At 45.0% G+C, this 115,343-nt stretch carries 104 protein-coding genes, 1 tRNA gene, 3 pseudogenes and 2 riboswitches (2 of these 110 cut by a window edge); of the genes and pseudogenes, 72 read left to right on the top strand and 36 right to left on the bottom strand.

The genetic code is table 11. The features are described from left to right. The 6 genes from G636_RS0103445 to xylB all read left to right on the top strand — a co-directional run. Window positions 1-262 carry the 3' portion of a glycosyltransferase family 2 protein gene (locus tag G636_RS0103445; protein ID WP_026506882.1) on the top strand. The gene continues 671 nt to the left of window position 1, outside the view, so the window shows 262 of its 933 coding nt (coding positions 672-933); its start codon lies beyond the left edge, outside the window; the stop codon is at window positions 260-262. Between the two features lie 81 nt (window positions 263-343). Continuing rightward, complete coding sequence (locus tag G636_RS0103440) at window positions 344-1,783, top strand: sugar transferase (RefSeq protein WP_026506881.1); 1,440 nt, start codon at window positions 344-346, stop codon at window positions 1,781-1,783. Between the two features lie 19 nt (window positions 1,784-1,802). Continuing rightward, window positions 1,803-2,939, top strand: coding sequence for a hypothetical protein (locus G636_RS0103435; RefSeq protein WP_026506880.1), 1,137 nt, complete (start codon window positions 1,803-1,805; stop codon window positions 2,937-2,939). Between the two features lies 1 nt (window position 2,940). Further along, window positions 2,941-3,762, top strand: coding sequence for a glycosyltransferase family 2 protein (locus tag G636_RS0103430; protein ID WP_242826912.1), 822 nt, complete (start codon window positions 2,941-2,943; stop codon window positions 3,760-3,762). Window positions 3,763-3,774: 12 nt separating this feature from the next. Then, entirely contained in the window at window positions 3,775-4,920 is a 1,146-nt protein-coding gene (locus G636_RS0103425; RefSeq protein WP_026506878.1) for an EpsG family protein, read from the top strand. Window positions 4,921-4,934: 14 nt separating this feature from the next. Continuing rightward, window positions 4,935-6,413, top strand: a complete 1,479-nt coding sequence (xylB, locus tag G636_RS0103420; protein WP_026506877.1) for a xylulokinase — start codon at window positions 4,935-4,937, stop codon at window positions 6,411-6,413. Between the two features lie 12 nt (window positions 6,414-6,425). Here the strand turns inward: xylB and G636_RS0103415 are convergent, their stop codons facing one another. Beyond that, entirely contained in the window at window positions 6,426-7,748 is a 1,323-nt protein-coding gene (locus G636_RS0103415) for a methyl-accepting chemotaxis protein (protein WP_026506876.1), read from the bottom strand. A gap of 224 nt (window positions 7,749-7,972) precedes the next feature. On the opposite strand from G636_RS0103415, the gene G636_RS0103410 reads away from it, so the two are divergent. The 10 genes from G636_RS0103410 to G636_RS0103360 all read left to right on the top strand — a co-directional run bounded on the left by G636_RS0103410 (window position 7,973) and on the right by G636_RS0103360 (window position 22,464). Next, window positions 7,973-9,106 (top strand): DUF4349 domain-containing protein, encoded by a 1,134-nt coding sequence (locus G636_RS0103410; RefSeq protein ID WP_026506875.1) that lies wholly within the window; start codon window positions 7,973-7,975, stop codon window positions 9,104-9,106. Between the two features lie 149 nt (window positions 9,107-9,255). Next, the gene (locus tag G636_RS0103405; protein ID WP_026506874.1) at window positions 9,256-10,740 is read left to right on the top strand and encodes a DUF1846 domain-containing protein; all 1,485 of its coding nucleotides are present in this window, start codon (window positions 9,256-9,258) and stop codon (window positions 10,738-10,740) included. Next, window positions 10,712-11,158, top strand: coding sequence for a hypothetical protein (locus G636_RS0103400; RefSeq protein ID WP_026506873.1), 447 nt, complete (start codon window positions 10,712-10,714; stop codon window positions 11,156-11,158). The genes G636_RS0103405 and G636_RS0103400 overlap by 29 nt, the downstream gene beginning before the upstream one ends. A gap of 77 nt (window positions 11,159-11,235) precedes the next feature. Further along, entirely contained in the window at window positions 11,236-12,414 is a 1,179-nt protein-coding gene (locus G636_RS17165; protein WP_242826911.1) for an AAA family ATPase, read from the top strand. Between the two features lie 282 nt (window positions 12,415-12,696). Continuing rightward, window positions 12,697-14,961 carry a formate C-acetyltransferase gene (gene pflB, locus G636_RS0103385; RefSeq protein WP_026506872.1) on the top strand — a complete coding sequence of 755 codons (2,265 nt, stop codon included), beginning with the start codon at window positions 12,697-12,699 and terminating at the stop codon, window positions 14,959-14,961. Window positions 14,962-15,083: 122 nt separating this feature from the next. Next, complete coding sequence (pflA, locus tag G636_RS0103380) at window positions 15,084-15,818, top strand: pyruvate formate-lyase-activating protein (RefSeq protein WP_026506871.1); 735 nt, start codon at window positions 15,084-15,086, stop codon at window positions 15,816-15,818. A gap of 337 nt (window positions 15,819-16,155) precedes the next feature. After that, a complete protein-coding gene (locus G636_RS0103375) occupies window positions 16,156-17,328 on the top strand; it encodes an iron-containing alcohol dehydrogenase (RefSeq protein ID WP_026506870.1) in 1,173 nt (390 codons plus the stop codon). Between the two features lie 23 nt (window positions 17,329-17,351). Beyond that, window positions 17,352-18,722, top strand: coding sequence for an AAA family ATPase (locus G636_RS17160; RefSeq protein WP_081668244.1), 1,371 nt, complete (start codon window positions 17,352-17,354; stop codon window positions 18,720-18,722). Between the two features lie 344 nt (window positions 18,723-19,066). Next, on the top strand, window positions 19,067-20,383 hold the full coding sequence (locus G636_RS0103365) for a nucleotide sugar dehydrogenase (RefSeq protein WP_026506869.1): 1,317 nt from the start codon (window positions 19,067-19,069) through the stop codon (window positions 20,381-20,383). Window positions 20,384-20,412: 29 nt separating this feature from the next. Next, window positions 20,413-22,464, top strand: coding sequence for a DUF6020 family protein (locus G636_RS0103360; RefSeq protein ID WP_026506868.1), 2,052 nt, complete (start codon window positions 20,413-20,415; stop codon window positions 22,462-22,464). Here G636_RS0103360 and G636_RS0103355 read toward each other — a convergent pair. Beyond that, entirely contained in the window at window positions 22,402-23,274 is an 873-nt protein-coding gene (locus G636_RS0103355; RefSeq protein WP_026506867.1) for a LysR family transcriptional regulator, read from the bottom strand. The genes G636_RS0103360 and G636_RS0103355 overlap by 63 nt on opposite strands. A 159-nt stretch (window positions 23,275-23,433) precedes the next feature. Between G636_RS0103355 and G636_RS0103350 the strand changes: the two genes are divergently transcribed. The 24 genes from G636_RS0103350 to G636_RS0103235 all read left to right on the top strand — a co-directional run bounded on the left by G636_RS0103350 (window position 23,434) and on the right by G636_RS0103235 (window position 54,836). Further along, complete coding sequence (locus tag G636_RS0103350) at window positions 23,434-26,682, top strand: discoidin domain-containing protein (protein ID WP_155832309.1); 3,249 nt, start codon at window positions 23,434-23,436, stop codon at window positions 26,680-26,682. A gap of 237 nt (window positions 26,683-26,919) precedes the next feature. After that, window positions 26,920-27,903, top strand: coding sequence for an SDR family oxidoreductase (locus G636_RS0103345; protein ID WP_026506865.1), 984 nt, complete (start codon window positions 26,920-26,922; stop codon window positions 27,901-27,903). Between the two features lie 26 nt (window positions 27,904-27,929). Next, complete coding sequence (locus G636_RS0103340; RefSeq protein WP_026506864.1) at window positions 27,930-28,679, top strand: DUF2334 domain-containing protein; 750 nt, start codon at window positions 27,930-27,932, stop codon at window positions 28,677-28,679. A gap of 23 nt (window positions 28,680-28,702) precedes the next feature. Then, on the top strand, window positions 28,703-30,163 hold the full coding sequence (locus G636_RS17155) for a glycosyltransferase (RefSeq protein ID WP_051226462.1): 1,461 nt from the start codon (window positions 28,703-28,705) through the stop codon (window positions 30,161-30,163). After that, the gene (locus G636_RS0103330) at window positions 30,075-31,220 is read left to right on the top strand and encodes a glycosyltransferase (RefSeq protein WP_051226459.1); all 1,146 of its coding nucleotides are present in this window, start codon (window positions 30,075-30,077) and stop codon (window positions 31,218-31,220) included. Before G636_RS17155 ends, G636_RS0103330 begins: the two co-directional genes overlap by 89 nt. 70 nt (window positions 31,221-31,290) lie before the next feature. Next, on the top strand, window positions 31,291-32,337 hold the full coding sequence (locus G636_RS0103325) for a M42 family metallopeptidase (RefSeq protein ID WP_026506862.1): 1,047 nt from the start codon (window positions 31,291-31,293) through the stop codon (window positions 32,335-32,337). Window positions 32,338-32,367: 30 nt separating this feature from the next. After that, window positions 32,368-33,465, top strand: a complete 1,098-nt coding sequence (locus tag G636_RS0103320; RefSeq protein WP_026506861.1) for a glycosyltransferase — start codon at window positions 32,368-32,370, stop codon at window positions 33,463-33,465. Between the two features lie 79 nt (window positions 33,466-33,544). Beyond that, on the top strand, window positions 33,545-35,428 hold the full coding sequence (gene asnB, locus G636_RS0103315; protein ID WP_026506860.1) for an asparagine synthase (glutamine-hydrolyzing): 1,884 nt from the start codon (window positions 33,545-33,547) through the stop codon (window positions 35,426-35,428). 38 nt (window positions 35,429-35,466) lie between these two features. Beyond that, the gene (locus G636_RS0103310; protein WP_051226457.1) at window positions 35,467-36,738 is read left to right on the top strand and encodes a glycosyltransferase; all 1,272 of its coding nucleotides are present in this window, start codon (window positions 35,467-35,469) and stop codon (window positions 36,736-36,738) included. A 47-nt stretch (window positions 36,739-36,785) separates the two neighbouring features. Then, the gene (gene asnB / locus G636_RS0103305) at window positions 36,786-38,807 is read left to right on the top strand and encodes an asparagine synthase (glutamine-hydrolyzing) (RefSeq protein WP_026506858.1); all 2,022 of its coding nucleotides are present in this window, start codon (window positions 36,786-36,788) and stop codon (window positions 38,805-38,807) included. 94 nt (window positions 38,808-38,901) lie between these two features. After that, on the top strand, window positions 38,902-40,365 hold the full coding sequence (locus G636_RS0103300; protein ID WP_026506857.1) for an MBOAT family O-acyltransferase: 1,464 nt from the start codon (window positions 38,902-38,904) through the stop codon (window positions 40,363-40,365). 18 nt (window positions 40,366-40,383) lie between these two features. After that, on the top strand, window positions 40,384-41,457 hold the full coding sequence (locus tag G636_RS0103295; protein WP_026506856.1) for a hypothetical protein: 1,074 nt from the start codon (window positions 40,384-40,386) through the stop codon (window positions 41,455-41,457). 36 nt (window positions 41,458-41,493) lie between these two features. After that, window positions 41,494-42,369 carry an alpha-1,2-fucosyltransferase gene (locus tag G636_RS0103290; protein ID WP_026506855.1) on the top strand — a complete coding sequence of 292 codons (876 nt, stop codon included), beginning with the start codon at window positions 41,494-41,496 and terminating at the stop codon, window positions 42,367-42,369. Between the two features lie 19 nt (window positions 42,370-42,388). Then, a complete protein-coding gene (locus G636_RS0103285) occupies window positions 42,389-43,495 on the top strand; it encodes a glycosyltransferase family 2 protein (protein ID WP_026506854.1) in 1,107 nt (368 codons plus the stop codon). Next, entirely contained in the window at window positions 43,492-45,324 is a 1,833-nt protein-coding gene (locus tag G636_RS0103280; RefSeq protein WP_051226455.1) for an ABC transporter ATP-binding protein, read from the top strand. Before G636_RS0103285 ends, G636_RS0103280 begins: the two co-directional genes overlap by 4 nt. A gap of 11 nt (window positions 45,325-45,335) precedes the next feature. After that, a complete protein-coding gene (locus G636_RS0103275; RefSeq protein ID WP_026506852.1) occupies window positions 45,336-46,376 on the top strand; it encodes a glycosyl transferase in 1,041 nt (346 codons plus the stop codon). Between the two features lie 27 nt (window positions 46,377-46,403). Further along, complete coding sequence (locus G636_RS0103270; RefSeq protein WP_026506851.1) at window positions 46,404-47,606, top strand: hypothetical protein; 1,203 nt, start codon at window positions 46,404-46,406, stop codon at window positions 47,604-47,606. Continuing rightward, the gene (locus tag G636_RS0103265) at window positions 47,590-49,104 is read left to right on the top strand and encodes a DUF3329 domain-containing protein (RefSeq protein WP_026506850.1); all 1,515 of its coding nucleotides are present in this window, start codon (window positions 47,590-47,592) and stop codon (window positions 49,102-49,104) included. The genes G636_RS0103270 and G636_RS0103265 overlap by 17 nt, the downstream gene beginning before the upstream one ends. Before the next feature lie 78 nt (window positions 49,105-49,182). Beyond that, a complete protein-coding gene (locus tag G636_RS0103260; RefSeq protein ID WP_026506849.1) occupies window positions 49,183-50,136 on the top strand; it encodes a glycosyl transferase GT17 family protein in 954 nt (317 codons plus the stop codon). Between the two features lie 11 nt (window positions 50,137-50,147). Continuing rightward, a complete protein-coding gene (locus tag G636_RS17150) occupies window positions 50,148-50,903 on the top strand; it encodes a DUF5672 family protein (RefSeq protein WP_051226454.1) in 756 nt (251 codons plus the stop codon). A 6-nt stretch (window positions 50,904-50,909) separates the two neighbouring features. Then, a complete protein-coding gene (locus G636_RS17145; protein WP_051226453.1) occupies window positions 50,910-51,692 on the top strand; it encodes a glycosyltransferase family 2 protein in 783 nt (260 codons plus the stop codon). A 45-nt stretch (window positions 51,693-51,737) separates the two neighbouring features. After that, complete coding sequence (locus G636_RS0103245; protein ID WP_026506848.1) at window positions 51,738-53,147, top strand: sugar transferase; 1,410 nt, start codon at window positions 51,738-51,740, stop codon at window positions 53,145-53,147. A gap of 7 nt (window positions 53,148-53,154) precedes the next feature. Next, window positions 53,155-53,733, top strand: coding sequence for a hypothetical protein (locus G636_RS0103240; RefSeq protein ID WP_026506847.1), 579 nt, complete (start codon window positions 53,155-53,157; stop codon window positions 53,731-53,733). Between the two features lie 68 nt (window positions 53,734-53,801). Next, window positions 53,802-54,836, top strand: a complete 1,035-nt coding sequence (locus G636_RS0103235) for a glycosyltransferase family 2 protein (protein WP_026506846.1) — start codon at window positions 53,802-53,804, stop codon at window positions 54,834-54,836. Here G636_RS0103235 and G636_RS0103230 read toward each other — a convergent pair. Both G636_RS0103230 and G636_RS0103225 read right to left on the bottom strand, forming a co-directional pair. Continuing rightward, window positions 54,808-55,971, bottom strand: coding sequence for an acyltransferase family protein (locus G636_RS0103230; RefSeq protein ID WP_026506845.1), 1,164 nt, complete (start codon window positions 55,969-55,971; stop codon window positions 54,808-54,810). The genes G636_RS0103235 and G636_RS0103230 overlap by 29 nt on opposite strands. A 39-nt stretch (window positions 55,972-56,010) precedes the next feature. Then, window positions 56,011-57,096 carry an HD-GYP domain-containing protein gene (locus G636_RS0103225; protein WP_026506844.1) on the bottom strand — a complete coding sequence of 362 codons (1,086 nt, stop codon included), beginning with the start codon at window positions 57,094-57,096 and terminating at the stop codon, window positions 56,011-56,013. 118 nt (window positions 57,097-57,214) lie between these two features. Between G636_RS0103225 and glmM the strand changes: the two genes are divergently transcribed. The 4 genes from glmM to G636_RS0103205 all read left to right on the top strand — a co-directional run bounded on the left by glmM (window position 57,215) and on the right by G636_RS0103205 (window position 60,730). After that, a complete protein-coding gene (gene glmM, locus G636_RS0103220) occupies window positions 57,215-58,600 on the top strand; it encodes a phosphoglucosamine mutase (protein ID WP_026506843.1) in 1,386 nt (461 codons plus the stop codon). 9 nt (window positions 58,601-58,609) lie between these two features. Then, window positions 58,610-59,983 carry a replication-associated recombination protein A gene (locus tag G636_RS17140; protein ID WP_051226451.1) on the top strand — a complete coding sequence of 458 codons (1,374 nt, stop codon included), beginning with the start codon at window positions 58,610-58,612 and terminating at the stop codon, window positions 59,981-59,983. Window positions 59,984-60,033: 50 nt separating this feature from the next. Beyond that, window positions 60,034-60,552: a DUF4364 family protein gene (locus G636_RS0103210; protein WP_026506842.1), complete on the top strand. Its 519-nt coding sequence runs from the start codon at window positions 60,034-60,036 to the stop codon at window positions 60,550-60,552. 105 nt (window positions 60,553-60,657) lie between these two features. Then, window positions 60,658-60,730, top strand: a tRNA-Thr gene (locus G636_RS0103205). Between the two features lie 146 nt (window positions 60,731-60,876). Here the strand turns inward: G636_RS0103205 and G636_RS0103200 are convergent. The 3 genes from G636_RS0103200 to G636_RS0103190 all read right to left on the bottom strand — a co-directional run bounded on the left by G636_RS0103200 (window position 60,877) and on the right by G636_RS0103190 (window position 62,322). Next, the gene (locus G636_RS0103200) at window positions 60,877-61,206 is read right to left on the bottom strand and encodes a hypothetical protein (RefSeq protein WP_026506841.1); all 330 of its coding nucleotides are present in this window, start codon (window positions 61,204-61,206) and stop codon (window positions 60,877-60,879) included. Further along, window positions 61,207-61,590: a hypothetical protein gene (locus tag G636_RS0103195; RefSeq protein ID WP_026506840.1), complete on the bottom strand. Its 384-nt coding sequence runs from the start codon at window positions 61,588-61,590 to the stop codon at window positions 61,207-61,209. A 99-nt stretch (window positions 61,591-61,689) separates the two neighbouring features. Next, the gene (locus G636_RS0103190; protein WP_026506839.1) at window positions 61,690-62,322 is read right to left on the bottom strand and encodes a YigZ family protein; all 633 of its coding nucleotides are present in this window, start codon (window positions 62,320-62,322) and stop codon (window positions 61,690-61,692) included. Between the two features lie 197 nt (window positions 62,323-62,519). Here G636_RS0103190 and G636_RS17135 point away from each other — a divergent pair, with 197 nt between their 5' ends. After that, window positions 62,520-65,261 (top strand): transglycosylase domain-containing protein, encoded by a 2,742-nt coding sequence (locus G636_RS17135; RefSeq protein WP_081668241.1) that lies wholly within the window; start codon window positions 62,520-62,522, stop codon window positions 65,259-65,261. Between the two features lie 179 nt (window positions 65,262-65,440). On the opposite strand, the gene typA is transcribed toward G636_RS17135, so the two are convergent. After that, entirely contained in the window at window positions 65,441-67,291 is a 1,851-nt protein-coding gene (gene typA / locus G636_RS0103180; protein WP_026506838.1) for a translational GTPase TypA, read from the bottom strand. 226 nt (window positions 67,292-67,517) lie between these two features. Here typA and G636_RS0103175 point away from each other — a divergent pair, with 226 nt between their 5' ends. The 4 genes from G636_RS0103175 to hisA all read left to right on the top strand — a co-directional run bounded on the left by G636_RS0103175 (window position 67,518) and on the right by hisA (window position 71,644). Then, entirely contained in the window at window positions 67,518-68,705 is a 1,188-nt protein-coding gene (locus tag G636_RS0103175; RefSeq protein WP_026506837.1) for a polysaccharide pyruvyl transferase family protein, read from the top strand. A 117-nt stretch (window positions 68,706-68,822) separates the two neighbouring features. Further along, a riboswitch (Lysine riboswitch) is annotated at window positions 68,823-69,000 on the top strand. Window positions 69,001-69,093: 93 nt separating this feature from the next. Beyond that, complete coding sequence (gene dapA / locus G636_RS0103165; protein ID WP_026506835.1) at window positions 69,094-69,984, top strand: 4-hydroxy-tetrahydrodipicolinate synthase; 891 nt, start codon at window positions 69,094-69,096, stop codon at window positions 69,982-69,984. A 97-nt stretch (window positions 69,985-70,081) separates the two neighbouring features. Next, window positions 70,082-70,840 (top strand): 4-hydroxy-tetrahydrodipicolinate reductase, encoded by a 759-nt coding sequence (gene dapB, locus G636_RS0103160; protein ID WP_026506834.1) that lies wholly within the window; start codon window positions 70,082-70,084, stop codon window positions 70,838-70,840. Between the two features lie 21 nt (window positions 70,841-70,861). Beyond that, window positions 70,862-71,644, top strand: coding sequence for a phosphoribosylformimino-5-aminoimidazole carboxamide ribotide isomerase (hisA, locus tag G636_RS0103155; RefSeq protein WP_026506833.1), 783 nt, complete (start codon window positions 70,862-70,864; stop codon window positions 71,642-71,644). 161 nt (window positions 71,645-71,805) lie between these two features. Here the strand turns inward: hisA and G636_RS0103150 are convergent, their stop codons facing one another. The 3 genes from G636_RS0103150 to G636_RS21145 form a co-directional block, all read right to left on the bottom strand. Beyond that, complete coding sequence (locus tag G636_RS0103150; protein WP_022755461.1) at window positions 71,806-72,006, bottom strand: cold-shock protein; 201 nt, start codon at window positions 72,004-72,006, stop codon at window positions 71,806-71,808. 314 nt (window positions 72,007-72,320) lie between these two features. Next, window positions 72,321-74,093 carry an IS1634 family transposase gene (locus G636_RS0103145; RefSeq protein WP_026506832.1) on the bottom strand — a complete coding sequence of 591 codons (1,773 nt, stop codon included), beginning with the start codon at window positions 74,091-74,093 and terminating at the stop codon, window positions 72,321-72,323. A gap of 149 nt (window positions 74,094-74,242) precedes the next feature. Next, entirely contained in the window at window positions 74,243-74,308 is a 66-nt protein-coding gene (locus G636_RS21145) for a cold-shock protein (protein ID WP_155832312.1), read from the bottom strand. 305 nt (window positions 74,309-74,613) lie between these two features. Between G636_RS21145 and G636_RS0103140 the strand changes: the two genes are divergently transcribed. Beyond that, complete coding sequence (locus tag G636_RS0103140; RefSeq protein ID WP_026506831.1) at window positions 74,614-74,901, top strand: YerC/YecD family TrpR-related protein; 288 nt, start codon at window positions 74,614-74,616, stop codon at window positions 74,899-74,901. Window positions 74,902-75,066: 165 nt separating this feature from the next. Here G636_RS0103140 and G636_RS17130 read toward each other — a convergent pair whose 3' ends face one another. Both G636_RS17130 and G636_RS0103130 read right to left on the bottom strand, forming a co-directional pair. Beyond that, window positions 75,067-75,516: a bactofilin family protein gene (locus G636_RS17130; protein ID WP_081668239.1), complete on the bottom strand. Its 450-nt coding sequence runs from the start codon at window positions 75,514-75,516 to the stop codon at window positions 75,067-75,069. Window positions 75,517-75,575: 59 nt separating this feature from the next. Next, the gene (locus G636_RS0103130; protein ID WP_026506830.1) at window positions 75,576-76,355 is read right to left on the bottom strand and encodes a peptidoglycan DD-metalloendopeptidase family protein; all 780 of its coding nucleotides are present in this window, start codon (window positions 76,353-76,355) and stop codon (window positions 75,576-75,578) included. A 359-nt stretch (window positions 76,356-76,714) separates the two neighbouring features. Here G636_RS0103130 and G636_RS0103120 point away from each other — a divergent pair, with 359 nt between their 5' ends. Together G636_RS0103120 and thrS are read left to right on the top strand one after the other, a co-directional pair. After that, window positions 76,715-77,224: an SEC-C metal-binding domain-containing protein gene (locus G636_RS0103120; RefSeq protein ID WP_026506829.1), complete on the top strand. Its 510-nt coding sequence runs from the start codon at window positions 76,715-76,717 to the stop codon at window positions 77,222-77,224. A gap of 467 nt (window positions 77,225-77,691) precedes the next feature. Continuing rightward, window positions 77,692-79,521: a threonine--tRNA ligase gene (thrS, locus tag G636_RS0103115; RefSeq protein ID WP_026506828.1), complete on the top strand. Its 1,830-nt coding sequence runs from the start codon at window positions 77,692-77,694 to the stop codon at window positions 79,519-79,521. A gap of 415 nt (window positions 79,522-79,936) precedes the next feature. Here the strand turns inward: thrS and G636_RS17125 are convergent, their stop codons facing one another. The 4 genes from G636_RS17125 to G636_RS0103095 all read right to left on the bottom strand — a co-directional run bounded on the left by G636_RS17125 (window position 79,937) and on the right by G636_RS0103095 (window position 82,784). Beyond that, window positions 79,937-80,461: a flavodoxin family protein gene (locus G636_RS17125; protein ID WP_035778632.1), complete on the bottom strand. Its 525-nt coding sequence runs from the start codon at window positions 80,459-80,461 to the stop codon at window positions 79,937-79,939. 273 nt (window positions 80,462-80,734) lie between these two features. Then, complete coding sequence (locus G636_RS0103105; RefSeq protein ID WP_026506827.1) at window positions 80,735-81,439, bottom strand: J domain-containing protein; 705 nt, start codon at window positions 81,437-81,439, stop codon at window positions 80,735-80,737. After that, window positions 81,423-82,337: a DUF5685 family protein gene (locus G636_RS0103100; protein ID WP_026506826.1), complete on the bottom strand. Its 915-nt coding sequence runs from the start codon at window positions 82,335-82,337 to the stop codon at window positions 81,423-81,425. The genes G636_RS0103105 and G636_RS0103100 overlap by 17 nt, the downstream gene beginning before the upstream one ends. A gap of 15 nt (window positions 82,338-82,352) precedes the next feature. Further along, entirely contained in the window at window positions 82,353-82,784 is a 432-nt protein-coding gene (locus G636_RS0103095) for a zinc-ribbon domain-containing protein (protein ID WP_242826909.1), read from the bottom strand. A 221-nt stretch (window positions 82,785-83,005) separates the two neighbouring features. On the opposite strand from G636_RS0103095, the gene trkA reads away from it, so the two are divergent. Both trkA and G636_RS0103085 read left to right on the top strand, forming a co-directional pair. Continuing rightward, complete coding sequence (trkA, locus tag G636_RS0103090) at window positions 83,006-84,373, top strand: Trk system potassium transporter TrkA (protein WP_026506824.1); 1,368 nt, start codon at window positions 83,006-83,008, stop codon at window positions 84,371-84,373. A 10-nt stretch (window positions 84,374-84,383) separates the two neighbouring features. Continuing rightward, window positions 84,384-85,859 (top strand): TrkH family potassium uptake protein, encoded by a 1,476-nt coding sequence (locus tag G636_RS0103085; protein ID WP_026506823.1) that lies wholly within the window; start codon window positions 84,384-84,386, stop codon window positions 85,857-85,859. 6 nt (window positions 85,860-85,865) lie between these two features. Here the strand turns inward: G636_RS0103085 and G636_RS0103080 are convergent, their stop codons facing one another. Beyond that, on the bottom strand, window positions 85,866-86,774 hold the full coding sequence (locus G636_RS0103080) for a TraX family protein (protein ID WP_026506822.1): 909 nt from the start codon (window positions 86,772-86,774) through the stop codon (window positions 85,866-85,868). A 136-nt stretch (window positions 86,775-86,910) separates the two neighbouring features. Here G636_RS0103080 and G636_RS0103075 point away from each other — a divergent pair, with 136 nt between their 5' ends. From G636_RS0103075 to G636_RS0103050, 4 genes are all read left to right on the top strand, one after another. Further along, a complete protein-coding gene (locus G636_RS0103075) occupies window positions 86,911-87,534 on the top strand; it encodes a cyclodeaminase/cyclohydrolase family protein (protein WP_026506821.1) in 624 nt (207 codons plus the stop codon). A 73-nt stretch (window positions 87,535-87,607) separates the two neighbouring features. Beyond that, on the top strand, window positions 87,608-88,465 hold the full coding sequence (locus G636_RS0103070; protein WP_026506820.1) for a bifunctional 5,10-methylenetetrahydrofolate dehydrogenase/5,10-methenyltetrahydrofolate cyclohydrolase: 858 nt from the start codon (window positions 87,608-87,610) through the stop codon (window positions 88,463-88,465). 381 nt (window positions 88,466-88,846) lie between these two features. After that, window positions 88,847-89,332: a GNAT family N-acetyltransferase gene (locus G636_RS0103055; RefSeq protein ID WP_026506819.1), complete on the top strand. Its 486-nt coding sequence runs from the start codon at window positions 88,847-88,849 to the stop codon at window positions 89,330-89,332. Further along, window positions 89,329-91,026, top strand: coding sequence for a MutS-related protein (locus G636_RS0103050; RefSeq protein WP_026506818.1), 1,698 nt, complete (start codon window positions 89,329-89,331; stop codon window positions 91,024-91,026). The genes G636_RS0103055 and G636_RS0103050 overlap by 4 nt, the downstream gene beginning before the upstream one ends. Window positions 91,027-91,149: 123 nt before the next feature. Here G636_RS0103050 and G636_RS0103045 read toward each other — a convergent pair whose 3' ends face one another. From G636_RS0103045 to G636_RS0103025, 6 genes and pseudogenes are all read right to left on the bottom strand, one after another. Then, window positions 91,150-91,965 carry a nitroreductase family protein gene (locus G636_RS0103045; RefSeq protein WP_026506817.1) on the bottom strand — a complete coding sequence of 272 codons (816 nt, stop codon included), beginning with the start codon at window positions 91,963-91,965 and terminating at the stop codon, window positions 91,150-91,152. Between the two features lie 382 nt (window positions 91,966-92,347). After that, window positions 92,348-92,590: pseudogene (locus tag G636_RS17120) on the bottom strand (TfoX/Sxy family protein); the annotation flags it as partial. Beyond that, window positions 92,583-92,801 (bottom strand): annotated as a pseudogene (locus G636_RS21140) (TIGR04076 family protein); the annotation flags it as partial. The pseudogenes G636_RS17120 and G636_RS21140, both read right to left, overlap by 8 nt. 18 nt (window positions 92,802-92,819) lie before the next feature. After that, window positions 92,820-93,491, bottom strand: a complete 672-nt coding sequence (locus G636_RS17115; protein ID WP_081668237.1) for a helix-turn-helix domain-containing protein — start codon at window positions 93,489-93,491, stop codon at window positions 92,820-92,822. Between the two features lie 154 nt (window positions 93,492-93,645). Beyond that, window positions 93,646-93,813: a hypothetical protein gene (locus tag G636_RS20195; RefSeq protein ID WP_015550812.1), complete on the bottom strand. Its 168-nt coding sequence runs from the start codon at window positions 93,811-93,813 to the stop codon at window positions 93,646-93,648. Window positions 93,814-93,878: 65 nt separating this feature from the next. Beyond that, window positions 93,879-94,763, bottom strand: coding sequence for a LysR family transcriptional regulator (locus tag G636_RS0103025; RefSeq protein ID WP_026506816.1), 885 nt, complete (start codon window positions 94,761-94,763; stop codon window positions 93,879-93,881). 127 nt (window positions 94,764-94,890) lie between these two features. Here G636_RS0103025 and G636_RS0103020 point away from each other — a divergent pair, with 127 nt between their 5' ends. Continuing rightward, entirely contained in the window at window positions 94,891-95,928 is a 1,038-nt protein-coding gene (locus G636_RS0103020; RefSeq protein WP_026506815.1) for a YeiH family protein, read from the top strand. Window positions 95,929-95,955: 27 nt separating this feature from the next. Here G636_RS0103020 and G636_RS0103015 read toward each other — a convergent pair whose 3' ends face one another. The 5 genes from G636_RS0103015 to G636_RS0102995 all read right to left on the bottom strand — a co-directional run bounded on the left by G636_RS0103015 (window position 95,956) and on the right by G636_RS0102995 (window position 99,291). Then, window positions 95,956-96,231 carry an ArsR/SmtB family transcription factor gene (locus G636_RS0103015; RefSeq protein ID WP_242826908.1) on the bottom strand — a complete coding sequence of 92 codons (276 nt, stop codon included), beginning with the start codon at window positions 96,229-96,231 and terminating at the stop codon, window positions 95,956-95,958. A 91-nt stretch (window positions 96,232-96,322) separates the two neighbouring features. Beyond that, complete coding sequence (locus G636_RS0103010; RefSeq protein WP_026506813.1) at window positions 96,323-97,402, bottom strand: plasmid recombination protein; 1,080 nt, start codon at window positions 97,400-97,402, stop codon at window positions 96,323-96,325. Between the two features lie 207 nt (window positions 97,403-97,609). Beyond that, window positions 97,610-97,843 carry a hypothetical protein gene (locus G636_RS0103005; protein WP_026506812.1) on the bottom strand — a complete coding sequence of 78 codons (234 nt, stop codon included), beginning with the start codon at window positions 97,841-97,843 and terminating at the stop codon, window positions 97,610-97,612. A gap of 107 nt (window positions 97,844-97,950) precedes the next feature. After that, entirely contained in the window at window positions 97,951-98,925 is a 975-nt protein-coding gene (locus tag G636_RS0103000; protein ID WP_026506811.1) for an AAA family ATPase, read from the bottom strand. A 129-nt stretch (window positions 98,926-99,054) separates the two neighbouring features. After that, window positions 99,055-99,291 (bottom strand): hypothetical protein, encoded by a 237-nt coding sequence (locus G636_RS0102995; RefSeq protein ID WP_026506810.1) that lies wholly within the window; start codon window positions 99,289-99,291, stop codon window positions 99,055-99,057. Window positions 99,292-99,453: 162 nt separating this feature from the next. Here G636_RS0102995 and G636_RS17110 point away from each other — a divergent pair, with 162 nt between their 5' ends. Further along, window positions 99,454-99,978: a helix-turn-helix domain-containing protein gene (locus G636_RS17110; RefSeq protein ID WP_051226447.1), complete on the top strand. Its 525-nt coding sequence runs from the start codon at window positions 99,454-99,456 to the stop codon at window positions 99,976-99,978. Window positions 99,979-100,032: 54 nt separating this feature from the next. Continuing rightward, complete coding sequence (locus tag G636_RS0102985) at window positions 100,033-101,085, top strand: tyrosine-type recombinase/integrase (RefSeq protein ID WP_026506809.1); 1,053 nt, start codon at window positions 100,033-100,035, stop codon at window positions 101,083-101,085. A 250-nt stretch (window positions 101,086-101,335) separates the two neighbouring features. Here G636_RS0102985 and G636_RS0102980 read toward each other — a convergent pair whose 3' ends face one another. Then, a complete protein-coding gene (locus G636_RS0102980) occupies window positions 101,336-103,021 on the bottom strand; it encodes a glycoside hydrolase family 13 protein (RefSeq protein ID WP_026506808.1) in 1,686 nt (561 codons plus the stop codon). Between the two features lie 534 nt (window positions 103,022-103,555). Here G636_RS0102980 and G636_RS0102975 point away from each other — a divergent pair. Next, window positions 103,556-104,611 carry a hypothetical protein gene (locus G636_RS0102975; protein WP_026506807.1) on the top strand — a complete coding sequence of 352 codons (1,056 nt, stop codon included), beginning with the start codon at window positions 103,556-103,558 and terminating at the stop codon, window positions 104,609-104,611. Here G636_RS0102975 and G636_RS17105 read toward each other — a convergent pair. Further along, a complete protein-coding gene (locus G636_RS17105) occupies window positions 104,568-105,164 on the bottom strand; it encodes a DUF3990 domain-containing protein (RefSeq protein WP_051226445.1) in 597 nt (198 codons plus the stop codon). The genes G636_RS0102975 and G636_RS17105 overlap by 44 nt on opposite strands. A 165-nt stretch (window positions 105,165-105,329) precedes the next feature. Here G636_RS17105 and G636_RS20190 point away from each other — a divergent pair, with 165 nt between their 5' ends. The 5 genes from G636_RS20190 (at window position 105,330) to G636_RS0102940 (ending at window position 108,666) form a co-directional block, all read left to right on the top strand. Continuing rightward, window positions 105,330-105,482: a hypothetical protein gene (locus G636_RS20190; protein WP_155832308.1), complete on the top strand. Its 153-nt coding sequence runs from the start codon at window positions 105,330-105,332 to the stop codon at window positions 105,480-105,482. Next, window positions 105,482-106,588 (top strand): radical SAM protein, encoded by a 1,107-nt coding sequence (locus G636_RS0102960; RefSeq protein WP_026506806.1) that lies wholly within the window; start codon window positions 105,482-105,484, stop codon window positions 106,586-106,588. Before G636_RS20190 ends, G636_RS0102960 begins: the two co-directional genes overlap by 1 nt. A gap of 206 nt (window positions 106,589-106,794) precedes the next feature. After that, entirely contained in the window at window positions 106,795-107,169 is a 375-nt protein-coding gene (locus G636_RS0102950) for a GntR family transcriptional regulator (protein ID WP_026506805.1), read from the top strand. Beyond that, complete coding sequence (locus G636_RS0102945) at window positions 107,169-108,014, top strand: ABC transporter ATP-binding protein (protein ID WP_026506804.1); 846 nt, start codon at window positions 107,169-107,171, stop codon at window positions 108,012-108,014. The genes G636_RS0102950 and G636_RS0102945 overlap by 1 nt, the downstream gene beginning before the upstream one ends. Before the next feature lies 1 nt (window position 108,015). Then, the gene (locus G636_RS0102940; RefSeq protein WP_026506803.1) at window positions 108,016-108,666 is read left to right on the top strand and encodes an ABC-2 transporter permease; all 651 of its coding nucleotides are present in this window, start codon (window positions 108,016-108,018) and stop codon (window positions 108,664-108,666) included. Window positions 108,667-108,751: 85 nt separating this feature from the next. On the opposite strand, the gene G636_RS0102935 is transcribed toward G636_RS0102940, so the two are convergent. Both G636_RS0102935 and G636_RS0102930 read right to left on the bottom strand, forming a co-directional pair. Beyond that, on the bottom strand, window positions 108,752-109,078 hold the full coding sequence (locus G636_RS0102935) for a BrnA antitoxin family protein (RefSeq protein WP_026506802.1): 327 nt from the start codon (window positions 109,076-109,078) through the stop codon (window positions 108,752-108,754). Further along, a complete protein-coding gene (locus tag G636_RS0102930; RefSeq protein ID WP_330363887.1) occupies window positions 109,065-109,364 on the bottom strand; it encodes a BrnT family toxin in 300 nt (99 codons plus the stop codon). The genes G636_RS0102935 and G636_RS0102930 overlap by 14 nt, the downstream gene beginning before the upstream one ends. Before the next feature lie 107 nt (window positions 109,365-109,471). Here G636_RS0102930 and G636_RS17100 point away from each other — a divergent pair. After that, window positions 109,472-109,798: pseudogene (locus tag G636_RS17100) on the top strand (TipAS antibiotic-recognition domain-containing protein); the annotation flags it as partial. Window positions 109,799-109,960: 162 nt separating this feature from the next. Here G636_RS17100 and G636_RS0102920 read toward each other — a convergent pair. Further along, window positions 109,961-110,728, bottom strand: a complete 768-nt coding sequence (locus tag G636_RS0102920; RefSeq protein ID WP_242826907.1) for an ion transporter — start codon at window positions 110,726-110,728, stop codon at window positions 109,961-109,963. 208 nt (window positions 110,729-110,936) lie between these two features. Further along, a riboswitch (cyclic di-GMP riboswitch) is annotated at window positions 110,937-111,012 on the top strand. A gap of 69 nt (window positions 111,013-111,081) precedes the next feature. Between G636_RS0102920 and G636_RS0102915 the strand changes: the two genes are divergently transcribed. From G636_RS0102915 to G636_RS0102900, 4 genes are all read left to right on the top strand, one after another. Beyond that, window positions 111,082-112,014: a DNA/RNA non-specific endonuclease gene (locus G636_RS0102915; protein WP_026506799.1), complete on the top strand. Its 933-nt coding sequence runs from the start codon at window positions 111,082-111,084 to the stop codon at window positions 112,012-112,014. A gap of 60 nt (window positions 112,015-112,074) precedes the next feature. Continuing rightward, the gene (locus G636_RS0102910) at window positions 112,075-112,887 is read left to right on the top strand and encodes an SH3 domain-containing protein (protein WP_026506798.1); all 813 of its coding nucleotides are present in this window, start codon (window positions 112,075-112,077) and stop codon (window positions 112,885-112,887) included. 173 nt (window positions 112,888-113,060) lie between these two features. After that, complete coding sequence (locus G636_RS20970; RefSeq protein ID WP_256379602.1) at window positions 113,061-113,186, top strand: hypothetical protein; 126 nt, start codon at window positions 113,061-113,063, stop codon at window positions 113,184-113,186. Between the two features lie 149 nt (window positions 113,187-113,335). Further along, on the top strand, window positions 113,336-113,893 hold the full coding sequence (locus G636_RS0102900) for a hypothetical protein (protein ID WP_026506797.1): 558 nt from the start codon (window positions 113,336-113,338) through the stop codon (window positions 113,891-113,893). A 54-nt stretch (window positions 113,894-113,947) separates the two neighbouring features. Here G636_RS0102900 and hxsA3 read toward each other — a convergent pair whose 3' ends face one another. Both hxsA3 and hxsB read right to left on the bottom strand, forming a co-directional pair. Continuing rightward, window positions 113,948-114,637 (bottom strand): His-Xaa-Ser repeat protein HxsA3, encoded by a 690-nt coding sequence (gene hxsA3 / locus G636_RS19300; RefSeq protein WP_051226440.1) that lies wholly within the window; start codon window positions 114,635-114,637, stop codon window positions 113,948-113,950. Further along, window positions 114,634-115,343 carry the 3' portion of a His-Xaa-Ser system radical SAM maturase HxsB gene (gene hxsB, locus G636_RS0102885; protein WP_051226437.1) on the bottom strand. 685 nt of this gene lie beyond the right edge of the window, so 710 of the gene's 1,395 nt are visible here — the last part of the coding sequence; its start codon lies off the right edge, out of view; its stop codon occupies window positions 114,634-114,636. Before hxsB ends, hxsA3 begins: the two co-directional genes overlap by 4 nt.

The raw sequence follows: 115,343 nt of genomic DNA, 5'->3' as shown, positions 1-115,343 counted from the left end.
AGCCTTTTCGACAGTGCCTCTTGCCATAGCGTCAGTGCTGGGCGTTATATTCTGCCTGCTGGCTTTCCTTGGTATTATAGTGATAATAGTCAAGACTTTGGTATTCGGAGATCCTACCAGCGGCTGGCCTTCTGAGGTATGTATAATATTTATGGTCAGCGGCATACAGCTCTTTTGCCTGGGAGTGGTGGGACAGTATCTGTCCAAGACCTATTTGGAAGTAAAGAACAGGCCGGTATATATAGTCAAAGATGAATTATAGGATTATCAGATCAAATAAATGCAATAAGAGGAAGTACGGAGTCTTGTCATATGGCTCTGCTGCTGCCGGGGAGGGGAGGATATGAATAAAAAACATTATTCAGAGTCCGCCAAGAGGATCATTACACTTTTATTGGGGCTTATACAGCTTGTTTTGGAAACCGGGATCTATGCCTGGTTCTGGTTTAAGAGCTATTATCCGGAATTGTCCGGCCCCCGTATCAGCCAGGATGGCTATAACCTGGGCTATGGTCTTAAATTCCAGACTAATGGACATATAGTAGTACTGCTCATATATTTTATGCTGCTTTTCTTTTTTGCCAGGACCTATGGAAGTTTGAGAGTAGGTTACAACAAGCCCCTTGATGTGTTCCTGTCACAGATCTTTACCATCCTGATCGTAAATGTGATCACATACATGCAGCTCTCACTTATGAGGAACTGGCTGGTATCTGCAGGTCCCATGATGAAGATCCTTTTTTGGGAGCTTGTATTTGCTTTTTGTTGGACCTATCTGTCTGATATCTTTTACAGGAGCTTTGTACAGAGCCCCAGGCCGCTCTTATTGATATCAGGAGATCATCCCACAGATGACATTGAGAGAAAATTTGGCTCAAGGGCTGACCGCTTTAAGATAGTCAAAAGGATGAATATCTCTTCTTCAGTGGAAGAATTAAAGAAGGAATGCCTAAGCAGTGAATACGGCGGAGTGATCATATGGGATATACCTACCGCAAGGCGTAATGACCTGGTGAAGTTCTGCTATGAGAATCGTATCAGGATGTATATCATGCCCAAGATCAGTGATGTGCTCCTTAAGGGTGCAGATCAGCTCCACCTCTTTGATACGCCGGTACTCCTCGTCAGGGAATACTCACTTAAGGTTGAACAGCGTTTCCTTAAGAGGCTCATTGACGTAGTATGCTCGCTGATCCTGATCGTTTTATTTTCTCCTCTTATGCTCATAACTGCCATAAGTGTATTTCTCTGTGACAGAGGGCCTGTGCTCTACAAGCAGGTAAGATGCACGGAGGGCCGAAGGGAGTTTGAGATCCTGAAGTTCAGGAGCATGTATATCAATGCTGAGAAGGACGGAGTAGCCAGGCTCGCATCCAAGAATGATTCCAGGATCACGCCGGTGGGACGTGTTATTCGCAGAATAAGATTTGACGAGCTTCCCCAGCTCTTTAACATATTAAAAGGGGATATGTCTTTTATAGGACCAAGGCCTGAGAGACCTGAAATCATCAAGGGATATATGGAAGAGATGCCTGAGTTTGCATACCGCATGAATGTCAAAGCAGGGCTTGCCGGATATGCTCAGGTATATGGCAAATACAATACTACGCCATATGACAAGCTAAAGCTTGATCTTACATATATAGAAAATTATTCTGTATGGATGGATATCAAGCTGATGCTCCTTACACTTAAGATACTCTTTACACCTGATGCAACAGAGGGTGTGGACGAGGATCAGATCACAGCAATGAAAAAAGAGGCTCGTGATAACGAGCAGTGAGAGCCGGGAGGTAGGGGACGTGCAGTTTCGACAAGACACGGGGCACAGAGATGAAGTCCTGAATCTGAGATGCTTTTATCTAAGACTGTTTAGAAAAGCTTACCTTTTGCCGGCAGCTATCATAGCCGGCGCAGTAGCCGGCTTTTTGCTGTATTTTTGCCTGCATGTGGTCTGGGCTCCTGCCAGAGAATATGAGGCAAGCTCCAAGCTGTATCTGAACTTTGCCATTGATGAGAGCGGTGATGTATATAATTATTACAATGGATATACATGGAATGAGCTTGTTACTACAGATGAGATCATGATAGATGTCATGGACGAACTCATGAGCCAGGGCGTATCAGAGCTGGCTCCCGGCTCTATGACACCGGGCTCTGTATCCGGGATCACCAGAAAGGAGACAGAGGAGTCCATCACGGCATCTATCCCATCTGATATCAGGCTTTTGGAGATTGTCTGCAAGCACAGGGATCCGCAGCTTAGTCTGAAGATCCTGAAGGCTGTGGACTTGGCCTTGTTAAATTATGGAGACAGCAGAAAAGAGTTTACATCCATTGAACTGTTGTCTGAAGATGACAGCGCAGAGCTTATCCGTGTTACTGACAGGACCTGGACAGCAGTGATCACAGGAGCTGTACTGGCAACTATAGCTCTTATCATATGTGGACTTTTACTGGCAGCTACAAATGACAGGCTCTATGTGCCGGAAGACTTTGAGAAAAGGTACCATCTGCCTGTGCTGGGCCTTATCACTTCCCGCGGAGACGGGGATAGCTGGAGCAATGAGCTAAGGGCAGGACTTGCTGCTGCGCTTGATAAGAGCAGTGAGGCAGGACTTATAGCGCTACAGGCTTTAGGAAGCCTTGAAGAGGGCGAGAGGATAGTAAATATATTAAATGACAGGAAGCTCCTTCCCGGAGCGAGCAGTTTGCAGGCAATGTCACTTCCCGGCGAAGACCCTGATAATTATCGCAAGATAGGAGCTTCAGACGGAGTGGTCCTGGCAATAGGCTTTGGTGACAATGTTGCTAGTCTTACCGAGCATACTTTGTCCCAGCTCTATAGACATAACTGCCCTGTTCTGGGAATAGTGATCACAGGAGCAGATATGACTTTTCTTAGACGTTATTATGGTATGAGCAGTGAGGCGAAATAGTATGCAGGATAATACGGATATGAATTCTATTGATAAGACTAAGGAACTGGAAATGCTCATTGCAGCAGTAGATCAGAATGTTACAACTCTTGCTGCGGCCATGAATGTTAACTGCAGAGCCATTATTGTCAATCAGTGCCATGAGTTTGCCTATTCCACTTATGTTTACAAGGGCAATGATATACAGTGCTTCCACTGCGATGAGAGAGGTGTGGGCAAATCAAGGAATATAGGTATCCTTCATTCCCGGGGTGACATACTGCTATTTGCAGATGAGGACATTAAATACAGAGAGGGCTATGACAGAGATGTACTGGCTGCTTTTAATGAGCATCCTGAAGCTGACATGCTCCTCTTTAATATCAGGCAGTCAGAAGGAAGAGAGACTTATTACAATACCAGCTACGACAGAGTCAGATGGTACAATTGCGGCAGATATCCTGCATACAGTATCGCAGTGAGAAGGGACAGGCTCCTGGAGAGCGGAGTTATGTTCTCCCAGCTCTTTGGAGGCGGCGCAAAGTATTCCAATGGAGAGGATTCCCTCTTTCTTATGGACTGTCTGAAAAAGGGTATCAAAGTATACCACACTGATATCACACTGGGAAGGGAGATACCTAGGAAATCCACCTGGTTTGAAGGATATACCGACAAGTTCTTCTTTGACAGAGGAGTGCTCTATCATTATCTCTACGGAAGACTTGCTGCCATTATGGGATTTAGATTTATATTTAAGCGCAGGTCATCTATGTGCAAGGACAAGAGTTTTGGAGAATGCTACAAGCTCCTATGCTCCGGCATCAAAAGTTGCAAAAAAAGGTGAGGAAAAAGGGCAATGCTAATCTATTTGCTGATCACAGCGGTGACAATCTATCTTGGAGCCCTTGTCAGAGATGAGGATACTGATCTTATATCCTCAGAAATGAAGAGAAATGGAGTATATGTCTATACAGGTGTCAGCAGGCAGCAGGTGATCAATCTGATCTGTATGGTCAGTATTTTTGTGACTCTTTTTGGAATCTCTGCTCTCAGGATCAATGTTGGCAATGACTATGCCAGATATGTCAATTTTATGCATCTGGCAAATGTTCATGCCTATGTACCTACTGAGGCGGGGTTTAATTACCTTACCAGATTTATATATTTTATCAGCGGCTATGAAAATTTCCTTCTCGTCTTTGCCTGCTATGGATTTGCCACCATAGCACTCTTTTTATTGGCCATCAGGAAGCTCTCAGCCTCCTTTGGCTGGACCTTCTTTATGTTCATGACGCTTACCTACTATTTCCAGTCCCTTTCTACCATGAGATATTATCTGGCACTGGCCGCTTCCGTATACGCCATGTATCTGATATTAAAAGGGGATTATCCGGCATTTGTCCTGATGATACTTGCAGGCAGCCTTTTTCATAAATCCATCCTGCTTGTTTTGGTATTATATCCGCTATGCAATATAAAATGGAATAAGTATATCAAGGTCGCAGGCCTTTGCGCTGTCATATCTTCCCTGTTCCTTAAGGATCTGTATCTAAAGCTCTTTCTCATAGTATATCCTACGTATGAAAATACAGATTTTCTTACAGGAGGTACCAGCCTTATATCCATAGCAAGGTGCGCTATGGTCATATTGCTGTTTTTTGTCTTTAGAAATGATCTCTCCGGATCAAAGAGAGATATCTTTTATCTTAAACTCAATATACTGGCGCTGCTTTTATATGTCTTTGGAAGCTTTCTCCCTGTGATCTCCAGGATAGGCTACTATCTGACCATCAGCCAGATATTCATTATCCCGGACATCATACTGGCGGCAGGCGCAGGCAAAAGAAAAGGAGTCCTTAGGATCCTGGTGACTCTGGCCTGCATAGCATATTTCCTGATCTTTATTTTCAGACAGGCGCCTGCGGACGGAGTGAGGATCCTTCCTTATCAGACCTGGCTTTTTCACGATATGGTACCTATTGAATATCAGATTCTGGATTAAAAAGGAGGTATGGCATGCTGTATATCGGAATCGATCTTGGAACATCTGCTGTGAAGCTTCTTCTTATGGATGAAAAGGGTAAGATCTGTAAGATCGTATCCAGAGAATATCCTCTTATCTTCCCTCATCCCGGTTGGTCTGAGCAGGATCCGGCAAAATGGATAGAGGCAGTTGAAGATGGTATAAAAGAGCTGATAGCAGATTGTGACGCAGCACAGATTGCAGGAATAGGCGCCGGCGGCCAGATGCACGGCCTGGTAGTCCTTGATGAGGATGATAATGTGCTGCGCCCTGCGATCCTCTGGAATGACGGAAGGACAGGAGAAGAAACTGATTATCTCAATGATGTCATTGGCAGAGACAAGCTCTCCGAGTATACAGGAAATATAGCCTTTGCCGGCTTTACAGCGCCCAAGCTCCTCTGGATGGAAAAGCATGAGCCTGAGCTTTTTGCCAGGATAAGTAAGATCATGCTGCCCAAGGATTATATCAATTACATGCTGACCGGAGTATTTTCCACAGATTATTCAGATGCTTCGGGCATGCTCCTTTTGGATGTAAAGGGCAGGAAATGGAGCAGCAGGATGCTGGAGATCTGCCATGTAAGGGAAGAGCAGCTCCCAAGGCTCTATGAGAGCTATGAGATAGTGGGAACAGTCAGGAAGGAGCTGGCAAGCCGCCTTGGCCTACCTGATAATGTAAAGGTATGTGCGGGAGCAGGAGATAACGCGGCAGCTGCAGTGGGTACCGGAGTATGCGGCAACGGAGCCTGCAATATATCTCTGGGTACATCTGGCACTATCTTTATATCTTCTGATGAATTTAGTACAGACAGCGGCAATTCCCTTCATGCCTTTGCCCATGCGGACGGATATTATCATCTTATGGGCTGCATGCTCTCTGCTGCATCCTGCAATAAGTGGTGGATGGATGAGATCATAGGTACCAAAGATTATGCCAGCCAGCAAAAGGATATCACTCCTGATAAGCTTGGGCGTGGACACGTATATTATCTGCCCTATCTCATGGGAGAGAGGGCACCCCATAATGATCCCCTGGCCAGGAGCTGCTTTATAGGAATGACTATGGACAGTACCAGAGCTGATATGACCCAGGCTGTACTGGAAGGCGTGGCATTTGGTATGAGAGATTCCCTGGAAGCTGCAAGAGCCATGGGCGTCAATGTGAGATCCAGCATGATCTGCGGAGGCGGTGCGCAAAGCCCCCTTTGGAGAAAAATATTTACCAATGTGATGAATATCACACTTACCATACCTGAGACCGAGCAGGGACCGGGATATGGCGGCGCTATCCTTGCAGCAGTAGGCTGCGGAGAGTATGAAAGTGTAAGGCAGGCTGTGGCGGAGCTTGTGAGAGTTACAGGGAGTGAAAATCCTGATCCTGAGCTTGCAGCCCTGTATGAAGAAAAGTACAGAAATTACAGAAGGCTATATCCTGCTCTTAAGGACATATTCCACGACATAAGCAAATAAAAGGGTCAGAATTCAATTTCTGACCCTGAAGGATTCCAGTAGATTTTCCAGACTTTCGGACTCGCCGGCCAGCTGCTGGGATACTGCGCTGGACTGCTGGGCTGTTTCGGTGTTGCTCTTTACTACTCCGGATATCTGGCTGATGCCGTTTGTGAGCAGATCCATATTGTCTACCTGCTCCTGAGCCATGATACCGGACTGGTTCATCATCTCGGATACATCATTTACAGATTCCACTACCTGCTCCAGGGCGGCCTTGGTCTCTTCCACTACGGCGTTACCGTTTTCAATCTCGTCCATGGTATCGCTGATGAGCTGGTGAGTATTCTTGGCCGCTTCGGTAGACTGGGTTGCCAGCTGGCTGATCTCTTCAGCAACTACTGCAAAGCCTTTGCCTGCATCGCCTGCTCTTGCTGCTTCTATTGATGCATTGAGTGCCAGGAGCTGGGTCTGCTTGGCTATGGCTTCTATGGAGTTGGTGACCAGCTCTATTTCCCTTGATGCTTCTGTGATCCTGGTCATGGCATCTGTTACCAGATGCATCTTCCTTGCCGAGGTATCTACGTCCTCTTTGACCTTCAGCGCCATCTCTACAGTCTGCTCTGCTGCTATGGCCACATTTCTGGTCTGCTCTGTCATGGTATCTACAGAGTAGGTGAGCTGATCAATGGCAGATGCCTGGTCCGAGGCGCCTTCTGCCAGGAGTGATGCTCCCTGGGACAGATCCGTAGCTCCCTTTGATACCTCATAGGAGGAATCCCTGACTTTGGATAGTGTAGTTGAAAGCCTTAAAGATATATCATCCAAAGCATCTTTGATCTCTTTATAATCTTCTATATACAGCTGGGGCTGTCTGGTACCGCAGGAGAAATCTCCTGTAGCCATCCTCTCAAGAGTAGCTCTCAGATCGCTGATGATAGCGGATATAGTCCTGGCTGATTTGCGTACATTGTGGGAAAGTTCTCCCAGTTCGTCATTTCCCCTGTATTCCAGCTCTATATCAAAGCTGCCCTCAGCCATGCTCCTGGCAGCTTTGTTAGCGCTTTCCACCGGGATCACTATGCTGTCTGCCAGTATCATTGAGGATTTGATCATGAAGATGATGCTGGTGGCAAATACCAGGATCACAATAGCGCAGGATACCCCTCCCAGTACAAGGAGAATGGTATTAGAAGAACGTATGCCCATCACTATGAAGGCAACGGTCGCTATGATCCCTATAAAACAGATCAGTACTCTGACTACAAGATTGTTAAAGACAACGAATACCTTGCCTCTGACGGACTTGTCTGCCATGGCTTCGGGAGATGCTGAAATGATACCATTAAGGTTCATATATTCCTCCATGCATTGAGATTGCCTTAATTTGCCCGCGGATCATGGTAGAACACGGAATTTAAGGGCATAGCAAAGAAAAGCTACAATAAGTCTATCGGATAGTTAAGGTATACTGTTTAGATATAATTATATGAAATGGTGTTAAAAACTCTCTATGACACCCACATCGCAAATGAATTTTTGGTATTATATATTCAGTAGGATTTACAAAGGAGGCGTTCATGATAAAGAAAAAAATGATCTCATGTTTTGTTATCTTATCTGCAGCATTATCTCTTAGCGCTTGTGGGAGTGCGTCATCGTCTTATTCTAAAGGCGAGTCTGCTGCTGAAGCCCCGATGGCCGAGGAAGCGGCTTATGGTTTTGATGCATATAACGGATATGAATCTGCTGATATGGAAGCGGAGGAATATGATGAGAGCTATGCGGAAGCCAAAACTGCTGATGACAGCGGCAGCACTCAGAAAGCGGATAATTCCAGAAAGCTGATCACCAATGTTTATATAGACGGCGAGACAACAGATTTTGATGCCACTCTTGAAAAAATAAACACCAAGACAAATGAGCTGGGCGGCTATATTGAGAGCAGCAATGTATATGTATCCAACAACTACTATAATGGCAGGTATGTGGATCTTCGCAGTGCTGATTTTACCATCAGGATACCTGAAAAGAAGCTCAATAACTTTCTTGATGATATAGAAAAAGGGATAAATATAACACGTAACTCCAGTAACGTACAGGATGTTACCCTTGAATATTATGACACCAAGGCTCATAAGGAGGCACTGCAGACCGAGGAAGCAGCGCTTAAGAGCCTTATGGAAAAGGCTGAGACTATGGAAGACATCATGGCTATCCAGAGCCAGCTGACAGATGTCCGTTATCAGCTCAATTCCATTGAGTCAAGGCTCCGCACCATGGATAACCAGGTGGACTACAGCACTGTCAACATGTCCATATCAGAGAAAAAGGAAGAAGAGCTCACAGTCACAAGAGAGCTTACAACCCTTGAGCGCATGGGCCAGGGCTTTATGGACAATGTGGTTGGAATAGGTTATTTCTTTAAGGAACTGGCTATCTTCCTGGTAGTAAATCTGCCTATCTTCATCCTGCTCATTATATTTGGCCTCATTGTATTTTTGATCATCAGGCTGATCGTCAAAAGGGCAGCCAGGAAGCAGAGAAATATTATGCCTGCTCCGGGCACCTTGCAGCAGGCAGCTCCTGTAATGAACCCCCAGGTCAATGCTATGCCGACTATGAATTATCCTACAGGACAGATGCAAGGAGCAGATCAGACCGGCCCGGCAAATATGCCCGATCAGGGCCCGGCAGATGGTCAAAGCAGCTGATATAGTTTGAAACTGGCGCCCTCGTTTCGGATTACAAATATCTGTAAACGGGGGCTTGTCATAGCTTCAGAATCTGATAAAATTAACTCCGTAAAAAAGCAAAGAATATAATTGTAAACAGTTACAGTAATAATTCAGGGAGGCAGTCGGTGTTTAAGGTAGGTTTTGATAATGATCAGTATTTAAAAATGCAGTCAGAGCAGATCCGCAGCAGGATCGGTGAGTTTGGCGGTAAGCTCTACATGGAATTTGGAGGCAAGCTTTTTGATGATTACCATGCATCAAGAGTACTGCCCGGTTTTCAGCCTGATTCCAAGATCAATATGCTCAAGGAGCTTAGAGACCAGGCAGAGATAGTCATAGCTATCAATGCTGCGGATATAGAAAAGAATAAGGTCAGAGGCGATCTGGGCATTACCTACGACATGGACCTGCTGCGCCTTGTTGATGCTTTTCGTGAAGAGGGACTGTATGTGGGTTCTGTAGTATTGACCCGCTTTGCAGAGCAGCCTTCAGCCATTGCCTATGAAAAGAAGCTCAAGACCCTGGGGCTTAAGGTATATCGTCACTATCCAATAGAGAACTATCCTTCAGATATATCTCTTATAGTAAGTGATGAGGGCTTTGGACGTAATGATTATATCGAAACTACTCATCCCCTTGTGGTGATCACTGCTCCCGGTCCCGGAAGTGGTAAGATGGCTACATGTCTGTCTCAGCTCTATCATGAGAATAAGAGAGGCATAAAGGCAGGCTATGCCAAGTTTGAGACCTTCCCTATCTGGAACCTGCCTCTTAATCATCCTGTTAATCTTGCATACGAAGCTGCTACAGCAGACCTGGATGATGTGAACATGATCGATCCCTTCCATCTGGAAGCATATGGAGAGACTACTGTAAACTATAACAGGGACATTGAAGTATTCCCTGTCCTGAATGCTATGTTTGAGAAGATTTCCGGTACTTCACCCTACAAGTCTCCTACAGACATGGGCGTTAATATGGCCGGTAAATGTATCTTTGACGATGAGATAGTAAGAGCTGCAGCTAATCAGGAGATAATCAGAAGATTCTACGCAGCTCAGTGCGAGCTTAGAAAGGGCAATGCAGGCCCTGAACCTGTGCGCAAGATAGAGCTGCTCATGAAGAAGGCAGGCATATCCACAGCAGACAGACCGGTGGTATCAGCTGCCAATATCAAAGCCGAGCAGACAGGTAATCCTGCAGCTGCAATGGAAATGGCAGATGGCAAGATCCTGACAGGCAGGACCAGCCCCCTTCTGGGCGCTTCATCTGCTCTGCTCCTTAATGCACTTAAATATCTGGCAGGTATCAGCGATGAAGTACAGCTGATCCCCGCTGACTTCATAGAGCCTATCATGAAGATGAAGTGTGACTGCCTTAAGGACAATTCATCGCTTCTGCACCTTAATGAGATACTGATCGCACTGTCTGTTACAGCAGTCAATAATGAGGACTCCCGCAAGGCTCTGGAATGTGTGCCTATGCTCCATGGCCTGGAAGCTCATTCATCAGTTATCCTTTCTCAGGTAGATGAGAATGTGTTCAAGAAGCTGGGCATCAATCTGACCTGTGAAGCACACTATGAGAGCCAGAAGCTCTATCACAAGTAATATGACAGTATACGACAGTCAGGACTATAAATATGTAATGCAGGACCTGGAGCACTATTATATAGGCTCCAGGCTCAGTTATAATGAGTTGCTTGAATCTCCACTGATACCTTTTAAGCTGGGAGCCATTATCAGAAAGTATCTGATAGATGGCATAGATAGCTCTACCAGTCTGGAGAGTCATTTTTATTACATGGACAGGGAGAGCGAAGCTTACAGGACTTTAAAGCATCTAAAGGTCAAGGCCAGATGCATGATCAGGGAAGAAAAGAAGGGCGGCAAAGCTCTCGTTTACAAGGAAAAGATCCTTGGTATGCCGGAGCTGACAAAGATCAGCCCAGCTGAAAAAGAAGCAAATGAGATGATCATAACAGAGATCATATTTGGCAAACTGTCTCTTATGATCTTCCAGATCTGACATGAGACCGGACTATAGCAAAAGCTGCTACAGATGACCGATCAGGGATTGTTTGTGCCATGCACAGAGGGGGACTTGTGAAGAAAGACAGAAGCGAAGAGATACTGGATCAGATCCAAAATATGCAGAGAAATCTTCTTGGAGACGTTTATGGAGACTTTTTTGGCGGAGGCAAGCCCTCATCCTCAAAAGAGGATCACTCAGAAAACGGACCTCTTACCTTTGGAGATGGCCTATCATCCAAGGGCGTCGAAATGACCGGCCCTGCAGATCCTCTTGAGGATGCCAAAGCGGCTCTTGATGAATTCAACAGGAAGGTGGGCACTGCTCCCGGCGAGGGAATATCATCCATAAAGGATATCAATACAGGCAGTAAAGAGGAGAAAGCAGAAGAAGAGGAGCAGGAAGCTGCCCGTCCCAAGGAACCTGAAGAAGATCCCATGGAGACACTGGACAAGCTTATAGGACTTGAGAAGATCAAGGCTGATGTCAAAGAACTCACTGCTTTTGTAAAAGTCCAGAAGTCCAGACAGGATGCGGGACTTAAATCTGTTCCAGTGTCACTTCACCTTGTATTTACAGGTAATCCCGGAACAGGTAAGACTACTGTAGCCAGGATCATTGCAAAGCTCTATAAGCAGATAGGTGTCCTGTCAGGCGGTCAGCTTATAGAGACAGACAGGTCCGGTCTGGTAGCAGGCTATGTTGGACAAACAGCCATCAAGACCCAGGAAATGATAGGAAAGGCTATGGGAGGCGTCCTCTTCATAGATGAAGCCTATGCCCTGGCTCAAAAGGACGACGCCTTTGGTCAGGAAGCTATAGATACAATCCTGAAAGCCATGGAGGATCACAGGGATGACCTGGTGGTCATTGTGGCAGGCTATACAGGACCTATGGAGAAATTCATAAATTCCAATCCGGGTCTCAAGAGCCGCTTTAACAAGTATATAGAGTTTCCTGATTATTCTACAGACGAACTAATGTCCATTTTTGATATGAACTGTAGTAAATACGACTATACAATAGACGATGATGCCAGAAATCATGTCAGGGAAATGATCATGGCCCGCATGCTGGCAAATCCTGATAATTTTGCCAATGCACGTGAAGTCCGTAATATCTTTGAAGAGATCATAACCAATCAGGCGAGCAGGATAGCCTCCATGGAGAACCCTGCACCCGAGGATATGATGAAGCTGACAAGTGATGATCTTTTTGATAAGACTGCAGCTTCTGACAGCCCGGAGGAGTAAATAACAGAGAAAAATTATTATATACGGATGCAGCGCATCCAAAAGGATCCAAGAGCCTATGTCTTACAAATACTGTGGGACAAGGCTTTTGGATTTTTTTATCTTTTGGTTATTTGTGCAAATTGCTTGTTATTATTGCGAAAAGTTGGTAAGTTTGTAGGGTCTTATAATTGACACTGTTTATATACGCGTGATATATTATCCGCGGCAGTTTTGGTTTGGAAACACGAAAAGATATAACGTGTTTTTATATAGAGCCAGATGCTCAATATGGAGGTAAGAATGAAAAAAGAATGGCGCAGTTTTAATCCCGGACACTGGATCGGTGACATCAATGTCAGAGATTTCATCCAGCTCAACTACACTCAGTATGAAGGCGATGAGTCCTTCCTGGCTGAGCCCACTAATGCTACAAATGTTCTCTGGGACAAGCTTCAGCAGCTCCAGAAGATGGAGAGAGAAAAGGGCGGAGTACTGGAGTGCGAGACAGAGATCGTATCGGGACTTACTGCTTACGGACCCGGATATATCGATGAAGAGACCAAGGATCTGGAACAGATCGTAGGTCTTCAGACAGACAAGCCTCTTAAGAGAGCTTTCATGCCTTACGGCGGTATCAAGATGGCAGAAGAAGCTGCATCTACATACGGTTATGAGGTTAATCCCAAGTTCCACAAGATCTTTACAGAATATCACAAGACACACAACCAGGCAGTATTTGATGCATACACTCCTGAGATGAGAGCAGCTCGCCACAGCCATATCGTAACAGGTCTTCCGGATACATACGGACGTGGAAGAATTGTAGGCGATTACAGAAGAGTAGCTCTTTATGGTATCGACCATCTCATTGCCAAGAAGGTTGATGATTATAACAATTGCGGCGATGGCACTATGACAGATAATGTTATCCGTCAGAGAGAAGAGATCTCAGAACAGATTCGTGCTCTTAAGGGCATGAAGGAGATGGCCAAGGTATACGGTTATGACATCAGTGCTCCTGCAAGCAATGCAAAGGAAGCTGTTCAGTGGATGTACTTTGGATACCTGGCAGCTATCAAGACCCAGAACGGCGCAGCTATGTCAGTAGGCCGCGTATCTACTTTCCTTGATATCTATATCCAGCGTGACCTGAATGAAGGCACACTTACAGAGGCTGAGGCTCAGGAGCTTATCGATCACTTTGTTATGAAGCTGCGTATGGTCAAGTTTGCACGTATCCCTTCATACAACAACCTTTTCTCAGGAGATCCTGTATGGGCTACTCTTGAGGTTGCAGGCCTGGGCGGAGACGGCCGTCATATGATCACCAAGAATGACTATCGTTTCCTTCACACCCTGGAGAACATGGGACCTGCTCCCGAACCCAACCTGACAGTTCTTTATTCCAAGAGACTGCCTCTTAACTTCAAGAAGTATGCAGCTCGCATCTCTGTACTGACATCCTCTATACAGTATGAGAACGACGATGTTATGCGTCCTGTATGGGGCGATGACTACAGCATCTGCTGCTGCGTATCCGCTACACAGACAGGTAAGGAGATGCAGTTCTTCGGAGCAAGAGCTAACCTTGCCAAGGCACTTCTCTATGCTATCAATGGTGGTGTGGATGAGAAGTTCACAGATAAGAGCGGCAAGCACATGCAGGTAGGTCCCGCATATGCTCCTATCACTTCTGAGTATCTGGACTATGATGAAGTGATCGCAAAGTACGATCTGATGCTTGACTGGCTGGCAGGACTCTATGTGAACATCCTGAACCTGATCCAGTACATGCATGATAAATACTATTATGAAGCAGCTGAGATGGCTCTTATCGATACAGATGTAAGACGTACCTTTGCTACAGGTATCGCAGGCTTCTCACACGTTATCGATTCACTGTCAGCTATTAAATATGCCAAGGTTCGCGTGATCCGTGATGAGAACGGCCTGGCAGTTGATTACAAGGTAGAGGGAGACTTCCCTAAGTACGGTAACGATGATGACAGAGCTGATGAGATCGGTGTATGGCTCCTTAAGACTTTCATGACCAAGATCAGAAAGCATCACACATACCGTGATTCAGAGCCTACCACATCCATCCTTACCATTACTTCCAACGTTGTTTATGGTAAGGCAACCGGTGCTACACCTGATGGACGTGCTGCATATACATCTTTTGCTCCCGGAGCATCACCCAGCTACGGCGCAGAGGAGAACGGACTTCTGGCATCTCTTAACTCAGTTGCCAAGGTTCCATATGAGTGGTCACTTGATGGTATCTCCAATACTCAGACCATGAATCCTTCTGCTCTTGGCCACAATGACAAGGAGAGAGCTGAGAGACTGGTTAATGTTCTGGACGGCTATTTTGAGAAGGGTGCACACCACCTCAATGTAAACGTATTCGGTCGTGAGAAGCTCATCGATGCTATGGAGCATCCCGATAAGCCTGAATATGCTAATTTCACTATCCGTGTATCAGGATATGCAGTTAAGTTTATCAACCTGACCAAAGAGCAGCAGCTTGACGTTATTGCACGTACCTGCCACGAATCTCTTTGATCTTATGAATTATAGAAGAAGTGGGTGTCAATATATTGATGCCCGCTTCTTTTTAATAGTTATTGAACATTTGGGACGCTACTGTCCCTGGCTATTTATGTGAAAAGGAAAAGGCAAAAAGGATGATCAAAGGAGCAGTTCATTCCATAGAGACTTTTGGGGCTTCTGATGGCCCGGGAGTGAGATTTATCATATTCCTGCAGGGATGCAGGATGCGCTGCAGGTATTGCCATAATGCAGATACCTGGGCTATGGAGACAGATTCTGTAAGCTACTATGAACCATCAGAGCTGCTTGATAAGGCAGAGAGATATCGTTCATACTGGGGCGAAGACGGCGGCATTACGGTAAGCGGAGGAGAAGCTCTGCTTCAGATAGACTTTCTCATAGAGCTCTTTGAGGAGGCTCATAAGAGGGGGATCAATACCTGTCTTGATACTGCGGGAGAGCCCTTTAGCAGGGACGAGGCCTTTATGGAGAAGTTTAGTAGGCTGATAGAGCTCACTGATCTCTTTCTCTTTGATATCAAGCATATCGACCCGGCAGCCCACAGAGATCTCACAGGCAAAGATAACAGCAATATACTGGACTGCCTGCGCTTTCTGTCTGATAATGGCAAGAAGATCTGGATAAGGCATGTTCTGGTGCCCGGTATTACAGATGACGATAATGCTCTGGAGAAGACAGCTGAGTTTATAAGAAGCTTATCCGGTGTGGAAAAGGTAGAAGTATTACCCTATCACAATCTGGGAGCTTACAAATGGAAGGAGCTGGGAATCCCCTATAGCCTTGAAGGTACTATGGCTCCTTCTGCCGACCGCGTGGAAAACGCTCGCAGGATACTGGGCGCTCAATAATTTTATGCCTTCTGCAGCAGCTACCTTACGATACTGATGATAAGTAGGGAGTTAAAAAAAAAAATAAGTAAAGAAAAGACTTGACGGAATGAGTTAGTCTATGCTAACATCATCTTTGTTAGATGGAACTAACAAATCACATATATAGTCATTAAAAAATCTCCTACCTGAAATGCCGCATCTTGCCAATGCGGCATTTTCCTTTTATCCCATAGCTTATAAATGGTATTATAGAATACGTAAAAAAATGATCTGCAGCCGGGATTTTGAATCCGGATCTATATCAACATGTTGGGATTGTCCGGGTGAGGTTTGCTATTGTAAAGCGAGGTATATCATGGATAATTTTAGATTCTATGCACCTACAGAGGTCATATTTGGAAGAGATGTTGAAGATGGGACAGGCGAAACTGCTGTCAAATACGGAAGGCGAGCTCTCCTGGTATATGGTAAGGGAAGCGTGGTTAAAAGCGGACTTTTGGAAAGGGTTGAAAAGTCGCTGGAAGCAGCCGGAGTCTCTTATAAAGAATATGGAGGTGCCAAGCCTAATCCCACCCTTGAGCATGCGGTGAACGGCGTAAAAGAGGCCCTTTCTTTTGAAGCTGATATGATAATAGCTATAGGAGGCGGTAGTGCCATTGATACAGCCAAAGCTATAGCCCACGGAGCTGCTAATCCAGACAAGGAGCTTTGGGATCTCTGGACCCGCAGGGAGCCTCTTGTCAGATCACTTCCTGTGGGAGCTGTGCTGACTATTGCGGCAGCAGGAAGCGAGATGAGCGATTCAGCAGTCCTGACCAATGAAGCCATAGGCAAAAAGGCAGGCATCAATACTGACTTTAACAGATGCAGATTTGCCATAGTGGATCCAGCTCTTGGCATGACTTTACCGCATTGGCAGCTGGCAGCAGGCGTGACTGATATCATGATGCATACCATGGAGAGATATTTTATCCCTGATAGTCACTGCGAGATGACAGATGAGATTGCAGAGGGACTCCTTCGCACAGTCATCAGAAATGGCAAAAAGATAGTTGACGATCCTTCCGACTATGACGCTATGAGTGAGGTTTTCTGGGCATCAAGCCTGTCACATAATAATCTTACAGAATGCGGAAGAGGCAAGGATTTCTCTGTTCACAAGTTGGGACATGCTCTATCTGCACGCTACGATGTTACCCATGGAGCCTCTCTCTCTGCAGTCTGGGGCTCCTGGGCAAAGGAGCTCTACAAGGATACTCTGCCCAGATTTGCAGGCTTTGGCAGGAAGGTCTGGGGCATTGTAGAAGGGGATGATGACAAGGCTGCAACCATGGCTATAGATGAGACTGTGGCATATTTTAAGAGCATAGGGATGCCTGTAAGCCTTACAGAGCTGGGGCTCAAGGTAAGCGATGATGATATTGAAGCCCTGGCAATGGATGCGACAATGAAGGGCACTGTCTGCCTGTCGAGGATCAGGCCTCTTGATACAGAAGCTGTTAAGGTTATTTATAGGAATGCTGTCTGATATAGCCTTTCCCGGAGGATGAGATGGATAAGGATGTCATAGAGAAGATAAAGATATTAAAGAGCGAATACAGGCTTATGGACAGCGGCAGGCTGGGAGCCAGGCAGGAGGATCCAAAAGATTCCAATCTGGAATGGTTTGACTATGAGATCTTTCGTTACCTGACCGGTCTGGCATCTGCAGATGGTAAGATCGATAAGAATGAGCTTAAACTGATAAATGAGCTGCTGGAAGCAGAATGGACTGAAGCGGATGCTCTTCTTTTGCAGAATAAAGATCCTGACTTTATGTCCGAGATACCTTATTCCTTTAGCTATCTGGTGAGGGATGATGCAAAAAAGCTAAAGCCCGGCAGCAAGGTCTATCCCCGCTATAAAATGTATATAGATGTATTTGAAGCTATGGGAAACGCTCTTATAGGAGCTGATGTAAGGCTGGATGAGCGTGAGATACGTGGCATGTCAAGCTTCCTTATGGGGCTTAGGGAATACGCCGGAAAAGAGCTTTCGAAGACAAGTGCTGGGGCAAGTGCCATAGAAAGCAAAGATAAGCCATCGTTTGAGGCTGTAGATAAAGCAGATGATAAGCAGGAAAGCATAGAGAGTCTTTATAAAATGATAGGACTCTCTGCTGTGAAATCTGAGGTATCATCTCTTATTAATCTCATCCGTGTACGCAAGATCAGGAAGGAAAAGGGTATCAGACAGCCTGAGATGTCTATGCACCTGGTCTTTTCCGGTAATCCCGGAACAGGCAAGACCACAGTGGCCAGGACTCTGGCTGCCATATATCATGACCTTGGAGTGTTGTCTAGGGGCCATCTTGTGGAAGTGGACAGGGCAGGCCTTGTTGCAGGCTATGTGGGTCAGACTGCCATCAAGACCCAGGAGAAGATCGAAGAAGCCAAGGGGGGCATACTCTTTATAGATGAAGCTTACACTCTGGTCAAGGGCGAGCAGGACTACGGCCAGGAAGCCATAGATACCATCCTGAAGGCCATGGAAGATAACAGAGAGGACCTCATTGTCATAGTCGCCGGCTATACGGAGCTTATGGGAGATTTTATTAATTCCAATCCGGGGCTCCGCTCCAGATTTAATAAATTCATAGAATTTAAAGATTACGATGCAGGGGAACTGCTGGCTATCATGGAATCTCTTTGCGAGGAGAACAGCTTTATTCTGGATGACAGCTGCAGGCAGTACCTTTACAAGGCCTTTGAAGACAAGTGCGCTCACAAGGATAGGAATTTTGGAAACGGCAGAATGGTCAGGAACCTTTTTGAAAAGGCCATGACCAGGCAGGCTGACAGGATTGCAGAGGATCTGGCAGCACTCTCTGATAAAGAACTGATGACCTTCAAGCTGGAGGATTTTGTCAAATCAATGTCATGAATGCATGGATGCATTTTGTCAAATCAATGTCATGATTTATTACTTTGTTTGACTTAATCCCCTGCATGTCTTAAGATAAATAATTGTGACTGGGATAATATGAAATAAGGGTCAAAAGTCATTTCGATTCGAGCTTGCTCGAAATCGAATATGAATTTATGACCCGCAAAACATGAGCAAAGTAGCACGTAGTGCGGATTTGCGAATGTTTTAGGATTGTGAGAGTTTCGAAGAAACGGAACAATCCGTTAGTCATAAGGTGTCAAAAGGAACTTTTGACACCTACCTCATAATATATAACGGTCATTTTTGAGGAGATACGTATAATACGGAGGATAATTACAATGGACTTATATGAGAAACTTCTGTCCGGCGAAGAGAAACTGTCACTTGTAGGCCTTGGCTATGTAGGTATGCCTATTGCGGTTGCTTATGCCAAGAAGATTAAGGTTGTAGGCTATGATTTTAATGCAGCCAAGGTTGAGCTCTACAAGCAGGGTATAGATCCCACCAGAGAAGTTGGTGATGATGCCATAAAGGAGACATCAGTAGAATTCACAGCTGATCCTGAAAAACTCAGGGAGTGCAAGTTCCATATAGTTGCAGTACCTACACCTGTAAATGATGATCATACACCTGATCTTACTCCGGTAGAAGGAGCAAGCCGTACTCTTGGTAAGTATCTCACTAAGGGTTCGATTGTAGTATATGAGTCAACCGTATATCCCGGCGTTACAGAAGATATATGTGTTCCTATTCTTGAAGAGGAGTCCGGACTTAAGTGCGGAGTTGATTTCAAGGTGGGCTATTCACCTGAGAGGATCAATCCCGGCGATAAGGTACACAGACTTGATACAATCGTAAAGATTGTATCCGGTATGGATGAGGAGACTCTTGACCAGGTAGCCAAGGTTTATTCACTGGTTGCACTGGCAGGTGTATATAAGGCAGAGAATATCAAGACTGCAGAAGCTGCAAAGGTTATTGAGAACAGCCAGCGTGACATCAATATCGCATTCATGAATGAGCTGTCCATGATCTTTAACCGTATGGGTATAGATACTCAGGCAGTGCTGAAGGCAGCAGGTACCAAGTGGAATTTCCTTTCTTTCCAGCCCGGTCTCGTAGGCGGACACTGCATTGGCGTTGATCCTTACTACCTCACATATAAGGCTGAGCAGCTGGGATATCATTCACAGATTATCCTCTCCGGCAGAAGGATCAATGATGACATGGGCAAGTATATTGCTGAGTCCTGTGTCAAGAAGCTGATCGCAGGAGATATTGCTGTTAAGGGTGCCAAAGTAGCTATCCTGGGCTTCACCTTCAAGGAGAACTGCCCTGACACCAGAAATACCAAGGTTATCGATATCTATAATGAGCTTTTGGAGTATGGTATTACTCCTGTTGTTGTAGATCCTGAGGCGGATGCTGATGAAGCAGAGCGCCTTTATGGCATCAAGTTCAACAGTATGGATGATGTTAAGGATATGGATGCTGTGATCGTGGCAGTAGCTCACAAGGAATTCGTACCTTATACAAGAGAGAAGATCGCATCCTTCTTTAATGCTTCCAACAAGACCAGGATATTCCTGGATCTGAAGGGCATCTACGACAGGAAGGATTATACAGCGCCTGAATACGAATATTGGAGGCTATAACTTCCTCGTATAATTAACGGAGACAGATCATGAAGAGAATAAAGTTCGGACAAGATCCCATAATCGAGACTGAAAATGGGGAGGCGGACAGCTCTTTGCGGTCTGTCTCTTATTATGTGTACATAATAGCTTTTATCATGGTATGGGCAGTAGCGCTCATTACTGATCTTGGAGCAGCCAACATCCTGCTGCTTCCTTTATATGCAGCCTTTGTGCTTCTTATAAGAGCTTCCGACAGCTATGCGGGTAGGAAGGGATATGCTTCTAGCCACATACTTTCTGCTCTGTATAGTTTTCTTTATGTTTTCTATAAGGGCGAGAGCCTGTCTGCCTCTTACGACAACATTCTCTTTAAGGCTGTTGTGATCCTTATCAGCTTTTGCGGTTTATATTTCCTCTTTGATCGTTGCGTTAAAAGCATATTTAAATTCTATGGGAATAGAGACTTCTTTATATATGAACGCACCCGGGATATAGATAATGAAGATAACAGCGCTAAGGAAAAAGAAGGCTCAAAAACAGGCCATCTCAGGGCAAAGAAGAAGTTGATAAACAGCTCGGCGAAAGTTTTCCTCATATCCTTTGTTATTATCATCATCTGCTATCTTCCAATATATCTCTATGAATATCCCGGTATCCTCACACCGGACAGTATCAATCAGATAGAGCAGGCAATAGGTGTAAAGCCCTATTCCAACCATCATCCTATGGCACATACCTTTATCATAGGCCTTTTTATCCGCATCTCAGAGGGATTTGGGGCTTCACTTATGGAAGGCGTTGCTTTATATACCTTCTTTCAGATGTTGATGATGGCTCTTATTTACTCATACTTTATTATGACTATATATCAGTATAGAGTGCGCAGGATCTTTGTCATCCTTTCTATTGCCTTTTTTGCGCTGTTGCCATTCCAGGCTGTTTTTGCTGTGAGTATGTGGAAGGATATTTTCTTTGCAGGGCTTGTACTACTATATGCCAGCAGTCTTTTCAGACTCTTGTCACAAGTCAGCATTGCAGCTTCTGGCGATGTTGCTGCAACGAGCCATGATGAAAGCACTGCTACTAAGGGCGGTACAGACTATAACAGAGCTTCATTTATCAGGGACCTTATTATCCACTGCCTGTCCTTTGCAGGTGTTAATCTCTTTAGATCCAATGGAAGATTTGCCATGATCGCAATGCTCCCCGTGCTCCTGATATGGGGAATAATAAAGCTTCGCAAAGGAAAGGCTGTGAGAAAGACCATAGGCCTTCTCATGGCAGCCTGGGGCCTGGCCCTTATCCTGGTCCTTCCTGTGAGATATTATTTCATACCTAATGCCAATGGAGAAGGAGTAGAGACTCCGGGGCCTGACATTGTGGAAAATCTGGCTATTCCCCTTCAGCTATTTGCCAGGGTGATATATGATGGTAAGGAGCTGACAGCTGAGACGCGACAGCTTGCAGAGAGCATGATGGATATCAGCCTCATAGACAGGCTCTATGTTCCGGGCTTTGCTGATAATATCAAGGAACTGGTAAGAGCAGGACACCCTGAGGTCCTCACAGACAGACGATCTCAATGTATCCATGCCTTTATAGAAACGGGCCTTACATATCCCTTTGAATATATTAAGGCGTACAGGGATATGACCTGTGGATACTGGTTCCCGGATAATCCTGAAGATGATAATGGATATACCGTAGCCTATGGAGAGGGCATATGTGATAACCCTCTGGGCCTTGGCCAGAAGTGGCTGATCTATGGCCTTCCAGGCAAGCTCCTTATCAAGGTCAAGGAGATAGCTTTGAAGCTGGGGGATCTGATGCCTATTTACAGTCATTTTTTCTGTATGGGCACAGCCTTTTACCTGCTCCTATTATCATTTGCGGCTTGCCTTAGACGAAAGGAAAGCAGAGATCATGCGCTCATAGCACTTCTTCCCCTCTTTATCATGGGCACTGTCATGATAGCTACTCCTGTATCCAATGATTTCCGTTACAGCTATTTCCTCACGGATCTTATACCGATGCTATTATTGCTCCCCGTCCTTGCCGGTGAGGTTATGAAACCACTTGCAGGTATAGTCCAAAAATAGCTCTTCTTCGGGACTGAGTACCTTGCCCTTTGGATAAGCCAGGACCAGGGTGCGCATGGGATGGCTCTTTAGAGGGATGAGACGGGCGTGTCCGGAGAGGCTCTGACGCCAGGAAGCAGAAGGTACCAGGGATATACCAAGTCCGGCTTCTATCATGGACCTGAGGCTCTTCATATCTCCGGTCTCAAAGGCGATGACAGGCTCAAAGCCTGCCTCCCTACAGAGGGAATCTGTAAATATCCTTAGCCTGTTTCCGGGATCGTAGGCGATGAAATGCTCCGATGTCAGCAATGAGAGATCCAGGATCTTCTTTGAAGCAAGGGGATGCTTTTTGGGAACAGCAGCCATTATCTCATCATCCATAAGAAATACATGTTCATATTTATCATCATCAATGGGAAGCTGAAAAAAGGTAAAATCAGCTTCTTTTTGATTGGCAGAATATCCCTGGAGAAAGAAAATTCTGATGCCGGGATTCTGCTTTTCAAAGTCGGGAACCAGATAGGTCATAAAGTGGATGCCGCTTTGGATATTGATGCCTATGCCTTTAACCTGGGGCTCCCTCAGGGCGTTTATGCCTTCATCCAGGATGCTCAGGGCATGATCGACTGTTTCCAAAAAGCGCCTGCCGTTATCATTTAATCTTATGGATTTGCCGCTCCTGTCAAAGAGGCTGCAGCCCAGCTCCTGCTCCAGCTTCTTGATAGTGATGCTGACAGCAGACTGAGGTATGAGATGGTGCTCGGCGGTCTTTGAGAAGTTTTCAAGTTTTGCGGCAGTTCTGAAATATCTTAATTCCAACAGATTCATCTAAGCTCTCCCCCACATAGCATATATAGATTTATATATAAGATTATATAGTATTTGATATTTTTCATCAAATCCCCCATTTTTTATACTTTTATATGACAGCTTCGGCTGGGAGTAACAAAGGGTTAAGCACATTATGAAAAGGAGATGCAAAAGCTTATGGGGGAGAGGAAGAATAAAAACCTATTAGCGGGATTGCTGGCGGCAGTCCTTGTAGCAACAAGCGCACTTGGCTATGGATCCATAGCTTCAAATGCAGCAGAACCGGTAACTGATCTTGAGGAGGCACTGCAGCTTGATATCGCAGAGTTTGGTAGTGACCTTGATGACAAGGCATTAGAAGAAATAGAATCAGAAGCTTCTAATGCAGATGAGCAGTCAGAAGATGCTGTGATGGTGGATGCTGATGAGCAGGATGTGATTGCATCGGTAGGAGCCGAGACAGCAGCTGATTCTGAGAACGTAGTAAAAGATGCGGACGAAGAAGATGCCTTAGATGCAGCTGGATCAGAGAGTGCAGAAAATGCTGCAAATGGAGAGAAAGCTCAGGACGTTTCTGAGACAGCTGTTGGAGCAAAGGCAGAGAATGCAGGCGTAGAGGCTGTTAAGCTCATGGCCAATGACGATTCTTCCATCAGGATACTTATGGTGGGTAACAGTCTGACCAGATACAATGACGTAGCAGGTAAGCTGACAAAGCTCTTTGAGCTAGGCGGTGTATCAGCGCATATTGATACCAGGACTCAGATGGGAGCGTCTCTTTTTGACCAGGCTGATATCTTGAAGGAGAGCAGCAGGGATGCCGTAGTAAATGGAAATTATGATTATGTGATATTGCAGGAGAAGTCCTCAGGCTTTTCAGAGAGCCTCCTGCGTCAGGGCGTGGAAGCCTTCTATCCCTGGATAGAGGAAGCGCCTAATCATCCGCAGCTTCTCTTATATATGCCCTGGGCAAATGAGGATATCTTAAAGAGCGGCCAGACAAATGTGACAAATGCCTATGTAGCTGTGGCAAAAGATTATGGAGCAAAGCTTGCAGCTGCAGGTGAAGCTTACTATGAGCTCTATTTTGACAAGAATAAGAAATGGTATAGAAAAGGTGATAACGTACATGGCAACGATCTGGCCAGTCTGATCTCAGCCAGCACTATTTATTACACTATCACCGGCAGGGACAGTGCCTTTAATTTCTCAGCAGAGGACAAGGAGGTACTGGCATCCCTGGTTGAAAGCGATGATTACAGAAATAATAAGGTAGCCTATGATGCAGCTACCGTGAATCTCATAGAAGAGACAGCGCTGAAATATGCCGGAATATATAAGGATCTAACTAATGTTCCTGATCTTGAAGGCAGAGGTATGGATGGCAATACCAACCTGGCTAAGGGCAAGCAGGGCAGTGCATCTTCCAACGGACGAGGCTCTACAAGAGGGATAGGTGCCAGAAATGTAGGTAATCTTACAGATGGCAGCTACACTTCCTTCCTCGTATCCCATGAGGAAGATCCTGATATCTGGTATGCTGTTGACTTTGGCAAGAGCACCATGACAGATGAAGTAATACTGTATTTTGGTGGTACAGGTACATATGTTAATACCGAGAAATGCGTATTTACCGTTGAAGTATCAGATGAATATGAGAGCGGCTATAGAGTAGTAGCAAGCGGCGAGAGCCTCTCCACGGATCCCATCGATCTGAAATATGAGGCGGCAGAAGGCAGATATCTGAGAGTACATGTATCCTCTTTCTCAGGAACCTATGTGAGCATGTTTGAGATAGAGGCTTATTATCAAAGACCTGAAGAGGAGCCCGGTGAAGGCGGTGAAGTGGTAGATCCCGGCACCGAGGAGCCCGGAACAGAAGAGCCAGGCAGTGAGGATAAGGAGCCTCAGCCAGAGCCCCAGGAGCCTGAAGAAGTAGTAGTAAAGGCTTTTGCAGGAGATCACCTTCAGGTGAGAGTAGGGGAACGAATCTCTGATATGGCTCTCTATGATGGAAATATGTACGAGGCTACAGCTCTTCTTACAGCAGGTGACAATAAGCTTGAGATCCTTGCAAACGGAGAAGCTATCGCAGAGAGGAGCTGCAGCATAAGCGCTTCTTCCGAGGAAGTAATCATCCGCTATTTTGCAGATAAGGACAAGATCGTAACAGGCAAGGATGTTCACTATGATGTGAACGGTAATCCTGTACAGGATATCAAGAAGAAAGCCAACTGGACCGGCAATTTCTTTAGCAGGACAGGTATTGAGGAGTTCAAGGAGTTTGGCGGCTGGGATCAGAACAATGCTCTCTCAAGGCTGGATTATATAGGCGGCGGCGTATTCAAGCGTACATTTACATATACTGTGCCTGAAACTGCTGTGCCCTATCAGTTCAAGATCAATTTTGACGGCGTGTGGAGTAACGGCGAAGTACCTTCAGAGAATGCAAACGTTACATTCCCTGCATCCGACAAAGAGACAGATACCTTTGTACTCTTTGTAAACTCTGTGACAGGAGAATGGTTTGATTCTATAAATGCAGCTCCTGTAAGCTACAAGCTGGCAGATGGCAGCACATATGAGGCAGAAGCTGGTAAGGCGATGGTTACAGCAAGTATCGGGGATGAGACTGTCAATATGGTGCAGACATCTATAAATAGTTATCGTATGACAGACTGCCTCTCAGCAGGAAACTATGATGTAGATATCTACGTAGATGGCAAGCTTACAGAGTCACAGAATGTGAGCATGGCTACTACAGGAGCTCTGACTATTGTTTATGATGCCAATAAGGGAACTGAGCTGATACGCAAGGAGACAGCCCCGGGCGAAGAGACAGGCAGTGGTGATGAAGGTACAGGTGACAACAAGGAAGGCGGCTCTTCAGATGCAGGTAATGTAAGAGGGCCCGGTGGTGGAAGTCAGGTATCTGCAGGACAGACAAGTCCCGCCCAGGGAACCGCAGCACCCGCTGCCTTGGCAGCATCTGTAGGTGGAGTTTCTGCAACTAATAGCAGTTCCGCGGTACTTGCTTCTAACCGCAAGGCTACAGCAGGCAGGTCTGCAGTAAGCACTGCTTCTAATAAGACAAAAGCAGCAACAGCTGATGATGAAGTTACTAAAGAGGCAGAGGAAGTGACAGAAGATAATGAAACAGAAGAAGATCTGCTTGCAGAAGCAGGAGAGCCTTCTGAAGAATCAGCTGCTACTGAAGAGACAGAGGAAGAGCCTGTAGAAGGAGCTGTCGAAGAAACAAAGGAAGAAGAAGTGACTATCACAGATGCTAAAACAGCTCTTGCAGCTGATACAGATGATGGTAATAATGGCGGCGCACCTGCAGGTCTTATCCTGACCCTTGTGGCAGCAGGCCTTGCAGCAGCTGGCGGCGCAGGCTTCTATTTCATTAAAAAACTTAGGGGATAATGCACTAAAGTTTATAACCTCCTTCCCCAAGGGAGTCCGCGTATTCGTGCGGACTCCCTCTTTTTAATATGCTGATTATTTGACTAATAGAGCGGCATAGATTAATATGATGTGAGTATTAATAGTAGTTTTTGACACTTGGATCATTACAAATCAAGTGATTGATAATAACCGGGATATGCCGGAAGAAAGGAAGGATCCCCCTTTATATTTCAGAGGCCGGATCGCATTAGTAAAATGGGTTATGAACAGCTTAGCTTCCCTGAAGGAAGCACTTTTCTTGTAACAGGAGGCGCAGGCTTTATTGGTTCCAATATTACCGAGGCACTGCTTGATAAGGGTGTGAAGGTAAGGGTATTGGACAACCTTTCAACAGGACATATTGAGAATATCCAGCCCTTTATGGATAATCCCAACTTTACATTTATACAGGAAGATATCAGAGATCTGGACAGCTGCATGAGAGCCTGTGAGGGCGTAGATTATGTATGTCATGAGGCTGCATGGGGCTCAGTTCCCCGCTCTATCGAGATGCCCCTTCTCTATGAAGAGATCAATATCAGGGGTACCCTCAATATGATGGAAGCTGCCAGACAAAATGGTGTAAAGCGCTTTGCATATGCCTGCTCATCTTCTGTGTATGGGGATTCCACAAAGCTTCCAAAGAGAGAGGATGAAGAGGGTAATCCCTTATCACCCTATGCTCTGACCAAGCAGACCAACGAGAAATACGGCATGCTCTACAAGAAGCTCTATGGCCTTAATACCTACGGCTTGTCATATTTTAATGTATTCGGACGCAGGCAGGATCCTAACGGAGCCTATGCTGCTGTTATTCCTAAGTTTATCAAGCAGCTCCTCTCAGGCGAGCGCCCCACTATCAACGGTGACGGACGTCAGAGCAGGGACTTCACATACATAGATAACGTAATAGAGGGTAACCTCAGAGCCTGCCTGGCTTCTGAAGAGGCAGCAGGCCAGATGTACAATATCGGAGCAGGCGGCAGAGAGTACCTCATAGACGTATATAATGATATCTGCGAGGCACTGGGACTTGACGTGGAGCCTATATACGGACCTGCAAGAGCGGGAGATATCAGAGATTCCAATGCTGATATTTCCAAAGCCAGAGCAAATCTTGGCTACGATCCTTCTTATGATTTCAAGGCAGGCATCGCCCTTGCCATCGATTGGTACAAGAAGCTCTTTAATGCAGAATAATACACCCTCGAAAGGCATAGAGCTGTATGAAGATAGCCATTAGAATGGATGATATCAGTCCTGATATGGACTGGGACAAATTTCTAAACTTTACCGGCCTTCTAAAGGAGCATGGTCTCACAGCTCTTTTGGGAGTGGTCCCTGATAACAGGGATGAGAAGCTGTCCATAGACCCGCCCAGAGAGGACTTTTGGGATGTGATAAAAGGGCTTAGTAAGGACGGCTTTACTATAGCCATGCATGGGCATACCCATATCTATACAACGGATAAAGGAGGCATCTTTCCTCTTAACCGCAAATCCGAATTTGCAGGGCTTCCTTATGATATGCAATGCAGCATGATATCTGATGGGAGGAAGATACTCTCTGACCACGGGATAGAGACAGATATATTTATGGCTCCCTCCCACAGTTATGATCATAATACCTTAAGAGCCCTTAGTGATAACGGCTTTAAGGTCATTACAGATGGCTTTGGGGACAGGCCTTACAGCTACAAGAAAATCACCTTTTATCCTATTTCCTATAAGAAGAGCAGGAGCCTTAAGTCAAAAAGGGATGGCATAGTGACCTTTGTAGTTCATGCCAATACCATGACTGACAAGGAATATGAGAGCTATAAGAGGATCATTAAAGAGGGTAAATGTGTGCCTTACAGAGAACTATCTGATCTTAGCCCTGTGAAGGCAGGTGCCTGTTACAGACTAAGAGAGTACCTCATGGCCCTTAGCAAACGCACAGCTTCAGACATGATCAGACTGATCCGCAGAAAATAACAGGCAGATCCCGAGAGGAAGATATGACTAACACCGATATCCCTTCAGAGAGCTACATAAGATATCCCATAGGCAATGAGCCCATAAGAGTGCTCCACGTTTTTGGCCCAATGAAGGGCCTTGGCGGCGCAGAGAGCAGGATCATGGACCTCTACAGGACCATAGACAGGGACAGGGTCCAGTTTGATTTTCTGGTCCATCAGTCGCCCCAGGGTAAAGGCCAGGAAGCGCTTAGCAGTGATGAACTCTTAAAGGTACGCGGCAAGGGCTATTTTGATGACGAGATCAGAAAGCTGGGAGGCAGGATATATGCCATCCCCCGTTATACCATGGTCAATACCCCTGTGTATAAGGCGGCTGTAAAGCGCTTTTTTGAAGAGCATAAAGGCAGCTGGCAGACAGTCCAGGGGCATATTACCAGCTCTGCTGCTATCTATCTGCCTATCGCCAAGGAGAATGGCGTGCGCACAACCTGTGCCCATGTCAGGAGTGCAGGTGTGGACCCCGGTATCAAGGGCAGGCTTACGGATATTGCCAGAGCTCCCTTTAAGAAAGAGGGAGTGGCTGATTATTATCTTGCGGTATCTGATGCCGCAGGCAGACGTGTCTACGGAGACGAGCAGGTAGACAGTGGATTTGTTAAGATCATTCCCAATGCAATAGATGTACTTCGCTTTAAATATGATGAGGCTACCAGAAGCATGGTCAGGAGAAGGCTTGGCATAGAGAATGCCATTGTCATAGGCCATGTGGGACGTTTCCATGAAGCCAAGAATCACAGCTTTCTCATCAGGGTATTTGCAGAACTGGTGAAGCTGATCATGGAGGATGATAGAGGCAGGTATCTGCTCCTTCATGGACTTCCCTTAAGATTGATGCTCCTGGGCGAAGGACCTCTTATGGATCAGGCCAGGGAGCTGGCTGCAGAGCTGGGAATGAGCAGCAGGATCCTCTTTATGGGTAATCAGAGAGAGGCAGAGAGATACTATCAGGCTATGGATTATTTCTGCTTTCCTTCATTGTATGAGGGACTACCGGGTACCGTTGTAGAGGCTCAGGCAGCAGGACTGCAGTGCCTGATATCGGATACTATCACAAGAGAGGTAGAACTGACCAGCCTTGTGAGTCATATGTCCATAGAAGACTCTCCCAGAAACTGGGCTTTGAAAATACTTGATGACCTGGTGCCGGAGAGCCTTGCGGGAACGCTATTACCAACTGATCATCATAAGGAGGCTCCTGAAGATATAGCCATGGAGAATAGGACGGGCCTTGCCTGTCTTGACAGGGCGGTCACATCTCCCACTATCATCAGGACCATAGAGAAAGCAGGCTTTGATGTACGCAGTCAGGCTGAATGCATGACATATTTTTATGAGAAGGGATGGTTCCCCGGTGAAAAACGTACTACTAATAGTTCCCAGGCTCTGGCAGGGGGGACACGAAGCGGTATGCGTAGCAACCGCCAGACTTTTAAAAGATAAGGCAAATGTCAGCCTTTTAATATTTGATGACTATCAGATCCATTACGATACTTCAGGACTGGAGCTGATCAATATAGACCTTGGCGCAAGACCCGGCAGGCTCGCCAAGGTCCTTAATATAATGCGGCGAGTTCGAAAGGTCAGGCAGATCAAGAAAGAAAGACATATAGATGTCACCTACAGCTTTGGGGAGTCTGCCAGCATTATCAACTGCCTGACAGGTGTGGGAGACAGGATAGTATCCGGCATCCACGGGGGCATTATACTGGATAATCAAAGGACCATGAAGCTCTTTTGCAAAAGAAGCGACGCGCTCATATCTGTATCAAAAGCCATGACAGAGCGTATCAGATCAGACTACCACAGTGATAAGGCTGTCACTGTCTATAATCCGGTGGATATAGAGGATATTAGCAAAAGGTCTATGGAGCCTGTAACAGATCATCCCTTTGAAGACAGGGAGCATGTGATAGTCACTGTGGGAAGAGAGGATGATCAGAAGGGCTATTGGCATCTGATCAAGGCATTCTCTTTATTGGAGGATAAAAGCTATAAGCTGATGATCATAGGAAGCGGCGATTTTGCTGCATACGAGAAGCTCTCTTTAGAACTGGGTCTTGAGGATAGAGTGGTATTTACAGGACTTAAGAAGAATCCCTTTGCCTATGAGAGGGGATGCGCTCTATATGTATTATCTTCAAATCACGAGGGCTTCCCCGGTGCCATGCTGGAAGCTATGGCTCTTGGCATACCTGTAGTGGCAGCTGACTGCGAGACAGGACCCAGGGAGATCCTGATTCCTGATGGGGACGCGGCATCCAGGATAGGAGAGCCTGTACATGGTATGGGAGGCATATTGATCCCGGATATGGATCACGAAGCCGATATGGATCCTTGTCATATCACTGATGATGACCGCATGCTATGCAAGGCTATGACAGAGATGCTCTCTGATCCTGTTAAGAGAGATAGGGCAGCTGTTTCCGGAAGGGAGAGAGTCAGGGCCTTTTCTGCAGAGAGTTATATAAGGGATATTAGCACTGTGCTTAGGATATAGAATATCACTGACAAAGTGAGATGATACACATGCAGCCGGCAACATGCTGATTTTTAAGGGAGGGTAATATATGAAAAAGATATCACTTACAAAATACACGGATTTTATAGTAGAAAAGACCTGCGAGCTATTAAATATTGATTCACCTACAGGCTATACAGAAGAAGCTGCTGCCTGGGTAGAAAAGGAATTTGCTGCTCTTGGCTTTGAGACAAAGCGCACTAATAAAGGCGGCGTGATTGTAGATCTCACAGGAGGGGATAAGGACAACGGACTCCTTTTGGAAGCACATACAGATACTCTTGGTGCCATGGTTTCCACTATTAAGGGCAACGGAAGACTAAAGCTCACTAATCTGGGAGGGATGAATCCCAATAATGCGGAGACTGAGAATGTAAGAGTAGTGACCAAATTTGATGGTATCTACGAAGGGACCTTCCAGCTGGCTAATGCTTCAATACATGTAAACGGCGAATATAACGATACCAAGAGGACCTGGGATAGCTGCGAGGTGGTTCTGGATGAAGATGTAAAAAACGCTGATGATACAAGAAAGCTTGGCATATCAGTGGGCGACATTGTCTGTTTTGAGCCCTGCGTAAGGGTCACAAAGTCAGGCTATATCAAGTCCAGATTTTTGGATGACAAGCTCAGCGTGGGCATCCTGCTGGGCCTTGCCAAGTATATCAGTGACAAGAAGATAAGACCAAGCAGAGCTTTATATGCTCATATCACAGTATTTGAAGAAGTAGGTCATGGCGGAAGCGGAAGCGTACCTGAAGGCTGCACCGAAGCTATTTCAGTAGATATGGGCTGCGTGGGCGACGGCCTTGGCTGCAGTGAAAAACAGGTATCCATTTGTGCCAAGGACAGCGGAGGACCTTACAGCTACCCTGTGGTAGAGGGTCTTGTGGCTGCTGCCAAAAAGTCCGGAGCAGACTATGCTATCGATGTCTATCCTCACTATGGCAGTGATGTGGAAGCTACGCTGCGCTCAGGCTCTGATCTTAGACATGGTCTTATAGGTGCAGGAGTGTACGCATCCCATGGTTATGAGAGAAGCCACAGAGACGGCGCTGAGAATACACTGCGTCTTCTTATTGCCTATGCTCTTTAAAAACAATGAATGGAGTAAGCAGCGATCACTATGAAAATAGCATTTCATATCAATTCTCTGGGACTGGGCGGCGCAGAAAGAGTAGTAGCAGGTCTTGCTGAGCGCTTTAGCTCTATGGGAGATGACATAGTCCTTGCCACAGAGTGGCAGGCAGATGAAGAATACAGGGTAAGTGATAAGGTCAGAAGAGTAGACGTGGGCCTTACTGCGGATGATGACAAGAAGGGGAGACTGGGCAGATACCTGGCTCGTATCAGGCATCTTAAGGATTTTATCAGGGATGAGAAGCCCGATGTCCTTATAGCCTTTATGCACGGCTCCATCTACAGGTCCCTTATGGCTGCCACAGGAAGCTCTGTACCTGTTATAATATCAGTCAGAAATGATCCTGCTACGGATTTTGCTTCGCTCCCGGACCGGATATTGACAGCTATATATATGAAGAGGGCAGCAGGAGGAGTCTTTCAGACCAGGGAGGCTGCAGCCTTTTTTAGAAAAGAGTTGGGGAATAAGTCTGAAGTCATATTAAATCCTCTGAATGATAAATATATGGATACCACTTATCCTGAGAGCAGGACAAGGAGAATAGTAAACGTGGCAAGGCTGGCCCATCAAAAGAACCAGGATATGCTCATCAGGGCATTTGCCATAGTCCATAAGTCATATCCTGACTACAGGCTGGAGATATACGGTCCTGACGGAGACGCGGGAGTAAGAGATATGCTCCTTAAAAGGGTAGAAGAGCTGGGGCTTACAGAATGCGTAGAGCTTATGGGCAGCTGCCAAAGCCTTGACAGTACCATATCAGATGCAGCAGCCTTTGCGCTCTCGTCTGATTATGAGGGCCTGCCCAATTCCCTCATGGAAGCCATGGCTATGGGTATCCCCTGCGTATCTACAGACTGTCCCTGCGGAGGACCCGCAGAGCTTATTCATGACGGAGAAAACGGCTTTCTCGTGCCTGTGGGCGATGCTGAGCGTATGGCAGACAGGCTCATTAGGATCATATCAGATGACAAGCTCTCAATGATGCTGGGGAGAAATGCCATGAAGATAAGACAGGCTGCGGATATGGATATCATTGCGGATAAGTGGAAGACTTTTATAGACAAGGTGCTTGCGAAATAATGCCGGGAAGATCCCCTTTCGTTTGTGGTGTGTCAGGGAGCAGATCTGAAGGCATATAGATATCAAAACGGTAAGATCAATGTGCGGAATATGCGGATATATCACTAAGAAGAGAATAGACAAAGACAGACTTCGCGTTATGAACGACTCCATGGTAAGAAGGGGGCCTAATGACAGCGGAGTATTTCAGCAGGCCATAAAGGAAGACTATGAGCTGGGACTGGCTCAGAGGAGGCTGTCCATACAGGACCTCTCAGAGCTTGGACATCAGCCTATGGATTCAGCAGATGGCAGGCTTAGCATTGTCTTTAACGGAGAAATATACAATTTTATAGAACTTAGAGAAGAGCTGTCTGATTACCCCTTCAGGTCTACTTGTGACACTGAGGTGATACTGGCAGCCTATCTTAAATGGGGCATAGATATGATATCCCATATCCATGGGATGTTTGCCATAGCACTCTTTGACAGGGAGGATGACAGCCTCTATCTTATCAGGGACAGGATAGGCAAAAAGCCTCTGTACTATTATCTGGAAGATGGCGGCATAGTATTTGCGTCCCAGCTATCGCCTATCATGCTCTGGCCCACATTTAAGGGGGATATAGACAGCAGGGTACTGACCAGGTATCTGTATCAGCAGTATATTAATGCTCCTGACAGTATATTTAAGGATGTCTATAAGCTTGAAGCAGGAAGCTATATCAGATTCAGATATGGCAGTATGCAGCAGCATAAATACTGGTCTGTGAGAGAACGTTATGGAGCTTTGTCAGGGGATGTGGTCAGTGATTATGATACGGCCAAGGCTCATCTAAGGGACCTTTTAAGAGATGCCACCCGCAGGAGGATGATCGCTGATGTGCCCATTGGCTCCTTTTTGTCAGGAGGCTATGACTCATCTCTTATCACAGCCATAGCATCGGAGATATCTCCGGAGCCTGTTAAGACCTTTAGTATAGGCTTTGAAGATGAAGCATATAATGAGGCGCCCTTTGCAAGGGCAGTAGCCGATCATCTGGGCTGCAGGCATACAGAAGTCATTATCGGTGGGCAGGACATGCTGGATCAGGTTGGCAAGCTGGCAGAATGCTATGACGAGCCCTTTGCAGACAGCTCCCAGATACCGGGTATGCTGGTGGCAGAAGTGGCAAGGCGTGATGTGACTGTGGTTCTGTCCGGAGATGCGGGGGATGAGTTCTTTTGCGGATATAATATATATGACAAGCTCCTGGCAGCTCAGAAGCTGGACGGCCTTGGAGGTATTGCAGCTCTTACAGATCATATAAAGCTTGGGGATAAGAGCCTTCTTGACCGCCTGCCCTTTAAAGTCAGGGCCATAGCTTCCAATAGGGATCCCCTCACCAAGACCCAGCTATCTTCCATGGAATACGTGAGAGCTGCCGAAAGGCTGGCAGGAAGAGCGGATTCTCTTCCTGCCAAATATCCTGTAGAAGACAGTTATGATGTAGGTAACTGGCAGATAAGGCGTATGCTCCTTGATATGGATACATATCTGCCTGAAGATATACTTACCAAGGTGGACAGGTCCACCATGTATTATTCCCTGGAGGGCAGGTGCCCTATCATGGACACCGAGGTGATGGAGTATTCCTTCAGGCTGCCTCACAGCTTTAAATACAGGGATGGGATCAAGAAGTATATCCTTAGAGATATCACCTGGGATTATCTGCCAAGGGAGCTTATGGAGAGACCCAAGAAGGGCTTTTCCGTACCCCTTGATGCATGGCTAAGGGGCCCTCTTAAGGAAGAGCTCTTATCATTTTCGGATGAGACTTTTATCCGGCAGCAGGGACTCTTTAATGCCGGGCCTTCAAGGAGCTTTATAGGGGCATTCCTGGAAAAGGGCGACAAGGGAGCAGGAAGCGGGGCCAATTACTCAGGTGTAGTATGGTCTTATTATGTCTTCCAGAAATGGTATGAGAAATGGATAAAAGCTTGAATCAAAAAAGGGACAGTAAAAGCCGGAGGCATATAGCTATGTATATAGGCTCCCTAAGAAAAGGGGGAGCTGAAAGAGTCATGGTCAATCTTGCAGAGTACTTTTATGGCAGAGGCTACAAGGTGACACTGGTGACCAGTTATCTGGACACAGATGAGTATGAGGTCCCTGATGCTGCCTGGAAGCAGGTGAGAGGCTCCTTTGCAGGGGATAGCACCTGCAGTGTCTCAAAGGCTTTTTCTGATCATGATAAAACAGATACCGATATAATACCCGTTCTTTTGACAGAAGGAAGAGGGCTGGCTTATATAGACTTAAACGGTGGCAAAAAAGACGGCATTATGAGAGTTTTTTCTGCTGCTGATGAAAACGGCCTCTTAAAAGGCGCAGGATCACCGGACCGTGAAAGTGCGATTCCCGGAAGGGCAGGGGCTTTTATGACCAGATATAATAAGCTCAGATCCATATGGAAAAAGCTCTCTCCCGACCTGATACTGTCATTTATAGGCAAGAATAATATCATGGCTATTCTCACTTCAAGAGGGCTTCACATCCCCTGCGTAGTATCTGTCAGGGCAAGGCCTGCCAGGGAGTATGCAGGAAGAGCCATGGATATGTCCATGAAGCTGACCTTTGCCATGACGGAAGGCGTGGTCCTGCAGACCAGGGGAGCGTCAGAATATTTTCCTGCAAATATCAGGAAAAAGTCCGTTATCCTTCCCAATTCCCTGAATCCTGCATTTATGAGACAGCCTTATAAGGGAGAGAGACAGCACAGGATATGTGTGGTTGGCAGGATAGATGAGAACAAGAACCAGGCTATGATCATAAGATCTTTTGCAAAGGTCCATGACAGATATCCTGACTGGAAGCTGGAGATATACGGAGATGGCCCCTTAAAAAATAAGCTGGAGGACCTGGCACTACAGCTGGGCATAAAGGACCGGGTAGACATGAAGGGCCAGGTAAGCGGCGTTGCTGACAGGATATACGATGCGGCAGTATTTGTGCTCTCATCGGATACCGAGGGCCTGCCCAATTCACTGATAGAAGCCATGAGCCTGGGACTGGCATCCATATCCACCAATTGCCCCTATGGCCCTTCTGAGATCATAGAAAATGGCGAAAATGGCATCCTGGTAGGAGTCAGAGATGACGATGCCATGGCAGAGGCTATGGACAGGCTATTATCAGATGGAGATTACCGCCAGAGGCTGTCTGAGCACGCAATTAAGATACGCGAGCGATTCATGCCTGATACTATTAACAGACAATGGGAAGATTATCTGCTGTCATTTATGAGATCCTGATAGTGCTCATATCATGACAGTGACATCAGATACAAAGCAGGGACATTATGTGCGGAATAGCAGGACTGATAGGTTATAAAGGCGACGGACTAAGGGCCATTGCCGCAATGAATGAGAGAATGAAAGACAGAGGACCTGATGCAGGCGGCATCTGGCAGGATGAGGAGATGAATATCTTCCTTGGACACAGACGCCTGGCTATCAGAGATCTGTCTGAAAGTGGTGCCCAGCCCATGGTATCTGCCAGCGGCAGATTCGTCATGGTATACAACGGTGAGATATACAACTCTGATGAGCTCAAAGACAAGCTGATATCAGACGGATATATGAAGGCATCGGATTTTCGATCTGAGTCTGATACAGAGGTTCTCTTGGAGGCTGCAGAAGCTTACGGCCTCTATGATACCCTGAGATTCTGCAAGGGCATGTTTGCCATAGCTCTGTATGACAGAAAGGAGCATGTACTTTCCCTGGCCAGAGATAGGGCAGGTGAAAAGCCTCTTTACTACGGCTTTTGCATGGGAGGCTGCTTTGCTTTTGCATCCAATATCGCCTGCTTCAGGGAGATTGAGGGCTTTAATAACAGGATCTGCAGGGATATACTTCCTGTTTATTTTAGCCACGGCTATATTCCTGCTCCCTACAGCATATATGAGAATATATACAAGCTCCTGCCAGGTACCATACTTACTATCAGGGAGCCTTTTGACTATTTTGATCCTGTAGCGGATGGGGATCTTGAGAGCTATTATGGGCATAACAGATCCGGCGCTTGCTTTTTTGAGCACAAGGTAGTGGATGCTGCTTCTGATAGTGAGATAGAGCATTATCTAAGCGAAGGGCCGGGGCATATATACAGGATATACTGGTCAATGGAGGAGGCTGCAAGAAGGGGAAGGCAAAATCCCTTCAGGGGCAGCATGGACGAGGCTGTCCTGGAGACAAAACGCTTGTTAAAAGAGGCTATAAGAGGTCAGATGATATCAGATGTTCCTCTTGGCGCCTTCCTGTCAGCAGGAATAGATTCTCCCACCATAGTATCCCTTATGCAGGAGGTCTCTCCCGCCAGGGTCAGGACTTTTACCATAGGTATGAACGATCCCCGCTACAATGAAGCTGAGATAGCAGGTGAGATCGCAGCTATACTGGGCACTGATCATACCAGGATGGATATAGATGATAAGGATGCCAGGGCTGTGATCCCCATGATCCCTGACATATTTGGAGAGCCCTTTGGGGATTCCTCCCAGATACCCACATATCTGGTGAGCAAGCTTACCAGGCAGCATGTGACAGTATCACTATCAGGTGATGCGGGAGATGAGCTCTTTGGAGGCTATTTATCCTATGGCTCTGCAGAGCATACCTGGAATAGCATATCACGCCTGCCTTATATCATAAGGCGTCCTCTGGGGAGTCTCGCAGAGGCCAGCCTTGGCAGAGGTTCTGATGTCTGGAAGGCCAAAGGCTCCTTTTTGCAAGCCATAGATGAGAGAGATCTTCATATGCGCAAGATGGATCCTATGGGCCTTGGCAGAGCTCTTTATAACGGAGATGGCAAAGCGCCTTTATATGCAGGATCCATACGGGCAGCAGGCCTTGGAGATGTGATCACAGAGGCCAGACTCATAGATATGTCCATGTATCATCCGGATGATATACTGGTCAAGGTGGACAGGACAGCCATGGCAGTATCTCTGGAGAGCAGGGTGCCGCTTCTTGACAGGGACCTTATGGAATTTGCCTGGAGTCTTCCCGGGCAGTATCTGAGAAAGGGAGATACAGGTAAGCTCATCCTCAGGCAGCTTTTGTCAGAGTATGTGCCCCCTGAAGTTACAAACAGGCCCAAGAAGGGCTTCTCCATACCCATCGGCAAATGGCTAAGGGACGGAGATCTTAGAAGCTGGGCTGACAGCCTCATGGACGAGACCTTCATAAGGAATGCAGGTTACATGGATGCTGATGCAGCTATGGGTATTTGGAGGGATTATCTAAGGACCGGTAATTGGAATCCTCAAATATGGCATATGCTGGTATTTAACCAGTGGCTGAGAAAGTATGAGAGATAAAACAGCTTTATTAAACAGCATATTTGCCACAGAGTTTATAGCAAAGGATATTTTAAGTAATAACTGATAAGAAGTAGAGGTTTTATCAACATCTATGATCTTTAATTCATATATTTTTATCCTCCTTTTTTTGCCGCTTGCACTGGCTGTATGGAGGGTCATCGGCAGGAAAATGCCCGGACAGAGCCGCGTATGGCTACTGCTGGCAAGCCTTATTTTCTACGGCTATGCTTCCGCATATTATCTCCTTCTCCTTATGGGTACTATACTGGTCAATTACGCATTTGTACGTATGATCAGAAAGGCCAGGTCAGAGATCAGGCCCAAAGGGGCTGCAAGGCTCCTGACAGGGGGAGTCGCTATTAATATAGCCCTCCTTATATACTTTAAGTATATGAATTTTTTTAGAGATATAGCAGGGAGCATAACGGGAGTAGATATTCCGGTATTTAAGATCATGCTCCCTCTAGGCATCAGCTTTTACACCTTTTCCCAGATAGCCTTTTTGGTGGACAGCTATAGAGGAGAGACGGATGATGTGACATTTGGAGAGTATGCCCTTTATATCAGCTATTTTCCAAAGCTGATCCAGGGCCCCATCAGCCTCTGGTCTGATCTTAAAGCTGAGATAAGGCGCCCCGCTCCTGCTGCCTATGACTGGGATAAGGCTTCCAGAGGACTTGGTCTCTTTAGTATAGGTCTTGGCAAGAAGATGCTCATAGCGGATACTCTTGGCAAGGCTGTGGATCTGGGCATGCTGGATGTGCATGGTCTTTATTCTCTTGATGTATGGGCTGTGATGATAGCTTACAGCTTTCAGATATATTTTGACTTTAGCGGCTACTGCGATATGGCATCGGGAGTATCTCTTCTATTTGGCATAGAGCTTCCGGTCAACTTTGATTCGCCCTACAAGGCTCTGTCTATTTCTGATTTTTGGAAGAGATGGCATATGACGCTTACCTCTTTCTTTAGAAAATATCTCTATTTTCCCCTGGGAGGTTCCAGGAAGGGCAAGGCCAGGACTTATCTGAACATGATCATCGTATTTCTCCTTAGCGGTCTTTGGCACGGCGCCAGCATGACCTTTGTGCTTTGGGGGCTGCTGCATGGAGTCTTCCAGGTCCTCCACAGGATATTTGCCCGTATCTATGACAGGCTACCGGCCTTTATCAGATGGATCCTCACCTTCCTGACAGTGAGCAGTCTCTGGCTCCTCTTCAGGGCTGGGTCCATAGCTGACTGGGCTTATATGATGGGCAAGGCTTTCAGGCTCAGGTACTGGGTAATGCATGAGGAGATAGCCATGGTATTTCGTATCCCCAGGCTCCGCACAGTTCTGTCAGCCATAGGCATGTCCTACAGCGATATGGATGTATATATGCTATGCACATACGCTGCCCTTGCTCTATGCCTCTTATTGTGCCTTATTCCTGAGAACAGTCAGCGCAGGCAGTTTAAGAACAGCCCCCTTGGTTTGACAGCCTGTCTTATAATATTGACAGTGTGCATTTTGAAAATGTCCAGTGTTACGGCTTTTTTGTATTTTAACTTTTAGTAAAAGGAAGAAAAACCATTGAAGAAGATCAGCAGCCGCAAATGGGTCATATCGCTTATATCAATCCTGCTTGCAGTGCTCCTGCTCACAGGCTTTATTTCCTATGCCATTGATCCCTTCTTTCATTATCATGCGCCTCTTCCCGGCCTGTACTACCGCCTGGATAATGAGAGATATCAAAACGACGGTATCACCAGACACTTTGAATATGACAGCCTGATCACAGGAACCAGCATGACCCAGAATTTCAAGGCCTCTCTTGCGGAGGAGCTTTGGGGCGGAGATTTTATCAAGGTGTGCTATTCCGGAGCAATGTACAGAGAGATCGGCGATAATGTGGAGCTGGCTCTTGGGACCCATGATATAAAGACTGTGATAAGGGGCATAGACGGCAACTATCTGCGTCTTCCAAAGGACTCTGACAGACAGGACCTGGGTACATATCCCGATTATCTCTATGATGATAATATATTTAATGATGTGAATTACCTCCTAAACGGTACAGTCATTGCAGGCTATGCCCTGCCTATGATCATAAAGTCTCTTATGGGCGCCCGGGGCGGCGTGACAGGCTTTGATGAGTACTCCAACTGGATGGAAGGAGCTGCCAGGGGGCGCGAAGCTGTACTTGCAGGAAGAGAGCATTTTGATGAGCCTGCAGAACTTCCCCATCTGACAGATGAAGATATAAGGAATATCACAGAGACTGTAGAGCAGAATATCACAGCTGCTGCCGGGAAATATCCTGATACCCGCTTTATATACTTTTTCCCGCCCTATAGCTGCGTATGGTGGGGCGGCGAGTATGAAGCCGGGGATCTTATAAAGGACATTGAGAGCTACAAGCTGGCTGCGTACCTCATCCTTCAATATGACAATATAGAGCTTTATGCTTTTGATGACAGGACAGATATTACGGGAGATCTGGATAATTACAGGGACTCTCTCCACTATCTGGATCATATAAATGACAGGCTCATGGGAATGATGGCAGAGGGCGAGGGAAGACTAACTAAGGAAAATGTTGACAGCTATTATGACGATCTGGAGAGCTACTATCAAGGCTATGATTTTAACGGGATCATAAACTAAATCGGGATACTGTATCATAAGGGAACAGGATAAGAGATGATAATAATCAAATTACAGGGAGGCCTGGGTAATCAGCTGTTTATATACGCCCTTTACAAGAGCCTTCTGGCCATGGGCCGACAAGTGAAAATAGATGAGGTCTCCAGGATGCAGACGGACAAGCAAAGAGTCCCTTTATTGGACAAGCTGGGTCTGGATGTTGTCAGTGCTACAGATGACGAAGTTCGTGCTATGAGGGATGCCTATATGGATCCCTATCACAGGATCAGGCGTAAGATATTTGGCAGGAAGTCCAAGGACTATTTTGAGCCTGCAGACGGCAATTATTCGGCTCGTATAAAAGACCTGGATGATGTGTATCTGGACGGCTTCTTTCAGTCTGAAAAATATTTTGAAGGGGAAGATATCAGAGAGAGCCTAAAGACAGAGATCCTTGGGCGAAGGGATGATATCATTGCCCTGTCAGACCCTGATCTTTTGAAAGCAGTCTGTGATCCTGCTGCTGTAAGCGTACATATAAGGAGAGGCGATTATCTCTGGCCGGGCGTAGCAAAGACCTATGGCGGCATATGTACAGAAAGCTATTATGACAAAGCCATGGAGATAATGGCAGGCAGGATAGATAAGCCAAGGTATATATTCTTTTCAAATGATATAGACTGGTGCAGGGAGAGATATGGCAGCCTTGACGGCGTTGTATTTGTATCAGAAAGCGGTGAAAACAGGGATCTGAAGGAATTCTTTTTGATGTCTCTGTGCAGGAATCATATCATAGCCAATTCCTCTTATTCCTGGTGGGGAGCCTACCTTGGAGAGAGGGGAGGAGTCACTCTGGCACCTCATAAATGGATCAATAATAAGGATATGTCGGACATCTATTCTGACTGGATGGAGAAGGTGCCGGCAAGATAAGTATTATTTGGAGAAAGGCATGCGCAAGATCATAGATGGTGAGCTTGCCCCTATTCCCGAAGGCAAAGGTGAATGCATATCGGTAATAGTGGCCTGCTACAATATAGAACAATATATAGAGCGCTGCATCAGATCCATCATGCAGCAGACTTACAAGAATCTGGAGATCCTTGTGGTAGATGACGGCTCCACTGATTCTTCGCCTGCTATTTGCGACAGGCTGGCCCTGGAGGATGACAGGATCAGGGTATTCCATACAGAGAATCAGGGCCTGGGGCTTGCAAGAGATTATGCTATGGAGAGGGCAAAGGGCGCTTTTTATGCCTTTGTGGACGGAGATGACTTTGTAAGTCCTGATATCTACATGAAGATGATGGCGGCCTATCTTGAGTATGATGCTGATATCGTTGTTACTTCATATATGGAAGTATCTGAACAGGAGGGCTGGGATATATGGAATAAGAGGTCTGCGGGCAGCCTTTCTAAAGGGGCTGTAGCAGAGCGCCTTATATCCACACATGCTCTTATGGACAGGGATGAACTCCTCTATCACCTTGTCAGTGAGCCGGAGGATTATCCTGTGAGGAACTGCGCCTGGAATAAGCTCTACCGCCGTGAGACTGCAGGAGAGCTGAGATTCCCTAAGGGCTATTATGAGGACATAGTATATACCACAAGGCTCCTTGCGGGCCTTAAGAGGGGCGTAGTCCTAAAAGACAGGCTCTATTATTACATTGTGGACAGAAAGGGCAGCATCATGAACCAGGGTGTGCCCTCCCAGATATTCACGCACCAGATCCCTGCATACAGGGAGAGAGACAGGGTGCTGAGGCAGGCGGGGACTGACGGGCTTGCACTTATACATGAGTATATGGTATATAAGAAACTGCTCCTCTTATATACGAGAGAAAGAAGATCATCTGATACTGATAAGAAGATCAAGATGGAGCAGCTTAGAAGCGTGATAGAAGAGAGCAGGCAGTCCTTTGAAGATATATATTCCCTTCCGGAGAGCAAAAAGGGAGATAAGCTCAGAAACCGCCTCTTTCTCATAAGTCCCATATTATATAACATCTTTATGGATCTGAATGACTACGTAATTTTGCCACTTAGGAGTAAAAAATGAACAGTACTAACACAAAGAGCAGTAAGGAAAAGAGAGCTTCAGGCTCGATCATACACAAGCTCAGATATATATTTGATAAAAAGCAAAAAAAGCAGGCAGTGGGCCTTGCGGTGCTCATCCTCATAGGAGGTGTATTTGAGACTCTTGGAGTATCCATGATAGTGCCTGTTGTTACAGCCATCATAGACCCTGTCACTCTCCACAGCGGGATTGAAGCAGCTTCGGAGAAGTTCCCTTTTGTCAGGGGGCTTATGGCCTTTTTTGGACTAAATGATGACCGCTCTGTGATCATCTTTTTGCTTGCAGCTCTGATCATACTCTTTATAGTCAAGAATGTTTTCCTGCTCTTTTTGGCAGCATGTCAGAATTCTTTTGCTGTATATGGGCGTAATCAGATGATCTCCAGGGTTATGAGGGAATTCCTTAACCGCCCTTATGAATATTATCTTGGTGCGGATATCCCCACAGTCTTTCGTATCACTGATAGCGATATCCCTCACGTTTTTGCCCTTGTCATGGCGCTACTTCAGCTGGCAACAGAGCTGGTAGTAGCAGTACTTCTTGCTATAGTGCTGCTGCTAGTTAACTGGCAGATGGCTACCTTTATTGTAGTAGTGCTGGGGCTTCTCACCCTTATCAATACCTTTCTCATCAAGCCCAGAGCTCAGAAAATGGGCAGCAAAAACCAGGCTATACAGTCCAGGATCGCCAAGTGGAGACTCCAGGCTATTTATGGTCTCAAGGATGTTAAAGTATTAAACAGAGAAGACTTTTTTATCAGAAATTATTATGAGAGTGGACTCATAGGAGCTGCCATATCCAGAAATTATGCGGTGCTCAACGCTCTGCCCCGCTATATGATAGAGACTGTGTTCATGGTCAGTGTCATAGCCTTTATAGGCTTTAATGTGATCATGGGCAATAATGTGACCAAGCTCATACCTCAGCTGACAGCCTTTGGCCTTGCTGCTATGAGGGTCATGCCCGGTGTCAACAGGATCAATACCTATATCACAGAGATTGCTTATTCTCAGCCTAGTCTGGATTATGTATTTGAGAATCTGACAGAATCCATGAAGTTTGATACTGAGATGAAAGCGGTACACCACTTAGCAGAAGGACCGGCTCTGAAGCTGGATCATGAGATCAGGATGGAGCATATCACCTTCCACTATCCCGATGCGGACAAGAATATCTTCTCGGATGCAGATATGCTGATCCCTAAGGGCAAGTCAGTGGGCATCATGGGAACATCAGGTGCCGGTAAGTCCACTGTGGTAGACATACTCCTGGGACTCCTCCATGCCCAGACAGGCCAGATCACCTGTGATGGCAGGAATATCTTCTCTAATTATGGCTCCTGGCTGGCTCAGATAGGATATATCCCCCAGAGTATATATCTTATAGATGAAAGTATTCGTGAAAATATAGCCTTTGGTATAGAGGCGGATGAGATAAATGAAGACAGGATATGGGAAGTGCTGAGGGAAGCTCAGCTTGATGAATTTGTCAGATCCCTTCCCGAGGGTCTTGATACCAAGATAGGTGACAGAGGCGTAAGGCTCTCCGGCGGACAGCGTCAGAGGATAGGCATAGCAAGAGCTCTCTATCATAATCCCGAGATTCTGGTATTTGATGAAGCTACATCTGCTCTTGATAATGAGACAGAGGCAGCTGTCATGGAAGCGGTCAACAGCTTCCACGGCAGGAAGACCATGATCATCATAGCCCACCGTCTTAATACCATAGAGAAATGTGATATAATCTATGAGGTGTCCAACGAGAAGATAGTGGAGACCACGCTGGACGGCAAACATATCGTCCACTAAGGATATGATATATGATAGCTACTGAATTGATAGAAGGTCAGGGGCTGGGCAACCAGCTCTTTGCATATGTGACTGCCAGGGCCGTGGCTCTTGACAGAGGCTGTGAGTTTGGCCTTTATAATCCCGAGCAGTTTGGCAATAATATCCATTCCAGGAAGGGCATGTATTTCATGGATATAGATACAGGCCGTGAGCTGACGGATGATGAGCGTCAAGGGATGACTATCTGGAATGACGCTGAGGATAGGCTCTATAAGGCCAGCTCGGGGGCAGATATGACAAGAGGCATATATGTCAGCGGCGCTGATATGTCCATTATGGAAGTGGAGGATAATACACTTCTTAGGGGCAATCTTCAGGCGGAGAGCTATTTTGCTGCTCACAGGGATGAGATCAGGGACTGGCTTAAGGTCAAAGATGAATATGACAGTCATGAATACACCAGGGACAATCTCTGCATCCTTAATATGAGGGGAGGAGAGTATAGTTCATCTCCCGAGCTCTTTTTGCCCAGGAGCTACTGGCTCAGGGCTATGAAGAACATGAGGGCATTAAATCCTGATATGGAATTTATGATAGTGACAGATGATACCGAGGCAGCAGCCAAGGTACTGCCTGAGATCCCTGCATACCACTTTGATATGGCAGGTGACTATGTGGCTGTCAAGAATGCCAGATATCTCATATTATCCAATTCATCCTTTGCTCTTTTTCCTGTGATGACCAGTGACACACTTCGATACGTCATAGCTCCCAAATACTGGGCCAGATATAATCTGTCAGACGGTTATTGGGCTTCAGAGCAGAATATCTACAGCTTCCTCAATTATCAGGACAGGAAGGGCAGGATATTCACCGCTGATGAATGCAGGAGAGAACTGGAAGAATATAAGAGTAAAAACAGATTTTATTCAGAGCTGGGACATAAGCCTGAGGGCATAAAATATAAGATCGGTATGCTTGGAGCCAAAATGGTATATTACACATGGTTTGCAGGCAGGATCAGGCTGAGCCTTATGAGGCGACTTGGGCTGATACGCCGGGCGGCATGATAATGATGATTGAGGAGACGGGAGCATATGGCTGCTGCCTATGATGATAAGAATAATATAAGAGCTTTAGGGTGGGCAGCGTCATATCTGCAAAGACCGGAAATAGTCAGGATCAGGGAGATACTGTTTTTTCTGATGCTGACATTGGAGATAGGCCTTGTGATAGTGGATAAGAGCAACTTCCTCTTTCCCTGGCCCAGTTATGTATTCAGACTTACATTTCTGATGGCATGCGCCGTGGTCCTTCTTGGTATAAATAGCTTTGACAGGAAAGCTTTTCTTTTCTTTGTCTTTTTGATCATATTAGGCGGGACGGATTATTTCTTTTCCGGAAGAAATGAGCTCCTGCGCTTTTTTATGTTTACAGCTGCTATGACAGGGCTGGATCTCAGGAGGGTCTTAAAGACTTATTTTTATGAGACGCTGTGCGGCACGGGCCTTATTATGATCCTGTCTCTGACAGGTATATACGGAGGCATCAGCAATATCTCGGGAGAAGGTATAAAGCGTTACTGCTTTGGCATGGGTGATGCCAATGCCTTTCACTGCATGCTCATGGTGTTGATACTTCTCTTCCTGTATTTGTACTATAGGGATATGAAATGGTATCATTATCTTCTGGTATTTGCAGCTAATCTCTCTTTTTATTTGCTGACAGGCTGCGATACAGCTATGATCATAGGGACTCTTGCGGTTATCGTATTCTCTCTTCTAAGATATGTCCCTGCACTGGCTGCTAATATCATCCCTTATATAATTGGGACCCTTGGATACATATTCAGCATAGGCTTCTCCATATGGTCTGCCAGAGTCAGCAGATATACCTGGAGAGAGGAGCATCCTTATGTACAGTTTGCAGACAGGCTCCTCACAGGCAGGATCAAGAATCTCTACTGGAACTGGGATGCCCATCCCGGAGCATATGAGAGCTGGAAGCTCTTTGCAGGTAGAGATACAGACTATTATTTTGATATGGGCTGGTGCAGGCTGGCCTATTGGTATGGCATGATCCCGGCTGCTGTAATATGCCTTGTCATACTCTTTATAATGATAAGGGCTATGAAGATGAGGGACGGGGCTGCTTTGATATTGATCACACTTGTGAGCATATATACTATTGCTGAAGCTCACTTTGTATCTGTTTATATAGGCAGGAATATCCTGTTGCCCATAGCGGCCTTGTATTTATTTGGCATGGAGGTTCCGGATAATAATGAAAGTCAGGACTGAAAATATGGATAATAAAGCCTTGCAAAGAGGCAGGGCAAATAAGCATGATGTGCGCTTTACTGCTGTGGCAGTCATAGCGTTGATCTCCTTTGTATTTATACTCATGTTTAACTTCTTTACGCCTCTTATCTCGGATGATATGAGCTATGGATCCCAGGTAAGGGAGGCAAAGTCAGTCCTTGATCTCTTTAAGCAGGAGTATCAGCAGTACATGACATGGAACAGCAGGACTGTGACCTTTATATTCTTTAGGTTTATGCTCTGCCTGCCCCAGTGGATATTCAAGATCATCAACAGCTGTATGTTTATGCTGCTGTCTTTTCTTGTATATATGAATGTGAGAAGGCGTGACAGGTGGGATCCTTTTGTGATGCTCCTGGTACAGCTGGGACTGTGGATATTCTCAGTTAATATGGCTCAGACCATGCTCTGGATGGCAGGCACTATGACTTATCTTTGGGGAGCCGTGATCATCCTGGGCTTTATGACCTGGATGAGAGATCTCCTTGCAGCAGACCGCAAGGCTTCACTGCCTCTCATTATAGGAGCATTCTTCTTTGGCTGGGCAGCAGGCTGGTGCAATGAGAATACATCAGGAGCGGCAGCTCTTTTTCTCATCATCCTCTATGGCTACAGGAAGTGGTCGAAAAGGGTGATCCCTGCTTATCATTACAGTGCATTTGCAGGTAATGTGGTAGGTCTTGCCTTTATGGTACTTTCTCCCGGAGCCAGGCTCAGAGGGAGCTTTGCAGAAGAGAATTACAGCGGACTTGCCAAGTATATTGCCAGGTTCCAGAAGCTGACGCTTTATAACAGAGATGAATTTCTGATACTGCTGGCAATCTTTGCTGCAACAGTCCTTTGGACAGTTATGTATATATACAGAAGAGAGGGGCACCTGGAGCTTACAAGACTGGTTATTGCCCTTCGCAACAGGCTGACCTTCTTTGCACTGTATTTTGCTACTCTCTATGTGCTGATAGCAACAGCGCTCCCTCAGGTAAGAGCTATCTTTGGCGCAGGTATATTCCTATTGATCGCCTGCATCCAGGGCCTGTCTGATAATCTCAGGGAGGCTGAGAATTATGAAGACAGCTGTGCTCTTATGAAGGAGAGCGTTGGTGAAAAGGTCTCGGGAGAAGTGCTGGAGAAGGCGCTTGGCAGTATGCTGACCTTTATCTACGCTGTATGTGCGGCGGCTCTTAGCATCTATCTCATATTTGATCTTATAGACTGCGGCGTTATGCTCATGAGGATCCGCAGAGATTATGATGAGAGAGTGGCATACATCCTGGAGCAGAAGGCCGCTGGAAGTGATGATATCACTGTGGCACAGTTTCATCCTGACTTTGATAACCATTATAGCTGCGCTTATGAGATGGAGCTTACAGATGATCCTGACTTTTGGATCAATGTGCAGTATGAAGATTATTTTGGAGTAGACTCCATCAGGGCTATCCCTTATGAAGAATGGGAAGCTGTTTACAAGGATCAATAAATTTCCCCGATCTGTCTTTCCGGCTTCCCCTTGCAAAATGGCCGGATGAGAGCGGGCTCGTTGGAAGGTTATAGGCATATGGTATACGATTGCATACCCTTTTTTAATGAACTGGATATATTAAAGCTCAGGTTAAATGTTCTGGATCCATATGTGGACCGCTTCGTTATAGAGGAGGCTACCACTACTTTTTCGGGAGAGCCAAAGAAGCTGGTATTTGAAGCCCACAAGGATATGTTCAGGGAATTTCTCCACAAGATCACTTATATAGTGGTAGATGAGAATCCCAGAGACATAACTACCTTTGAAAGGGATGTCTTCCAGAAAAATCACCTGATAGAAGGACTTAAGGATGCCACGGACACTGACATCATCATGCTCAGTGACTGCGACGAGATCCCAAGGCCTGAGGTATTGGAGAAGATCATAGAGAGCTTTGATCCCGGCAAGGTATACCACCTGGCCCAGGATAATTACTATGCTTTTATCAATATGATGGAAGTATCGGGAAGGCTCCTTGCAACAGCGGGAGATTTTCCTGAGATAGCTGATGGAGACAGGAAGTGGCTGGGTACCAAGATCACTTCTATCAGGCAGATTCCAAAGGACGGTATAGTAAGGCTTAGGGATCAGGTCCCTGTGACAGATCCAAGGAGTGTAAGAGTGGCTGACGGTGGTTGGCACTTTGGTTATATGGGCGGTCATCACGAGACCAATGCAGCAAAGCGCATAGGCGTCAAGATTAAGGCGGCGGCCCATCAGGAATACAATGAGAGAGAGATACTGGCTGAGACTATGGATCATCTGATCCTCTCGGAAGATCTTCTTGGCAGAAATGCCAGGTTTGAGTGGAACGAGGTGGATGGCAGATATCCCCGTTATCTTCTGGAGCATCTGGATGAATATGATTATCTGGTAATGCCCAGGATCACAGCAGCAAAAAAGCTCCTGGCAAGGCTGGACCTCACTGCAGGACGCTTTATCAGAAAGGCCTGGCATCATGTGATGAGACGCATAGGCCTTGAACAATAAATGGGAAGAATATGGCTGAGTATAAAAACGGAAAGCTCCAGCTTCCAAATGTGACCTTATGTGCCCTTACCAGTGTCAAGGTAAAGGCCACTGTTAAGGCTATGGAATACAGCATGAGAGGGGTGGACTTTGGTGATGCTGTTCTTGTGACACACAAAAAGCCCTTTTATCTGCCCTCATCCATTAGATTTGGCAAGATTGACAAGCTGGATAACATCGACAAATTTAATTATGATATGATATACGAATTGTATAAGTATATCAACACTGACTATTGCATGCTGGTCCATTACGACGGCTTTGTGGTCAATCCTTCATCCTGGAGGGATGAATTTTTGGACTATGATTATATAGGTGCTCCATGGCCTATACCTCCGGAAGATGACAAGGTGACCTACAGGGATCCTGACGGCAGGCTCATGAGAGTGGGCAACAGCGTGGGCATCAGGTCAAGGAGACTACTTGAGGCTCCTGCACTTATGGGATTGCCCTGGGAGAGCTTTGAAGGCTGGTACAATGAAGACGGCTTTTTATGCTGTCATCATCACAAGGAGCTGGAGGAAGCCGGAATGCGCTTTGCGCCTCCTGAGCTTGCAGCCCATCTGTCAATGGAAAATGAGACTCCTGAGACAGAAGGAGTAGTGCCCTTTGCTTTTCATAAGTGGGCAGGCAGGAACAGTGTATATCCAAGGTTCCATGATCCTGCATGGTATGAGAGGGCTTACAGAAAGCTCCGTCACGCAGGCCATGTCCTTTTAAGAAGGTAACCCATTATGTCTGTTAAGAATGCCAAAGTATCAATATGTATACCTGCCTATAATGATCCTGCAGGCCTTGAGCGCCTTATGGATTCCATAGTCATTCAGAGCTACAGGGACTATGAGGTGATAATCTCCGATGATTCGTCGGATGATAGCTGCAGGAGGCTGGCAGACAGATACAAAGACAATATAGAGCAGCTCATATATATAAAGCATGAGTCTACAGGGCGCCCCGGAGATAATTGGAATGCAGCTCTTGAGAGAGCAGGCGGGAGCTATATCAAGATGATGCTCCACGACGACTTCTTTACTGACGAAGAGAGTCTTGGGACTTTTGTTAAAATGCTGGATGATAATCCGGATGCGGACCTTGCCTTTTCAGGGACCTGGCAGGTATCTCCGGAGAGCAGATTTTCCAGGCATATCTCGGACCGCGATCTGGAGATCATATCAAAAGATTCAAAAGATTTATATCTTGGTAATACCATTGGAGCCCCATCTGCTGTTATAATACGTGACAGGGGCTGCAGATTTGATAATAAGCTTCGATGGCTCATAGATATGGACTGGTATCTGAAGGTACTTACAAGTAAGGGACAAGGACCAGGCCAGATGGTATGCAGCAAAAAGCCTCTGGTGTCCATAGGTATCAGCGCCGGTCAGATGACCAATTACTGCAAGAGCCACAAAAACCTTGTACGCAGAGAGTACCTGAGACTTATGCGTGTGCATAAGCTCTATGACAAGAAGATCAGGCTGGGATACCTGTTTAAGAGACTCAGGGATCCTGCATGATATAGGGGAATAAGTATATGGGGAAGTGTTTTAGGGAGGAGTAGTATGAACGGTAAAAATGAGTATTCAGTAAAATACCTGCTCTGGATATTGGACTGCCTTGTTATATTCTTGAGTTTCATAGCAGCCACATATATCAGATGGGGCAATTTCAACAGCATGCATGACAGGACACTTCACTTCCTGGTCTGCTTTATCATGATCCTGACCTGCACGATCTATTCCTTTGTGGCAGATTACAACAGGGATTACATGAAGAGGCGCTTTCCTCAGGAAACACTGGCAGTCCTGAAATATGAGATAGTGATCATTTTATCGACCATGGTCATTAACTACCTGCTGAATATCGGAAGTATATTCTCCAGACTTGTAATGTTCTATTTCATACTTCTGGATTATATATTCACAGTGCTGGTACACCATTTCCTGAGAAACGGACTTGGAGCATATTGGAAAAATGCCGACACAGCTGTGAAGATACTGATCCTGGCTGGGGAAAAGGATCTGGAAAAGACTATCCGCCATATGCAGCATCATATAGATATCAATTATGCCATCGTTGGTGCTGTATGTCTGGACAAGGATATGAAGGGGCAGGTGATAAGAGGAGTATCTGTGATATCAGACAGAGAAGGACTTATAGATACTGTTACCACTATGCCTTTGGACGAAGTATTTATCTATACTCCTGATATATCCCAGACATCTCTTGCAGACGTTATCAACGCTTTTGGAGACATGGGTGTGACAGTACACTACTGCGTAGAGCTTCCTGGCGTCAGCGGCAAGACCTCTGTAGGCATGATAGGCGGCTACAGCGTTATCTCCTATTCAAAGGGAACAGGCAGATACAGGGCTCTGATCATCAAGAGACTGGTAGATATACTGGGCGGACTTGTTGGTGTTATCTTCACCGGAATATTGACAATATTTGTGGGCATAGCAATTAAGCTTGATTCTCCCGGACCGATCTTTTTCTCACAGACCAGGATCGGCAGAAACGGAAGAAGATTCAAGATCTATAAGTTCAGATCCATGTATATAGATGCTGAGGAACGCAAAAAAGAGCTGGAAGCCCAGAATGAGATGGAAGGCCTGATGTTCAAGATCAAAAACGATCCCAGGATCACCAGGGTTGGTGCCTTTATCCGTAAGACTTCCATTGATGAGTTCCCTCAGTTCCTCAATATCCTTAAGGGCGATATGAGCCTGGTGGGAACCAGACCACCCACCGAAAATGAGTTTGAGCAGTACAATGAATATTACAGACGCCGTATCAGTATGACACCCGGCCTTACAGGCATGTGGCAGGTCAGCGGAAGAAGCGATATAGAGGATTTTGATGAGATAGTAAAGCTCGACCTTCAGTACATCGATAACTGGTCTCTGGGACTGGATCTGGAGATCCTATTCAAGACTGTAGCAGTAGTACTTAAGGGCAGCGGAGCATCGTAAAGAAGTTATGAATTTAGCGATTGATTGTTTTAAACTGATCAAAGAGGATCCGGATAACGAAGAGCTGTATGCTCTTGTAAAGTCTCTGGTGGCTTATCTTGGACTTGAGAACAAGAAGAGGGATCTGGAACACCATATCATGATCCTGGGCAACGAGAGCAACCAGGAGGATCTGGATGTGGATGGTACCAGCTTCCTGCTTATGGACGGAGATCCTACAGACAGCAGGTATCTCTTCTACTGGGAGACCTTTGGCGTGGCTGCCATGGCTCCAAAGCTGGAATGTGACAGGGTCTTTTACCCAAGCGGCAGACTCCCTGTGAGATATAACGGCTCTCAGACAAGTCTCCTCTTTGCACATTTGAGCCCCGGTGACAGTCTCCCTCATCCGGAGCTTATGAGGCGCTTTTATTCATCTGCCAGACGTGCTGACAGGGTGATCACAGTGGACAGAGGGATAGAGGAGAGGATGCTCCAAAAGGTCCCCGGCGTGGAACCCAGGATGAAGCTCCTTGAGGATCTGGGGGATCACAGAGCAGGCCTCAATGAACTGGGAGAATGGTGGGCTGAGCTCTTTAGAAACTAAAGCCAAAAAGGCTGGATAGCTTTTATAATGTGATTCATGACTGTGATTCGTGACTATGGATAATGACTATGGATAATAGAGAGATATCCCTGATAATCCCTATCTATAATGCCGAGGCTTATTTGCAGGACTGCATCAGAGCCGTTGACAGTCAGATTTTTGAAGACTTTGAGCTGATCCTGGTAGATGACGGATCTACGGATGGAACTGCAGCTACTCTGGATAAGCTGACTTCTTTGGAAAAACCATATGATATCAAGGTGATACATACCCCTAACAGGGGTGTATCAGCCGCCAGAAATACAGGCCTTGCTGCTTCAGCAGGCCGTTTTGTCGTATTTGCGGACGTGGATGATGGGCCCTTGGAGGATTATCTCTTAAGATTGCATACGGCTATCCTGGACGGCTATTACATGGTGACCATGAGAGATGATAATGCGTCTATGGCCTTGAGCGATAGGGGAGACGTGAGTAAATGCAGCAAGATAGCAGGATCTGAGATATATGCCAGGATGACAGGATATGAATATATCAGGCGGGCTCTTCTTGAGCGTGATAATCATGTCTGGGGCAAGATATACCTTAGAGATAAGATAGATGAGCTTATAGGTGGCAAGTGGTTTACAGAAGGCATGGCTATAGGAGAAGACATGCTCATGCTCCTTGATATAGCTATGGCCATAGGAGATGAGAGGCTTATAGGCGCCATCCCTGCAGGAAGCTATGAATATACTATCAATGAGAATGGAGCTATGCTCTCGCCCTTTAAGGCTTCTGACATGGACCAGATCAGGTCCTGGAGGATGGCCTATGAAGTCATGAAGGAGAGAAAGGACTGCTTTTCTGATGACACCTTTGTCAGGCTATCGGTGATCAGGATCATGGCAGCCATAATAGTGGCAGGCAAGCTATATGCCATTCCGGCATCCCTTGCCGACAGGAAGAGAGAATATATAGATGGCATAAGAGCTGCAGTAACAGACAGCCTGATGACCAAAGGAACCTTTGCGGCCCTGGACATTGGCTACAAGGTCAAGACTCTGCTCTTTCTCATATCTCCCGGCTTATATATCTTTATTTACGGGAGCCTGAAAAGGAAATAATACTCCTTGTCAGGAGCTCTAAGGCAGCCTTTAATATGCTGTCAAATACAAGACAAGCCATGATGACAATAATAGCAGGCAGGAGACAGCCCATAAGGGCTATGGGACTTCCGGGATCTCTTATCAGAGACAGAAAGCCCGGCACTGCCAGCTGTATCAGAAGGACAGGAAACTTGTTCCACAGTAGTACGGGAAGCGTATTTCTTCCCACGAAGCTGATGTCAGGTATCCTGTCTTTTATTATGCTTCCAAAAGATATGAAGGATATGGCAAAGGAGATGCCGCTAAAATAATATAGAGCAGGATAAAGGCCGTATTCATCTGTCCTGGCGCTGGTCTCGCCGTTTATAAGTCCAAGGAATATGCCTATGGCAAAAAAGAAGATAAAGCTTATGGAAGCTGATAGGAGGGCTCTGCCCTGATCAGCTTTGCCGGAAGGATCTGTACTGCCTAAAGAAGAGGGAGCTCCTTCCTCATCTGATGAGCCCTTACCTGTCATCCTGTATATGTAGGGGCGAAGTATGATGCCAATTTGGAAGAAGGGCATGGCATAAAGAGCACCTTCGATATGCCAGGGGAGCCTGAGATCTGTCACAAAGCCTGAGAGGATAAAGGCTAGCCCTGATGTCAAAAAGGAGAAGATCAGCCTTGAGACTATAGCCATAAGACTCTCCTTATTTGAACATATAAGTGGGAGTATATATCTCTCATATATTTCTGCTATTATAAGTAATACAAAAAAGCAGGGCAAAAACCAAAGGGAATTATTCCATTTCATATGATCATGCTTGGCATTGGCATAGACAAGCTCCAGGATATTGCTCATAAAGCTTTTTTCGCCGCCGCCTTCGCGGAGCATATCTCCTGCAAAGCTTCCCATTATGCGGTAGATGCATATACTGATGATGCCGGCAAAGAGATAGGGCTTTATCAGGGCCCTTGCCTTTTTGGAAAGGAATGCGGGAAAGGACCCGGAAGGTCTGTAGCTTACACCAGACAGTATAAAAAATACGGGTATCGTAGCCGGTACTATATATGCAAAATAAGGGCCGTCCCGGAGCAGGTGTGCCAGGACGACCAGGTATATTGAGATGGCTTTTGCAATGTCTAGAGCATATATTCGTTTACTGTTCATATTCTTCCTTTACAAGTCTGACCAGCTGCAGTAATTATATTACACAATGGCCTCGATATAGAGATCGGGGGTCTGGGTAAGATCTATATATTTTTCTCCGGCGCGTATAGTGGGCTTGGAGAGGTGGTCTCTGTTGATAAATACGATATCACCCTCAATACCGTTGTTGAGCCTTACTCTGTTAAGGAGGTAGGTATTGACGATGTTGGTCAAAAAGGTCATGATAGCTCCGGTGTCGTACTTTTGCAGGCCCTCGTTCTCAAAAAGAGATATGGCCACAAAAGGACACAGGGGACCTCTGTAGACGCGGGCACTGGTCATAGCATCATAGACATCAGCTATAGCTACAATCTTGGCATATGGGTCTATCTGAGGAGCCTTGAGATGCAGAGGATAGCCTGTTCCGTCACATCTTTCATGATGCATGAGGCAGGCATTTTTGATATGATTGTCAAGATCAGTATCCTTCAGGATCTTATAGCCTTCCTGGGGATGGGTCTGGACAATGGTATATTCGTATTGAGTAAGCCTGGCAGGCTTTGTGATGATCTTCTCCGGGATGACAAGCTTGCCTATATCATGGAGAAGGCCTGCTGTGGTCAGGGTGCGTATCTCCTTTTCAGGCATACGCAGCCATTGCCCCAGGATGTTGGATATAAGAGCCACATTGATGCAGTGTGTGTAGGTGGCGTCGTCATATTGTCGCAGTGAGTGCATCATGTCAAAAACATTGGAGGGACCGTTGGTGGTCTCTATCAGTTCAAATACAGGGGATGTCAACTGATTGACATCGATGGGTGCATTGTTTTTGACCACATTGTTGATGTTCTTTTCAAAGCCCCCTGCTGCATTTTCAAAGTCGGCCTTGAACTGCTTGAACTGCGCAGTCTGCCTGAGCCTTTGAGAATAAGACAGATCTCCCAGGCTACCGCTCTCTGCAGGTATTTCGTTGTTTATGGGTTCTTCTACAAGGACATTGATGGTAGAATAGAATTCCAGCTTGGCAATGGACTTGTCATCAAGTACAGACCCTTTGGGAAGGATCAGCTGGTCGTTGTTATATGTGTAAACATTCTCTGCCAGGACCATTCCGGGCAGAAGATTGGCAGTCATTACACGTTTCATTGACAAGGCTCCGATGGGTGCTAAGTTGTCAGTTAAATTAATTATAGTTATGACAACGGTAAAAGTCAAAATGTGATAGAATTATACAGTCAAAGAATTTCGAAAGGAAGGTAACGAGATGGGAAGATATTTTGGAACTGACGGCTTCAGAGGAGAAGCTAATGTGGGCCTCACAGCAGATCATGCATACACAGTGGGAAGATTTCTGGGCTGGTACTATGGTGAACTCAAGAGACAAAAGGGTGACACCTCCGCTCCCAGGATCGTCATCGGTAAGGATACAAGACGTTCCAGCTATATGTTTGAGTACAGCCTGGTAGGAGGCCTTGTAGCATCCGGAGCAGATGCATATCTTCTTCATGTTACAACCACTCCATCAGTTGCTTATGTAGCAAGAGTTGATGAGTTTGACTGCGGTGTCATGATCACTGCCAGCCACAATCCTTTTTATGATAACGGTATCAAGCTGATCAATGGCAACGGAGAGAAGATGGACGAAGAGACCATTTCTCTGGTTGAGGATTATATAGACGGACATCTTGAAGTATTTGGCAAGAAGTGGGAAGAGATCCCCTTTGCGACCAAGGATGCTATTGGATGTACAGTAGACTATGTATCCGGTAGAAATCGCTATATCGGATATCTGATCTCTCTTGGTCTTTACAGCTTCAAGGGTATCAAGGTAGGTCTTGACTGTGCCAACGGCGCATCCTGGAATATAGCCAAGTCTGTATTCGATGCTCTTGGCGCTACCACGATCGAGATGGGCGTAGAACCCAACGGCACCAATATCAATAACGGCGTAGGCTCTACCCATATTGAGAATCTGCAGAAGATGGTAGTGGAGAAAGGCCTGGATATCGGCTTTGCATATGACGGCGACGCAGACAGGTGTCTGTGCGTGGATGAGAACGGCAAGGTAGTCTCCGGTGACCATATCCTCTATGTATATGGCAAGTATATGAAGGACAAGGGCGAGCTGGTAAATAATACTGTTGTTACCACTGTTATGTCCAACTTTGGTCTCTACAAGGCATTTGACGAGGCAGGTATTGAATATGCCAAGACAGCTGTTGGAGACAAGTATGTATATGAATATATGAACGAGCACAACTGCATCCTGGGCGGAGAGCAGTCCGGTCATATCATATTCAGCAAATATGCCACCACAGGTGATGGTATCCTCACATCTATCAAGATGATGGAAGTGATGTTGGCACGCAAGAAGAAGATGTCAGAGCTCTGCTCTCCACTCGTGATCTATCCTCAGGTTCTGGAGAATATCAGAGTGACGGATAAGGCTGCAGCTCAGAATGATCCTGAAGTCAAGGCCAAGGTTGAATCAGTAGCCAAAGAGCTGGGCAAGACAGGACGTATCCTTGTACGTGAATCCGGTACAGAGCCTGTAGTACGTGTAATGGTAGAAGCAGAAGACAAGGAAACCTGCAGAAACCTGGTAGATAGTGTTGTTAATGTGATCAAGTCCAGAGGATACGAAGCATAAAGGTTTGACATGGATCTCTTTGAATACGCAAGATCTCTAAATAATGAAAAGGAGTCCCCTCTTGCAGCCAGAATGAGGCCGACCAGTCTTGATGAAGTCGTGGGTCAGGAGCATATCATAGGCAGAGACAAGCTCTTATACAGGGCGATTAAGGCTGATAAGCTGGGCTCCATCATACTCTATGGACCTCCCGGTACCGGCAAGACTACCCTGGCCAGGGTGATCGCAGGGACTACTAGTTCCGAATTCGTCCAGATCAATGCCACAGTAGCGGGCAAAAAGGACATGGAAGAAGTGGTGGCAGCTGCCAAAGAGCGGGCAGGGATGTATCAGAAAAAGACTATACTTTTTATAGATGAGATACATCGTTTTAATAAAGGTCAACAGGACTACCTCCTTCCGTTTGTGGAGGATGGTACCCTGACCCTTATTGGAGCCACTACGGAGAATCCGTATTTTGAAGTAAACGGAGCTCTTTTGTCCAGGTCATCTATATTTGAACTTAAGCCCCTGACTGCAGAGGATGTGAGAAAGCTCATAATCCGAGCTGTTTATGACAGTGAGAAGGGTATGGGAGCTTATAATGCTCAGATAGACGATGATGCTGCAGATTTTCTTGCAGATATGGCTGACGGAGATGCCCGTCATGCTCTCAATGCCATAGAACTGGCTGTTATGACCACAGACAGGTCGGAGGATGGCCTGGTCCATATCACCATGGATGTGGCTCAGGAATGTATCCAGCGCAAGGCTGTGCGTTATGACAAGGACGGGGACAATCATTATGACACCATATCCGCTTTTATCAAAAGCGTGAGAGGCTCTGACCCTGATGCGGCTGTATATTATCTGGCCAGGATGCTCAGTGCAGGTGAAGATCCCAAATTCATAGCCAGAAGGCTGATGGTGCTGGCATCTGAGGATATAGGCAATGCAGATCCCCAGGGGATCCAGGTTGCTGTGGCAGCCTCCCTTGCTGTGGAGAGACTGGGCATGCCTGAGGCCAGGATCGCACTGGCTCAGGCAGCGTCATATCTGGCGACAGCCCCTAAGAGCAACAGCTCCATATGTGCTGTTGACGATGCGCTTGGTGAAGTGGGTAAGAGCGGCAATCTGCCCATACCCCCTCATCTTCAGGATGCCCATTACAAGTCGGCATCAAAGCTTGGCCACGGGATAGGTTACAAGTATGCTCATGATTATCCAAATGATTACGTCAGGCAGCAGTATCTGCCCTACGAGCTCAATGGCCGTGAGTTCTATTCTCCTTCGGGTAATGGTTATGAGGTCAAGATCAGAGAGCATATGAAATTCCTGAAAAAGGAAGAAGCAAAGAGGCTCGAAAAGTCCCGGACTGACCAGGAAGAGGATCAAAATAACTAATAAGCTAAGGATCATTATTGTTTTAGAGATAAAATAGGGAAGGGCGAAAGTTGGCATCACAGTATCTTACCTTATACAAGATCATAGTATTATATATGCTCAGACGCTCCGAGGTTGCGCTTAGCAAATCCCAGATATTCGATTTCATACTGGGTAATGAGTATACGACCTTCATGACATTACAGGAAGCCTTTGGAGAACTGGGAGATCAGAAACTTATAGAGGAAAAGAAAGTAAGAAACAGGACTTACCTGGAGCTTACTCCTGCGGGAGAAGAGGCGCTTGACTTCTTTGGAACCAAGATGGACCCGGGTATCAGGGAACAGATAGATCTGTATCTCAAGGAGAACCGCATCAATATCAGAGATGAAGCTCTGATATTATCTGATTACGGCAGGTGCATGGATGGCACCTATGAGATCCATCTGACAGCTAAAGAGATGAACAGTACTCTCATAGACATCAGGATGATGGTACCTGACAAATCAATGGCAGAAGTGATGTGTGATAAATGGAAGGACAGGAGCAGCGGTATCTACAGATACCTTATGGAAGAATTGTCTGAGTAACTATAGTTATTATGCTTTGAAGCGTTGACAATAAAGGTATCTCCTAGTATAATAACTTTCGTGGCTCGAGAGATGCTCTATTACCAAATCTCTCACAGCTCAGATGCTGCTATGGCTCAGTCGGTAGAGCGTCGCCTTGGTAAGGCGGAGGTCACGGGTCCGAGTCCCGTTAGCAGCTCGTATATAGCTCAAAGCTTTGAATCTTCAAAGCTTTGAGCTTTTTCTTTTTTTCTGGTATGATCCTCTTTTCTATGCATCGTTATAATCAATGTTTTTGCACAAAAAACCCGGACCAAAAGGTCCGGGTAAATAATACCAGGTATATCAGTGTGAGGATGCTGTCTTTGTAGCAAGGATCACTTTCTTTAATACTCCCTTAGGATCAGCGATCAGAAGTCTTACGATCCAGATTACCATACCCAGGGCTACAACGGTCAGGCCAAGGAAAGTATCATTGAGCATATCTGCTGCTGCAGGAGTAAAATACTCTGCGCCAAGTTCTGTATACTCAAAGATCGCATCAACCAGCCACATCAGGGAAGCGCCCCAATAGAGCCAGCAAAGTGTGCCCAGCCTCATCTCATTTGAAGGAAGAGACTTGTACCAAAGTGCTGTTGAAATAACTGCTGCAAATACTGATATAAGAAGTGTCATTTAGTTTTCCTCCGATGCCGTATTATCTGAACTACGGCGTACAATAGCTTCTGCAGCTACACACATAACGCCCCATACAACTGTGATCAGAGCAGCCATGGAAACGCCAACTGTTGAGAGTTCCTTGAGCATTTCTGCTGTATCTGCTGCATTGGAAGCTGCAGTCAGGAAAGGGAACCAGGGTGTTACTTCGCCGTGCCATACATGCTCAAATGCAAGAAGTACGGAACCGCCTGCAAGAAGTCTGTTGAGCCAGTGGAGCTTGGTTGACAGGGGAATAATTGACTTGGAAGAATTGCCTGTAGCTTTTTCTTTGCTTTCTACAGCCTTAGTGATAACGGTAGTAACTACCGCTTCTGTGGTGGGTGCCAAAAAGCATGCCATATAATATGCCCTCCTTTATTGTTAATGATCACATAAATCCATTATATTTTAAGATTATTGAACTGATATTTCAAGCCTAATAATATATGTCCCTGGATATCAGACCGGGTAGTAGTCTTCCTTGCCCTTTACTATCATGGCCCTGCCTCCTGTGATGCCTGTGATAGTCTTTTCCAGCTCATCCGCTTTGTCTGTGGTCACAGTCACATCAAAGGATACATCTGCTCCATATACGGGATTTGACAGCTCCAGACCCATTTGAGACAGGCTGTGCTGGATCTTGTCCAGGAAGCTGTAGGCTATGGTTACCTGTAATATGACCCCTATTTTGAGCTCTGCAACATCTGCATCCTCCAGGGAAGCTTTGGCTGCAGCTGTATATGCTCTTACCAGGCCCCCTGTACCCAGAAGTGTGCCTCCAAAATACCTGGTCACTATGATAAGGGCGTCGGATAATCCTGACGTAGTAAGGACGTCCAGTATAGGCCTTCCTGCAGTCCCTGAGGGCTCTCCGTTGTCGCTGCACCTGGTGATCTCATTTCTTTCGCCCAGCACATATGCGTAGCAGTTGTGCCTGGCATCCCAGTATTCTTTTGAGATACGTTCTATTATCTCTTCTGCCTCAGAGCTTGAAGAGATGGCAAAAGCCTGACCAATGAAACGGGACTTCTTTTCCTCATATTCTCCGCGCCCGCTCTTTACTATTATGCGTCTTGTTGAATTATTGTTCATATTATTATCCATACCAACATAATGAGCCTTTAGGCTCCTAAAATCAAGATTTCTGCGAAGGTTTACCTATTAAAACAGTTTTGCTATAATAGTTAGATGATTTTTGTGAAACCGACTTCATGCATAAAGCGCAGAGCAAGGCATGAAGCATGGAGGTAAGTTTATAAGGTCATGCTGATGCATGGAGGAAAGATTATATGAATTATGGTAAGAATGGGGTCCGCAAGCAGGAGGCGGATCTTAGAAACGGGACCGGCAGATGGGGGAAAAAGTTTGCTGTCCTGTTTGTAAAGGTCGTTCTCGTACTCATAGTGGGAGCGATCGTTATAGGAGCAGGCGCGGTATTCGGAGCCTTTCAGGGCATCGTGGATTCTGCACCGGATATAGGTAATATCGATGTTACACCTTCAGGCTTTTCTACCTTTGTATATGACGCAGAGGGCAATCAGATAGCCAAGCTTGTATCTACGGACTCCAACAGGATACCCGTATCCTGGGACATGATTCCCGAGAATCTGGCTCACGCCTTTGTAGCTATAGAGGATGAGCGTTTCTATGATCATAACGGAATAGATATCCAGGGTATCATCAGAGCAGGATATGTGGCAGTGACCTCACGTAATTTCTCTGAGGGTGCATCCACTATTACCCAGCAGCTTCTCAAGAATAATGTATTTACGGGATGGACCGAGGAAAATACCCTTGCTGCCAAGTTTAAGCGTAAGATCCAGGAGCAGTATCTGGCAGTGCAGCTTGAGAAGTCCATGAGCAAAAATGATATCCTGCTCAATTACATGAATACCATTAACCTGGGTCAGAATACACTGGGAGTGCAGGCTGCATCCCTTAGATATTTTAATAAGTCAGTTACCAATCTGAATCTGTCGGAATGTGCTGTCATAGCTGCTATAACTCAGAATCCTTCCAGGTTTAATCCTATTACCCATCCTGAGAAGAATGCGGAGAGGCGCAGCAAGGTCCTCAATAACATGTACAAGCAGGGCTATATCAGCCAGACGCAGAGGGATGAGGCCCTGGCTGATGATGTATATTCCAGGATCCAGGTCATCGATTCCGAGATAGTGGATGATTCCATTAATTCTTATTTTGTAGATGCACTCACAGATGATGTACTGGAGGATCTGGTTGAAGCCGGTTATACGGAGAACCAGGCTTATACACTTCTCTACAGCGGCGGCCTTAAGATATATTCCACTCAGGATCCCACTATTCAGGGCATAGCAGATACTGTATTTCAGGATGAATCCAATTATCCTGCAGATACCACATGGCTACTTGATTATGCAGTTACTATCCAGAAGGCCAACGGTGAATATGCCAATTATAGCGACGAGCTGTTGGAGACCTATTTCAGGCAGACTGATCCAACCTTTGATCTGACCTTCTCATCCAAGGAGAGTGCAGAGGAAAAGATAGAAGAGTACAAGGCTTCCCTCTTGGAAGAGGGTGATAAAGTATATGACGAGAAATATACTCTGACACCTCAGCCCCAGGTATCTCTGACAATAGAAGATCAAAAGACCGGTTATATCGTAGCTATGGAAGGTGGAAGAGGCGCCAAGACAGCCAGCAGGACTCTGAACAGAGCAACGAATGCATATCGTCAGCCCGGATCAGCCTTTAAGGTATTGGCAGCCTATGCTCCTGCTCTGGACAGCGCAGGATATACCCTGGCTACTACTATCAATGACGCACCCTTTAACTATACCAATGGTACTCCTGTGAGAAACTGGTACAAGACAGGCTATAGAGGCCTCTCTTCACTAAGGGATGGTATCAGGGATTCCATGAACGTAGTCACTGTCAAGCTCATGACTCTTATTACACCTCAGCTGGGCTTTGACTATCTCAGGGACAAGTTCCATTTCACAAGCCTGGTAGAGAGACAGGAGATCAATGGCAAGATATTCTCGGATATCCAGCAGACCCTGTGTCTTGGTGGTATTACCAAGGGCGTGACCAATATTGAGATCAATGCGGCATATTCCACCATTGCTAATGGCGGTGTATATATTAAGCCCAAGCTCTATACCAGGATATTGGATCATGACGGCAATGTGATCCTGGACAATACAGCTACAAATGGTGAGCAGGTCCTTAAGCCTACAACAGCATTCCTTTTGACCAGTGCCATGAAGGATGTTGTGACCAGCGGTACCGGTGCCAATGTGAATTTTGGCGGTACTGATATAGCTGCCAAGACCGGTACTACCACCAATAATATAGACGTATGGCTTTGCGGATTTACCAACTACTATACAGCTTCCGTATGGGCCGGCTATGACAACAATGAGAAGCTCTCAGATTCCAAACTGGCTCAGAGGCTTTGGAGAGGGGTAATGGAGAAGGTCCACGAGGATCTCCCTTCAGCCCAATTTAAAGTCCCTGAGGGTATCACCACAGCGACTGTATGTAAGGATTCGGGCTTATTACCCACTCCGGGAGTCTGCGATGGTACTCTTAAGACCGAGTATTTTGAAGTTGGAACTGTACCTACAGAGAGCTGTAATGTACACATCTTCCAGACTATCTGCAACTATTCCGGACACCTGGCAACAGATTTGTGTCCTTTCAAGGTGCAGCAGGTCATGACAGTAGTTCCTGCGGAACCTGACGTATTAAGGCAGGGCTCCGGTACAACAGGAGATCCGGCTGCAGGTCAGAATCCTGTGCTTCCTGTGGGAGATATGTGTCCTCATGATGCTAATTTCTTTGCTCAGCCAAATGCCCAGGAGATACTGGTACAGCAGAATCAGGAACTGGTGAACAGACTTAGTCAGGGCGGAGCAGCAGCTCCTGAAGCACCTCCTGCTGAAGCTCCTGCATCTATAGGAGAGCCTTCTGCAGAAGATCCGTCTGTGGGTCTTGAGGCTCCGCAGGAGGAAACAGCTCCACAGGAGACTCCTCCTAATCCGTAAGCGGGATACAGAAAGTTCCTTTTGACCCTTACGTCATATAATAAAGACATAAAAACAGCGCTCAAGGTAATATATTCCTTGGGCGCTGTTTTTTGCAAAAAAATCCCCCTAAAGGAGACTTTGGATATTTCCGTTGTCTACTTTAGGGGAATCAAATATTATTTGATTATCGCTATTGATCAGCTGTTCTGGGCCTTCATCTTGGCAGCAATACCTGCTCTCTTTCTCAGTGTGGGATCCAGGATCCTCTTTCTTACACGGAGAGTCTCGGGAGTAACTTCCAAAAGCTCATCTGTATCGATGAATTCGATAGCTTCTTCCAGTGACATGATCTTCGGAGGAACAAGGCGCAGAGCCTCGTCTGAAGAGGATGTACGTGTGTTGGTCAGGTGCTTTGTCTTGCAGACATTTACCTCGATATCTTCGCTCTTGCCGCTGGAGCCGATGACCATGCCGGAATATACCTTGTCACCGGGCTTTACGAAGAGAGTACCTCTCTCCTGGGCATTGAAGAGACCGTAGGTAACAGCTTCGCCTGTCTCAAAGGCTATGAGGCTGCCCTGCTTTCTGTAGGAGATATCTCCCTTATAAGGCGCATATCCCTGATATTCTGTATTCATGATACCGTTACCCTTGGTATCAGTCATAAAGTCGTTACGATAACCGATCAGTCCTCTTGAAGGGATGTTGAACTCCAGACGTGAGTAACCGCCGTTGGCTGTACCCATGTTGACAAGTTCACCCTTTCTCTCAGAGAGCTTGGAGATGACTGTTCCGGAGAATTCTTCGGGAACGTCTACATAGCACTTCTCCATGGGCTCCAGCTTCTTGCCGTTCTCATCGGTCTTGTAGATAACTTCTGCCTTGGATACTGCAAATTCGTATCCCTCACGGCGCATGTTCTCGATCAGGACTGACAGATGGAGCTCACCTCTTCCTGATACCTTGATGGTATCTGTGGATTCAGTGTCCTCTACTCTAAGGGATACGTCTGTGTTGAGCTCTTTGTAAAGTCTGTCTCTTACCTGTCTGGAAGTAACATATTTGCCTTCTCTTCCTGCCAGAGGAGAGTCATTAACGATAAAGTTCATGCTGATGGTAGGCTCTGAAATCTTCTGGAAGGGGATAGCTACAGGATTCTCAGGGGAGCAAAGTGTGTCACCGATCTTGAGATCACTGATACCTGATATAGCTACTATAGCACCCATGGAAGCTTCAGCAACTTCTACCTTATTCAGACCGTCAAACTCGTAGAGCTTGGTGATCTTGGTAGTGATCTTGCGGGCGGGATCGTGGTGGTTGATGATAGTCACCTGATCATTGACCCTGACCTTGCCGTTGTCGATCTTGCCTACACCGATACGACCTACAAATTCATTGTAGTCGATGGTGGAGATCAGCATCTGTGTATTTGCATCGGGATCTCCCGAAGGTGCAGGAATGTAATCGATGATGGTATCCAGGAGGGGCTTCATATCCTTGCCCTGCTCCTCGGCGCTCATGGAAGCTACGCCTGCTCTTGCGGAAGCAAATACAAAGGGGCAATCCAGCTGCTCGTCGTTGGCACCCAGGTCCATGAGAAGCTCAAGTACCTCATCAATTACTTCTGTGGGACGTGCCTCGGGACGGTCAATCTTGTTGATGCAGCATACAACAGGGAGCTGCAGCTCCATAGCTTTTCTCAGTACGAACTTGGTCTGAGGCATGGGACCTTCAAATGCGTCTACTACCAGTACTACGCCGTTTACCATCTTGAGTACTCGCTCAACCTCGCCGCCAAAATCAGCATGGCCGGGAGTGTCGATGATATTGATCTTGATATTGTTATATTCAATGGCTGTATTCTTGGACATGATGGTGATACCGCGCTCACGCTCGATATCATTGGAGTCCATTACACGCTCCTGCACTTCCTGATTCTCTCTGAATATTCCGCTCTGGCGCAGAAGTGCATCAACAAGTGTTGTTTTACCATGGTCTACGTGGGCTATTATAGCGATATTTCTGACATCATCTCTTGTCTGAACCATTCTTTTCTCCTTAAAAAATATATCTTGTTCACAATTTACCGTTGAAACTAAAGAAGTATAGCACGAGTTATTACCCTGTGCAAGATTCAATATACACAAAAACGCCTGATTATGCTATTATCGTTAATGTTCAGGACTGGCTTTTATAAGCGGCTTGGCTGCTGTTTATAAACACCTGCCACGAGGATTTATCGGCTGGATAATGTGAACTGTTAAGGTGACAGATATGGAAGATGGTAAGATAGCTCTTTATATGCATGCAGGAAGCGGTAACCACGGCTGTGAAGCCATTGTGCGGTCGCTTACAGACCTTCTGTATGAAGGCGGTCATAAAGGCAGGCCCCTTGTCATGACCAATGACAGAAATGAAGACCTGATCTATATGACCGAGGATAAGTGCGTCTTTAAGGAAGAGCAGCACATGGACAGGCATTTTTGGGCCCATGTCCTCTATTATATTTACAGGAAGATAAGCGGAGATAAGGAATCCTTTCTCAGATACAGATTCAGGGACATGCTGGAATATGCTCCGGACCTTGCTATATCCATAGGAGGAGATACATACTGCTATGAGAGTATGGTGGAGGATATCATGCTGGCTAATTCCATGCTGACAAAGAGGGGGATAAAGACCATTCTCCTTGGCTGCAGCGTGGAGCCTTCACTTGTGAAAAGGGCGGATATCGTAAAGGATATGCAGCGCTACGAGAAGATATTTGCCAGAGAGAGCATCACCTACAATGCCCTTCTTGATGCAGGGCTTACAAGGGATAAGGTAGAACTCATACCCGATCCTGCTTTTACCATGTTCTATAGCGAGCTTCCTCTGCCTGAAGGCTGGAAAGAGGCTAATACCATAGGCCTTAATCTCAGTCCCCTTATCGGTGATTATGCCAGGGACAAGGATACAGCCCTTAGCTGCTATGAGGGCCTTATAGAGTATCTTATAGAGAATACGGATAGTGCGATTGCCCTGATCCCTCACGTGGTTTGGGACAGGAGTAATGACATGATCCCTTTGGAGAAGCTCTATAACCGTTTCTATGATACAGGCAGGGTGATCCTTCTTGGCGATCACACAGCGCCTGAGCTAAAGGGCTATATCAGGAGACTAAAGCTCTTTATAGGTGCCAGGACTCATGCTACTATAGCAGCATATTCATCCTGTGTGCCTACTCTTGTCATCGGTTATTCTGTTAAGGCCAGGGGCATAGCAAGAGACCTCTTTGGCAGGGAAAAGGACTATGTCCTTCCTGTGCAGGAGCTTGAGGACCCCAGGCAGCTTATAGAAGGCTATAAATGGCTGGATAGCCACAGGGATGAGATCAAAACACATCTTGAAGATATCATGCCTGCATATATAGAAAGGAGCAGATGCTGCGGACAGGCAGTTTCCCGGATCCTGAGAGGATAGGTAATGATACTGCTTTGGAGCGGCTTTGATCATAATTATTGCCCGGCTGATGGGAAAATGTGCGAATGCATTTTAATGTGTTGACACTCTCATCATACGGGTGATATGATGACATTGCTTAGAGATAGAGGTTGCGTGTTTTATCAGTAAGTCTTTTGATGCTGCAGCGGTAATAGAGAAAGACTGAAAGGAAAATGCGCCGAAAGGTCCGAATTGCTGTGATTCGGGTTCTTGGGCATACATCTAAAAGGTGTATGACTGTCATCGTATTTTTTGATGGTGCGCTATCCGGAAAATCATTGCAGAAGTGGATTTTGATGGATGAGCGCGTTGGTGCTCATTTTTTTTACGTGTTTTTTTACAAGGCAAAAGCCAAAAGGAGGAAGTTATGGCAGTTTTTAAGGGTTCGGGAGTAGCAATCGCAACACCTTTTTACGAGGATGGTTCTGTTAATTATGAGGAGTTTGACAGACTGATCGAGTTTCAGATCGCTGAGGGTACAGATGCGATCATAGTATGCGGCACCACAGGTGAAGCTGCTACTATGTCAGAAGAAGAGCATATGCAGGTTGTCAAGCACTGTATCGATAAGGTAGCTCACAGGATCCCTGTTATTGCCGGCACAGGCTCTAATTGCACCATGACTGCCGTTAATCTGTCCAAGGAGGCTGAGAGCTACGGAGCTGACGCCCTTTTGTGCGTGACTCCTTATTATAACAAGGCTACACAGGAAGGTCTGATCGCTCATTTCTCTGCTATTGCTGATGCGGTATCCATACCGATCATCATGTACAATGTACCCAGCAGGACAGGCTGCAATATCCAGCCTGCAACAGCTGCATATCTGGTAGAGCACAAGAAGAATATCGTAGGCATCAAGGATGCTACAGGTAATCTTGCAGCAGCTGCTGAGCTGATGCATATATGCAGCGACATCGATGTATATTCAGGTAACGACGAAGAGGTAGTGCCTCTTATGTCACTGGGCGGAGTAGGCGTTATTTCTGTACTGGCCAACATAGCTCCCAGGCAGACTCATGAGATGTGTGCTCTGGCACTGGCTGGTGATTTTGCAGGAGCCAGGAAGATCCAGCTGGATGCAGTGCCTCTTATCAAGGCTCTCTTCTCAGAGGTCAATCCTATCCCTGTAAAGCAGGCTATCACAAATCTGGGCTTTAATGCAGGTCCCCTTCGTCTGCCCCTTACAAAGATAAGTGACGAGCATGCTGCTCAGCTTCAGAAGGCAATGGATGACTTTGGGATCAAGAAGATTTCATAAGTTGAGCCCTCATTGACCACGACCAACTGGAATAAGATCAGGTGAGCAGATTAAAATAGATCTAGAAGCCAATTTGTTTATTACTAAGGAGACAACCATGGTAAGAGTGATCATGAACGGTTACAGTGGCAGGATGGGACAGGTGATCGCATCCCTTGCCGAAAATGATGAGAATGTAGAGATAGTGGCAGCTGTAGATGTTATCAGAAAAGAGGGTGTGAAGATCCCCTTCTACAGCAGTCTGGAAGAAGTAAAAGAAGAAGCTGACGTAGTAATAGACTTCTCCACAGCAGCTATTACAGATAAGGTTCTGGATACCTGTGCTGAGAAAAATCTGCCCCTGGTACTGTGCACCACAGGACTTTCTGATGAGCAGCTCTCCCATATGAAGGAAACAGCAGGAAAGATCGCAATCCTTCGATCTGCCAATATGTCAGTGGGTGTCAACGTACTCATGAGGGTATTAAAGGAAGCTGCAGCTACCCTTTCAGCCGCAGGCTTTGATATGGAGATAGTGGAAAAGCATCATAATCAGAAACTGGATGCCCCCAGTGGTACAGCACTGTCTCTTGCAGAGGCGATCAATGAGGGCGCAGGCGGAGACTATGAATTTGTATATGACCGTTCAGCAAGAAGAGAGAAGAGACCTCATAAGGAGATCGGTATCTCGTCTGTAAGAGGCGGAACTATTGTAGGCGATCATGATGTGATCTTCGCCGGAATGGATGAAGTCATCACCTTCTCTCACAGGGCATATTCAAGAGGTATATTTGGTAAGGGCGCTCTGGAAGCTGCCAAGTACCTGGCCGGTAAAGCTGCCGGTATCTATGATATGTCAGATGTGATAGGCGGCTGAATATAGATAAGGAGCGGCGGTATGCGTTTCAGGCCCTGTATAGACATACATAACGGCAATGTAAAGCAGATTGTAGGCGGAAGCCTTAAGGATGATGCAGATTATGCAAGGGATAATTATGTATCAGACAGGGACGGTGCCTATTACAGCGACCTCTATTATGAAAAAGGACTAAGGGGCGGACATGTGATCCTCTTAAATCATGAGGGAAGTCCCTATTATGAAGAGAGCAGGAGACAGATGGAGCTTGCTCTCTCTGCACATCCCGGCTTTCTGCAGGCAGGAGGCGGCGTGAATCCTGAGAATGCGGAAGAACTCTTAAATGCAGGCGCTTCTCATGTGATAGTTACCTCATATGTATTTAGAGACGGACATATAGATATGGCGCGCCTTGACAGGATGCTGAGCGCCGTGGGCAGAGAGCACCTGGTCCTGGACCTCTCCTGTAAGGAGAAGGACGGCGAGTATTATATAGTGACAGACCGCTGGCAGAAGATGACAGATACAGTGATGAATACTGCTACGCTGGATGAGTTGTCCTCGTATTGCGATGAGTTCCTGGTGCATGCAGCAGACGTGGAAGGTATGCAGAAGGGCATATCAGAGTCTGTGGCAGCTATCCTTGGAGCCTGGGCGCGTAAACCCATCACCTATGCAGGCGGTGTCCACAGCATAGAGGATATCCATAAGCTTGGGGATATAGGACAGGGAAGGATAGACGTGACGGTGGGATCCGCACTTGATATATTCGGTGGACCACTTTCTATGGAAAAAGTAATAGAGGCTACAGAGAGCATAAGATAAAACAGAAAACCGGAGCGGTAAAACCGCTCCGGTTTATTTAGGAGTAAAATAAATCAATCATGCTTTATGTTAAGGCGGACCTTAATGAAAGCTTACATCCTTACTATAGGTTGGATGCCCTTGATCATCCTCCAACTGGTACTATGAAGCTTTTGGATAAATCAAAGCTTGTTTACGTTAACTGCCTGAGGTCCTTTTTCGCCCTGGATTACGTCATACTCTACAGAAGCGCCTTCGTCAAGAGACTTGAAGCCTTCCATGTTGAGTCCTGAATAGTGAACGAATACATCGTTTCCAGCTTCATCAGAGATGAAACCATAACCCTTCTGATTGTTGAACCACTTAACTGTACCTTTGTTCATTGTAATACCTCCACTGGATAAATAAAAAATTAACTCTGATGTTGTGTCAAACGATATACCGTCTATAGCCAATATATAGTTATAACCAACAAGCTTAGGTTATCACAAAGAAAAGTAAAAGTAAAGACGATTTTATATATAACATACAAACTGTTTAGTGAAAAAAGGCTGACAATTGGCGAAAAATGCCTATATTCTTTACTTTTAGACTTTAACATGTTAAAATCCCATCTTTGACAGTCTAAATGCGAGGAACCGCAGTAATTATGCGGAAACCTCGCATTATTTTTTGGTAAAAGTGTAGCTATATATTATTACTTTTTCTTGGATTCACGGATGACTTTCTTCATGCTTAGGTCAGTAAGAATCTCATAGTCTGTGCGGAATCCAGCGGTCTCATGAAGCGCATCTGTCAGGTTTGTTCTTGTGTATGATGGGATATATCCACGTTTTTCTCCGGGGCGGTACATGTTCATGTCCCTGAGGGTGTGGACTATATCTTCGCAGGTATACTGTTCGCCCAATCTTTTTTCAAGCAGTCTGTATATGAAGAGTGATATAAAGCAGGTCAGGAAATGCGCTTTTATCCTGTCTTCCCGTTGAAGGTAAACGGGTCTTGCCTTGAACTCGGTTTTCATTATCCGGAAGCATTCTTCTATTTCCCAGCGTTTCTTATTGATGTGTATCACTTCAGCAACATTCATGTCATCAAGATTGGTACAAACTGCGTAGAATCCATCATATTTTTCTTCTTCAGCTATGATGTCTGTCTTGAGATATGGAACTTCTTTTGTACATGCCTCGCCATCTTCAGTCATGACTTCCTTTCCGATAAATCTGTGTGGATCATTCTGATTCTTGGGACGCTGTTTATATTTTCCGCTGTTGATAATAGCTGTTGCCCTGTCTACTTGCCCCTGCCTGATCTTACGCTGATAGATTTTGTATTTGGGAGAGTAGGAGACTATAAGGTGCTGCTCTAGAGGCTTTGCTCCCTGTCTTATTTTTCTTCCTGAAAGATCTTCTTTTATCCATCTGTCTTTGTAGAAAATCTTATCGTAGAACTCAGACTCATCAATCTCTTCGATGTTGTAAATAGTAGCGTCTCCAATGATGTGCCAGCCGGAAGGGTCAAGAGCAAACTCTTTGAGGTGTTCCGGAAGCTGCTTGACAGACTGTGTTGTAATAAAGCTTCTCAGGCGCTCACCGTTGATGGATTTGTCATTGAATTTTCGATTGCTTTTGGAGGACAATCCAGCATCTGTGCAAACAATGATCTGATCAAGTCCATAGTCCTTAAGAATCTTCTTTTCAAGAGGCTTTAGAGTAGGTTGCTCATTCTTATTTCCAGGATATATGTCAAATGCAAGAGGAATTCCATCATAATCCATAAACAGTCCCATTCCGACGATTGGCAGTGGCTGATGCTGCTTGGATTTGCCATATTTCCTTAAATCGTCTGCTTCTTCAAGCTCAAAGAAATAGTTTGTGCAGTCGTAATACAGTACGTCACTTCTGCGTTCTAATACTTTCTGGCTGTTCTTGTAGAGCTCAGCCTGTATAAAGTCGTTCTCCTCGGCGAGGATGGAAAGAGCACGGTAAATATCATGAAGTTCAAATGATGGCTGTTCAATGAATGATGCCGCAAGCTTGTTGGATGACAGCTTTGATGACGGGAAGATCACTCTTGTGTATACAAGTTTGGAAAGTATGTCGTTTAGGTCATACTCAAAAAGGTGACGAGAAGATATCTTACTACAAATCTTATCAAGGCCCAGGCTGTAGTAGATGTCCTGGAGGAAGAGATATCCGCAGTTGAATGTTTTCTGCTCGTTCTTTTTGATGAGTTTGGAAGGTGCATAGCTGAGGATTATTTCCTTCTGTTCTTCATACTCCCTGCGGTTGAGTTCATTTACGTATTCCTGTGCCCAGGCGTAAGGATCCTGCCCTTTGGCTTTTGCCTTTACTTCATCAAGGTTGCCAAGCTTTTCTACGGTAACAGTTGTGACAGAGCCGTTTGACTTTCGGATAGTTTTCTGAACATAGAATGATGCAGAATTTTTGGATTTGCTTACTGTTAGTTTCATACTGATATCCTCCAACCCTTATTATACCATATATAGCTACATATAGCCACATATAAAGTGATAAAATTTGACAAAAAAATAAGACTGAAATATCAGTCTTTATGCGGGATTGAGGGGTATAATGAACTAAGATTTATGAGGCTGGACTGTCAAACTTCCGAGATGAAACCATAACCCTTCTGATTGTTGAACCACTTAACTGTACCTTTGTTCATTGTAATACCTCCACTGGATAAATAAAAAATTAACTCTGATGTTGTGTCAAACGATATACCGTCTATAGCCAATATATAGTTATAACCAACAAGCTTAGGTTATCACAAAGAAAAGTAAAAGTAAAGACGATTTTATATATAACATACAAACTGTTTAGTGAAAAAAGGCTGACAATTGGCGAAAAATGCCTATATTCTTTACTTTTAGACTTTAACATGTTAAAATGCTTATGGAGTGAAGCAGTAACGAAATAATATGATACAATTGTTTGCTCCTTATTATCCAAATTGGAGGGTTAATCTCAATGAATAAGAAAATACATACAGATTCTGTTGACCATTTGTTTGAAGCTGTACTCTGTCTGCAGAATAAGGAAGAGTGCTACAATTTCTTTGAGGATCTGTGTACTGTAAATGAGCTTTTGAGCCTTTCTCAGAGGTTTGAGGTGGCATCCATGCTCAGAGACCACAAAACATATCTGGAGATTGCTGAGAAGACCGGTGCTTCCACAGCTACCATCAGCCGTGTTAACAGGTCACTGAACTATGGTGATGACGGATATGAGATGGTCTTTGAGAGGATTCAGGACTGATAGGTCCGCTGGTTTTTGATAAGATATAGAACTGACCGCATAGATAGTCTTTGAGAAGACCTGGAACTGAGAGGTTCCAATAGGATCATATAAGCATATAAATATAAGAGGAGCTATGAAGAAATGATCTTTCATTTTTCATAGCTCCCTTTTTGCTTTTGAGGCTTACTCGGCGTCCTTGGAACCTACTGACCTTTCCTTAGCTGTCTGAGCTGAAGGAGCATCACTTGTCATGGTGCACTTGCCGGAGAATACAGCGTTTTCATCAATTACGATGCTCCTGCAGGTAATATCACCTGTAAGTCTTCCTGTATCGCTGATATCCAGCTTGCCGGCTGCGCAGTCTACGTTGCCTATTATTTCGCCTGCTACGAATACATTCTGTGCAGTTACATTGCCGTTTATTTTGCCGGCCTGGCCTATGATGAGACTTCCTTCGATACGGACGGTGCCGTTGATGGTGCCGTCTATTCTTGTAGTATCTCTGGCTGAAAAAGGTCCGTCGCAGACAGCGCCTTCACCGATGAGAGTCACTACCTTCTGGGCTTCGGTTTCATAGTTGCTGATTGGTGCAGGTTTGTTTTTGATGCCAAACATATTTGATCCTTTCCGCATATGAACTTACTATGCTCTGCGATAGTCATTCCTGTGCATATTCCTGCAGGATGCTTCATTTATCCGTTGATCTCTATCAAATCTTCGGGATTAACATACTCACCGTCCCTGGTGATCTGATATCCCAGTGTGCATTCATCATTAGTGAGCAGGAGACTGGTGCCTCTGCTTACAGCGCTGCCTTCCTTAACAAGGACGCTGCCGCTGCATCTGAAGATACTCACGTATCCGTTGCCGTGGTCGATAGAGATGGATTTACCGTATTTGGAATCAGCTGTAATAGTAGTCACAACGCCGTCGCCGGTTGATACCAGGATTGACTCTTTACCCAGCTTAAAGAAGAGAAGATAGTTGCCTTCCTCTGCATTATCCTTGCTGTCAGATGAGGTATCATCCTTTCTGAGCTCGTAGCTGGACTGGGTGGCCAGAGGAAATCCGGTAGGCATGGCCTGCGTATCCTGAGCTGCCAGATACTCATCCTTTTCCTTTGACAGATCGATAAAGGCTTTACTGATCTGATCAGCGGATGCCTGAAGCTCTTCCTTTTCAGAGCTGAGAGCAGAGTAATCGTCTGCCATTGTTGAGATCTGAGCATTGGCTTCATCCAGACTCTGTTCAAGAGCTGCCTTGTCCGCCTTGAGGTCTCTGTATCTCACTGTAACAAAGGTGATATAGCATACGACTGCCACCAATATGGCAAAAAGTGAGAAAGCCAGCACCTGAGTCGCCAGTGCATTCAAATGTAGCTTTTGTGTATTCCGGTCAGAATCGCCGGAAATGATCATAAAAGTATAGTGCCGCTTACGTCTGTGTTTACGCGGCTGCTTGTCTCTGGACATAAAACACCCTGCTTTCTAAAAACCCCTTTGCACATCCTGAGCAATACTCAGGATAGCATCCTGCGCCTGATGATGACTGCCTACCCAAGCAGCATCGGCGCTGCTTTTGTCCCTGATAAACATGTAAATGCGCCTATTTACGGCACATTCGTATCATACTATAGCATAAGCTTTTCTATATGGCAATAAAACTGTAATTATTCTGTAACATTTACACAATTTCATTGCGTCATTTTTGTTGAAAGCTTTAAGCTGGAGCTCAAAACAAGGTGCATTGAAATTTACCATTAAATAGAGTATGATAATTTGGTCTGTAGTTAATCAGACGCAAAAATTATATAAATACGGAGATTATTATTATGGCACTACTTAAACAGTGGAGAGACATGGCTTACTCTGAGACTGCCAATAAGGGCGATCTGCAGAGATTATGGACTGCTTATTTTCAGAAGGAAAAAGATATCTATGCTCAGCTTCTGACCAATCCTGATGAAGAAGTTAAAGGTACAGTCAAGGAACTGGCTGACAAGTATCAGGTAGATATAATGACAATGACAGGCTTCCTTGATGGTATCCAGGAGTCGCTCAAGGCTCCCAATGATATCGATGAGATGGAAGAGGATACACAGGTTAACCTGGTATTTGACAAAGAGCTGCTCTACAAGAACATGGTAGCCGCTGAAGCTGACTGGCTCTATGGCCTGGAGCAGTGGAATGACATCTTCGATGAGGATAAGAGAAAAGAGCTCTACAAGGAGCAGAAGAACTCCCGTACTGTAGTAAATGCTCCCAAGATCTATCCCAACGATCCCTGCCCCTGTGGATCCGGCAAGAAGTACAAGAAGTGCCACGGCAGGAATAAGGACTGATGCTATTGACATCAGCCAAAGTTATAGGCTAAACTTTTCATAACAGTTGGCAGATATATTATCTGTCTGATAATAGATGTAGGTGTCAGAAATATCTACTGACTCTTACGTCATCATATTTAAATCGTTGATGAGGACAGTAGGACAGGAATGGTATTCCAGAGAGTGCTGCAGGCTATGAGCCTTGCTGAGAGCAGCATATCCTGAACTGTTTGAAGACCACCTCTGAGAGGCTTTAATAGAGCACGCTGATCACGTTACGATCATAATTAAGTGGTCATCATATTATGATGGCAACAAGGGTGGAACCGCGCTTACACGTCCCTTGCGTTGTTATTAACGCAGGGGACGTTTTTTGTGTCGGAGGACCGGCAGGCAATCTGTGCCGTATACAGATCATTCAACCGGGATCCGTAAGATCGAACCTGCAGTTTCAAAGGATTGCCACAGGCAAAGAAGGAGGAAAAATGGATAAAGAGCAGTATTTGGAAGTCTACAGACATTCCCTGGCACATGTTCTTGCTAAGGCTGTAATGGAGATTTTTGGTAAGGAAAATGTTCAGATTGCTATAGGACCTCAGATCGCTGACGGTTTCTATTATGATTTTGAGCTTCCCAGAGCAGTATCTACAGATGATTTCAAGACCATTGAAGATAAGATGAGGGAGATCCTAAAGAGAAGGGAAGACTTCGTAAGGAAGGAAGTATCAAAGGCAGAAGCCCTGGAGATCTTCAAGGATCAGAGATTCAAGGTGGAGCTTATAGAGGACCTGCCTGAAGATGAGACTATCACTACATATAATACAGGTGATGACTTCATCGACCTCTGCAGAGGACCTCACGTAGAAAATGCTCAGGAACTGATGAATGCAGCATTTAAGATCAAGGCTGTATCCAGTGCATACTGGAGAGGCGATGAGAACAGGGATCAGCTACAGAGGATCTATGTATATGCATTCCCGGATAAGAATCAGCTCAAGGAACACCTTAAGCTCATCCAGGAAGCACTGGAGAGAGACCACAAGAAAATAGGTCCTGAACTTGAGCTCTTTATGTTCAACGAGACAGCTCCCGGTATGCCTTACTGGCTGCCCAGAGGCTGGAGGATGTATCAGAAGCTCCTGAAGTACTCCAGAGAGATCCAGGAAGCTCATCACTATCAGGAGATATCCGCTCCTCTTATCAATAACAAGAAGCTCTGGCTCATCAGCGGACACTGGGCTCACTATGTAAATAACATGTTCCTGGTACCCGGCGTAACAGATGGCACAAGTGCAACAGATACTATCTCTTCCGATGACAGCGCAGCAGCATTCTCCATTGAGACAGTAGATACCATGGCAGCTAAGCCCATGAACTGTCCTAATGCAATGATGACCTACAAGAGAACACTGCACTCATACAAAGAGCTGCCTATCCGCTTCAGCGAATATGATGTGCTCCATCGTAAGGAGAAATCCGGACAGATGAACGGACTCTTCAGAGTACAGGAGTTCCGTCAGGATGATGACCATACCTTCGTAACAGAGGATCAGATCAAGGATGAGATCATGGACATCATCAGCATCGCAGATGAGATCTACAAGACATTTGGTGTAACTTACAGAGCTGAGTTCTCTACAAGACCTGATGATTATATGGGTGATATTGAAGTATGGAACAAGGCTGAGGCTGCACTGAAGGCTATCCTGGATCAGAAGTACGGCGAAGGCGGCTATGAAATAAATGAAGGCGATGGAGCATTCTATGGACCTAAGATCGACCTTCAGATCAAGGATGCTCTGGGAAGAGAGTGGCAGTGCGGAACTGTACAGCTTGATTTCCAGCTTCCTCATAACTTTGAGCTTACATATCAGGATAAGGACGGTACATTAAAGCAGCCTGTAGTACTCCACAGAGCTATCTACGGATCACTGGAGAGATTCATTGGAATCATTATCGAGAACTTCAAGGGTATATTCCCCTTCTGGCTCTGCCCTTATCAGGTAGGCGTTGTTCCGATCCGTGAGGAGCACAATGAATACGCTCAGAAGGTTGTAGATGCGCTGACAGCCAACCACATCGACGTAGAGGCAGACTTCTCCGATACCAACATGAAGGAGAAGATCAAGAAGTTCAAGAATTACAAGGATCCCTATATCCTGGTAATCGGTGACAGGGAAGCTGCAGAAGGCACTGTATCTATCAACGTGCGCGGCTCCAATAAGCAGGTACAGAATGTACCCCTTGACAGATTTATTGAGGTCTGCAACGAACTTAACAGAAACCACACCCTGGAGCTTGCACAGGAATTCTAAGGTGGGGAAGAAAAATACGGAAAGCCGAAATTCGCATTGACTTTGGGGACGCTTTCGCTCCACTGCGCTTCGCAGCGGTACTAATGCCGCACAAAACGCGGCATAAGGACCGGCGAGCGCAGAGGCCCCATCGTCAAAGGCGAATTTCGGCTTCCCTTTTTTATCCCCAGCCTTAGGGGGCGAGACGATTTGAAATTTCGCAAGGAATACATATACCATCCCGTTAGATGTTGTATTATCCCTCCCTCTAATGGCAATAAAACAGGCCGGGATAAATGCACTTTTGACCCAAAGGGCCTCTTCGCTCGCCGGCACTTATGCCGCGTATTTTGCGGCATTAGTACCGCTGCGAAGCGAAGTGGAGCGAGAGCGTCCCTTTGGTCAATGTGCATTTATCCCGGCCGTCCTATCTCCATCACCTGGGAAGGGATGATGCAATGTCAGATGCAAAGACGTTGGCCCGCAGGAGGTCCTGGCGGTCGGGGTGGGTCTTGGCTTTTTCGTAGTTGTCAATGAGAGCCTGATACTGCTCGTCTGTGATCTTGCAGCGGTAGCTCTCGTATTTTTCTCGTATGTCGGGGACCATGCGCCCCTGACAAAAGTAGGAGCCCAGATAGTGATTATCAGAAGACAGCCAGGCAAGTCCTGCCTGCTCCAGCTTGCGGTAATGATTCTCATCACCGCCCAGGCCGCAGGTGCCAAAAAAAGCCACATTGGAATCGTGGAGAGAAGAGATAAGGTCTATGACCTCCATGCTGCAGGTGCCGCAATTGGCCCAGTAGCCAATAAAGTAAGTATGGGCTTTTAGTTGTCCTGTCCACTCTCTTACATTGATGATCTTTTTATCGTTATCGCTGCCGGGAAGTGCGTTAAATATTTCCCGGGCGATCTTTTCGGTATTTCCGCTTGTGCTTGCATACACTACAAGATAATTTAACATAGATGCCACACTTCCTATGAACCACATGTCGATAGGGTAAGGATGTATATCGACATGTCAAACATCATGTTTGGAGCAATAATGTATGTACCCGGATATAGCATACATTCTTGGATAAAACATCCAAGAATGTATGCAAATAGGCCATTTGAGAGCGGCTAGGGCCGCTGGGCCTATTTGCCAGCAACATGTTCTCACGAAACACGCAGTAAATGCGTGTTTCTGAAGGCTAATCTAATAATACATACAATTACATACATTTTGTATATCGGCTTAACAGCAGAGAATAGGTACTCCGCCGCCCATGCATGCATTACATACCATGAGAGTGCAGCAGAGCCTGCCGCAGTCCACGGAGCCTGTAACGGGGTAGCCGTAGAAGGTGCTCTGGCGGTTGTACCAATCGCCGCCGGAGGAGAGTCTGCTTACCAGTTCTCTGTATTCCGCATTGTAGGGTTCCATCTCTGAAGCGGTGCGGGCGTGGTTTAGAGCGGTGAGGTTATTGCCGGCTCCGCTGTTGGCAATGGCTGAGTAGTAATACCAAAGAGCTGTCTTGTTGGAGATAGAGGACAGGAGGTTTAGTGCCTGAGCAAACTGCCTGCTCCTGATAAAGTTTGCAGCTGCTCTCATATGCAGGCTGTCTTCATCGTCTTCTCCTGCAGAGCTGCTCTGGGAACCGTATGAGGAAGAGTATCCGCTGCCGCTATGGCCATAGCCTCCAAAGGAGGATGCAAAATCGCCAAAGGAGCCGTAGTCATATCTGCCGCTTCCTCCATAGGATGAGCGCTCGCTGCGTTCTCTCATGATCTGTTCATAGGCCTGCTGTACCAGTTTGAAGAGCTCCTCGGCCTTTTCTTTATTGGGATTATTAACATTGGTATCCGGGTGGTATTTTCTGGATAATGTCCTGTAGGCCTTTTTGACCTCATCGTCTGTAGCAGAGGAAGTCACCCCCAGTATCTTATATGGATCCGACATTGGTCTGATCCTCCTTATCTTTGACTGCTTTTGCCAGGCGCTGTGAACGCTTGGCATGTATCTGATTATAGGATGTCCATACTCCTGAATAGAGGATGTTCCTGATAAGCTCTGCGTTTTTGATCACCGGCAGCAGCTCAAAGGCTTTGCAGGCTTCGGAGATCATCATGGTCAGCAAAGTGCTGCAGTGGTCATCAAAGTAGGATGGGCTGCTGCGCCAAAGGGGTTCCAGGGGATTGTAACAGCCCTTTTTGATGTCCTTTTCCACATCGTCCCAGGCATCCAGTATATAGATGAATTTACCCAGGTAGAAGCCGAGCCTCCGAAGGGTGGGAGCCCATTCGTCATCCTTGTAACAGAAGATCTCTCCAAAGATCTCGCCAAAGAGCCCGGAGACCTTGTCTGTTTCTTCGTCGCTGTAACTTAAGTGATCGCCCGAGATCCTGGACGCTTCTTCCAGTTCATTGATCCGTGTCAGGCCTTCTCTTATGATGGCGGCTTTATCGGGATGACGGCTCTTAGCCTTTTTGACAGCAGATCTTAAAAGCTCTGAATATAGGAGCTTGCCCGCTTTTTTTTCATCCTTCCAGTCATCCATGCATTTGTAATAAGCAAGGAGTACATTCATATCCGCAGCGTAGCGGGAGAATTCATTGGTCCTGGTATCCTGTTTGATGATGGGATGGACGACGCAGTGTGTACGCCCGGTCTCCTCAATAGGCTCATAGAGCCCTGAAAGGAGCATGATCAGAAAAGTCAGATCGTAGGTGAGAGTAGCCTGACCGCTCAGGCCGTAGTCGGCCTTTAGCATCCTGCAGAATCCGCAGTAATAGGCTCTGTAGAGATCGTAATCCTTGAAGCGCAGCTCTGGTTTGTTCACAGTGATATATCCAAACATGATGATAGCCCTGCTTTAGGAGAATTTACGGAATTCATGCCTGCACCTGGGACAGCGGACCATGATCTTTCCTTTGCCCCTGGGGATGCGGATCTTCTGCCCGCAGTCAGGGCATTTGTAGATATGATAATGCATGGCCTGTGATATCTGCCTTTTGGACTTGTCTATGCCGGGGAGCAAGCGCTGCTTATAGCTTACAAAGAGCTCATTTTCCCTGTATCTCTTGGATATGTTCTTGCTAAAGAGTCTGAAATATGCATAGAGAAAGAGGATCAGCTCCAGCACATCTACTATAGAGGACCTGATGATGAAATTGGCAAACATGAGTATCACGATCCCTGTGAAAAGAAAACGTGACAGGCTGTCAAAGCCGTACATGATATATCTGCCCTGCATCGCCCTTATAAAATTGTTGCGTAAATTGTAAAGTGTGTTCCTGAAATTCATAAGTCTAATTGCCTCGCGTCTATAAAAAATCCAAGCAAAAGGTATACCAATAGCAGACTTTGTCCGAATATGTTAAAATAGAACTTCGGATAAATGCGCTATTAAAAGCATTGTTTCTGTATACTATGTCATTTTATACATGAACAGGCTAAATTACAATGAATGCGGCATTAACAAATCTAAAAAAATGCTAAACCACAGCGTTTGGCATGGAGGACAAGATGCAGATCATTATCGTAGGGTGCGGTAACGTGGGAAGGACTCTCACAGAAGCGCTGAGCAAGGAAGGCCACAATATCACCGTGATCGAAGAGGACAGTGATGTAGTAAAAAAGGTGGTCAACCGTCTGGATGTCATGGGTATTGTTGGAAACGGCGTAAGCTTTTCTATTCTCAAGGATGCGGGGATAGAAACTGCAGACCTGATGATAGCCGTAACAGATTCTGACGAAAGGAATCTTCTGAGCTGTCTTATAGCCAGAAAGGCCGGCAAGTGCAACACTATTGCCAGGGTCAGAGGCCATGAATATGCCAAGGAGATTGGCTTTATCAAGGATGAACTGGGACTGTCCATGGTCATCAATCCCGAGTATGCACTGGCCAGCGAAGCAGCCAGGCTCTTAAAGTTCCCATCTGCAAATAAGATAGAGACCTTTGCCAAGGGCAAGGCTGAGCTTGTCAGGATGACAGTCTCCGAAGATTCCAAGCTCTGCAACAGGAGCCTTAAGGATATCAACAAGGAGATGAATCTGCCTGTTCTTATAGGTATGGTAAAGAGAGGGGAAGATGTATTTATCCCCGATGGATCTTTTATATTACATGACAAGGATGAGATATCTGTAATAGGTACACCCAGGAAGATGATCGCCTTTTTCCGCATGATGGGTAAGCCTACTGCAGGAGTGCATTCCGCTACCATAGTGGGAGGCGGCCAGACCTGTTTCTATCTGGCGCAGATGCTCTTATCCTATGGGATCAATGTAAAGATATTCGAAAACGATCCGGCCAGATGCGACGAGCTGGCTGCAGCTCTGCCGGAAGCAGTTGTTATAGAGGCGGACGGAACCGACAGAAATGAGCTCCTGGAGGAAAATCTGGCAGGTACAGAATCCTTTGTGGTACTCACCGGTGTGGATGAAGAGAATATCATGCTCTCACTCTATGCAGCTACCGTGACCAGGGCCAAGAGGATCATCAGAGTACACAGGCCCGGCTACAACGAGCTCATAGGTACACTGGATGTGGGAAGTGTGCTCAATCCCAGAAATATCACTGCCGAGAAGATATTGCAGTATGTCCGCGGCATGACCAATTCACTGGGTTCCCAGCAGATAGAATCTCTCTATCGTATGTATGGTGAGAGAGTGGAAGCCATAGAATTTGTGATCCCTGCAGGCAGTCCCGTCACCGGTATCCCCCTTGCAGAGCTAAAGATCAAAAAAGGCGTACTAATCGCCTGCATCAATCACGAGGGAGATATCATCATGCCCACAGGTTCATCCAGGATCCAGGCAGGTGATTCCGTGATCATACTGACTACTCATATGGGCTTTGATGAAATAGAAGATATACTGGACAGGGCTCAGTAATGGAGGCGACATGAATTATGATGCTATTAAGTACGTATTGCTGAGACTGATACGCCTGATGGGTGCACTACTTGTGCCTCCGCTGCTGGTGTGTCTTTATTACAGAGAATGGATAGATGCAGCAATTTTTGCAGCTGTCGCAGCAGTATGTATATTGATCGGATATGTAACAGCTATCAAGGGCAAGACAGAAGGTAAGGCTTTCTATGCTAGAGAAGGTCTGGTGATCACAGCCTTTGCATGGATCATCTTTAGTCTTATTGGTGCCATACCCTTTAGCCTGACAGGCTCTACAGATAATTACCTTGATTCGGTATTTGAGACTGTATCGGGATTTACTACTACAGGATCTACTATCATGACTGACCCTTCCGTGCTGGGACATGGTATCCAGTTCTGGAGATGCTTTACCCACTGGGTAGGAGGCATGGGAATACTGGTATTCCTCCTTACTATCATGCCTATGACAGGTGGCTACTCCATGCACCTGATGAGGGCTGAAAGCCCGGGACCTACAGTGGGCAAATATGTGCCCAAAGTCAAGGATACTGCCAAGATCCTCTATGGGATATACATAGGCATCACTGTGACTGAGACTATACTCCTTATGATCAGCGGATTGTCATTGTACGAGGCGCTCTGCGTTACCTTCTCCACTGTAGGAACAGGTGGCTTTGGATTATATCCTGCAAGCTGCGGAGTCTATTCGGTAGCCTCAAGGACCATCATTACAGTGTTTATGGCTATGTGCGGTATCAACTTCAGCGTCTACTATTTCCTTCTTAAGAGGAAATGGAAGGAAGCCTGGAACTGCGATGAGATGAGATTCTATCTCATGACTATCTTTGCATCCGCTCTGCTTATCTCCTGGAATGCCATGAGGGCAGGGATATTTGATGCTTTTGGAGAAGCCTTTCATCACTCGCTCTTTACTGTTACTTCCATAATGACCACTACAGGATTTGCGTCCATTGATTATAACGGTTGGCCACAGTTCTCCAGGACCCTGATCATAATATTGACCTTTGTGGGAGCCTGCGCAGGATCCACAGGCGGTGGCTTCAAGATATCCAGGATAGTGATACTGGTCAAGAATGCCCGCAATGAGATCCACAGGGCTATCCATCCCAAGAGTGTCCACAAGGTCAACATGGATGGACATGTGGTAGAAGAGGATACAGTCAGGAGTGTAAGTGCTTATCTTGCAATATATGTTATGGTATTTCTCATATCCTTCCTGTTGGTAGCTTTCTTTGAATCTATCAGTGTGATAGATATGGAGAGATTTGATTTTGAGACCAACCTGACAGCGGTTGCAGCTACTCTCAACAATGTAGGTCCCGGACTTAATCTGGTAGGACCTGCCGGAGGCTTCCATGATTTTACCTGGGCTTCCAAGATAGTTCTGATATTCGATATGCTGGCAGGAAGACTTGAGCTCATGCCCATACTCATCCTGGGCAGCAGGCACACCTGGAGAAAATGACAATAGTTAGATCAGAGTGGCCAGAGCACATCTGGCTGCTATGATCAGGAATAAATGCATAGGATAGAAAAAGTAAAAGAGGTATTTCAGCCTGCGGCTGATAAAGCCTCTTTTTCCTTTGTAGAAAGTCATAAGGAAAAAGGCAGGAAAGGACCAGAGTTCAAGGCCTTCGAACATAGCTATGGCAAGGAAGATATAGGAGGCAGTTGCCTGGACTATTCTGTCATGTCTTAACATGTAGAGTATATAGATAAATATAGTACCAAAAAAACTGTAATCACTGTGTATCAAATATGCCACAGTAGAAAGAACTGCCAGGGGTATGAGAGAAAGAGCAAAGGCCTGTCTGATGTCAGGAAGGCGATCTGAGATAAACTCAGTACACCATATGATAATAAGACCCAGCGCCAATGTGAAATAGATGTTGGAATCAGTGTCAAAGGCCTCCTTGTGGTCAAAATAATAATCCCAAAAGCCGGACCTTGTCCCATCGTATCGGCTATTTAATGCTAGGTCAAAAAAGGGCTCGGAGATCAGAGAAAAGGTCAAAAGACTGATCAGATATCTGAGCCTGCTGCTGGTATGGACAAAGCCTTCTACAAGAAGGAAAGCAAAAATGGGAAATGCAGTGCGTCCTATGGCGCGGAGAGATATATAGACATCTTCTATATTGCTGTCGTCCACAAAGGGAACAAGGTCCAGGCGCCTTTTGGAATAGAGATACAGCAGTATCCCCACAGCTATATGGTCTATGAGCATCACAAGCATAGCCATTACCTTAAGGGCAGAGCCTGAGATCTCCACATCCGGACCGCCGCTGCTATTGCTTATCCGGGATACCGGCCTTAGATCCCTGCTGCTGTCATTATGATCACTATCTGTAATTTCTCCAAAAGATAATAGTCCTGAGCACATATTCTTTCCCCCTTTCCCATCATACTATCTGCCGGGGCGAGGGTCAAAAGAGTTTTGGTAATTGTATGTTAGTGGCTCTGCGGCTATAATATTCCTAAAATGTCTATCGTGTTAAGCTAAGGGGGACTGATTTCTCATGGAAAAGATCACAAATATGACGGTTGATGAATTCTCTATGCAGCTTGCGGCTAAGGTGCCGGTCCCGGGCGGCGGCGGCGCAGCAGCTCTTGTAGGTGCTCTTGGAGCAGCTCTTTGCTCCATGTCAGCCAATTATACATATGGCAAAAAGAAATATGCAGCCTATGACGAGGAACTAAAGGCTATACTTGATGAGTGTGATAAGCTCCGCAAGGGGCTCCTTGACCTTATACAAAAGGACGCAGACGGCTTTGAACCTCTGTCCAAGGCTTATGCCATCCCCGCTGATGCTCCCGGAAGAGGAGAAGCTCTGGAAAAGGCAACCATAGATGCCCTTGAAGCTCCCATGGAAATGCTCAGAGCAATAAAGAGAAGCGTAGAGCTCCTTGAGAGAATGGAAGAGATCGGCTCTCCCCTTATGATATCAGATGTGGGCTGCGGCGCTGCCTTGGCATCGAGCGCATTAAAGAGCAGCAGCCTCAACGTATTTATCAATACAGGTTCATTAAAGGACAGGGCACTGGCAGAGAAGCTGGAAGCAGAAGCAGATGCCATACTTGCAGACTATGTGGCAAGAGCAGACAAGATAGCAGAGAGAGTAACAGAAAAGATTAGATCCTGATAAGGATAGAAGGTGCGAAGCTGCACTTTAAACCTGCTTACAGGTTAAAGTCAGGCTGATGGGAGGAAGGAAAATGGCTGAAATATTAAAGGGAAAGCCCGTGGCAGATGCCATGGATATAGAGACTCAAAAGCTGGTAAATGAGGCGGCTAAAAAGGGCCAAAAGTCAAAGCTTGCCATCCTGAGAGTAGGAGAGCGAAGCGATGATCTTGCTTATGAGAGAGGCGCAGTAAAAAGGTGCGAGAAGCTGGGCATAGAAGTAGAGAAGGTCCTATTGCCTGCAGATTGCAGCCAGGCAGATCTGATGGCTGCTGTGAAGAAGCTAAATAAAGATGAGTCTGTACACGGAGTCTTGATGTTCAGACCTCTGCCTTCGCAGCTGGATGAGAAAGAGGCATGTGAGAGCCTGCTTCCTGCCAAAGATGTGGACGGTATCACTCCCGGCTCAATGTCATACATTTATTCGGGAAGCGGCAGCGGTTTTGCCCCCTGTACTGCAGAAGCAGTGATACATATGCTCAGGCACTACGGCGCATCGCTGGGCGGCAGCAGGGTGACAGTAGTAGGAAGGAGCCTGGTTATAGGTAAGCCTGTATCCATGCTCCTGATGAAAGAGAATGCTACTGTGACAGTATGCCACAGCAGGACCGCTGATATGCCCTCTGTTACAAGAGGCGCAGATATAGTGGTTGCAGCTCTTGGAAAGGCAGAATTTCTGGGCAGTGAATACTTTAGCGAAGGCCAGACTGTGATAGATGTGGGCATCAACTATAGCCATGCCAAGGAAAAGCTGGTAGGCGATGTAGACTTTGACAAGGTATCGGAAATAGTGGCTGCTATCAGCCCTGTACCTGCGGGGGTAGGCTCTGTTACAACAGCAGTACTGGCCCGTCACGTGGCTGAGGCTGCAGTGCGCAAAACAAAAAAATGAAGGCAATTTTAATTGGCAAATTACATTTCTGGATTAAATCTATTAACAATGGCAAACTGCGCACTCCGCTGCGCAGTTATGCCCCGATAGGTAGATGTGGCAAGTGATTTGCCCATTGCCGAAGGCAATTTATAATGGCAAATCACATTTCTTTTTTTCTGTTTACAGAAAAAAAGAAAACCCTGCAGATGGGAGGTCCGCAGGGTTAAAAGAGGACTGATGGAAGGAAAAGGGTTATTGGGGGGAGGAGTCCTTCCACCGTCACTTTCTATATCGGAAGGCAATAACAAAACTTTAGAGGTTTTTAAAATAATATTCTATTTATGACAAAATCATACAAGGCCAGCAGCAGGCGGGCTTTGGAAGATTATGGGGGCATATATGCTGACAAGACCTATATCTGAGAAGGATGATAAGGCTATAGCGCAGATCATAAGGGATAATCTCAAGGCTTATAAGCTGGATATCCAGGGAACAGCGTATTTTGATGAATGCCTGGACCATCTGAGCAGCTATTATCTTAAAGATGCGTCCGGGAGCTTCTACTATATCCTTGAGGATGATGATGGAAGAGTCATAGGCGGAGCAGGTATTGCTGAGATTGACTATTTTGACCAATGCGCAGAGCTCCAAAAGCTCTATCTGGCTGATAGTGCCAAGGGGAGAGGCCTTGGCTGTAAGCTGATGCGCCTCATAGAAGATAAGGCTCTGGAGATTGGATATAAGAGGATCTACCTGGAGACTCATTCCAATCTGGAAGAAGCCCTGCACCTCTATGAGAAGATGGGTTATAGAGAAATAGAAAGGCCTCGTCAGGTAGTCCACGCTACCATGGACAGGTTCTATATAAAGGAGATATGTAAATGAGTGACAACATAAGTCTGTTATTCCCGGATAAAAAGCTGGACTATAAAAAGCTCAGCGACGTAGCAGTACATGATATAGGCATGGACAGCGTGATAAAGGGGCTCTCTCATAAGGAAAATGAGCAGGTCTATATCATGAATGTCATGAAGTTGATGAGTGATGATCCCTATAATGCGGGTTACAGAGCCGATGTATTTGACGACCTCTACCAAAATAAGAAGATGAGAGAGGAGCTTTTAGAGCTTCTTGATAAGATCAACTTCCTCAAAGAGTATGGCAGCTTTAAGAGAGACCATACCAAGGAGCCGGGGATCTGGGATCTCATGCACAGGCTGGATGAGATGAAGGATTATATCGAATGCATAGAAGCTATCTATAAGTGCCTGTCGGATACTGAGATTAGATCTGAGGGCCTTTTGAGGCTGAGGACCTATGTGGACCGTGTATATCATGATAATGCTCTGGCAGATCTAAAGAAGGATATTGCTGAGCTAAAGTCAGATACCAGAAATATCAAGAGCGTGACTGTAGGCATCAATGTAAATGAACGCTTTGAGGCTTCCGGAATAGGCGTCATATCCATAAACAACAAGCCCTTTACCAAGTCTCCTGTTGTAGGTCACTTTCTGGACAAGATCACCGGAGGAGAGGGTGTACATAAGGGAACAGAATGGGATGGCAAGTTAAAATATGAGCAGTTTACTGCCAAGGGCTCAGGCTCCCCTCAGGTAAACTTCATTTTCCCTCCCCTTAGTCCCCAGGCACTTATGGGTATCAGGGCTATCTCTTCTGCAGAGGACAGCGAGAGACGTGTCACCAATTACATGGACGAGATCGCAGGCAGGATGCTGAGCAAGACTGTCAAGCATCTGAAGGAAGTCCTGGGCAAATATACCATGTTCACTATCACCGACATCACAGATCTGATGCCGGAATTTATCTACTATATCAGATGGGCTGAGTATATCGAGAAATTCTCATCCAAAGGCTTTGCCTTCACCAAGGCTGAGGTAATGGAAGATAATGCCTCTGATAAAGGCATGGAGGCTGAGGGCATCTATAATCTCAAACTCCTGGAGGATGGTACCTTGGCAGGAGATGTGGTTGCCAATAACTTGCAGTTTGAGGATGATAAGTGGATATATATCCTGACAGGTGCCAACAGAGGCGGCAAGACTACTATCACACAGGCAGTGGGCCAGCTCTTCTTTATGGCGCAGGGCGGCATATATGTGCCCGGCAGCCGTTTTTGCTACAAGCCTGTAGATGGTATCTATACTCATTTTCCAGCAGATGAGGACAAGACTCTGGATCTGGGAAGACTGGGAGAAGAGTGTAAGAGATTTAAGGAGATATATGAGGAGTCTACGGACAAGAGCCTACTCCTCTTAAATGAGACCTTTTCCACCACCTCTTTTGAAGAGGGATACTATATTGCCAAGGACTGCGTAAAAGCTATCATAGGCAAGGGTGTGAGGACCATCTATAACACCCATATGCACAAGCTGGCCTATGACCTAGACGAGATCAATGAAGGCGCAGGTCGCTGCAAGGCAGCATCACTGGTCGTTCTGAACAAGGGCGAAGAGAGATCCTATGAAGTAAAGGTAGCTCCTCCGGAAGGCAGGTCATATGCCGATGACATCGCGAGGAAATACGGCGTGACCTACGATATGCTGACCAGTCAAAAATAAGCAAACAGGCGTGTGGTTCAGAAGATAAGGATGTGTATCCTTATGTGTCCGTAAACATAATAATGCAGGTGTCAAAAAGAGTATTTTGGCACCTGCATTATCTTATATAGATGGTATAAATCTTTAATAACTATAAGTAGCAATATAGTCCATACCCGATGGAGCCTGGGGATGGTGGTCATATCTTGTCAGAAGAGGGGTAACACCTTCTGTGGCCATTTGGGCCTCAAAGTGGTACATAGCAATCCCAAGGTCTATGACCTGCAGGTCATACGATGGAGTTGAAAAGCCTTTATCATGCTTAACATAGAAGACAGCCTTGTGATCGTCAGCAATGACCCTCCAGGGCTGTTTGTTTACAGCTGAAGGTGCAAGTCTTACAGCTTCCAGGGCCTTGTAGATGCCAAGCTCTTTTGCCCTGTCCTCTGTAAGAGGAGTTGAGAAATCGCCGGTAAAGAAGAGCTTGTCAAAGGGCAGACGGCTGTCAGCCTTGACTCCCTTTCTCATCAGGATTTCTTTTACAGACATTTTGCCGGCTGTAATGCCCAGTGGACTTACGCAGGGCATAATCTCGCCATCTGCAAGATCAGATGCCTTTTCAAACTTATCTCTTGGCATGGTGCCACCGATCCATACTGTACCCAGTCCCAGCTCGTGGGCGTGCATCAGGAGCTTTTCAAAGCTATAGCCAAAAGCTTCATCTGAGTGCTCTACCTTATCTACAACTGCGGTCACATAGTATCTGTCTCCTGAGAGAACAGGGCTTGATAGATCATGCTCTTTGGCATCAAGGAATACAAATCTGACCTTGACGCCATATGGATTGGCTATTTTTGAGGCAAAGCTCTTTAGTTCATCGAGTATATTGCTGTCGGGTAGCTTGCCATCAAAAGATCTGACACTTCTTCTGTTTTTGCACAGTTCCAAAAAATCGTTCATAATAATAATTCCCTATATATCGATACAAATATAATTGAGTGCAATCATTATTATAAACATATTATCAGATAAAGCAAGATTATTTTTTGCCCTACCTCATTCTTCTCTGTCAACTTCCCCTCCCATTAACGGAAGTGCCTCGTTATTTTGCGATAATTATCTCTTTGAGAACTTTTTCATTGCCTTAAGTGCTGTGTTTGTGGCATTTCTAGGACGAGTTGCTGTTTACCTGCTGCGTACGGTAGAAAGCTCAGGGCTACTGTATGCTGCTGGTGGCAACTTTAATAACTGCGATCAAAAATAATACTCTTATTTTATTTTCTACTCATTAAATCTTTGTCTGTCTTTTGTAAGATTATCTTCAAATTTTCCTTACTATAGCTCACTTCTTTTTCTTTGGAGCAGGTAGCTCTTCATACATCGCCTCTAACAGATTGCGAAGAAACTCTTTGTTCTCAACATTATCGACAAGGAGCATCTCCTTCGCTCCCTCGTATGGAAGTTCCAGACCGACTTCCGGCATCATTTTCACAGCAGACTTTACAGGCTTCACAAGAAAACGGTCATCATAAATGCCACCGACTACTTTTCCACGATAATAGATGATGTATTCTCCAATCACCGCCGCTCCGTATTGCTTCCATCAACGGATAAAGCATCATCATTGTCTTAGAACATATACCGTATCCATCTTGATTCACAGGACAGCCATATGTGCAGGTATACTTATCGTCGATTTCTTCTCCGTTTCTGCAATATCGCTCAGTATGATCCCCTCGAAGGAATCCCACAACCTCTACGGTAAATTCATACTCTTCGTCAAACCATTTCTTCATAATCCGGCCTCCGTCACACTATCCAAACAGCATATCTGCAGCCTTTTCCAGTTCTCTTCTCTCTTGAGAATCATCATAACCGCTTTCCTTGTCATCAATCCCCTTTACCGGATCGATCAAAAACAGGCCGTCACGGTTGCAGTAGAAGAATATCCTTCTGACTCCCCTGATCTTAAACCGTGCTTCAGCGCTCCCTTCCGGATAGAGCTTCACCATCTGCATATCATCGGATGAAGCCGCCGCCACAAACGAAATATAATGCTCCTTTGTCATGCTGTGATCGATACGCACATAATATTCATCTTCAACACGCTCGATAAAGACCATGTGACGCTCATCTGTTGGTTCCGCCTCTAAAGGCATGAGCTGGATACCGTGACAATGGATAGCCGCCTCCCCCATACTGTGTATCACATTACCGCAGATTGGACAAACATAGAACTTCGACCGCAGCATATTTGCGGATACATTCGCATTGTGAATGGTATTACCCGATATCAGCTCTGTAACTGAAATCTTAAATGCCTTCGCTATAGGCTCCAGCAGAGTAATATCCGGCAATCCTCTCAGGTTTTCCCATTTTGAGATACTTTTGTCAGTTACTCCCAGCCTTTCTGCCAGCTGAAGCTGTGTCATCTTGTTCTTTTCTCGCAATTCCTTAATAACTGCACCTGTAACATATTGGTTCATTTTCGTTCTCACCTCCATGCATAGATTGTAAATCAGTTTTTCTAATGATGGTACCTACGGAGAGTAGAGTTGAAGTTATTATCTTCCGATATATCTTTCTTAGCGGAGCACACGGGACTTAAACCAAAGGTTCACAATGTACCCACAGCTCTAATTAATCCGTTATTTCTCCTCCAGCCTCTCTAAGATCAAACAATGAAACGATCTTAAACTCTTTCTTTTCAGTATCCACATCCCTAAACCAGATGCTTCCACTATTGATACATGCGCCCTGCCAGTTCGCCCATAGATCTGATATGTCCCATGATGCAAGTGCGGTCATCTCTTCCTCATTAAATGCTTTTTTAAGAATAGGTATGCTTATCGTTATTCATTTTACTAAAATGTTTATGCCATCGGTAGGATTTCCTCACATATTGCACGGATCTCTTCACTGAAAACAGTATCTTTTGGCCAGATGAAGGTAAAATCATGTTTTACCCTAAAGTCGTCAAGGGGGATTGTTTTCAGATATCCGGACTGCAGTCCGGATGCAACCGCTGCTTTATATAAAAAGGTGATGCCACAGTCTTTTTCAATAAGGCTTATTATGGCATGCATGTTCTCCACCTGGATAAAATTCCTAAAATCACTTGTAGAGTAATTGTTCAAGGCAAGAGCTCTTTCTAATATATTGCGCGTTCCTGAACCGGGTTCTCTTATAAGAATTCGCTCGGGAAAGAGATCTTTTATCACGCGCGGTTTCTGAGTGAAAGAGTGCTTTGCCGAACAGACAGAAACGAACTCTTCTTTGCTAAAAAGCAGCGTTTCATAATCATTTTCAGGAAAATATCCTTCTACAAGTGCAAAATCTATAACCCCCTCGGAGAGTTTTTTAAGAAGCTCCGATGTGTTGCCAAATGTAATCTTAAGATTAGTATCCGGGTGATTTTTTATGTAATCACTGATCGGATCAGCAATTATGTATTCTCCTATGGTCATGGTGACACCAAAAGAGATGTCTTTTAAGCCATGGTTATTCTGTGAAAGTATTTCTTTGAGACTTTCATCATCATTTTTTATCTGATTCATTTTTTTATACAGGAGTTTTCCGTTGTCAGTTAGAAAAAGTTTTTTTCCATCCTGAGTAAACAGCTTTGTCCCGTATTCATTTTCAAGATGATGTATGTGTTGAGAAACAGCGGGCTGAGTAATATTCAGCTCCTTAGCCGCCTTGGTGAAATTGAGGTGTCTGCAAACGCAGAGGAAAGTATCTATTCTGAAATCCAGCATAATCAGTTCTCCATAACAATAAAAAATATTTATGGTTACATAATAATATATAATTTTATCTTTTTCAAAAGACAGAATATAATAAGACCTGCGAAATAACAGATTAGAAAGTGAGAGAGGTCTTGAGATGGATTTTTTGAAAAAGAATTATTTGGGAATAATCGTATGCTTCACTATTGCAGTTCCTTCATGGCTCCTGGGAAAGCGTTTCCCTGTCGTTGGCGGAGCGGTGATTGCAATCATTCTGGGCATGATAATAGCCCTGTTCTGGAATGACAAGGGGAAGGCGGCTGATGGAATAAAGTTTACATCAAAGATAATTCTGCAGGCGGCTGTTGTCCTCCTTGGATTTGGTATGAATCTTTCGGTCGTTCTTCAGACCGGAAAACAGTCACTTCCTATAATTATCTGCACGATTTCAACATCGCTTATCCTATCATGGATTCTTCATAAGGTTATGAATATCAAAGGAAACACAGCTACTCTTATCGGAGTTGGCTCATCAATATGCGGCGGCTCAGCAATAGCAGCTACGGCTCCTGTCATTGATGCGGATGATGATGAAGTGGCACAGGCAATTTCTGTGATATTTTTCTTTAACGTGCTGGCAGCACTTCTTTTTCCTTCGCTGGGAAAGCTTATAGGTTTTGATATCACAACAGGAGAGGCTTTCGGTATTTTTGCGGGATCTGCAGTTAATGATACTTCTTCCGTCACTGCAGCTGCATCAACCTGGGACAGCATGTGGAACCTGGGTAGTCAGACTTTGGACAAGGCAGTTACAGTGAAGCTTACAAGGACATTAGCAATCATTCCGATTACACTGGTTCTTGCTTATCTGAGAGCAAAGGAAGCAAAAAAGGATGGAAGCACCACCAACGGTTTTAGCTTCAGGAGAGCATTCCCGATGTTCATAGTGTTCTTTGTTCTTGCTTCAATTATCACAACACTTTGCTTGGGAATGGGAGTACCTTCGGATATTTTTAAACCTCTTAAAGAACTTAGCAAGTTCTTTATCATAATGGCCATGGCTGCTATAGGCCTGAACAGCAACGTGGTCAAGCTCATTAAATCCGGTGGAAAGCCGATACTGCTTGGTGGCTGTTGCTGGGGCGGAATAACAGTTGTAAGCCTTGTGATGCAACATGTAATGGGGATATGGTAAAGACCTGAGTCTGAATAAAGTTCCACATTACGGTTCTCCCTTACAGCACTTGCCGGTGGTTTCATTACAGAGAGTTTTTATAAAACCACAGAATTCCTTCATGATGTCCGTGTTTATTGAATAGTAGTGCCACTTACCTTCTTTCCTGTCTTTAACCAAGCCCGAATCCACAAGTATCTTCATGTGATGAGAGAGAGTCGGCTGTGTAATATCAAACTTTTCAAGAAGCTTACATCCGCATTTCTCCTGATCAGAAACCAGAAGAACCGGACATGAGATTTTGCACTCTCTGTTGTCATTCATAAAACCAGCGTATCCAATACCCATCCTGTTCAATATTATGTGCATAAAACAAGGGCGTTTTCACGCCCCTGCCTATTGCACTATCAGTTATTCATCTCTCAGGTCTTAGATTATTCCTATTAAGATTTGGACTTTGCTGCTCCTTCCTCTGATCAACTATCGTCTGGCTTTCTCTTAGCTTTTGCAAAATGCTTGTTTTAGCCTTTTCAGCTACCTCAGGCTTCTTGGTCTTATCCCACCATTCCTTGAATGTTCTGAAGGCTTTCGAGACTAGTTTTCCCAGTGTGGTTTTAGGATTTTCGAGTGTTGCGTATCTCATGAATTCCTTTTTCATTTCTGTATTTACCACTGAGTCCACATATTGGTTAACTGTGCTTTCAATGTCCTCCTTCATTTCTTTAGCCGTTCCGTCCAGAGCTTCAATCTGTGTCTCCTTCTCCTGGCACTTATCTTCCAGCTTTTCATATTCTTGCTGCTTTAGCCTTAAGTAGAATTCTTTTGAGAAGTCGCTATTCCTTCCTTTTTCCTTTGGCTTTAAGGTTTCATCTCCAAAGATCTCCGGGTGGTCTATCATCTGATGCTCTACAAAATCGTGCATTAGATCTTGTATTTTTTCTAGTCTCTCCTGATCAAACGCTTTTGTTTTTGCCACCTGTTTGCTTAGTCCTCGTTTGTATCCTGTTGCTACCGGAACTCCTACTACGTGCATATGAGGTGAATCCTCATCCAAGTGTGTTACCGCCGATGCGATTTTGAATTCCGGAACTATCTCTTTTACATATTCAAGCTGATCTCTCAAGAGTGGCTTCATTGCATTCCACTGCTCTCTCGTCTTATCTGCCCAGAATTCCTTATCCCCTACTTGGAGAATTACCTCCGTAGCCACATCACTCTTTTTACTTTCGGATACATACTCCAGATAGTCAGGAATCTGTCTGTCACTTCTTTTACCTTTGTTGTATTCCGCAAGTGCCTCAGAGAATTCCCTTTCATAAATCTCTTTTACATCATCGAGAACATTTACTTCACTCCCGACTTCCACTTCGATCATTTCTTCGTTATACTCTTCGCTTTGAAATAATCGAAGATTGTGTTTGCTCACCGAAACCACATCTCGCGTTTTAGTGAGCGAATGCTTCTTACATGAAATGTGAAATGTCACTGTTATCATAAACAAACTCCTTTCGTAATATTTTTTTGCCGCCGGCAGGCCCCTCGGAGAGCCCCCGGATAATGATGTGTAATGTCATTATCCATAGGGGGTTACCCATAACGACACGTTATGGGGAAGCTCGCTCCGCTCGCCTGCCAAACCATTCATTCCTTGGCTGATTATTACCGGAGCGTGTCACGCTCCCGTTCAAACCATCAAGGGAAATCACCATCTAAAATCCCTGTGCATTCCCACCATATCGAGGTAGTCCTGACGAGCTTTTTCCCTCTCCTCTTCTGTGGGTGCTGTCTTGAACTTTGAATAGATTTCATGCCTCACTAGTTTTTCCATCTTGTCTTCAAGTTCTTTTTTGATCAGATTAGTATCTTCGTCAAACTCAAAGACCAGTAATCGTACCAGCCTTATAAATAATTCTTGTGATATCTGTACGTTTTTCATTCGTCCCTTTCTTCTAGTCCGCAACAATGCAGTGTCTTTATCTTTTTACAACCTTGCAATCTTAAGAGTGTAACTTCAGATACCTTACATTGTTGCGGTCTTGATTATCATTCGTTCTCTTTCAATATCCAGTACCAGGTATTGTTGATTCTCCTGGCTTTTATCCCAAGTTCATTTTTGGCTATCTCCAGAGTTCTTTTTGATATATCCTCTTCTTTAGCCAGTTCTACTGCCTCGTTACTTGGGATCATATTATGGTCTTCAGCCAATTCTCTCAGAAGAGCTATCGCCTTTTCCTGCTTATTCGCTTTCGGTGCAATTCCTCCGAGAACTTCGTCTGCGGTTATTTCATAATCTCCAATCCACTCGAATCCCTTTTCTGATAATCTGAAAGCCTTTGAATGTCCAAATGCTGCTAAGTTGTTCTTTATTTGGACTATTGCCCTTAGTTCCGGTTCTCCTTCTATCCTTCCTACCAGCAGGACACTTCTTGCTACTGCGTAGAAGTCAATTGATCCCATCCCTCGATAAGCTGCCTTGTTTCCGGAAGCTTTGTTCATGTGTCCGATTAGGATGATTGCACATTTATACTTCTCCGCCAGAGCTCCCAGCTTCTTAGTCATATCTCTTGCTTCGTTAGCTCTATTCATATCCATTCCGCCTCCGAGATATGCCTGTAGTGGATCCATAATCAAAAGTTTTGCTCCAGTCCTTATGATTGCCTGTTCAACTCTCTCATCTACCATTGATAGCGATTTATCACTCTCATCTATCACATGGATTTTGGAGCAGTCAGCCCCGGCACCTTCAAGTCTTGGCTTTACCGTATCAGCCAGTCCGTCTTCTGCTGTCTGATATATGATGTTTATTGGTTCCTCACTCTGCAGACCTGTATCTAACGAAATTCCTTTTGATAACTTCGCTGCTGCATTTAGTACAAAAGTTGTTTTTCCATCCCCGGGATCTCCCTGAATGATGGTAAGCTTTCCATATGGTATAAACGGATACCATAGCCAGGAAACTTCTTCAGCTTCTACATCTGACATCTGGATAAGCTTTAATTCTGGTTTGCTTGTTTCCATTTAGATTCCTCCAATCTTACTTTTTTGTTGAACTTGGCCGGAACCCTTGCTATACTTTATTTAATCGAATTCACAAAAGCTCCGGCTTTTCATTTACTCTCTTGTTACCAGCAAGAGAGTTTTTTCTTTTTAGACTGCTTCTGGACTAAAGTATCCAATCTCTTCCCACACCTTTCTATCTGGACAATAGTAGTTGTATTCACTGGAATTCTCTTTCTTCATGGCATATCCAAATTTGAATATTCCCTGTTGGATTCCAATTCTTACAAACTGCGCATCTTTGTGCATTGCCTCAGCGACCTCGGCTATAGGAACATTTCTACCGGTAAATCTTGGTAGTTCTACATATAACTTTTTGTCTTCCATACTTTTCACCTCCTCCCTTTTAAAGTACGAATTATCAGTTCGTATTTTGATAATACGTCTTAGTAGTTCATTTGTCAACACAAAATATGTATTTTAAATTCGTATTACGTTCTTGCAATTCGTATTGCTACATGTTACAATTCACACAAGGAGGTCAGTACAATGAACAATGGATCTGATATTGGAAATAGAATTAAGCAGGCCCGAAAAGCTCAGCACCTCAGTCAGACTGAGTTGGCTAACAGGCTAGGCAAAACTATGCGTACCGTACAGAAATATGAAAGCGGTGAAATAGAACCTTCAATAGGTATACTGAATGAGATTGCAAATATTCTTAATATCTCCCCGGCAGAACTTATTGGATATCAGAAGAAGAACATCACTTTAGATACTCTCTCAGATGTCCTCTATGTTCTAAACGAATTAAATAAAAAAGCAGGTCTTCACTTCAATATAGACGTAAATCGCCCGCCCAAAACTGAAGAGTGGAGCTGTAGCCTTAAATTCATGGGAAACGATGAAATAGCAGAAAACAACGCAGATCTCTGCCTTTTTCTGGAAAGATACGCAGATGAACGAGAAAGCCTTGAACAAGGCCTATCAAATGAAGATAGATTTAATCACTGGTTTGAAACAGAACTAGCATACTACGCAAATGTTGCATTGCCCGATAAGAAAGGTGATTAAGGGACTATCCCCTTTTTCATAAATTACCTGAGCATCAAAGGAGGTCGATATTATTTGAAATTACCAAACGGATATGGAAGTGTTATGAAAATGTCCGGGAAACGCAGAAAGCCCTATATGGTAAGAGTAACCACCGGATGGACCATTGATCCGGAAAAAGGTACCAAAAAGCAGACGTACAATGTCATAGGATATGCTGAAACCAAGCAGGAAGGCTTGCAAATGCTATCAGATTATCATCAGAATCCATTTGATACAAAAGCAGCCAAAATGACATTCACAGACGTATATAATGCCTGGTCTGAAGCAAAGTATCCTACCATCTCAAAATCCAACGTGCATGGGTATACAGCCTCATATAACGTATGTGGCACCCTTTACAATAAAACTTTTAGAGATATAAGGCTGGCAGAGCTTCAGAATGTCATTGATACCTGCGGAAAGAATTATCCTACACTCCGTAAGCTCAAAGTCCTTTTCAATCAGCTTTACGATTACGCCCTTAAGAACGATATCTGTAACAAGGACTATTCCGAATTTGTAGATATCCTCAAGTATAAGGACAAAAATCCAAATAAGGTTGAGAGAGATATCTTTTCAAAAGCTGAGATTGACAGGTTATGGGAACTTAAGGATGATCCGTTCTACCAGACAGTACTGATGCTGATTTATAACGGCTGTAGAATATCTGAACTACTGGATTTGGAAAAGAATAATGTGCATCTCGAAGAACAGTATTTCGATGTGATACTAAGTAAAACTGAAAATGGTATCAGAAAGGTTCCTATAGCAGATAAGGTTCTCCCATTCTACAAAGCCTGGTATGAATCCTCTGATTGTGAGTACCTTCTTCACACAGATGACAACAAAAAATTCACCTACAGGAACTATAAAGACAGCTACTGGACACCACTAATAGAAAACCTTGGGATGGAGCACAATCCTCATGATACTAGGCACACCTGCATATCAATGCTGGCGGAAGCTCATGTGGATCCTACAATGATCAAGAAAATCGTAGGACACTCCGGAGCAATGTCTCTGACAGAGAAAGTGTACACACACCTTGATATCCAGTCTCTGGTAGAAGCAATAAATAAAATCTAAGACTTGATAATTTTGCTGTCTACCTGCTGTTTACTCGCTGTTTACGGTACAAAATTTTCTGCGTTTCACCACAACTGAATACAATTATAGATAAAAGAAAAACCCCAGAAACACTGAGTTTCTGAGGTTTGTAAATTCTTTTTAAATCTCGAAAGATTATCTCTTTGAGAACTGAGGAGCGCGATGAGCTGCTTTTAAGGTATGGTGTTCTTTGGGGATATTGGATCTATTTAGTAATATGCAGCCTCTATCAGATCAGAATAGCTACTGCTTCATAGGGACGGAGCGCGCCGCTATCTGGCTCGTCTTCATAGTTGCCGATGATGCGTCTTCCGTCTTCAAATTCATCAGGAAGTGTGAATGAGACGTCCTTGTCTGTGAAGTTGCAGGCTACAAGGAGCTTTTCTTCTCCAAGAGTCCTCATATAGGCAAAGATCTCTTTGCTGTCAGGCAGGAGCATCCTGAAGTCGCCCTGTACTATGAGCTCGCTCTTCTTGCGAAGTTCTATGAGCCTTCTGTAATAGTGGAATACTGAGGACTGGCGGGCGACCTCTTCCTTGGCATTGATAGAGACATAGTTTGGATTGACGCGGAGCCAGGGAGTACCTGTGGTGAAGCCGCCATTTGCACTATCATCCCACTGCATGGGAGTCCTGGCATTGTCGCGGCTCTGTCTGCGCATGATCTCGATGGCATCTTCCTCGCGTATCAGTCCCTTTGCTATGTTCTGACGCACATTATTCAGTGAGTCGATATCATTGATCTCATCCAGGCTGTTCCATGGACAATTGGTCATGCCCAGCTCTTCACCTTCGTATACATAGGGAGTACCCTTCATCATATGGAGGCAGGTGCCCAGCATCTTGGCGCTGAGCTCTCTGTACTCGTCGCTGTCATTGCCAAATCTGGATACGGCACGGGGCTGGTCATGGTTGTTCCAGTAGAGGGAGTTCCATGCGTAGCCTTCAAGGCCCTGTTCCCATTTATCAAGGACTGCCTTGAGAGGCGGGAGCTCTACCTTGCTAAGGGCATAACGGCCTGCAGGAGTATTAAACTCTGTGGACATGTGCTCAAAATGGAAGATCATGTTGAGCTCTGAGCCATCAAGGGAGGCATAGTTCCTGGCTTCCTCAACGGATACGCCGGGGCATTCGCCTACGGTGATAGTGTCATATTTGGACAGGACGCGCTTGTTCATCTCTCTGAGATATTCGTGAAGGTGAGGGCCTGTAGCACAGATATCAAGGCCTGCAAAGCCGGTGGGTCCTGCTACACCATCAGGCAGTCCTTCGGGCTTGGAGATCAGGCTTATAACGTCCATACGGAAGCCGTTTACGCCCTTGTCCAGCCACCAGGTCATCATGGAGAAGACCTCGTCTCTGACCTTGGGATTGTCCCAGTTGAGGTCAGGCTGCTTCTTTGAGAAGAGATGCAGATAGTACTGACCTGTTGTCTCATCATATTCCCAGGCACTGCCGCCAAAGCATGAGCCCCAGTTATTGGGCTCTGCACCGGGTTCGCCACCCTTCATGCCGGGTTTGGGATCACGCCAGATATAGTAATCCCTGTAGGGATTGTCTTTGGATTTTCTTGATTCTTTGAACCAATTATGTTCATCTGAGGTATGATTGACCACCAGATCCATTACGATCTTGAGCCCCAGGCTGTGAGCTGTCTCCAACATCTGGTCAAAATCATCCATAGTACCAAATTCAGGCATGATCGCCTGATAATCACTGATATCGTAGCCATTATCATCATTGGGAGATGCATATATGGGAGAGAGCCATATCACGTCAGCCCCCAGCTGTGCGATATAAGGGAGTCTCTTTGTGATGCCGGGGAGATCACCAATACCATCTCCATTGCTGTCCTGAAAACTTCTGGGATAAATCTGATATACTACGCTTTTCTGCCACCATTTCTGTGTTGCCATAAGAAACCTCCGGAATAATTAATTGAACTGCAAATCATAACAGGGCATGCAGTGTGATTTTGTCTCTATAATTATACAACAAGTCTAGTTTTTGGTGCTGCCTTTACAAGGCTAAATAACATATGAAAATTTTCATCTATTGAGTTTATTATGCGAAAAAACAGATTGGATTTTTGAGGGCAAAGTAATACTATAATAAATTCTTTCTAAATTAGCAATACTGTGATTATATATAAAATTGATATAGAAATATTGTGTAATAATTAAGCGCTTTTTGTGTTGTTTTTGCAAGGTATTCGTGATAAATTGTATTCAGTCAAAAGAGCCTTTTGTTAAGGGATTAATATATAAAAAGGATTAAAAATGGATAGCAAGCAATTCTATGAAAAATTAATAAGGAGATTGACTCCACCAAATATTTAACAGCCTGTGAGTGTGTTTCTTTCCGGCCCTATTTTGCAGTGGAGTTAATGATACAGTAACTCGCACTGCTATTTTTGTGCGCAAATTTAGTCTCAAAAGGAGGGCATAACTATGGAAAAAAACATTACTTTAAATATCTCTAGAAAGGGTGTTAACAATGTGATATGCCTTGGCTTTATGACTTGTTATGTCCTTCTTGTGACCTTGTTTGTCAAGGATCTTATAGTCGGTATTCCCCCTTTTGGCGGGAAGAGTAATTATGAGGGTACAAGGTACTTTTGTATGCTCTTTCTGAGCCTTTTAATGATCCACGGATGGTTTTATCTCAATGGCAAAAAAACAGAAGCTTTTAATAAACTGAATCCGCAATCTTTTTTTAATACCAGCGAGGCTTATTCCCAGGTTCATGCGGAAATACAGAATTGGAAATTGTCTGCGCTCCCTGCGAAATGGAATTTTTTCAGGCTTATATTTAAGTTCCTTTACATCTTTGCTTGGTGGGGTAACTTCGTGGTGATACTAATTTGTGCTGATAAGCTGGGATATTGCTGTTTTAAATATATTATAGGGATCATTTCCGGCGCTCCGGCCATAGCTTTTACGTGGCCTACAGTAATAGCTGTACTCATTACTGTAGGATTCTTTCTGAATTATATGTCTTACTATCATAGCTTGCTTTTTGCTTTCTTCGTCAGACAATTGTCAAAAAAGGCAAACGAATTGCCATACAACGAATATAAGCCGTCTATTACAACGGAATTCAGGATTCTTGTGAGTCTGGCTACCAGAGTAAGTGCATCATTCTTTGTGATAGCTATGATTTATGTACTCCTTCTATTATCGTGTATAGGACTTGGAGGACACTTTGAAGAAGAGAGTAGACTATATCTGTACATTATGCTTTTTTGCGCGGGATTACCTTGCCTTATCTCGCCGATAATTATATTTCTGCTTCCCAAGGCTTTCCTTAATCGTATTGTAGAGGCTTGGAAAATGAAAACTGCCATGAAGCTTGATGAGAATGGTAATTATGATCAAACGCAGAGTATAAGAGAGAAACTCTGGGAAGACAGCTTTGCGGTTGTTCCTATAGAGATAGTATTTGCGGTATTTTCGCTGATCATTAATCTTGCATCTTTTGCACTGGCGGTGAGTCAGACTTTGTGAACTCTGCCTCTTCAAGCACACGTGCAAACTCTTCCTGATAAGTCTCTTCCTCACTTGCTACAAGCTGCCTGGCAAGAGCGATAGCCTCGCTCGTTATGAGCTCTGACCTGATGAAGCGAAGATGCTCCAAAGCGCGGTCAGTCTTGATCACGATCTGCCTGTAGATGGGCCCCAGCATGAGGAGCTTTAGGGAGACCTCTTTGGTCAGTAGGCCGCTGGTGGTGATACCCATAACATCATAAATAGTATCGCAGGCTATGGGGCCTCTGATGATGTCATATTCTGATAAGCTATCCGGCATGGCTCTGCGATTGGCATAAATGTAGGAGAACCAGCTCTCGTCCCTGTCAAAATCTTTGATAAGGAGGGAGCTGTCTATGTCAAGCTCGTATATATTAAGGAGGGTCTTCTTGCCCTTTCTCTCTCTGGCCCAGCGCATGGAAAAATCCCTGTTATCTGTGAGATAAAAGCCCTGCCCGAAGTCGGCATTGGCTCTTCCTCTGTGAAGGTCTACATCTCTGATCTCATCAAAACCTGTATGATATAGCAGCATATGTCACCTCGCATATTGGCATACTACTCTTTGCTTACTATTAAAAATTTATTAAACATAAGCGTCTGCTATCTGTATAACTTGATTTTATAACGGGAAGGAGTATAATAGGTAGCACAGATTGCTAACAATACGATAGTACAAAATATAATGTATGGAGGTTTTATGAAGATCTTGGCGCTTATTATAGCTTTTTGTCTGGGTGCACTCCTTGGTATACACAGGAGGGTGATCAAGGCTCTGATCAAGGGCGAGCCCATGCCCCAGGCGCCTGCCAGTCACTTCTGGCTCAAGAATAGAAAAAAGGATGAGCAGTAATGGATAAGGAATTTGATATTCAGAAATATATGACAAAGGGTGTTGAGCGAGTGGTGGCGGATGCCATCAAGGCTACCCTTAAGAACCCCAGGGAAAGCGCCTATATGGCCAGGTTTGCCCTTGCATCAAAGGTTGCATCCGCAAAGAGGGCAGCTCTTGAAAAAGAAGGTGAGCATATCCCTCCCTTCCTCATAGCCAGCATCACCAGCAGCTGCAACCTTCACTGCGCAGGCTGCTATTCCAGATGTAATAATGCAACGGTGGACACAGAGCCTGTAAGGCAGCTTAGCGATGAAGACTGGCTGGATATTTTCGAGGAGGCCGGGGACCTTGGCGTGAGCTTTATCCTGCTGGCAGGCGGAGAACCGCTCCTTAGAAGAGGCGTCATAGAGGCAGCAGGCAAGAGACAGGATATTCTCTTTCCTATCTTTACCAACGGTACATATATGGGAGAGAAGTATTTTGAGACCTTTGACAAATGCAGGAATCTTATCCCAATCATGAGTATCGAGGGCGGCAGAGAAGCAACAGATCACAGACGAGGCGAGGGCATATATGATAAGCTCATCAGCAATATGGACGAGCTTAACAGGCGCGGCCTTATCTATGGCACATCGGTTACTGTGACTACTGAGAATCTAAGGGACGTATCTTCAGAGGACTTTATAGGCGGTCTGTCCTCAAGAGGCTGCAAGGCTGTGATATACGTAGAATTCGTCCCTGTTACAGATGATGCGAGAGAGCTGGCTCCCGGAGAAGAAGAGCGCGAGTATTTAAAGCAGGAGATCATGAGGCTGAGAGCAGAGCATCCTGAGATGGTATTCGTATCCTTCCCCGGAGATGAGAAGAGCTCCGGCGGCTGCATAGCTGCAGGCAGGGGCTTCTTTCATATCAATTCCCATGGAGGAGCTGAGCCCTGTCCCTTTTCACCTTATTCGGATATCAATGTAAGGGATACTTCCCTTAGAGAAGCTATGAACTCCAGGCTCTTTAGAGCCCTTAGAGAGGGAGATGTTCTGGCGGATGATCACAACGGCGGCTGTGTACTCTATGAGAAGAGGCAAGAGGTGGAGGCAATACTGTCCGGAGCTGCAGCTAAGGCATAAGACGTGGGCAGCAGATCTTATCAGCAGAAAATATAGAAGGAAAGTGGTCTGAATATATGTGATCCATGTGATCGCTCTTATATGATGACTGGATCATAAAAACCGGAGAATGCGGTAAATGCATTCTCCGGTTTTTTACATATAACAGCATATAACAGTTGACAACAGTTCTATACTGTTATATGCTGTTTGTGGAGGACAATGACATGCATATCATTTTAAATAACAACTCTATGGTTCCTATATATGAGCAGCTTATGGATCAGGTGAAGAATGAGATCATAAGCGGCGAGCTGGCAGAGGGCGAAGCACTTCCTTCTGTCAGGGCACTGTCCGGAGAGCTCAGGATCAGTGCCCTGACTGTGAAGAAGGCTTATGACAAGCTGGAGGAAGAGGGCTTTGTCGTAACGGTACATGGCAAAGGTACCTATGTAGCTGCTACTGATAAGTCCCTGGCGATGGAGGCCAGGAGAAAGACTGTGGAGGATGACTTTGCGGCTGCGATCAGGAAGGCCGGTTCTGTAGGCTTTAGCAAAGAAGATATTATGGAGATCGTGAAGATCATATTGGAGGAATACTGATGGTAAAGGTTGAGAATCTTGTAAAGAATTATGGGAATTTCAAACTGGAGCTGTCTATGGAGATAGCTGACGGCAGGGTCACCGGAATAGTAGGCAAGAACGGCGCAGGTAAGAGCACCACCATCAAATCAATACTGGGACTTATAAAGCCCGATGGAGGCCATGTCACCATAAACGGCGTGGAGGCGGAGAGGCTTAGCAGCAGGGACAAGGAAAAGATCGGAGTCTCATTATCCGATTCCGGCTTTAGCATGCTCCTGAGCATAAGGGATATCATTTGCATCTTGAAGAAGATGTATCCTGCTTTTGATGAAGCTTTTTTTACAAATAGCTGCAAGGCGCAGGGGCTTCCTATGAATAAGCAGATCAAGGAATACTCCACAGGTATGAGGGCCAAGCTAAGAGCTCTGATCGCCATGAGTCATGGGGCGCAGCTCCTGGTGATGGACGAGCCTACGGCGGGACTGGATGTGGAAGCGCGCAACGATATACTGGATATGATCAGGAACTATCTTAGGGAGGATGATAAGCGCTCGGTGCTCATCAGCTCTCATATATCCTCTGACCTGGAGGGGCTCTGCGATGATATCTATCTGATCCATGACGGGAAGGTGGTCCTTCATGAGGATACCGATGCGATCCTGGATAACTACGGAGTGCTCAAGGTGAGCGAAGAAGCATATGAGCAGCTGGATAAGAGCTACATCCTCCGCAGCAGGAAGGACAGCTTTGGTTATAGCTGTTTTACCAATGAGAAGCATTACTATGCTGAGAATAATCCGGGTATAGTCATTGAGAATAGTGGTATAGATGATCTGATACTGATGATGACTGGAGGTAATTAAGATGCGCGGACTTATAGAAAAAGATCTGAGACTGACACTGGTGAGAAAGCAGACAATAGCCATATTCCTGCTCATGGCACTGTTTATGGGATTGTCAATGAAGGGCTCTTTTGTGGTGTCCTATGTCACAATGCTGGCTATGATCATCGCTACCAGCACGATCAGCTATGATGAGTATGACAATGGAATGGCCTTTATCTTTACCATGCCCTTCGATAGGAGGACTTATGTGAGGGAAAAGTATCTCTTCAATCTGATCATGGCCATTGGCGCATGGGTCTTTGGAATACTGGTATATGGGATATTGGATCTGATCCGTAATAATGGCGCGGGCCTTGGCGAGATCCCTATGCTTGTCACTGTGGTGCCCTGCATATATATGGTGGCTGCGATCATGATCCCTCTTCAGCTCTATTTCGGCACAGAAAAGGGCAGGCTCGCCCTGGCGGTACTCTTTGGCGCGATCGTAGTTGTGGTAATGGCAGGAAGCTCAGTAATAAAGTCTTCTGTAAATCCCTTGGCAGCAGTGGCCAAAGCTTTGGACGGGCTCCCGGTAGCAGCATCCATACTCCTTGTATTCGCAGGAGCCGCTATCTTAACCGGGATCTCCTATTTGTGCAGCGTGAGGATAGTGGAGAAGAAGGAGTTTTGAAGGGGCTATTATTGTAAATAATAGCTTGCATTATGCATAAATAAAGGAGTGCCATACTAATTGGTATGACACTCCCATTGTTGAGTTATTTCATCAGCAACTCTGTAAGTTCAGGATTATCTAAAGCCTTTTCTATAATCTTTGCTAAAATGCTAGTGTATCCCTTGCCAAATGATTTTGCTTTTCGCAATGCTCTAGGAGATAATCTCAGTGTGACATTCTGCTTCTGGTTGTTTTCACGCTCTTCTTTGATAAGATCCGAGACTCTTCTAAACCGAGCAAGCTCTTCCTTGGAAAGAATCGGATTATCTTTGTCGAATACATATTCGGTATTTTCGGCTTCTTTTAGCATATTCAATTGCTCGGATGTTAGTTCTGCAGATACATCTATTTTTTTTCTAATAGTTGCCATAATATTCTTCCCTCTCTTCCTTTTCAGCTTTTCTTGCGGATATCATCCGGATCACTTTGTCATTATTCCTCATAGTGTATGAAACAACTATGATCATCAGGTGGCCATTTATGGACCCAATAACCTTGTAGCGGTCTTCATTATCACTATGCTTTCCATCATACATTTCTAAACGACAGTTATCTGAAAATACATGTGCTGCAGTAGAAAAGTCAATTTTATGTTTCTTGATATTCTTTTGTTCTTTCTCTTCGTCCCATTCAAATATTAGTTCTTCCATATCCATATTATATTATTTGCAATACATAATTGCAATGCAAATCTGCAACGCAATCTGGTTCATACTAATACACAGATGAATACGCAAAGAGAGCAAAATAACAGTGGGGAAGCACACAGGAATATAAGGAATTTGAAGATAAAGGCAAGGGCCGCACGAAACAGGACGAACAAAGTATAATGGCAGACTTTTCGAAGGTCTTTGAAGAATTTGGCTCTATGAAGGAAGAGGAGCCTACATCTGAAAAGGTACAAGGCCAGGTTAAAAAGTTACAGGAGTTTATTACGGACCATTTCTATAAGTGTTCTGATGAGGTGCTTTTAGGCCTTGGAAAGATGTATGCAGCAGGAGGAGAGTTTACAGAGAACATAGATAAGATGGGCGGAGACGGTACTGCTGTATTTGTATGCAGAGCAATCGAAGAGTATTGCGGGAAATAGTGCATAGAACCGGAATAGATAACTATCCTATCCGGCTCTTACTATAGATAATATTTCTTGATTGGAATTCACTTGATGGATAAAGGTGTTCAAAGTAATAACGGATTATAGAAATCATTGTTGTTAGCCGTTATAGAGGTATCATAATATCAGCCGGAGAAGCTAATCTTTATTTGATGTAGGGGCAGTATCTTTTTTGCTTTCAGTAAGTGCTTCTAAATACCCTGCTGTAATAACTCCAGCAGGAAGGGCAACAACAGCGATTCCAAACATAGAAGAAATCATGGTTATTATGCGTCCGGCGGTAGTGATGGGATAAATGTCTCCATAGCCTACAGTAGTAAGTGACACTGTGGCCCAGTAAACAGCATCAAAAAGTGTATCAAAAGAATCAGCTTCTACATTGAATATTACTAGCGCAGATATGAGAATGTAACAGATTGCAAGAGTACAAACAGCAATCAAAGGCCCACGAGAATTCTGAATTACTCTTGCGATTATTTTAATGCTTTTTGAGTACCTAAAGGCTTTGAACACTCTCAGAACACGTAGAGTTCTTACAATACGAAGTAAACGGAAGAGTTTAAAACCAGGATTTAGTACTGTTAATGTTGGCAGAATAGAGATGAGATCTACTATTGCCCATGGAGTGAAGGGATATTTTACGAATGCAATTGCAGACTTTTCATTTAACTTGTAGTCTGCTGTAATAAGTCTGAGAAAATAATCAATTATGAAAATGGTAGTTGTAATCATATCTGTATAAAAAAATACAGTTAAAGATTGCTTAATGCCAAGTGGGACAATGCTTATTATTATTGCCAAAAGCATAACTGCGTCATATAAAGAACTTATCTTATCATCCTCATTAGCAATTTCAATGATTTTAAATATTTGTTTGCGCATAAAACCTCCAAATATAGTTTTCATATCTCCTTGCCAATACGTTTATAAATATATGATACTATCTTTTGGGTGTGAAATGTCTATTATATATTTGTTGGCTTCATGTAGTGGTGATACAAATATCATAAGGATGTAAAAATACTGATTTAATAGTTGAAAGAATAGAGTTATTACACTAAAAAAACCAGAGTATTTGACGAAATACTATTGGGATAATACAATGGAACCTAATAGAATACGTTGGTAAAACCGGAGTGATCCGGCGACACAATGCTATAGGGACTCGCATGAGTCAGCCAGTTGCAATTTTCACAAGAGACATTGCGACTGCAGTGTCTTTTTTGTATGACTGAGAAATGATAGTCAAGGAGGACAGAATGAAGGTGTTTAATAGAGCAAAAAACAGATTATTAACAAGGATACTGACTCTTGTTGTTAGTATCTCTGTTGTACTTATTATGTCAGGTTCCTCTGCTTGTGCATCTAATAGTATTCCGACATATAGCGGGATACCAGCTGTTCAGATAAATAAGAATATTCCATCTTTTGCCAAGAAAGAGATCATTAGCGAGTCGTATGAAACGTACGGGGAGCTTGATAAACTGGGAAGATGCACTCAGGCTACTGCATGTATTGGGACAGATTTGATGCCAACAGAGAAACGTGGGTCTATCGGGATGGTGAAGCCTACAGGATGGAATCAGAATAAGTATCCAGGGATTGTTGACTCTGAACCGCCATATCTCTACAATAGGTGCCATTTGATAGGCTTCCAATTGACGGGCGAAAACGCAAATGAGAAGAATCTTATAACAGGCACCAGATATTTTAATATAGACGGAATGTTGCCTTATGAGAACATAGTTGCAGACTATGTTAAGAATACAGGTAATCATGTGCTTTATAGGGTTACGCCATATTATGAAAAGGATAATCTGCTATGCTCTGGAGTACAAATTGAAGCTTTATCTGTAGAAGATTCCGGAAAAGGGGTATCTTTTAACGTCTTTTGTTACAATGTTCAGCCTGGAGTGCTGATCAATTATAAAGATGGAAGCAATAAGCTTGATGAGAACTATGTAGTTGAAGCTGTTGAGCGAAAACAGTCAGCTGTTGAAGAAACAAAGTCTGAAAAAACTAAATCGAATACCCAGACTAGCTATGTAGCTAATAAGAATACAAAGAAATTTCATTACGCAAGCTGCGGAAGCGTAAATGATATGAAAGAAAAGAATAAGCTATATTATGACGGCAGCAGGGATGACCTTGTAAAGCAAGGGTATACACCTTGCAAGAGATGCAATCCATAAGAAATGGTGAGTAGTGTTTGTTCAAAGAAGAAAATTGATCAAGAAAGAAGGCTTATTAAGATGAGGAAAAAAATAACTTTAGGACTAGTAGCAATGCTCGTATTGTCGCTATTGGGGTGTGGAGATGTTGATGCTTCTGATGTTGAAACTACTAACAGCGAACTTGTTTCAGAGCAGACTGAAAGTGTAAGCGATGAAATCGCTGATGAATCTACAAAATCAATTCTGAATGATAGTCAGACGGAGGAAGAGTCAAATACAGATGATTTAGAGGAAAACGATTCGGAAGAAGGGCTAATTCTGATAGAAGATACCGAATCTGATGCTGAAGATTCAACTGAATTAAATGCTCAAACTGAGGATATATTACAAGAAGATGATGAGGTTATACCTGAACCCGAATACAGTATATCTGAATTGAGTATGATAATGTATGTAGCCACTACTGCTAATGTCAGAAGTGGTCCCGATCAAGATGATAAGAAAATTGGTACAGTAATTCAAAACGATGAGGTTGTTATAACTGGAAAAGTTGATAATGGGTGGTATAGGATTGATTACAATGGAGAAGATGGTTTTGTAAAGGGGAGCCTATTGACAGAGGAAAAGGCATTTGTTCAGGAGGTGGCTCCGGCTTCAAGTGATAGTGAGGAAGTGAGCATGGCAGCAGGATCTTCTGAGAACAGTGAGCCTTCTGTACATGTAACTGTTCCTGACGAGGGAGATACAGAAGGCAATTTGGTCTGGATTCCAACAAAGGGCGGAAAAAAATATCACTCCAAATCTACCTGTAGTAATATGGATGGACCAATGCAGGTTACTCTTGAACGTGCGGAGGAAAATGGTTTTACACCATGTAAAAGGTGTCATTAATAGAGGTAATACTGTTGGTTGCCAAGAAGCAGTAAGATGTTACTGCTTCTTTTTATATGAAAATGAATAATTAAAATAATATCTGAGTCCGATATGAATAGTGAATATTGATTATTTAAAATGGTAAAAGATCTTTCTGCAAAGATCTGTTCCCATTCTAGAGGAAAACTGTCATGAAAAAAGGCCAAAAATCATTCAACCAAAACGGGATAATAGTTTCAGTATCAATAGTTCATTGTATTATCGGAATGGCTAGAAGTGACTCAACATATATAGAGAGTCAAGAAAAAGCAATATAACATTCTGCGTGGTTAAGGCTACCGTATCTACAGAGATAGCTTGAAACAAAGATATATTTTTGTTTTTACAAGTGTATGAATGGTGAGTTGGAATTCCTCGATATTTATCTGATATCTTATTGAGCAATAGGTATAATAAGGGGTGTGTTATGAGGATATCTAATATCAAATGCCCGTTATGTGGCGCTAATATAGATATGAATATTAATGGAAAAAAGAATATATATTGTCCTTTTTGTGGAGGACAATTTCTTCTGGATGATACCGAGAACACAATAACGCACAATATCAATATTCACGAAAGATATACAGATGATGCGGCTGTTGAATTGGAGCGCAGAAAAGATAGGGATAATCAACGAAAACATACCGAATTCAAAATTGTAGTTGCATTATATGGATTATTAGTCGTTTTTGGCGCTGCTTTATTTTTAAAAGATGAATTAGATGCGAGAAAATCTATTGAAGCAGGAATGATAAAAATAGGCCAGTCATCAGATGATATTAAAGGAAAAGATTATCAGGTAGTTATCCTGCAATTAGAAAGCGCTGGCTTTACTAATATTATGCCCATTGATTTGGATGATGCAGGATGGCTGATTAACAAAGAAAACACAATAGATAGTATATCTATTGATGGAGATAATTCCTTCGATTCTTCAGACTATTTTGCTTCGGATGCAAAAATATATATTATGTATCATTGATATACTAAACAAGATAAGCCCTAGCTTTTGCTAAGGCTTATCTTGTGACCTTATTTATTGGAGTTTTGTATATCCTACTCGTCCTTCAGCTTTTCCTGTATCTTTATAATGGATGTAATACTGTTTCAGATCTGTTCCAAAGGCCTTTACTAAATCTGCATAATTACCTTTGTAGTATTCAACGTTAAATTCTGCACATCCTTGCCGTCCTTCAGCCATTCCGTAATCTTTGAAATGCTTTAATAGCGCTTCGGAGGTATTTCCTACTACATTTACAACGTCAGCATTATGCTCAGCATAATAAGTTGCATTGAAAATACTATCCCATCCAGATGTAGAAGGAAAAGCATCCAATGCACTAACAATTGCGGCTTTTACAGTTGAGGGTGAATTATTACCTACGGATGAAGATGTTCCTCCAGTTGTAGTTGTGGTTGTTGACGGAGCTACATTGTTGTGAGCTGAATTGTGTCCTGAACCAGATACGTGAGATTGGTGAGATTGGTGTGAAACATGTGAGGAGTGGCTGCTACTGTATCTTGTACCAGATGAATGAGAACTGTGCGATCTATGTGAGGAGTGCGAACGATGAGCAGCAAATGCATCCATCGAATATAGTACACTTAGCAGAATAACTAAAGAGCCTACTGCAAGTATTTTATTTCTAGATATATTTCCTTCCTCGTCAAATAAATAGTTTTCAATGCTTCTTCCTATTTTAGGGAATTTTGATTCATCTTTCATTGTAACCACCTTTCTAAGATATCAATTGTTTCAGCATCTTTTTTGTGAAGAATACTAAAAATGCAATCTAACATACCGGAGTAAATGGAACATCTACTGCCATGTGGAATCTTTGGGAATAAATCATCTTCAAGCGCATAATTTATTACTGGACATACTCCACAAAATGGTTGATATACGCAATCACAGCATTCCGGAATAGATTCAAGGCAACTTGCTGTACACACTGCTTTGGTTACATTGCTATCCATTAAATTGTCGTAATCTGAAGTGAAAACAGTACCCAATTTAAAGGTGTTATCTCCCATCTCAGCGACCATTCTTCCTTCGTCACACGTATATATGTTTCCATCATAGTAGATAGCTAACTGTCCAACTGATGCACCGCATGGTGATCTAAGTTCCATATAGTTATTGGAATAATGATGTAGTATTTTATTTAAGAAAATAGTGGCGTGTCCTTCGCTGAATACCATTTTACTGGAGTTGCATTTTAATATGTGGTCTAATGATTTCTTATAAAACGAAACAAATTCCTCAGGAGAATAACCGATCGTATCCCAGTGGTCTTTTGCATATCCCAGTCTGGTAAGTGGGCGTATAAAAATACTGTTAAAACCAAGTTGAATATATGAATCGACAATTTCTTCTGGATAAGTCAAGCTCAATTTGGTTGTGGTTTGAATTGCTCCTATGTTTAGATTAC

The sequence above is a fragment of the Butyrivibrio sp. MC2013 genome, assembly GCF_000424585.1.
Taxonomy (GTDB): Bacteria; Bacillota; Clostridia; order Lachnospirales; family Lachnospiraceae; genus Butyrivibrio.
This window is presented reverse-complemented; position numbering and strand designations above follow the sequence as displayed.

Coding starts and splice junctions, on each gene's coding strand:
- G636_RS0103440 (WP_026506881.1), top strand. CDS start 344: ATGAATAAAAAACATTATTCAGAGTCCGCCAAGAGGATCATTACACTT.
- G636_RS0103430 (WP_242826912.1), top strand. CDS start 2,941: ATGCAGGATAATACGGATATGAATTCTATTGATAAGACTAAGGAACTG.
- G636_RS0103425 (WP_026506878.1), top strand. CDS start 3,775: ATGCTAATCTATTTGCTGATCACAGCGGTGACAATCTATCTTGGAGCC.
- xylB (WP_026506877.1), top strand. CDS start 4,935: ATGCTGTATATCGGAATCGATCTTGGAACATCTGCTGTGAAGCTTCTT.
- G636_RS0103415 (WP_026506876.1), bottom strand. CDS start 7,748: ATGAACCTTAATGGTATCATTTCAGCATCTCCCGAAGCCATGGCAGAC.
- G636_RS0103410 (WP_026506875.1), top strand. CDS start 7,973: ATGATAAAGAAAAAAATGATCTCATGTTTTGTTATCTTATCTGCAGCA.
- G636_RS0103400 (WP_026506873.1), top strand. CDS start 10,712: ATGAGAGCCAGAAGCTCTATCACAAGTAATATGACAGTATACGACAGT.
- pflB (WP_026506872.1), top strand. CDS start 12,697: ATGAAAAAAGAATGGCGCAGTTTTAATCCCGGACACTGGATCGGTGAC.
- pflA (WP_026506871.1), top strand. CDS start 15,084: ATGATCAAAGGAGCAGTTCATTCCATAGAGACTTTTGGGGCTTCTGAT.
- G636_RS0103375 (WP_026506870.1), top strand. CDS start 16,156: ATGGATAATTTTAGATTCTATGCACCTACAGAGGTCATATTTGGAAGA.
- G636_RS17160 (WP_081668244.1), top strand. CDS start 17,352: ATGGATAAGGATGTCATAGAGAAGATAAAGATATTAAAGAGCGAATAC.
- G636_RS0103365 (WP_026506869.1), top strand. CDS start 19,067: ATGGACTTATATGAGAAACTTCTGTCCGGCGAAGAGAAACTGTCACTT.
- G636_RS0103360 (WP_026506868.1), top strand. CDS start 20,413: ATGAAGAGAATAAAGTTCGGACAAGATCCCATAATCGAGACTGAAAAT.
- G636_RS0103355 (WP_026506867.1), bottom strand. CDS start 23,274: ATGAATCTGTTGGAATTAAGATATTTCAGAACTGCCGCAAAACTTGAA.
- G636_RS0103350 (WP_155832309.1), top strand. CDS start 23,434: ATGGGGGAGAGGAAGAATAAAAACCTATTAGCGGGATTGCTGGCGGCA.
- G636_RS0103345 (WP_026506865.1), top strand. CDS start 26,920: ATGGGTTATGAACAGCTTAGCTTCCCTGAAGGAAGCACTTTTCTTGTA.
- G636_RS0103340 (WP_026506864.1), top strand. CDS start 27,930: ATGAAGATAGCCATTAGAATGGATGATATCAGTCCTGATATGGACTGG.
- G636_RS17155 (WP_051226462.1), top strand. CDS start 28,703: ATGACTAACACCGATATCCCTTCAGAGAGCTACATAAGATATCCCATA.
- G636_RS0103325 (WP_026506862.1), top strand. CDS start 31,291: ATGAAAAAGATATCACTTACAAAATACACGGATTTTATAGTAGAAAAG.
- G636_RS0103320 (WP_026506861.1), top strand. CDS start 32,368: ATGAAAATAGCATTTCATATCAATTCTCTGGGACTGGGCGGCGCAGAA.
- asnB (WP_026506860.1), top strand. CDS start 33,545: ATGTGCGGAATATGCGGATATATCACTAAGAAGAGAATAGACAAAGAC.
- G636_RS0103310 (WP_051226457.1), top strand. CDS start 35,467: ATGTATATAGGCTCCCTAAGAAAAGGGGGAGCTGAAAGAGTCATGGTC.
- asnB (WP_026506858.1), top strand. CDS start 36,786: ATGTGCGGAATAGCAGGACTGATAGGTTATAAAGGCGACGGACTAAGG.
- G636_RS0103300 (WP_026506857.1), top strand. CDS start 38,902: ATGATCTTTAATTCATATATTTTTATCCTCCTTTTTTTGCCGCTTGCA.
- G636_RS0103290 (WP_026506855.1), top strand. CDS start 41,494: ATGATAATAATCAAATTACAGGGAGGCCTGGGTAATCAGCTGTTTATA.
- G636_RS0103285 (WP_026506854.1), top strand. CDS start 42,389: ATGCGCAAGATCATAGATGGTGAGCTTGCCCCTATTCCCGAAGGCAAA.
- G636_RS0103280 (WP_051226455.1), top strand. CDS start 43,492: ATGAACAGTACTAACACAAAGAGCAGTAAGGAAAAGAGAGCTTCAGGC.
- G636_RS0103275 (WP_026506852.1), top strand. CDS start 45,336: ATGATAGCTACTGAATTGATAGAAGGTCAGGGGCTGGGCAACCAGCTC.
- G636_RS0103270 (WP_026506851.1), top strand. CDS start 46,404: ATGGCTGCTGCCTATGATGATAAGAATAATATAAGAGCTTTAGGGTGG.
- G636_RS0103265 (WP_026506850.1), top strand. CDS start 47,590: ATGAAAGTCAGGACTGAAAATATGGATAATAAAGCCTTGCAAAGAGGC.
- G636_RS0103260 (WP_026506849.1), top strand. CDS start 49,183: ATGGTATACGATTGCATACCCTTTTTTAATGAACTGGATATATTAAAG.
- G636_RS17150 (WP_051226454.1), top strand. CDS start 50,148: ATGGCTGAGTATAAAAACGGAAAGCTCCAGCTTCCAAATGTGACCTTA.
- G636_RS17145 (WP_051226453.1), top strand. CDS start 50,910: ATGTCTGTTAAGAATGCCAAAGTATCAATATGTATACCTGCCTATAAT.
- G636_RS0103245 (WP_026506848.1), top strand. CDS start 51,738: ATGAACGGTAAAAATGAGTATTCAGTAAAATACCTGCTCTGGATATTG.
- G636_RS0103240 (WP_026506847.1), top strand. CDS start 53,155: ATGAATTTAGCGATTGATTGTTTTAAACTGATCAAAGAGGATCCGGAT.
- G636_RS0103235 (WP_026506846.1), top strand. CDS start 53,802: ATGGATAATAGAGAGATATCCCTGATAATCCCTATCTATAATGCCGAG.
- G636_RS0103230 (WP_026506845.1), bottom strand. CDS start 55,971: ATGAACAGTAAACGAATATATGCTCTAGACATTGCAAAAGCCATCTCA.
- G636_RS0103225 (WP_026506844.1), bottom strand. CDS start 57,096: ATGAAACGTGTAATGACTGCCAATCTTCTGCCCGGAATGGTCCTGGCA.
- glmM (WP_026506843.1), top strand. CDS start 57,215: ATGGGAAGATATTTTGGAACTGACGGCTTCAGAGGAGAAGCTAATGTG.
- G636_RS17140 (WP_051226451.1), top strand. CDS start 58,610: ATGGATCTCTTTGAATACGCAAGATCTCTAAATAATGAAAAGGAGTCC.
- G636_RS0103200 (WP_026506841.1), bottom strand. CDS start 61,206: ATGACACTTCTTATATCAGTATTTGCAGCAGTTATTTCAACAGCACTT.
- G636_RS0103195 (WP_026506840.1), bottom strand. CDS start 61,590: ATGGCATGCTTTTTGGCACCCACCACAGAAGCGGTAGTTACTACCGTT.
- G636_RS0103190 (WP_026506839.1), bottom strand. CDS start 62,322: ATGAACAATAATTCAACAAGACGCATAATAGTAAAGAGCGGGCGCGGA.
- G636_RS17135 (WP_081668241.1), top strand. CDS start 62,520: ATGAATTATGGTAAGAATGGGGTCCGCAAGCAGGAGGCGGATCTTAGA.
- typA (WP_026506838.1), bottom strand. CDS start 67,291: ATGGTTCAGACAAGAGATGATGTCAGAAATATCGCTATAATAGCCCAC.
- G636_RS0103175 (WP_026506837.1), top strand. CDS start 67,518: ATGGAAGATGGTAAGATAGCTCTTTATATGCATGCAGGAAGCGGTAAC.
- dapA (WP_026506835.1), top strand. CDS start 69,094: ATGGCAGTTTTTAAGGGTTCGGGAGTAGCAATCGCAACACCTTTTTAC.
- dapB (WP_026506834.1), top strand. CDS start 70,082: ATGGTAAGAGTGATCATGAACGGTTACAGTGGCAGGATGGGACAGGTG.
- hisA (WP_026506833.1), top strand. CDS start 70,862: ATGCGTTTCAGGCCCTGTATAGACATACATAACGGCAATGTAAAGCAG.
- G636_RS0103150 (WP_022755461.1), bottom strand. CDS start 72,006: ATGAACAAAGGTACAGTTAAGTGGTTCAACAATCAGAAGGGTTATGGT.
- G636_RS0103145 (WP_026506832.1), bottom strand. CDS start 74,093: ATGAAACTAACAGTAAGCAAATCCAAAAATTCTGCATCATTCTATGTT.
- G636_RS0103140 (WP_026506831.1), top strand. CDS start 74,614: ATGAATAAGAAAATACATACAGATTCTGTTGACCATTTGTTTGAAGCT.
- G636_RS17130 (WP_081668239.1), bottom strand. CDS start 75,516: ATGCGGAAAGGATCAAATATGTTTGGCATCAAAAACAAACCTGCACCA.
- G636_RS0103130 (WP_026506830.1), bottom strand. CDS start 76,355: ATGTCCAGAGACAAGCAGCCGCGTAAACACAGACGTAAGCGGCACTAT.
- G636_RS0103120 (WP_026506829.1), top strand. CDS start 76,715: ATGGCACTACTTAAACAGTGGAGAGACATGGCTTACTCTGAGACTGCC.
- thrS (WP_026506828.1), top strand. CDS start 77,692: ATGGATAAAGAGCAGTATTTGGAAGTCTACAGACATTCCCTGGCACAT.
- G636_RS17125 (WP_035778632.1), bottom strand. CDS start 80,461: ATGTTAAATTATCTTGTAGTGTATGCAAGCACAAGCGGAAATACCGAA.
- G636_RS0103105 (WP_026506827.1), bottom strand. CDS start 81,439: ATGTCGGATCCATATAAGATACTGGGGGTGACTTCCTCTGCTACAGAC.
- G636_RS0103100 (WP_026506826.1), bottom strand. CDS start 82,337: ATGTTTGGATATATCACTGTGAACAAACCAGAGCTGCGCTTCAAGGAT.
- G636_RS0103095 (WP_242826909.1), bottom strand. CDS start 82,784: ATGAATTTCAGGAACACACTTTACAATTTACGCAACAATTTTATAAGG.
- trkA (WP_026506824.1), top strand. CDS start 83,006: ATGCAGATCATTATCGTAGGGTGCGGTAACGTGGGAAGGACTCTCACA.
- G636_RS0103085 (WP_026506823.1), top strand. CDS start 84,384: ATGAATTATGATGCTATTAAGTACGTATTGCTGAGACTGATACGCCTG.
- G636_RS0103080 (WP_026506822.1), bottom strand. CDS start 86,774: ATGTGCTCAGGACTATTATCTTTTGGAGAAATTACAGATAGTGATCAT.
- G636_RS0103075 (WP_026506821.1), top strand. CDS start 86,911: ATGGAAAAGATCACAAATATGACGGTTGATGAATTCTCTATGCAGCTT.
- G636_RS0103070 (WP_026506820.1), top strand. CDS start 87,608: ATGGCTGAAATATTAAAGGGAAAGCCCGTGGCAGATGCCATGGATATA.
- G636_RS0103055 (WP_026506819.1), top strand. CDS start 88,847: ATGCTGACAAGACCTATATCTGAGAAGGATGATAAGGCTATAGCGCAG.
- G636_RS0103050 (WP_026506818.1), top strand. CDS start 89,329: ATGAGTGACAACATAAGTCTGTTATTCCCGGATAAAAAGCTGGACTAT.
- G636_RS0103045 (WP_026506817.1), bottom strand. CDS start 91,965: ATGAACGATTTTTTGGAACTGTGCAAAAACAGAAGAAGTGTCAGATCT.
- G636_RS17115 (WP_081668237.1), bottom strand. CDS start 93,491: ATGAACCAATATGTTACAGGTGCAGTTATTAAGGAATTGCGAGAAAAG.
- G636_RS20195 (WP_015550812.1), bottom strand. CDS start 93,813: ATGACCGCACTTGCATCATGGGACATATCAGATCTATGGGCGAACTGG.
- G636_RS0103025 (WP_026506816.1), bottom strand. CDS start 94,763: ATGCTGGATTTCAGAATAGATACTTTCCTCTGCGTTTGCAGACACCTC.
- G636_RS0103020 (WP_026506815.1), top strand. CDS start 94,891: ATGGATTTTTTGAAAAAGAATTATTTGGGAATAATCGTATGCTTCACT.
- G636_RS0103015 (WP_242826908.1), bottom strand. CDS start 96,231: ATGAATGACAACAGAGAGTGCAAAATCTCATGTCCGGTTCTTCTGGTT.
- G636_RS0103010 (WP_026506813.1), bottom strand. CDS start 97,402: ATGATAACAGTGACATTTCACATTTCATGTAAGAAGCATTCGCTCACT.
- G636_RS0103005 (WP_026506812.1), bottom strand. CDS start 97,843: ATGAAAAACGTACAGATATCACAAGAATTATTTATAAGGCTGGTACGA.
- G636_RS0103000 (WP_026506811.1), bottom strand. CDS start 98,925: ATGGAAACAAGCAAACCAGAATTAAAGCTTATCCAGATGTCAGATGTA.
- G636_RS0102995 (WP_026506810.1), bottom strand. CDS start 99,291: ATGGAAGACAAAAAGTTATATGTAGAACTACCAAGATTTACCGGTAGA.
- G636_RS17110 (WP_051226447.1), top strand. CDS start 99,454: ATGAACAATGGATCTGATATTGGAAATAGAATTAAGCAGGCCCGAAAA.
- G636_RS0102980 (WP_026506808.1), bottom strand. CDS start 103,021: ATGGCAACACAGAAATGGTGGCAGAAAAGCGTAGTATATCAGATTTAT.
- G636_RS0102975 (WP_026506807.1), top strand. CDS start 103,556: ATGGAAAAAAACATTACTTTAAATATCTCTAGAAAGGGTGTTAACAAT.
- G636_RS17105 (WP_051226445.1), bottom strand. CDS start 105,164: ATGCTGCTATATCATACAGGTTTTGATGAGATCAGAGATGTAGACCTT.
- G636_RS20190 (WP_155832308.1), top strand. CDS start 105,330: ATGAAGATCTTGGCGCTTATTATAGCTTTTTGTCTGGGTGCACTCCTT.
- G636_RS0102960 (WP_026506806.1), top strand. CDS start 105,482: ATGGATAAGGAATTTGATATTCAGAAATATATGACAAAGGGTGTTGAG.
- G636_RS0102950 (WP_026506805.1), top strand. CDS start 106,795: ATGCATATCATTTTAAATAACAACTCTATGGTTCCTATATATGAGCAG.
- G636_RS0102945 (WP_026506804.1), top strand. CDS start 107,169: ATGGTAAAGGTTGAGAATCTTGTAAAGAATTATGGGAATTTCAAACTG.
- G636_RS0102940 (WP_026506803.1), top strand. CDS start 108,016: ATGCGCGGACTTATAGAAAAAGATCTGAGACTGACACTGGTGAGAAAG.
- G636_RS0102935 (WP_026506802.1), bottom strand. CDS start 109,078: ATGGCAACTATTAGAAAAAAAATAGATGTATCTGCAGAACTAACATCC.
- G636_RS0102930 (WP_330363887.1), bottom strand. CDS start 109,364: ATGGATATGGAAGAACTAATATTTGAATGGGACGAAGAGAAAGAACAA.
- G636_RS0102920 (WP_242826907.1), bottom strand. CDS start 110,728: ATGAAAACTATATTTGGAGGTTTTATGCGCAAACAAATATTTAAAATC.
- G636_RS0102915 (WP_026506799.1), top strand. CDS start 111,082: ATGAAGGTGTTTAATAGAGCAAAAAACAGATTATTAACAAGGATACTG.
- G636_RS0102910 (WP_026506798.1), top strand. CDS start 112,075: ATGAGGAAAAAAATAACTTTAGGACTAGTAGCAATGCTCGTATTGTCG.
- G636_RS20970 (WP_256379602.1), top strand. CDS start 113,061: ATGAAAAAAGGCCAAAAATCATTCAACCAAAACGGGATAATAGTTTCA.
- G636_RS0102900 (WP_026506797.1), top strand. CDS start 113,336: ATGAGGATATCTAATATCAAATGCCCGTTATGTGGCGCTAATATAGAT.
- hxsA3 (WP_051226440.1), bottom strand. CDS start 114,637: ATGAAAGATGAATCAAAATTCCCTAAAATAGGAAGAAGCATTGAAAAC.